Origin of the sequence: Pseudomonas sp. R43(2017) (assembly GCF_002112345.1) — a bacterium.
GTDB classification, from domain to species: domain Bacteria; phylum Pseudomonadota; class Gammaproteobacteria; order Pseudomonadales; family Pseudomonadaceae; genus Aquipseudomonas; species Aquipseudomonas kribbensis.
Genome location: NZ_NEHJ01000004.1, coordinates 56,926 through 169,707, shown reverse-complemented (window position 1 = coordinate 169,707; position 112,782 = coordinate 56,926). Strand labels below are relative to the sequence as shown.

General features: G+C 60.6%; 106 protein-coding genes, 1 other RNA gene, 1 pseudogene and 1 riboswitch (2 of these 109 cut by a window edge). Of the genes and pseudogenes, 45 read left to right on the top strand and 63 right to left on the bottom strand.

Features of this window, described 5'->3' with window-relative positions:
- From CAG02_RS12800 to CAG02_RS12790, 3 genes are all read left to right on the top strand, one after another.
- A protein-coding gene (locus CAG02_RS12800) for a hypothetical protein (protein ID WP_085709385.1) crosses the window boundary here: on the top strand, positions 1 to 171 show its 3' end. 192 nt of this gene lie to the left of the window's left edge; 171 of the gene's 363 nt are visible here — the last part of the coding sequence; its start codon lies beyond the left edge, outside the window; it ends in the stop codon at positions 169 to 171.
- A 117-nt stretch (positions 172 to 288) separates the two neighbouring features.
- Positions 289 to 1,032 carry a hypothetical protein gene (locus CAG02_RS12795; RefSeq protein WP_085709384.1) on the top strand — a complete coding sequence of 248 codons (744 nt, stop codon included), beginning with the start codon at positions 289 to 291 and terminating at the stop codon, positions 1,030 to 1,032.
- A gap of 72 nt (positions 1,033 to 1,104) precedes the next feature.
- Positions 1,105 to 3,024, top strand: coding sequence for an alkaline phosphatase D family protein (locus CAG02_RS12790; protein ID WP_085709383.1), 1,920 nt, complete (start codon positions 1,105 to 1,107; stop codon positions 3,022 to 3,024).
- A 309-nt stretch (positions 3,025 to 3,333) separates the two neighbouring features.
- Here the strand turns inward: CAG02_RS12790 and CAG02_RS12785 are convergent, their stop codons facing one another.
- Positions 3,334 to 4,506, bottom strand: coding sequence for an aspartate aminotransferase family protein (locus CAG02_RS12785; RefSeq protein WP_085709382.1), 1,173 nt, complete (start codon positions 4,504 to 4,506; stop codon positions 3,334 to 3,336).
- A 102-nt stretch (positions 4,507 to 4,608) separates the two neighbouring features.
- On the opposite strand from CAG02_RS12785, the gene CAG02_RS12780 reads away from it, so the two are divergent.
- From CAG02_RS12780 to CAG02_RS12770, 3 genes are all read left to right on the top strand, one after another.
- A complete protein-coding gene (locus CAG02_RS12780) occupies positions 4,609 to 5,514 on the top strand; it encodes a LysR family transcriptional regulator (protein ID WP_085709381.1) in 906 nt (301 codons plus the stop codon).
- A 57-nt stretch (positions 5,515 to 5,571) separates the two neighbouring features.
- Complete coding sequence (locus CAG02_RS12775) at positions 5,572 to 5,976, top strand: GNAT family N-acetyltransferase (protein ID WP_085709380.1); 405 nt, start codon at positions 5,572 to 5,574, stop codon at positions 5,974 to 5,976.
- A 63-nt stretch (positions 5,977 to 6,039) separates the two neighbouring features.
- Positions 6,040 to 6,555, top strand: coding sequence for a DUF6622 family protein (locus tag CAG02_RS12770; protein ID WP_085709379.1), 516 nt, complete (start codon positions 6,040 to 6,042; stop codon positions 6,553 to 6,555).
- An 18-nt stretch (positions 6,556 to 6,573) separates the two neighbouring features.
- Here CAG02_RS12770 and msrA read toward each other — a convergent pair whose 3' ends face one another.
- The 3 genes from msrA to msrB are packed head-to-tail and all read right to left on the bottom strand — an operon-like array spanning position 6,574 to position 9,664.
- Complete coding sequence (gene msrA / locus CAG02_RS12765; protein WP_085709378.1) at positions 6,574 to 7,278, bottom strand: peptide-methionine (S)-S-oxide reductase MsrA; 705 nt, start codon at positions 7,276 to 7,278, stop codon at positions 6,574 to 6,576.
- Between the two features lie 15 nt (positions 7,279 to 7,293).
- Complete coding sequence (locus tag CAG02_RS12760) at positions 7,294 to 9,102, bottom strand: cytochrome c biogenesis protein DipZ (RefSeq protein WP_085709377.1); 1,809 nt, start codon at positions 9,100 to 9,102, stop codon at positions 7,294 to 7,296.
- A 43-nt stretch (positions 9,103 to 9,145) separates the two neighbouring features.
- Positions 9,146 to 9,664 carry a peptide-methionine (R)-S-oxide reductase MsrB gene (msrB, locus tag CAG02_RS12755; protein WP_085709376.1) on the bottom strand — a complete coding sequence of 173 codons (519 nt, stop codon included), beginning with the start codon at positions 9,662 to 9,664 and terminating at the stop codon, positions 9,146 to 9,148.
- 151 nt (positions 9,665 to 9,815) lie between these two features.
- Here msrB and CAG02_RS12750 point away from each other — a divergent pair, with 151 nt between their 5' ends.
- The 3 genes from CAG02_RS12750 (at position 9,816) to CAG02_RS12740 (ending at position 12,870) form a co-directional block, all read left to right on the top strand.
- Positions 9,816 to 10,532 carry a response regulator transcription factor gene (locus tag CAG02_RS12750; RefSeq protein WP_085709375.1) on the top strand — a complete coding sequence of 239 codons (717 nt, stop codon included), beginning with the start codon at positions 9,816 to 9,818 and terminating at the stop codon, positions 10,530 to 10,532.
- Positions 10,529 to 12,049 carry a HAMP domain-containing sensor histidine kinase gene (locus tag CAG02_RS12745; RefSeq protein WP_085709374.1) on the top strand — a complete coding sequence of 507 codons (1,521 nt, stop codon included), beginning with the start codon at positions 10,529 to 10,531 and terminating at the stop codon, positions 12,047 to 12,049. The genes CAG02_RS12750 and CAG02_RS12745 overlap by 4 nt, the downstream gene beginning before the upstream one ends.
- Before the next feature lie 116 nt (positions 12,050 to 12,165).
- The gene (locus CAG02_RS12740; protein ID WP_085709373.1) at positions 12,166 to 12,870 is read left to right on the top strand and encodes a hypothetical protein; all 705 of its coding nucleotides are present in this window, start codon (positions 12,166 to 12,168) and stop codon (positions 12,868 to 12,870) included.
- A 69-nt stretch (positions 12,871 to 12,939) separates the two neighbouring features.
- Here CAG02_RS12740 and CAG02_RS12735 read toward each other — a convergent pair whose 3' ends face one another.
- The 9 genes from CAG02_RS12735 to hmpA all read right to left on the bottom strand — a co-directional run bounded on the left by CAG02_RS12735 (position 12,940) and on the right by hmpA (position 21,799).
- Positions 12,940 to 13,431 carry a RidA family protein gene (locus CAG02_RS12735; RefSeq protein ID WP_085709372.1) on the bottom strand — a complete coding sequence of 164 codons (492 nt, stop codon included), beginning with the start codon at positions 13,429 to 13,431 and terminating at the stop codon, positions 12,940 to 12,942.
- A gap of 194 nt (positions 13,432 to 13,625) precedes the next feature.
- Positions 13,626 to 14,513 carry a heme o synthase gene (gene cyoE, locus CAG02_RS12730; protein ID WP_039765651.1) on the bottom strand — a complete coding sequence of 296 codons (888 nt, stop codon included), beginning with the start codon at positions 14,511 to 14,513 and terminating at the stop codon, positions 13,626 to 13,628.
- Between the two features lie 10 nt (positions 14,514 to 14,523).
- Complete coding sequence (cyoD, locus tag CAG02_RS12725; RefSeq protein ID WP_085709371.1) at positions 14,524 to 14,859, bottom strand: cytochrome o ubiquinol oxidase subunit IV; 336 nt, start codon at positions 14,857 to 14,859, stop codon at positions 14,524 to 14,526.
- A complete protein-coding gene (locus CAG02_RS12720; RefSeq protein ID WP_007956720.1) occupies positions 14,859 to 15,485 on the bottom strand; it encodes a cytochrome o ubiquinol oxidase subunit III in 627 nt (208 codons plus the stop codon). The genes cyoD and CAG02_RS12720 overlap by 1 nt, the downstream gene beginning before the upstream one ends.
- Before the next feature lie 3 nt (positions 15,486 to 15,488).
- Positions 15,489 to 17,519, bottom strand: coding sequence for a cytochrome o ubiquinol oxidase subunit I (gene cyoB, locus CAG02_RS12715; protein WP_085701769.1), 2,031 nt, complete (start codon positions 17,517 to 17,519; stop codon positions 15,489 to 15,491).
- A gap of 3 nt (positions 17,520 to 17,522) precedes the next feature.
- On the bottom strand, positions 17,523 to 18,464 hold the full coding sequence (gene cyoA, locus CAG02_RS12710) for a ubiquinol oxidase subunit II (RefSeq protein ID WP_065261342.1): 942 nt from the start codon (positions 18,462 to 18,464) through the stop codon (positions 17,523 to 17,525).
- A gap of 823 nt (positions 18,465 to 19,287) precedes the next feature.
- A complete protein-coding gene (locus CAG02_RS12700; protein WP_085709370.1) occupies positions 19,288 to 19,797 on the bottom strand; it encodes a disulfide bond formation protein B in 510 nt (169 codons plus the stop codon).
- Positions 19,798 to 19,822: 25 nt separating this feature from the next.
- Entirely contained in the window at positions 19,823 to 20,383 is a 561-nt protein-coding gene (locus CAG02_RS12695; RefSeq protein WP_085709369.1) for an ester cyclase, read from the bottom strand.
- A 234-nt stretch (positions 20,384 to 20,617) separates the two neighbouring features.
- Positions 20,618 to 21,799, bottom strand: a complete 1,182-nt coding sequence (gene hmpA / locus CAG02_RS12690) for an NO-inducible flavohemoprotein (protein ID WP_085709368.1) — start codon at positions 21,797 to 21,799, stop codon at positions 20,618 to 20,620.
- 163 nt (positions 21,800 to 21,962) lie between these two features.
- On the opposite strand from hmpA, the gene norR reads away from it, so the two are divergent.
- From norR to CAG02_RS12665, 5 genes are all read left to right on the top strand, one after another.
- Entirely contained in the window at positions 21,963 to 23,519 is a 1,557-nt protein-coding gene (gene norR / locus CAG02_RS12685) for a nitric oxide reductase transcriptional regulator NorR (RefSeq protein ID WP_085709367.1), read from the top strand.
- 322 nt (positions 23,520 to 23,841) lie between these two features.
- The gene (locus CAG02_RS12680) at positions 23,842 to 24,744 is read left to right on the top strand and encodes a chemotaxis protein CheV (protein WP_085709366.1); all 903 of its coding nucleotides are present in this window, start codon (positions 23,842 to 23,844) and stop codon (positions 24,742 to 24,744) included.
- A 27-nt stretch (positions 24,745 to 24,771) separates the two neighbouring features.
- On the top strand, positions 24,772 to 25,230 hold the full coding sequence (locus CAG02_RS12675) for a GNAT family N-acetyltransferase (protein ID WP_085709735.1): 459 nt from the start codon (positions 24,772 to 24,774) through the stop codon (positions 25,228 to 25,230).
- 61 nt (positions 25,231 to 25,291) lie between these two features.
- Entirely contained in the window at positions 25,292 to 25,609 is a 318-nt protein-coding gene (locus tag CAG02_RS12670; RefSeq protein WP_085709365.1) for a hypothetical protein, read from the top strand.
- Positions 25,610 to 25,696: 87 nt separating this feature from the next.
- Positions 25,697 to 26,446, top strand: a complete 750-nt coding sequence (locus tag CAG02_RS12665; RefSeq protein WP_085709364.1) for a YkgJ family cysteine cluster protein — start codon at positions 25,697 to 25,699, stop codon at positions 26,444 to 26,446.
- On the opposite strand, the gene CAG02_RS12660 is transcribed toward CAG02_RS12665, so the two are convergent.
- The gene (locus CAG02_RS12660) at positions 26,443 to 28,032 is read right to left on the bottom strand and encodes a PAS domain-containing methyl-accepting chemotaxis protein (RefSeq protein WP_085709363.1); all 1,590 of its coding nucleotides are present in this window, start codon (positions 28,030 to 28,032) and stop codon (positions 26,443 to 26,445) included. The genes CAG02_RS12665 and CAG02_RS12660 overlap by 4 nt on opposite strands.
- 150 nt (positions 28,033 to 28,182) lie before the next feature.
- Positions 28,183 to 28,410 (bottom strand): hypothetical protein, encoded by a 228-nt coding sequence (locus CAG02_RS12655; protein WP_085709362.1) that lies wholly within the window; start codon positions 28,408 to 28,410, stop codon positions 28,183 to 28,185.
- Positions 28,411 to 28,853: 443 nt separating this feature from the next.
- Between CAG02_RS12655 and CAG02_RS12650 the strand changes: the two genes are divergently transcribed.
- From CAG02_RS12650 to CAG02_RS12620, 7 genes are all read left to right on the top strand, one after another.
- Positions 28,854 to 30,014 carry an efflux RND transporter periplasmic adaptor subunit gene (locus CAG02_RS12650; protein ID WP_085709361.1) on the top strand — a complete coding sequence of 387 codons (1,161 nt, stop codon included), beginning with the start codon at positions 28,854 to 28,856 and terminating at the stop codon, positions 30,012 to 30,014.
- Complete coding sequence (locus CAG02_RS12645; protein ID WP_085709360.1) at positions 30,011 to 33,112, top strand: multidrug efflux RND transporter permease subunit; 3,102 nt, start codon at positions 30,011 to 30,013, stop codon at positions 33,110 to 33,112. Before CAG02_RS12650 ends, CAG02_RS12645 begins: the two co-directional genes overlap by 4 nt.
- Before the next feature lie 8 nt (positions 33,113 to 33,120).
- Positions 33,121 to 33,798, top strand: a complete 678-nt coding sequence (locus CAG02_RS12640) for a heavy metal response regulator transcription factor (RefSeq protein ID WP_003228008.1) — start codon at positions 33,121 to 33,123, stop codon at positions 33,796 to 33,798.
- Positions 33,788 to 35,152, top strand: coding sequence for a heavy metal sensor histidine kinase (locus tag CAG02_RS12635; RefSeq protein ID WP_085709359.1), 1,365 nt, complete (start codon positions 33,788 to 33,790; stop codon positions 35,150 to 35,152). The genes CAG02_RS12640 and CAG02_RS12635 overlap by 11 nt, the downstream gene beginning before the upstream one ends.
- Positions 35,153 to 35,273: 121 nt before the next feature.
- Positions 35,274 to 35,495, top strand: a complete 222-nt coding sequence (locus CAG02_RS12630; protein ID WP_085709734.1) for a hypothetical protein — start codon at positions 35,274 to 35,276, stop codon at positions 35,493 to 35,495.
- A gap of 196 nt (positions 35,496 to 35,691) precedes the next feature.
- Positions 35,692 to 37,014, top strand: a complete 1,323-nt coding sequence (locus CAG02_RS12625) for an OprD family porin (RefSeq protein WP_085709358.1) — start codon at positions 35,692 to 35,694, stop codon at positions 37,012 to 37,014.
- A 112-nt stretch (positions 37,015 to 37,126) separates the two neighbouring features.
- A complete protein-coding gene (locus CAG02_RS12620) occupies positions 37,127 to 38,635 on the top strand; it encodes a sensor domain-containing diguanylate cyclase (RefSeq protein WP_085709357.1) in 1,509 nt (502 codons plus the stop codon).
- A gap of 61 nt (positions 38,636 to 38,696) precedes the next feature.
- On the opposite strand, the gene lpxC is transcribed toward CAG02_RS12620, so the two are convergent.
- From lpxC to rsmI, 18 genes are all read right to left on the bottom strand, one after another.
- Positions 38,697 to 39,608, bottom strand: coding sequence for a UDP-3-O-acyl-N-acetylglucosamine deacetylase (lpxC, locus tag CAG02_RS12615; protein ID WP_065261513.1), 912 nt, complete (start codon positions 39,606 to 39,608; stop codon positions 38,697 to 38,699).
- Between the two features lie 112 nt (positions 39,609 to 39,720).
- On the bottom strand, positions 39,721 to 40,917 hold the full coding sequence (gene ftsZ / locus CAG02_RS12610; protein ID WP_085709356.1) for a cell division protein FtsZ: 1,197 nt from the start codon (positions 40,915 to 40,917) through the stop codon (positions 39,721 to 39,723).
- Positions 40,918 to 40,984: 67 nt separating this feature from the next.
- Positions 40,985 to 42,244 carry a cell division protein FtsA gene (gene ftsA, locus CAG02_RS12605; protein WP_065261511.1) on the bottom strand — a complete coding sequence of 420 codons (1,260 nt, stop codon included), beginning with the start codon at positions 42,242 to 42,244 and terminating at the stop codon, positions 40,985 to 40,987.
- A 15-nt stretch (positions 42,245 to 42,259) separates the two neighbouring features.
- On the bottom strand, positions 42,260 to 43,126 hold the full coding sequence (locus tag CAG02_RS12600; protein WP_085709355.1) for a cell division protein FtsQ/DivIB: 867 nt from the start codon (positions 43,124 to 43,126) through the stop codon (positions 42,260 to 42,262).
- Between the two features lie 4 nt (positions 43,127 to 43,130).
- Entirely contained in the window at positions 43,131 to 44,105 is a 975-nt protein-coding gene (locus CAG02_RS12595; RefSeq protein ID WP_085709354.1) for a D-alanine--D-alanine ligase, read from the bottom strand.
- Positions 44,102 to 45,562, bottom strand: a complete 1,461-nt coding sequence (murC, locus tag CAG02_RS12590; protein ID WP_085709353.1) for a UDP-N-acetylmuramate--L-alanine ligase — start codon at positions 45,560 to 45,562, stop codon at positions 44,102 to 44,104. The genes CAG02_RS12595 and murC overlap by 4 nt, the downstream gene beginning before the upstream one ends.
- Positions 45,555 to 46,625 carry an undecaprenyldiphospho-muramoylpentapeptide beta-N-acetylglucosaminyltransferase gene (gene murG, locus CAG02_RS12585; protein WP_085709352.1) on the bottom strand — a complete coding sequence of 357 codons (1,071 nt, stop codon included), beginning with the start codon at positions 46,623 to 46,625 and terminating at the stop codon, positions 45,555 to 45,557. The genes murC and murG overlap by 8 nt, the downstream gene beginning before the upstream one ends.
- The gene (gene ftsW / locus CAG02_RS12580; protein ID WP_085709351.1) at positions 46,615 to 47,832 is read right to left on the bottom strand and encodes a putative lipid II flippase FtsW; all 1,218 of its coding nucleotides are present in this window, start codon (positions 47,830 to 47,832) and stop codon (positions 46,615 to 46,617) included. Before ftsW ends, murG begins: the two co-directional genes overlap by 11 nt.
- Positions 47,829 to 49,175 (bottom strand): UDP-N-acetylmuramoyl-L-alanine--D-glutamate ligase, encoded by a 1,347-nt coding sequence (murD, locus tag CAG02_RS12575; RefSeq protein ID WP_085709350.1) that lies wholly within the window; start codon positions 49,173 to 49,175, stop codon positions 47,829 to 47,831. Before murD ends, ftsW begins: the two co-directional genes overlap by 4 nt.
- A 5-nt stretch (positions 49,176 to 49,180) precedes the next feature.
- Positions 49,181 to 50,263 (bottom strand): phospho-N-acetylmuramoyl-pentapeptide-transferase, encoded by a 1,083-nt coding sequence (gene mraY / locus CAG02_RS12570; protein WP_015096766.1) that lies wholly within the window; start codon positions 50,261 to 50,263, stop codon positions 49,181 to 49,183.
- Positions 50,263 to 51,630: a UDP-N-acetylmuramoyl-tripeptide--D-alanyl-D-alanine ligase gene (gene murF / locus CAG02_RS12565; RefSeq protein ID WP_085709349.1), complete on the bottom strand. Its 1,368-nt coding sequence runs from the start codon at positions 51,628 to 51,630 to the stop codon at positions 50,263 to 50,265. The genes mraY and murF overlap by 1 nt, the downstream gene beginning before the upstream one ends.
- A complete protein-coding gene (locus CAG02_RS12560) occupies positions 51,623 to 53,086 on the bottom strand; it encodes a UDP-N-acetylmuramoyl-L-alanyl-D-glutamate--2,6-diaminopimelate ligase (RefSeq protein WP_085709348.1) in 1,464 nt (487 codons plus the stop codon). Before CAG02_RS12560 ends, murF begins: the two co-directional genes overlap by 8 nt.
- Positions 53,086 to 54,825: a penicillin-binding protein 2 gene (locus CAG02_RS12555; protein WP_170931600.1), complete on the bottom strand. Its 1,740-nt coding sequence runs from the start codon at positions 54,823 to 54,825 to the stop codon at positions 53,086 to 53,088. The genes CAG02_RS12560 and CAG02_RS12555 overlap by 1 nt, the downstream gene beginning before the upstream one ends.
- Entirely contained in the window at positions 54,825 to 55,118 is a 294-nt protein-coding gene (gene ftsL, locus CAG02_RS12550; RefSeq protein ID WP_007956777.1) for a cell division protein FtsL, read from the bottom strand. Before ftsL ends, CAG02_RS12555 begins: the two co-directional genes overlap by 1 nt.
- Positions 55,115 to 56,062, bottom strand: a complete 948-nt coding sequence (rsmH, locus tag CAG02_RS12545; RefSeq protein WP_085709346.1) for a 16S rRNA (cytosine(1402)-N(4))-methyltransferase RsmH — start codon at positions 56,060 to 56,062, stop codon at positions 55,115 to 55,117. The genes ftsL and rsmH overlap by 4 nt, the downstream gene beginning before the upstream one ends.
- Positions 56,059 to 56,514 carry a division/cell wall cluster transcriptional repressor MraZ gene (gene mraZ / locus CAG02_RS12540; protein WP_003205355.1) on the bottom strand — a complete coding sequence of 152 codons (456 nt, stop codon included), beginning with the start codon at positions 56,512 to 56,514 and terminating at the stop codon, positions 56,059 to 56,061. The genes rsmH and mraZ overlap by 4 nt, the downstream gene beginning before the upstream one ends.
- Before the next feature lie 403 nt (positions 56,515 to 56,917).
- Positions 56,918 to 57,271: RNase P RNA component class A (rnpB, locus tag CAG02_RS12535), an RNA gene on the bottom strand.
- A 73-nt stretch (positions 57,272 to 57,344) separates the two neighbouring features.
- A complete protein-coding gene (gene rsmI, locus CAG02_RS12530) occupies positions 57,345 to 58,250 on the bottom strand; it encodes a 16S rRNA (cytidine(1402)-2'-O)-methyltransferase (RefSeq protein ID WP_085709345.1) in 906 nt (301 codons plus the stop codon).
- A 177-nt stretch (positions 58,251 to 58,427) separates the two neighbouring features.
- On the opposite strand from rsmI, the gene CAG02_RS12525 reads away from it, so the two are divergent.
- The 4 genes from CAG02_RS12525 to CAG02_RS12510 all read left to right on the top strand — a co-directional run bounded on the left by CAG02_RS12525 (position 58,428) and on the right by CAG02_RS12510 (position 61,872).
- Positions 58,428 to 60,239: a penicillin-binding protein activator gene (locus tag CAG02_RS12525; RefSeq protein ID WP_085709344.1), complete on the top strand. Its 1,812-nt coding sequence runs from the start codon at positions 58,428 to 58,430 to the stop codon at positions 60,237 to 60,239.
- Complete coding sequence (locus CAG02_RS12520) at positions 60,239 to 60,601, top strand: YraN family protein (RefSeq protein ID WP_007956783.1); 363 nt, start codon at positions 60,239 to 60,241, stop codon at positions 60,599 to 60,601. The genes CAG02_RS12525 and CAG02_RS12520 overlap by 1 nt, the downstream gene beginning before the upstream one ends.
- 102 nt (positions 60,602 to 60,703) lie before the next feature.
- Complete coding sequence (locus tag CAG02_RS12515) at positions 60,704 to 61,297, top strand: phosphoheptose isomerase (RefSeq protein WP_007928463.1); 594 nt, start codon at positions 60,704 to 60,706, stop codon at positions 61,295 to 61,297.
- Positions 61,294 to 61,872 carry a BON domain-containing protein gene (locus CAG02_RS12510; protein ID WP_085709343.1) on the top strand — a complete coding sequence of 193 codons (579 nt, stop codon included), beginning with the start codon at positions 61,294 to 61,296 and terminating at the stop codon, positions 61,870 to 61,872. The genes CAG02_RS12515 and CAG02_RS12510 overlap by 4 nt, the downstream gene beginning before the upstream one ends.
- Before the next feature lie 98 nt (positions 61,873 to 61,970).
- Here CAG02_RS12510 and CAG02_RS12505 read toward each other — a convergent pair whose 3' ends face one another.
- From CAG02_RS12505 to rplM, 7 genes are all read right to left on the bottom strand, one after another.
- Positions 61,971 to 62,384, bottom strand: coding sequence for a ClpXP protease specificity-enhancing factor (locus CAG02_RS12505; protein WP_007956787.1), 414 nt, complete (start codon positions 62,382 to 62,384; stop codon positions 61,971 to 61,973).
- 16 nt (positions 62,385 to 62,400) lie between these two features.
- Positions 62,401 to 63,018 (bottom strand): glutathione S-transferase N-terminal domain-containing protein, encoded by a 618-nt coding sequence (locus CAG02_RS12500; protein ID WP_085709342.1) that lies wholly within the window; start codon positions 63,016 to 63,018, stop codon positions 62,401 to 62,403.
- A 148-nt stretch (positions 63,019 to 63,166) separates the two neighbouring features.
- Entirely contained in the window at positions 63,167 to 63,949 is a 783-nt protein-coding gene (locus tag CAG02_RS12495; RefSeq protein WP_064383969.1) for a cytochrome c1, read from the bottom strand.
- Positions 63,949 to 65,160 (bottom strand): cytochrome bc complex cytochrome b subunit, encoded by a 1,212-nt coding sequence (locus CAG02_RS12490; RefSeq protein WP_085709341.1) that lies wholly within the window; start codon positions 65,158 to 65,160, stop codon positions 63,949 to 63,951. Before CAG02_RS12490 ends, CAG02_RS12495 begins: the two co-directional genes overlap by 1 nt.
- Positions 65,160 to 65,753 (bottom strand): ubiquinol-cytochrome c reductase iron-sulfur subunit, encoded by a 594-nt coding sequence (gene petA, locus CAG02_RS12485; protein WP_003228055.1) that lies wholly within the window; start codon positions 65,751 to 65,753, stop codon positions 65,160 to 65,162. Before petA ends, CAG02_RS12490 begins: the two co-directional genes overlap by 1 nt.
- Positions 65,754 to 66,022: 269 nt before the next feature.
- The gene (gene rpsI / locus CAG02_RS12480) at positions 66,023 to 66,415 is read right to left on the bottom strand and encodes a 30S ribosomal protein S9 (protein ID WP_007961615.1); all 393 of its coding nucleotides are present in this window, start codon (positions 66,413 to 66,415) and stop codon (positions 66,023 to 66,025) included.
- A 14-nt stretch (positions 66,416 to 66,429) separates the two neighbouring features.
- Positions 66,430 to 66,858, bottom strand: a complete 429-nt coding sequence (gene rplM, locus CAG02_RS12475) for a 50S ribosomal protein L13 (RefSeq protein WP_007928449.1) — start codon at positions 66,856 to 66,858, stop codon at positions 66,430 to 66,432.
- 244 nt (positions 66,859 to 67,102) lie between these two features.
- Between rplM and CAG02_RS12470 the strand changes: the two genes are divergently transcribed.
- Positions 67,103 to 68,143 (top strand): NADP(H)-dependent aldo-keto reductase, encoded by a 1,041-nt coding sequence (locus CAG02_RS12470; RefSeq protein WP_085709340.1) that lies wholly within the window; start codon positions 67,103 to 67,105, stop codon positions 68,141 to 68,143.
- Between the two features lie 105 nt (positions 68,144 to 68,248).
- On the opposite strand, the gene CAG02_RS12465 is transcribed toward CAG02_RS12470, so the two are convergent.
- Positions 68,249 to 69,385 carry an acyl-CoA dehydrogenase family protein gene (locus CAG02_RS12465; RefSeq protein ID WP_085709339.1) on the bottom strand — a complete coding sequence of 379 codons (1,137 nt, stop codon included), beginning with the start codon at positions 69,383 to 69,385 and terminating at the stop codon, positions 68,249 to 68,251.
- Positions 69,386 to 69,630: 245 nt separating this feature from the next.
- On the opposite strand from CAG02_RS12465, the gene CAG02_RS12460 reads away from it, so the two are divergent.
- The gene (locus CAG02_RS12460; RefSeq protein ID WP_170931599.1) at positions 69,631 to 70,527 is read left to right on the top strand and encodes a GlxA family transcriptional regulator; all 897 of its coding nucleotides are present in this window, start codon (positions 69,631 to 69,633) and stop codon (positions 70,525 to 70,527) included.
- Between the two features lie 62 nt (positions 70,528 to 70,589).
- On the opposite strand, the gene zapE is transcribed toward CAG02_RS12460, so the two are convergent.
- From zapE to CAG02_RS12445, 3 genes are all read right to left on the bottom strand, one after another.
- On the bottom strand, positions 70,590 to 71,684 hold the full coding sequence (gene zapE / locus CAG02_RS12455; protein WP_085606932.1) for a cell division protein ZapE: 1,095 nt from the start codon (positions 71,682 to 71,684) through the stop codon (positions 70,590 to 70,592).
- 90 nt (positions 71,685 to 71,774) lie between these two features.
- Positions 71,775 to 73,130, bottom strand: a complete 1,356-nt coding sequence (locus CAG02_RS12450; protein ID WP_085709337.1) for a tryptophan--tRNA ligase — start codon at positions 73,128 to 73,130, stop codon at positions 71,775 to 71,777.
- A 24-nt stretch (positions 73,131 to 73,154) separates the two neighbouring features.
- Positions 73,155 to 73,784 carry an alpha/beta hydrolase gene (locus CAG02_RS12445; RefSeq protein ID WP_085709733.1) on the bottom strand — a complete coding sequence of 210 codons (630 nt, stop codon included), beginning with the start codon at positions 73,782 to 73,784 and terminating at the stop codon, positions 73,155 to 73,157.
- 144 nt (positions 73,785 to 73,928) lie between these two features.
- On the opposite strand from CAG02_RS12445, the gene CAG02_RS12440 reads away from it, so the two are divergent.
- Positions 73,929 to 74,363, top strand: a complete 435-nt coding sequence (locus tag CAG02_RS12440; RefSeq protein WP_085709336.1) for a YhcB family protein — start codon at positions 73,929 to 73,931, stop codon at positions 74,361 to 74,363.
- Positions 74,364 to 74,430: 67 nt separating this feature from the next.
- On the opposite strand, the gene CAG02_RS12435 is transcribed toward CAG02_RS12440, so the two are convergent.
- A complete protein-coding gene (locus tag CAG02_RS12435; RefSeq protein WP_085709335.1) occupies positions 74,431 to 75,168 on the bottom strand; it encodes an OmpA family protein in 738 nt (245 codons plus the stop codon).
- A gap of 116 nt (positions 75,169 to 75,284) precedes the next feature.
- Entirely contained in the window at positions 75,285 to 75,929 is a 645-nt protein-coding gene (locus CAG02_RS12430) for an MBL fold metallo-hydrolase (RefSeq protein WP_085709334.1), read from the bottom strand.
- 197 nt (positions 75,930 to 76,126) lie between these two features.
- On the opposite strand from CAG02_RS12430, the gene CAG02_RS12425 reads away from it, so the two are divergent.
- The gene (locus tag CAG02_RS12425) at positions 76,127 to 80,299 is read left to right on the top strand and encodes a matrixin family metalloprotease (protein WP_085741056.1); all 4,173 of its coding nucleotides are present in this window, start codon (positions 76,127 to 76,129) and stop codon (positions 80,297 to 80,299) included.
- A gap of 103 nt (positions 80,300 to 80,402) precedes the next feature.
- Here CAG02_RS12425 and CAG02_RS12420 read toward each other — a convergent pair whose 3' ends face one another.
- The 5 genes from CAG02_RS12420 to CAG02_RS12400 form a co-directional block, all read right to left on the bottom strand.
- Entirely contained in the window at positions 80,403 to 83,138 is a 2,736-nt protein-coding gene (locus tag CAG02_RS12420; protein WP_085709332.1) for a LuxR C-terminal-related transcriptional regulator, read from the bottom strand.
- A gap of 170 nt (positions 83,139 to 83,308) precedes the next feature.
- A complete protein-coding gene (locus CAG02_RS12415; RefSeq protein WP_085709331.1) occupies positions 83,309 to 84,673 on the bottom strand; it encodes a DUF1329 domain-containing protein in 1,365 nt (454 codons plus the stop codon).
- 28 nt (positions 84,674 to 84,701) lie between these two features.
- Positions 84,702 to 86,591 carry a DUF1302 domain-containing protein gene (locus tag CAG02_RS12410; protein WP_085709330.1) on the bottom strand — a complete coding sequence of 630 codons (1,890 nt, stop codon included), beginning with the start codon at positions 86,589 to 86,591 and terminating at the stop codon, positions 84,702 to 84,704.
- 319 nt (positions 86,592 to 86,910) lie between these two features.
- Positions 86,911 to 88,593, bottom strand: coding sequence for a fatty acid--CoA ligase (locus CAG02_RS12405; RefSeq protein WP_085709329.1), 1,683 nt, complete (start codon positions 88,591 to 88,593; stop codon positions 86,911 to 86,913).
- Positions 88,594 to 88,740: 147 nt separating this feature from the next.
- Positions 88,741 to 89,925, bottom strand: a complete 1,185-nt coding sequence (locus CAG02_RS12400; protein WP_085709328.1) for an MFS transporter — start codon at positions 89,923 to 89,925, stop codon at positions 88,741 to 88,743.
- Between the two features lie 96 nt (positions 89,926 to 90,021).
- Between CAG02_RS12400 and CAG02_RS12395 the strand changes: the two genes are divergently transcribed.
- Positions 90,022 to 90,795, top strand: a complete 774-nt coding sequence (locus CAG02_RS12395; protein WP_085709327.1) for a helix-turn-helix domain-containing protein — start codon at positions 90,022 to 90,024, stop codon at positions 90,793 to 90,795.
- Here the strand turns inward: CAG02_RS12395 and CAG02_RS12390 are convergent.
- A complete protein-coding gene (locus CAG02_RS12390; protein WP_085709326.1) occupies positions 90,779 to 91,408 on the bottom strand; it encodes a LysE family translocator in 630 nt (209 codons plus the stop codon). The genes CAG02_RS12395 and CAG02_RS12390 overlap by 17 nt on opposite strands.
- A 179-nt stretch (positions 91,409 to 91,587) precedes the next feature.
- Between CAG02_RS12390 and CAG02_RS12385 the strand changes: the two genes are divergently transcribed.
- The 3 genes from CAG02_RS12385 to CAG02_RS12375 all read left to right on the top strand — a co-directional run bounded on the left by CAG02_RS12385 (position 91,588) and on the right by CAG02_RS12375 (position 94,421).
- On the top strand, positions 91,588 to 92,553 hold the full coding sequence (locus CAG02_RS12385; protein ID WP_085709325.1) for a 2-hydroxyacid dehydrogenase: 966 nt from the start codon (positions 91,588 to 91,590) through the stop codon (positions 92,551 to 92,553).
- A 33-nt stretch (positions 92,554 to 92,586) separates the two neighbouring features.
- Positions 92,587 to 93,585: a class I SAM-dependent methyltransferase gene (locus CAG02_RS12380; RefSeq protein ID WP_085709324.1), complete on the top strand. Its 999-nt coding sequence runs from the start codon at positions 92,587 to 92,589 to the stop codon at positions 93,583 to 93,585.
- Positions 93,586 to 93,625: 40 nt separating this feature from the next.
- Positions 93,626 to 93,748: riboswitch (yybP-ykoY riboswitch) on the top strand.
- A gap of 88 nt (positions 93,749 to 93,836) precedes the next feature.
- On the top strand, positions 93,837 to 94,421 hold the full coding sequence (locus CAG02_RS12375) for a TMEM165/GDT1 family protein (protein WP_085709323.1): 585 nt from the start codon (positions 93,837 to 93,839) through the stop codon (positions 94,419 to 94,421).
- A gap of 44 nt (positions 94,422 to 94,465) precedes the next feature.
- On the opposite strand, the gene CAG02_RS12370 is transcribed toward CAG02_RS12375, so the two are convergent.
- Positions 94,466 to 95,284 (bottom strand): M48 family metallopeptidase, encoded by an 819-nt coding sequence (locus CAG02_RS12370; protein ID WP_085709322.1) that lies wholly within the window; start codon positions 95,282 to 95,284, stop codon positions 94,466 to 94,468.
- A gap of 263 nt (positions 95,285 to 95,547) precedes the next feature.
- Between CAG02_RS12370 and CAG02_RS30195 the strand changes: the two are divergent.
- Positions 95,548 to 96,834, top strand: a pseudogene (locus CAG02_RS30195) (HAMP domain-containing protein); the annotation flags it as partial.
- A gap of 12 nt (positions 96,835 to 96,846) precedes the next feature.
- Complete coding sequence (locus tag CAG02_RS30190; protein ID WP_371856506.1) at positions 96,847 to 97,689, top strand: methyl-accepting chemotaxis protein; 843 nt, start codon at positions 96,847 to 96,849, stop codon at positions 97,687 to 97,689.
- A gap of 4 nt (positions 97,690 to 97,693) precedes the next feature.
- Here the strand turns inward: CAG02_RS30190 and CAG02_RS12360 are convergent, their stop codons facing one another.
- The 3 genes from CAG02_RS12360 to CAG02_RS12350 are packed head-to-tail and all read right to left on the bottom strand — an operon-like array spanning position 97,694 to position 98,806.
- Positions 97,694 to 98,317, bottom strand: coding sequence for an SOS response-associated peptidase (locus tag CAG02_RS12360; protein ID WP_085709320.1), 624 nt, complete (start codon positions 98,315 to 98,317; stop codon positions 97,694 to 97,696).
- A 36-nt stretch (positions 98,318 to 98,353) separates the two neighbouring features.
- The gene (locus tag CAG02_RS12355; protein ID WP_085709319.1) at positions 98,354 to 98,614 is read right to left on the bottom strand and encodes a putative signal transducing protein; all 261 of its coding nucleotides are present in this window, start codon (positions 98,612 to 98,614) and stop codon (positions 98,354 to 98,356) included.
- A gap of 9 nt (positions 98,615 to 98,623) precedes the next feature.
- Positions 98,624 to 98,806: a CPXCG motif-containing cysteine-rich protein gene (locus CAG02_RS12350; protein ID WP_085709318.1), complete on the bottom strand. Its 183-nt coding sequence runs from the start codon at positions 98,804 to 98,806 to the stop codon at positions 98,624 to 98,626.
- 139 nt (positions 98,807 to 98,945) lie between these two features.
- Between CAG02_RS12350 and CAG02_RS12345 the strand changes: the two genes are divergently transcribed.
- Positions 98,946 to 100,112, top strand: a complete 1,167-nt coding sequence (locus tag CAG02_RS12345) for a 1-acyl-sn-glycerol-3-phosphate acyltransferase (protein ID WP_085709317.1) — start codon at positions 98,946 to 98,948, stop codon at positions 100,110 to 100,112.
- Between the two features lie 49 nt (positions 100,113 to 100,161).
- Here CAG02_RS12345 and CAG02_RS12340 read toward each other — a convergent pair whose 3' ends face one another.
- On the bottom strand, positions 100,162 to 100,434 hold the full coding sequence (locus tag CAG02_RS12340; RefSeq protein WP_085709316.1) for a hypothetical protein: 273 nt from the start codon (positions 100,432 to 100,434) through the stop codon (positions 100,162 to 100,164).
- 193 nt (positions 100,435 to 100,627) lie between these two features.
- Between CAG02_RS12340 and CAG02_RS12335 the strand changes: the two genes are divergently transcribed.
- Positions 100,628 to 100,834 (top strand): hypothetical protein, encoded by a 207-nt coding sequence (locus tag CAG02_RS12335; protein ID WP_039766399.1) that lies wholly within the window; start codon positions 100,628 to 100,630, stop codon positions 100,832 to 100,834.
- A 56-nt stretch (positions 100,835 to 100,890) separates the two neighbouring features.
- Here the strand turns inward: CAG02_RS12335 and CAG02_RS12330 are convergent, their stop codons facing one another.
- Complete coding sequence (locus CAG02_RS12330; RefSeq protein WP_085709315.1) at positions 100,891 to 101,475, bottom strand: YajG family lipoprotein; 585 nt, start codon at positions 101,473 to 101,475, stop codon at positions 100,891 to 100,893.
- Positions 101,476 to 101,666: 191 nt separating this feature from the next.
- Between CAG02_RS12330 and CAG02_RS12325 the strand changes: the two genes are divergently transcribed.
- Both CAG02_RS12325 and mqo read left to right on the top strand, forming a co-directional pair.
- Positions 101,667 to 101,900 carry a hypothetical protein gene (locus CAG02_RS12325; protein WP_039766297.1) on the top strand — a complete coding sequence of 78 codons (234 nt, stop codon included), beginning with the start codon at positions 101,667 to 101,669 and terminating at the stop codon, positions 101,898 to 101,900.
- Positions 101,901 to 102,600: 700 nt separating this feature from the next.
- On the top strand, positions 102,601 to 104,109 hold the full coding sequence (mqo, locus tag CAG02_RS12320) for a malate dehydrogenase (quinone) (protein ID WP_085709314.1): 1,509 nt from the start codon (positions 102,601 to 102,603) through the stop codon (positions 104,107 to 104,109).
- A 74-nt stretch (positions 104,110 to 104,183) separates the two neighbouring features.
- On the opposite strand, the gene CAG02_RS12315 is transcribed toward mqo, so the two are convergent.
- The 3 genes from CAG02_RS12315 to CAG02_RS12305 all read right to left on the bottom strand — a co-directional run bounded on the left by CAG02_RS12315 (position 104,184) and on the right by CAG02_RS12305 (position 105,659).
- Positions 104,184 to 104,471, bottom strand: a complete 288-nt coding sequence (locus tag CAG02_RS12315; RefSeq protein ID WP_007951679.1) for a PA4642 family protein — start codon at positions 104,469 to 104,471, stop codon at positions 104,184 to 104,186.
- A 63-nt stretch (positions 104,472 to 104,534) separates the two neighbouring features.
- Positions 104,535 to 105,014 carry a hypothetical protein gene (locus tag CAG02_RS12310; RefSeq protein ID WP_085709313.1) on the bottom strand — a complete coding sequence of 160 codons (480 nt, stop codon included), beginning with the start codon at positions 105,012 to 105,014 and terminating at the stop codon, positions 104,535 to 104,537.
- Between the two features lie 87 nt (positions 105,015 to 105,101).
- Positions 105,102 to 105,659, bottom strand: coding sequence for a hypoxanthine-guanine phosphoribosyltransferase (locus tag CAG02_RS12305; protein WP_085709312.1), 558 nt, complete (start codon positions 105,657 to 105,659; stop codon positions 105,102 to 105,104).
- Positions 105,660 to 105,824: 165 nt separating this feature from the next.
- On the opposite strand from CAG02_RS12305, the gene upp reads away from it, so the two are divergent.
- Both upp and CAG02_RS12295 read left to right on the top strand, forming a co-directional pair.
- Positions 105,825 to 106,463 (top strand): uracil phosphoribosyltransferase, encoded by a 639-nt coding sequence (gene upp / locus CAG02_RS12300; RefSeq protein ID WP_011335903.1) that lies wholly within the window; start codon positions 105,825 to 105,827, stop codon positions 106,461 to 106,463.
- A gap of 2 nt (positions 106,464 to 106,465) precedes the next feature.
- Complete coding sequence (locus CAG02_RS12295; RefSeq protein ID WP_085709311.1) at positions 106,466 to 107,740, top strand: uracil-xanthine permease family protein; 1,275 nt, start codon at positions 106,466 to 106,468, stop codon at positions 107,738 to 107,740.
- Positions 107,741 to 107,837: 97 nt separating this feature from the next.
- On the opposite strand, the gene hemH is transcribed toward CAG02_RS12295, so the two are convergent.
- On the bottom strand, positions 107,838 to 108,860 hold the full coding sequence (gene hemH / locus CAG02_RS12290; protein WP_085709310.1) for a ferrochelatase: 1,023 nt from the start codon (positions 108,858 to 108,860) through the stop codon (positions 107,838 to 107,840).
- 13 nt (positions 108,861 to 108,873) lie between these two features.
- Entirely contained in the window at positions 108,874 to 109,776 is a 903-nt protein-coding gene (locus CAG02_RS12285) for a TIGR01777 family oxidoreductase (RefSeq protein WP_085709309.1), read from the bottom strand.
- Positions 109,777 to 109,973: 197 nt separating this feature from the next.
- Between CAG02_RS12285 and CAG02_RS12280 the strand changes: the two genes are divergently transcribed.
- From CAG02_RS12280 to CAG02_RS12265, 4 genes are all read left to right on the top strand, one after another.
- Positions 109,974 to 110,960 carry an NAD(P)/FAD-dependent oxidoreductase gene (locus CAG02_RS12280; protein WP_085709308.1) on the top strand — a complete coding sequence of 329 codons (987 nt, stop codon included), beginning with the start codon at positions 109,974 to 109,976 and terminating at the stop codon, positions 110,958 to 110,960.
- The gene (locus CAG02_RS12275; protein ID WP_085709307.1) at positions 110,957 to 111,172 is read left to right on the top strand and encodes a TIGR02450 family Trp-rich protein; all 216 of its coding nucleotides are present in this window, start codon (positions 110,957 to 110,959) and stop codon (positions 111,170 to 111,172) included. The genes CAG02_RS12280 and CAG02_RS12275 overlap by 4 nt, the downstream gene beginning before the upstream one ends.
- 111 nt (positions 111,173 to 111,283) lie before the next feature.
- Positions 111,284 to 112,237, top strand: a complete 954-nt coding sequence (locus CAG02_RS12270) for a DUF523 and DUF1722 domain-containing protein (RefSeq protein WP_085709306.1) — start codon at positions 111,284 to 111,286, stop codon at positions 112,235 to 112,237.
- A protein-coding gene (locus CAG02_RS12265; protein ID WP_085709305.1) for a MerR family transcriptional regulator crosses the window boundary here: on the top strand, positions 112,237 to 112,782 show its 5' portion. The gene runs 396 nt beyond the window's last position; the window shows 546 of its 942 coding nt (coding positions 1–546); the start codon lies at positions 112,237 to 112,239; its stop codon lies beyond the right edge, outside the window. The genes CAG02_RS12270 and CAG02_RS12265 overlap by 1 nt, the downstream gene beginning before the upstream one ends.

Sequence of the window (112,782 nt, the reverse complement as noted above, 5' to 3'; positions counted from 1 at the left end):
CGCGACCTGCTGGAGGTGATGACAACCGCCGGGGCGCTCGCGGGGGTCTGGATGTGGATGCTCCGCCGCCCGCAACCCGAACAACCGCTGGCCCGTCACCTGCTCGCTGGCCTGTGCGGACTGACTGCCGGCGTCACGACGCTAATGTTTTTCGTACTCAACTTTCGCTGAACAACGCTTACGTCACTGGTATCACGCTTCTATTTTGATATCTTGCCGTCCATCTTCAGCGCTCATCGTCGGGGCGACGCTGATTTCCGGTTTTTGCAGGTTTAAGGAAAGGATCGAATGGAGTTTCTGCGTTTTCTGGCATTTGTCGCGGCCTGGGGTTTCATGTGGCGCTGGGTGGTGAAAAACCGCGGCAGCTGGCATCTGTTTTACGGCAATCTGGTCGGTGCGGCGGGCGGCTTTATTGTGGCGATGGTGGTGCTGTCGATCACGCTTTCACTGTTCCCGTCAGCCCATCACTACGAAGCCGAGCAGACTGAAAACGTTGTGACACGGGAAGCAGAGCCAACCTCGTTGCTGCCGGAAGCCGAGTCGGCTGCAAGCCCCGCTGCGCTGAAAGCTGCGCCAGTGTTTGCCGCTATCGAGCCAGACGACAAACCTTCGCCGCCGGACTCAGCGTTGTTGCCGAACTACGCCAGTCGGGCGCCGAAGACCCTGTCGGTGCAAACCGTGATTGACCAGAGTGACGACCAGGGGCGCAAAGCCCTGGCAGCCCTGAGCAAAAAACTGCGCAACGACGCGCAGGGTGACAAGTCGATGCTCGCCTATGTCATGTGCAGCCCGTTCGTAACCAGTACCTTGCGCTTTCCCGCTTCCGCGCGGTTCGCCGATAGCAAAAGCATCGCACCGCAACGCTTCAAGGATCAGGTCTACACCTTCAGCAATACCGTCACCGCGCGAAACATGAACGGCGACGACGTCACTTACCGTTTCGACTGCTCCGTGCAGGAACAGCCAAGAGTCGACGCGACACCTGCCGAATGGCGTCTGTTGGCGCTGAAGCTGCAAAAGTCGGACTCTTAAGCCTCGCTTAAGGGTTGAAAGCACGGGCTGAGCTATCATCGCCAGCCTGTGCGACCTGAGTTTTGCCCTCCGATGCCTCGAATGTCTGCTGACCTGCCTCCGCTGCCTCCTGTATTGGCCGGCCCGCTTTTGCGACGGCTGGATTCGGCACGCGTAGTGCTTTGGCTGGTCGGCAGTCGCGAGCTGGCGCTGACCTTGCGCCTGCAAGGCATAGGAGACATTCCACTGGATGCCGGGAAATGCACAGTCATTCCTGTAGGCACTCATGCATTCATTCACCTGATAGACGTCACGCTCGACAGCCCCCTGCCCTGCGACATTCAGATCGACTACGACTTGCTGATCGATGGCCAGCATCGCATCGCCGACTGGGCGCCGCATCTGCTGTATGGCAGCGCCATGTGCCCGAACCTTGTCGTGCGCTCTCGGATCGATCAACTGCTCCACGGTTCCTGCCGCAAACCGCATCACCCTGCGGCGGACGGATTGCTCTGTGTCGATCAACTGCTCGCGGCGGAAAGCGAACCACAACAACGCCCGGCCCTGCTGATGATGAGCGGCGATCAGATTTACGCCGATGACGTTGCCGGTCCGATGCTGCGGGCGATTCATGCCTTGATCGACCGGCTCGGCCTGTTCGGTGAGCAACTCGAAGGTGCCGTGGTCAGCGACAGCTCAAAGCTTTATGAACACCCGGCCAGTTACTACCACCGTGCAGATTTGTTACCGGCGCTCGAGAGCAACGAGACATTGCGTGAGCGGTTTTTCGGTGGCGCGCGCAAGCCGATTTTCACCAGCAGCAGCGCCGACAACCATTTGGTGACGTTCGCCGAAGTCATGGCCATGTACCTGTTGGTGTGGTCGCCAACACCATGGACGCTGATCGATCCACAAGTTCCGAACCTGACGCCCGAACGCCGCCAGCGCTATGCACTGGAACAGACCCGGATCGATGGCTTCAAGGCAGGTCTGGGCAATGTCGCCCGGGCATTGGCGCACTTGCCGAGCCTGATGATTTTCGATGATCACGACATCACCGATGACTGGAACCTGTCCGCACAGTGGGAAGAAACTGCCTATGGCCATCCGTTCTCCAGACGCATCATCGGCAATGCGCTGATCGCCTATCTGTTGTGCCAGGGCTGGGGCAACAACCCGGATGCATTCGAAGAACTGCTGGAGAAAACCCGGCGCCTGAGTGCCAGCGGTAATGATCGTTATCTCGACTCCCCGGTACAGGACGAACTGATCGATGACCTGCTGCGCTTTCAGTGCTGGCATTTCGTGCTGCCGACCAGCCCGGCTCTGGTGGTGCTCGACACCCGCACCCGACGCTGGCGCAGCGAGATGGCGCTCAAGCAACCTTCCGGTCTGCTGGACTGGGAGGCCCTGTGCGAACTGCAACAGGAACTGCTCGATCATCCGTCGGCGATCATCGTCTCGCCGGCACCGATCTTTGGCGTGAAGCTGATCGAAACCGTGCAGAAAGTCTTCAGCTGGTGCGGCTATCCACTGCTGGTGGACGCGGAAAACTGGATGGCCCATCGCGGCGCGGCCCAGGTGATCCTGAATATTTTCCGACACACCCGTACACCCGGCAGCTACGTGGTGTTGTCAGGGGACGTGCATTATTCCTTCGTCTACGAAGTACTTATCCGACACCGCAAGGCCGGCCCGCGCATCTGGCAGATCACCAGCAGCGGCATCAAGAACGAATTCCCGCCCACCCTGCTCGAATGGTTCGACCGCCTGAATCGCTGGCTCTATTCACCCCGCTCGCCACTGAACTGGCTGACCAAACGCCGACGCATGCGCATCGTGCCGTACGTTCCCGAGCATGCTGAAGCAGGTGAACGGCTATGGAATTCGGCGGGGATCGGCCAGGTGTTTTTCAATGAGCAAGGGCAGCCTCTGGACATCATTCAGCACAACTCGAACGGCGCGCCGAAGACCCGGATGCTGGCGCCGGATCTGACGGATTATCCTGATTAAGGTCTTCCTAATTTCCTACATGAAACTGCACGGCTCTTTGGAAAAGGATCACTGGATTTACAGAAACGTCTTTTGAAATTTCGTTTGATACTGGCTGCTAATTAAATTGGAGCCAGTCGATGCAAGCCAAAATCAACGATGAGCCTGAAAAAACAGCCAAAAGGCCGAAATCCGCATTTCAGGTAATGGATGAAACAGAGTACCTACTGAGTTCCCCAGCCAACGCCCAGCGGCTCTTCAATTCAATTGCCCAGATGAGAAAAATGGTTGCCGCAAAAGCGGCAACCACTTCGGACCAAATCACGACAGTTACTTCACCTCAAGCATCCGCCCCACTCCCCTCACAATCATCCCCACCTCCCGCTCATCAATCGTCAACGGCGGCAGCAGCCGTATCGTCTTGCCGCGAGTGACGTTGATCAGCAGCCCGTGATCCCGCGCGGCAATCAGGGTCAGGTCGCGGATCGGCTGTTTCAGTTCGATACCGATCATCAACCCCAGCCCACGAATCGCCAGCACATTCGGGTTGTCCGCCAGTTCCGACCGCAGGCGGCTGAGCAAACGCTCGCCCTGTACCCGGGCATTTTCCAGCAGGCCCTGTTCTTCGATGATGTCCAGCACGGTGCAACCCACGCGGCAGGCCAGCGGATTGCCGCCGAAGGTGCTGCCATGGCTGCCCGGCGTAAACAGTTCCGCCGCCCGGCCCCGTGCCAGACAGGCACCGATCGGCACGCCGTTACCCAGGCCTTTGGCGAGGGTCATGACGTCGGGGACGATGCCTTCATGCTGAAACGCAAACCACCGGCCGGTGCGACCGATGCCGGTCTGGATCTCGTCGAGCATCAGCAACCACCCGTGGCGATTGCACTGTTCGCGCAGCGCTTTCAGGTAACCCGGCGGCGCGATTTGTACGCCGCTTTCGCCCTGAATCGGCTCCACCAGAATCGCCACGATCCGCTCGCCATGTTGCTGCTGCACCTGCTCCAGAGCTTCAAGATCACCAAATGGCACTTTGACGAAATCCCCCGGCAATTCGTTGAATCCCAGGCGCACCGCCGGGCCATCGCTGGCCGACAACGTGCCCAGGGTGCGGCCATGAAAGGCGTTGGCCATGACCACCACCAGCGGCTGCTCGATCCCCTTGCGCCAGCCATGCAGCCGCGCCAGTTTCAGCGCGGTTTCGTTGGCCTCGGCGCCGGAGTTGTTGAAGAACGCCCGCTCCATCCCCGACAACTGCGTCAGTTTGAGCGCCAGTTGCTGCTGCCAGTCGATGCTGTAGAGGTTGGAGGTGTGCAACAGCAATCCCGCCTGCTCGCTGATCGCCGAAACAATTCGCGGATGCGAGTGACCGACATTGGTCACCGCCACCCCCGCGACAGCATCGAGGTACTCGCGACCGGCCTGATCCCACAAACGAGTGCCCAGACCTTTGGTGAAACTCAGGGCAAGCGGTTGGTACGTGTTCATCAGGGCGGCAGTCATGACTTCAAACTCCAGTGAAGGTCGGTGTGTTTGCAGTATGGTTAGCCACCAGAGCTGGATAAACTCGGCAAAACTTCAATCATTTATAAGCAGGACTTGATAATGGATCTGTTCCAGTCGATGAGCGTCTACGTCAAGGTCGTGGAAACCGGCAGCATGACGGCCGCCGCCCTGCAGTGCGAAATGTCAACGACCATGGTCGGCAATCACTTGCGGGCACTGGAACAGCGCCTCGGCGTACAACTGCTGCAACGCACCACACGGCGTCAGCGGCTGACCGAATTCGGCACGGTCTATTACCAGCGCTGTCTGGAAGTGCTGGGGCTGGTGCAAGACTCCGAACGCCTCGCCGAGCAAACCCTGGATGAGCCGCGCGGCTTGCTGCGAATCACCGCGCCACTGACCTTCGGTGTTGAACGCCTGGCCCCGGCGCTCAGTGAATTTTCCCTGCAATACCCGCAGGTCAGGATGGATGTCGTGCTGACCAACAGTCGCCCGGACCTGCTGGAAAGTGGCCTCGATGTGGCGTTTCGACTGGGCCATTTCGAGCAATCGAACCTGATCGCCCGCCCCTTGATCGACTACACCCTGACCGTGTGCGCTTCTCCCGATTACGTGGCCCGGCGCGGCATGCCGCTCACACCTGAAGACCTGCAAAAACACGATTGCCTGTCGTTCGCCTACCCCGCCGGCGATGACTGGCAATCGGTGGAAAAGCGCTGGCGTCTGAGCGGCCCTGACGGTGAAATCATGGTCGATGTCAGCGGGCCGATGCTGATGAACACCTCGGCCGGCTTGCACCAGGCGGCGCGTACCGGCATGGGCATCGTGATGCTGCCCGATGCACTGGTGGAACAGGATTTGCGCGATGGCAGACTGGTGGCGGTGATGCCTGACTACCAGCCACCGAGCCGTCCTTTGCATCTGCTTTATGCACAGGATCGTTATCGGCTGCCGAAGCTGCGGCGCTTCGTCGAGTTTGCGATGAAGACATGGGGGAAAAGCTGACTACGCTTGGCATCAGTTCAATTGCAATCATCTGGTCATCAAGGATTCGATCACCCAATGGAAAACGATCTGACGGTACGCAATCTTCAACCTGCCGAAACAGAATCAGTGCGGTTGTTTCTCGGGCAACACGGTTGGGGACATCGAGTCGGTTCCGCTGAATATTTTGCGCAGTTGATTCAAAACTCACAGCGGACGGCTGTTGCCCGGTTGGAGGAGCAGATTATCGGCTTCGCCCGAGGCATCACCGACGGTTTGTCCAATGGCTACCTGTCGATGGTGGTCGTCGATGTACAACACCAACGCAAAGGCGTGGGCCGGAAACTGGTCGAGCATGTGATGGGCGACAACCCTGACATCACCTGGGTACTGCGGGCCGGGCGCGAGGGAGCGGAGGCATTTTTTGCCAACCTGGGATTTGAAACCTCGGTAATTGCAATGGAGCGCCCGCGATTGAAATAACGGGCACTTGCTACGGTCCCGACTATTATCCACCTTCCCCTTTTTCAGCATGGATGCTGCGCGATGCTCACGATTCTGCAAAACACCCCGATTCGGGCCTACGTGTTTTTTCTGCTGGTGGTTTATTTCGGCATCAAGGCGTTTTCTCCCCGCCGTGAAAGCCGTCTCTCGATGCTCATCACACCGCCGGCGTTTCTGGCGTGGTCGTTGTACTCCGTGAACTTGACGATCGACCCGGTCCTGTTCCTTGGCAGTTGGTTTGGCGCGCTGTTGCTGGGCAGCCTCTCGGCCTGGCTGGTTTTTTCCCGCAAGGGCGTGGCACTCGACGATACCGCGACGGGGCTGATCATGCCGGGCACCGTGAAAATCCTGATCATGTTCCTGATGTTCTTTTTCGCGAACTATTACTTCGGCTATCAGGATGCGGTAAATCCGGAGCTGTCCGCTTCCCCCGACATGCTGCTGCTCAAGTCCACGGTATCGGGGTTCATGTGCGGCCTGATCAGTACCCGCTCGCTGAAGCTCTACTGGGCACTGCGAACCCTCGCCGCCCGACAGTCGCCAGTGACCGCACAATAACCATTGCCCAACCGGTGATCACGACCCGCTTTTCACCAGCACCGGTTTCTCCTGATAACGCTCGGCGAACAGCTGCTTCAACTGCGCTACCTTCGGCAGGTCGTTGATCACGATGTACGGATAGGTCGGGTGTTCGGTGAGGAAGTCCTGGTGATAATCCTCCGCCGGATAGAAGCCGTTGTAGCTTTCCAGTCTGGTCACGATGGGTTTGCTGTAGGCATGCGCCGCATCAAGCTGGGCGATATAGGCCTGCGCAACGCGTTGCTGATCGGCATTGACCGGGAACAGCGCCGAGCGATATTGGGTGCCGCTGTCCGGCCCCTGACGGTTGAGTTCTGTCGGGTTGTGGGCCACCGAGAAGTAGATCTGCAACAGGCTGCCGTAGCTGACCTGGGTCGGATCGAAGGTGACTTGCACCGACTCGGCATGCCCCGTATCGCCCTCGCTGACCCGTTCATATTCCGCTGTGTTGGCCGCGCCGCCGGCGTATCCGGAGACGGCTTTCTGCACACCTTTGACATGCTGGAAAACACCCTGCACACCCCAGAAACAACCGCCAGCGAACACTGCCGTCTCGCTGTGTGCCTGGGTGTTCTCATCAAGAGCTGGCGGTGGAATGACCACGCCTTCCTCGCCACCGAAGGAAAACGCCGAGCACTGTCCGATCACTCCGGCCGCCGCAACGCCCAACAACAGACGACGCCAGATAATTCGAGTTTTCATGTCACGCACTCCTGATCAGCCGAAGGTAAAGGCGTAGGCCGACACACCCGGATCGAGAAACTCGATGCTGAAGGTTCGGTCCTTCACCCCATCGGTTTGCCGCACCAATTGATACAAACGCTGTTCGGTGACCCGACCACTGCCGTCGGGCGCCACGTCGACACCGTGGGCATCGCCCGGTGCCTGACCGTCGATGGTCACTTTGAAGCGCACCGGTTTGCCGTCCGTTCCCGGCCCCAGCACCAGATGCAGGTCACGGGCATGGAAGCGGTAAACGATACGGCTGGTCGGCGCGCTGGCGGTGGCGCGCTCGGCACCGACTGCCCATTGGCCACCCAGACTCCAGTCATTCAGAGCCAGGTTGGTCGGCGTCGTGTAAGCCGCCACCTTGTCAGGCACAAGGCTGGTTTCCGGTACGAAATGTTCCGCACGCTGGTAGCCGACATAGGTTTCCGGCGACAGCACCTGATTCATGTCCGGCGCCAGCTGCACGCCTTGGGCATCGGCATTGATCAAACCGTCGGCGACGGTTTTCGCACCGGCCTCACGCAACAGTTGCTGGATGACCCGTTCCGATTCGGCGTAGTCCCCTTCGCCAAAGTGGTGGTAACGAATGCGCCCCTGGGCGTCGGCAAAGTAATGCGCCGGCCAGTATTCATTGCTGAAAGCACGCCAGATCTTGTAGTCGTTATCGATGGCCACCGGATAGTTGATACCCAGTTCCTTTATGGCTTTGGTGACATTGCCTACATCACGTTCGAAGGCAAATTCCGGGGCATGTACGCCGATCACCACCAGGCCCTGATCCTTGTACTTCTCGGCCCAGGCTTTGACGTAAGGCAAGGTGCGCAGGCAGTTGATGCAGGAGTAGGTCCAGAAATCCACCAGCACCACTTTGCCCTTCAATGCCTGTGCATCAAGCGGCGCAGAGTTGAGCCATTGCACCGCGCCATCGAGCGGCGGCAGCTGACCTTCGATCGGCAACAAGTCCGGTGCCTTGGCGGCCATTTTCATCGCGCCGCCAGCAGCCATCATGCTGCCGTTCGCCGCGTCATCCGCTGCCGGAATCTGCGCCATCATCGTGCCGTTGCCCTGAGGGGATTTCCCCGAGAGTTTGCCGACCAGTGCCTGTTCCAGACCTCCGGTAGAGGCCGTCGACACCCGCGCCAGAATCCCGGTATCGAGGCCCAGCGCGATGGCGGCCACACCGGCCAGCATCGCAGCGCCGAGCCCGCGGCGGATCCACTCGCCGGTGCCGATCGAGCGCTTCATCAGCGCAAAAACCTTACCGCCCAGCAGCAGCGCCGCAGCCAGCGACGTAGCCGCGCCCGCCGCATAAGCGAGCAACAACAGCGTGGTGGCGATGCTTGCCCCTTGCAGCGCGGCACCGGTCAGAATCAAGCCGAGGATTGGCCCGGCGCACGGTGCCCAGAGCAGCCCGGTGGCGACACCGATCAGAAACGACGCGCCGGGACGCGGACGATTGTCCTGGCCGGCGGCCTCCGACAGGCGGCTGCCGGCGGACACCAGCGGCCGGGTCAGGCGCTCGGCCAGACGCGGCAGCAGCAAGGTCAGCCCGAACAGTGCAACGAACAGCAACGCGAGCCAGCGACCGTACTGATTGACTTGCACCACCCAACCGCCGCCCACCGCCGCCAGTGTCGCGACGAGGGCGAAGGTCAGTGCCATCCCGGCCAACAGCGGCAAGCCACTCTTGATAAACGGCTGCCCGGTGCGAGCGAAGACAAAAGGCAGAACCGGCAGGATGCACGGGCTGACGATCGTCAGCACACCGCCGAGATAAGCGAGAACCAAGAGCCACATAGTGTCGTCCTGTTGTAATTGAAGATCGCCGGCAGGCCATGACTCAGGCCGCCACGGGTTTGAAGGTCATGGCCAGGCCGTTCATGCAGTAACGCAGACCGGTGGGTTTGGGCCCGTCGTCGAACACGTGGCCGAGGTGACCGCCGCAACGTCGACAATGAACTTCCTCCCGGGTCATGCCGAAGGACCGGTCCTGGCGGGTGGCCACGGCGTGTTCCAGCGGCGCCCAGAAACTCGGCCAGCCGGTGCGGCTGTCGAACTTGGTGTCCGACGAAAACAGCGCCAGATCGCAGCCGGCACAGGCGAACGTGCCGGCCCGATGCTCGTTGTTCAGGGGACTGCTGTAGGCCCGTTCGGTGCCTTCCTTGCGCAGCACGTCGAATTGCTCGTCTGTCAGCAGCGCATGCCATTCACTATCGCTGTGGGTCACTTCGAACGCCTCGTCGGCGAGTGCCTCACCGACCAGCGCAGAGCCCGTGGATAACTTTGGCAATACACCCGCCAGTAACGCAGCAAGCCCCAGCCCGCCGCCCGTTACCAGAATCTGTCGCCGTGAAAACATGGCCGTCTCCCAAAATTCCAGATGCCTGTCGTGGAACACAGCCTAGGCTTGGGTTGATCGCCAAATCCTCACGGGAAGTTAAACAATTCGTGATAACTCGCCCGGAGGAAAACCCGCACAATGCGCACATCGCGCCGAAGGATTGAGCTTCATGGAACAGACCAAACGCGTCCTGGTGGTCGAGGACGACCTGCACATTGCCGACCTCATTTGCCTGCATCTGCGGGACGAACAATTCGAGGTGGTCCACAGCGCCGACGGCGACGAAGGCATGCGCCTGCTGCAGCAAGGTCACTGGGATGCACTGATCCTCGACCTCATGTTGCCGGGCGTCGACGGTCTGGAAATCTGTCGCCGCGCCCGGGCCATGGCCCGCTATACACCGATCATCATCACCAGCGCCCGCTCCAGCGAACTGCACCGCATCCTTGGCCTGGAACTGGGCGCCGACGATTACCTCGCCAAACCGTTTTCGATGCTGGAGCTGGTGGCCCGGGTTAAAGCGCTGCTGCGCCGGGTAGACGCCATGGCGCGCAACCTGAAGATGGACGCCGGCAGCCTGAGCCTCGACGGCCTGACCATCGACCCGATCACCCGTGACGTCGCTCTCAACGGCCAGCACCTGGACCTCACCCCACGGGAGTTCGACCTGCTGTACTTCTTCGCCCGCCAACCCGGCAAGGTGTTCTCGCGCATGGATCTGCTCAACGCTGTCTGGGGCTACAGCCACGAAGGCTATGAACACACGGTCAACACCCACATCAATCGCCTGCGGGCGAAGATCGAGGCGGATCCGGCACAACCGGTGCGCATCCTTACGGTGTGGGGCCGTGGCTACAAATTCGGCACGAGTACAGAACAACCATGAAACTGACCCTGACGCAGCGCCTGTCCCTGGTATTCGCCGTGTTGCTGCTGGCGTGCTGCGGCACGTCGGCGTGGTTGCAGGTGCGCTCCAGCCAGATGCATGAGCTGGAGGTGGTGCAGGGGCTGTCCCGGGATCTGGCGCAACACATCGCCCATGACACGGTACTGATGGACAGCAACGGCCTGATGCCCGGCGCGGTACGCGAACTGTTCAGCCAGTTGATGCTGGTCAACCCGAGTGTCGAGGTGTACCTGCTCGACACCGAAGGCCGGATCGTCGGCAACGCCGCACCGGAAGGACGCCTGCGTCGGCAGACTGTCGACCTGCAACCGATCCGACGACTGCTCAATGATCAACCGTTGCCGATCCTCGGTGATGACCCGCGCAGTGTCGACGGGCGCAAGGTGTTCAGCGCTGCGCCACTGCAGGTCAACGGCAAGCCGGCCGGTTACCTTTACGTGGTCCTGCTCAGCGAAGCGCACGACCGTTTCGCCGAGCGCGGCGCCACCAGTGCGGCGTTGAATACGGCGCTGCTGTCCATCGGTCTGGTGGCGTTCCTGTGTCTGATTGCCGGTCTGACGGCATTCAACCTGATCACCCGGCCATTGCGTCGGCTGACCGAAACCGTGAGTCGCTTCGATATCGACGGCGCACCGCAATCGCTGCCAATCGCGCCGACGCCTGTGGACAAGTCTGCCGACCCGGACGAAATCGCCGTGCTCGACGCGGCATTCCGGCAAATGCAAAACCGCCTCGGTGAACAGTGGCGCTCATTGACCCGTCAGGATCAGGAGCGCCGGGAACTGGTGGCGAACATTTCCCATGATTTGCGCACGCCATTGGCATCGCTGCATGGTTACCTGGAAACGCTGTCACTCAAGGACGCCACCCTGTCTCCGGAAGAACGCCGCCGCTATCTGGGGATCGCCCTGGATCAGAGCCGCAAGGTCGGTGGGCTCGCGCAGTCGCTGCTGGAGCTGGTGCGCCTTGAACATGGTTTTGTGCAGCCGGTACTGGAGCAATTTTCCCTGACCGATCTGGTCCAGGACATCTTCCAGAAATTCGAACTGGGCGCCGAAGCCCGGAACGTCGAGCTCAAGGCCAGCTTCAGCGCCAACCTGCCGACCGTCTGCGCTGACCTCGGGCTGATCGAACGGGTGCTGACCAACCTGTTCGATAACGCCTTGCGCCATACGCCGCCGGGGGGCGAAATCGAACTCGGTCTGAAACCCCGGGGTGCACTGGTTGAAATCACCGTCAGCGACACCGGCCCCGGCATCGCCGCCGAGTTGCGTGAAGGTTTGTTCCTGCGTCCGTTCAATATCGGCGGTGCGCGACGCGACGGCGGACTGGGCCTGCGAATCGTGCACCGGATCCTGCAACTGCACGGGCGCGAGATCCAGTTGCTCGATGTCGCAGGACGGGGCGCGACCTTTCGCTTCTCGCTGCCGGTGGATCAACAGAATGCCGAACAGTGGATCGTCCGTTCGATGAACCTGAATACGCCGGGCAAATAATCTCCATCGGGCCGTTGCTCCGTGACAATGCCGCCCCGCTCCCCTAAATTAGTCGGCCTGAAAAAGCCCCCCATGCTTTCTCGTCTTATCCCAAGTTAAAAAGTAGTGAAATTTCAATGTCCGATTTCAACACCGCTGAATCCGTAGTCACCCTGTCGTCCAAAGCGGAATACGAAAACTCCATCAATCTTTCACAACACATTCCACAAGCGAAGATCATCAGCGAGATGGTCCTCGACGCGTTTCAATCGACCCGCGAGAGCGAGCAGATCCGTGAGCTGCGCGCCGCGATCCGTCAGGCCCACGATCGCTTCGATGACGATCAGGCCTACGAGCTGATGGGCCAGCTCAAGCGCCTGAAGGACGCCGAGGCGGCCGACATCGCAGCCCTCGAAGACCTGAGCAGCAAGTTCCCGATCAGCCGCATTCTGTCCAGCTTCAAGGACGATCCGGCATTCCAGGAAATCGTCTACGGCCTGGCCCTCAAGGTGCTGAACCAGACCCATCAGGCGATCAGCAACCCGAGCGGCGGCAAGAGCAAAGCCGCACGCGCCAAGAAAGACGTCGAAGTGTTCAGCATCAGCAAGGACGGCATCAGCGTGACCCTGCCAATGCGCACGCCGCGTTCGCGCCTGAGCGTGGATCGTGAGGCGCTGGAATTCCTCGGTTTCACCTTCGTCGGTGAAGGCGAAGAAGCAGAAATCGAAGGCGAGACCTTCGTCGACAACGCCGGCACCGAACACGCGATCAACCGCAAGAACATCATCACCGCCCTGCAACAGCAGACCGCGTTCGATGGTTACAGCATCGCCGCCCAGTAAGCGCAGCGCTGACGAAAAAGCCCCGCTCTGAATCTCAGGCGGGGCTTTTTGTTATGCGGCTTTCAGCGATTACGCCGACGGATGTACCGCTGCGATCATGTCGACTTCGATGGCCGCGTTTTTCGGCAACTGATAGACGCCGACGGTGGTGCGCGTATGGCGACCGGCATCCCCCAGCACATAACTGAAAACGTCGGATGCGCCGTTGGCCACTTCGCTCAGGTCGACGAAGTCCGGGGTCGACTTCACATAGACCGTGACCCGCAACAGCGCCCTGACCTTGTCCAGCGAACCGACCGCATCGACGATGAACGCCAGGCAACGCATGGCGCTGATGCTCGCGGCGGCTTGCGCATCCTTGAGCGTCAGCTCCAGCCCGACCCGGCCGGGATACTGAATCTTGCCCTCGGTGCGCGGCACCATCCCACTGATGTACAGCTCATCGTGATGACGCACCAGCGGCGCGTAATTACCGCCCACCGTGTTCTCGCCATTGATGTCGTAATTCAGCTCTTTTGCCAGGGCAATGAAGCGTTCGTCGCAGGTCATCCTCTCAGTCATTTCGCCCAGCCTCTTGATCGATGCGTGAAGTTGGATCCGAATCTAGGGCTTTTGCCTGGTGACCGCAACCTGTCGATTTCTGGTTAATCATTTACGGCTTAACCCAAACCGCTGTGACGGATTCACTTGCCGCGGACAACAAAAAACCCCGCTCATCTCTCGATGAGCGGGGTTTCTCGTACAACGTTCGAACCTTACGGCGCGTACGTCAGCAGCAGCTCGGTCGGCACCTTGAAGTCCAGGGACATCATGACGCTCAACGCGGTGATGGTGAAGATCGAGAACACGAACAGCTTGCGTGCCCAGACCGTGTCATCCACCGCCTTGTAGCCGGTCCAGGCCATGTACAACCAGTACATGCCCATGGCCGCGGCGACAGCGAGGTAGCTCATGCCGGCATAGCCGCTGAAGGTCAGCATCAGGGTCGCCACGAGGAACGCCAGGATGTAGAACAGGATGTGCTTCTTGGCCACCTGGATCCCGCGCTTCACTGGCAGCACCGGAATCGATGCGGCCAGGTAATCGTTGAAGCGGAAGATCGCGATGGCGTAGGAATGCGGCATCTGCCACAGGCTGAACATCACCAGCAGGGTCAGCGCGGCCATGTCAAAGCTGTTGGTCACGGCCACGTAACCGATCACCGGTGGCATGGCGCCCGACAGACTGCCCACCAGCGTGCCGTGAACCGACTTGCGCTTGAGGTACAGGCTGTAGAAGCCGACGTAGATGATGAAGCCGATCACGGCGAACAGGGCAGCCAACGGGTTGGCCACCTTGTACAGCAACGCAACGCCGGCGACACCCAGGACGGTCGCATAGACCAGGGCCAGTTTCAGGGAGATAAGGCCCTGGACCAGCACCCGGTTCTTGGTGCGTTCCATCTTCAGGTCGATGTCGCGGTCGATGCAGTTGTTGAACACGCAACCGGAGGCCACGACCAGGGAAGTGCCGATCATGGCGGCCAGGAACACCGCCAGATCTACATGCCCTTTCGAGGCCAGGAAGAACCCGCCTGCCACAGAAAGCACGTTACCGAAAATGATCCCCGGTTTGGTGATTTGGATAAAGTGCTTGAGCGACATCGGGTCTACCTCACTTCGCCATCATGTAGGTGTGGATGCTGAACATGATCCACAGCGACAGACCGACCAGCAGCACGATCACGATGGCCGTAAAGACGAACGCAATCACGTTGTTACGCTGAGCCACGGAGCGGTCCAGGTGCAGGAAGTAATACAGGTGAACGATCACCTGGATTACTGCGAACAGCAGGACGATTGCCAGCGTGGTGGACTTCGGCAGGGTCGGGAACATCACCAGGCCGAACGGGATGACGGTCAGGATCACCGACAGGATGAAGCCGATGGCGTACGACTTTACGCTGCCGTGGCCAGCATCATGGCTGTCATGGGAGTGTGCATTAGCCATTACAGGGTCCCCATCAGGTAAACAACGGTGAATACGCAGATCCACACCACGTCCAGGAAGTGCCAGAACAGGCTCAGGCAGCTCAGACGGGTCTTGTTGGTCGCCGTCAGGCCGTGCTTGTTGACCTGGTACATCATGATGCCCATCCAGATCAGACCCGCGGATACGTGCAGACCGTGGGTACCGACCAGGGTGAAGAACGCCGACAGGAAGCCCGAACGGCTAGGACCGAAGCCCTCGGAGATCAGCAGGTGGAACTCGTTGATCTCCATGGCGATGAAGCCTGCGCCGAGCAGGAAGGTCATGAACAACCAGCCCAGAACCTGCTGCTTTTTACCTTTGTACAACGCCAGCATGGCGAAGCCGTAGGTGATCGAACTGAACAACAGCAGAGCGGTTTCGCCCAGCACGTATGGCAGTTCGAAGATGTCGTGGCCCGACGGGCCACCGGCAACGTTGTTTACCAGTACCGCGTATACCGCGAAGATCGACGCAAACAGAATGCAGTCGGTCATCAGGTAGAGCCAGAAACCGTATACGGTCATCTCGCCCGAGTCGTGGTGATGGTCATCGTGCCCATGGTCGTGGCCATGGGCGTGTCCAGCATTGGTCACTAAGTTCGACATTGTTTAAGCCTGTTCCAACTTGGTTTCAACACGGGTCGCGGAAGCAGGGATCTTCCCGGCCGCTACCAGACGCTTGTGCTGCTCGGCTTCGATGCGCTCGATCGTTTCAACCGGAACCATATAGCCCTGGTCGTCACGTGCAGCGTGGATCACGAAGTAGATGACAGTGCCGGCCAGGCTGGCGATCGCCAACCACCAGATGTGCCAGATCATCGCGAAACCGAATACGGTCAGCAGTGCGCCCATCACCACGCCAGTGGCAGTGTTGTTCGGCATGTGGATCGGCTCGTACTTGGCCGGAGTCTGGTACGCAGTACCGTTTTCCTTGGCTTCGGTGAACGGGTCGATGCAGTCAGCCTTAGGCAGCACAGCGAAGTTGTAGAACGGAGGTGGCGACGAGGTCGACCATTCCAGGGTATGGGCATTCCACGGGTCACCGTGTTCGCACATGTTTTCCGGCTTGTTGCGGTCACGTACCGAAACGTACAGCTGGATCAGCTGGCAAGCGATACCCACGGCGATCAGGATCGCACCGAACATGGCAACGTACAGGTACGGTACCCACTCAGGGTTGGTGGTGGCGTTCAGACGACGGGTCATGCCCATGAAGCCCAGTGCATAGAGCGGCATGAACGCGACGAAGAAGCCCGAGATCCAGAACCAGAACGCTGCTTTACCCCAGCCTTCGTGCAGCTTGAAACCGAACGCTTTCGGGAAGTAGAAGCCGAAACCTGCGATGTAGCCGAATACCGCGCCGCCGATGATCACGTTGTGGAAGTGCGCAATCACGAACAGGCTGTTGTGCAGAACGAAGTCAGCACCCGGGATGGCCAGCAGTACGCCGGTCATGCCGCCGATGGCGAAGGTCACCATGAAGCCCAGAGTCCACAGAACCTGGCTGGTGAAGCGCAGACGGCCCTGGTAGATGGTGAACAGCCAGTTGAACAGTTTCACACCCGTCGGGATGGAAATCAGCATCGTCGCCAGACCGAAGAAGGCGTTGACGCTGGCACCCGAACCCATGGTGAAGAAGTGGTGCAGCCAAACCATGAAGCCCAGTACCGAGATCGCGCCCGAAGCGTAGATCATCGAGTGGTGGCCGAACAGTTTCTTGCCGGTGAAGGCCGAGATCACTTCCGAGAAGATGCCGAAGGCCGGCAGGATCAGGATGTAAACCTCAGGGTGGCCCCATGCCCAGAACAGGTTGACGTACATCATTGGATTGCCACCAAGTTCATTGGTGAAAATGTGGAAATCCATGTAACGGTCAAGAGTCAGCAGTGCCAGGGTAGCGGTCAGGATCGGGAACGAAGCCACGATCAGAACGTTTGCCCAGGTGCAGGTCCAGGTGAAGATCGGCATGTCCATCAGTTTCATGCCTGGGGTACGCATTTTCAGCACGGTCGCGAGGAAGTTGACCCCGGTTAACGTTGTACCCAGACCCGATAGCTGTAGCGCCCAGATGTAGTAGTCCATCCCCACGCCAGGGCTGTATTGCAGACCCGACAGCGGTGGATAGGCAACCCAGCCGGTCTTGGCGAATTCGCCGACGCCCAGGGACAGGTTGATCAGCACGACGCCGGACACCAGCAGCCAGAAGCTCAGGGAGTTCAGGAACGGGAACGCAACGTCACGGGCACCGATCTGCAGCGGCACTGCAAGGTTCATCAGGCCGGTGAAGAATGGCATCGCCATGAAGATGATCATGATCACACCGTGAGCGGTGAAGATCTGGTCATAGTGTTCAGGTGGCAGGTAGCCAGGCGAACCCTCGGTGGCCATGGCCAGCTGGGTACGCATCATGATGGCGTCGGCAAAGCCACGCAGCAGCATGACCATGGCGACGATGATGTACATCACGCCGATTTTCTTGTGGTCGACCGACGTCAGCCACTCGGTCCACAAGTAAGTCCACTTCTTGAAGTAGGTGATTGCAGCGAACAACGCCAGACCACCGAGCGCGATCATCGAGATGGTGACCATCACGATCGGCTCGTGGAAAGGGATCGCTTCCCAACTTAATTTACCAAACATCGTTTACTCCTCTGCCCCGGCAGCTGAATGCGAATTCGAGTCCATATCCGTTGCCGCCACTTCTTTCTCTTTCTTCTCGTGCTTCAGCGGCTTGCCCGGTTTCATGCCTTCGTACTTGTCGACGATGGTCTGGAACAGGTTCGGCGTGACCGAGGAGTAGAGCTCGACTGGATTGTTCTGGCTTGGCTTGGCAAGGGCTGCGTATTCAGCTTGTTCAAGCTGTTTAGGTGCCTTTTTGACTTCACTTACCCAGGCGTCGAAATCTTCCTGAGAAGTTGCGATCGCTTTGAATTTCATACCGGTGAAACCAGCGCCGCTGTAGTTGGCGGAGATACCGTCCATTTCAGCGTTGCGGTCAGCGATCAGGTGCAGCTTGGTGGTCATGCCCGCCATCGCGTAGATCTGGCCGCCCAGGCCCGGGATGAAGAACGAGTTCATCACCGCGTCCGAAGTGATCCGGAAGTTAACTGGCGTGTGCGCCGGGAACACGATCTTGTTGACCGTGGCGATGCCTTGTTCCGGGTAGATGAACAGCCACTTCCAGTCCAGCGCGACCACTTCGATGGTCACAGGCTTGACGTCGGATTCGATCGGACGATACGGATCCAGCGAGTGGGTCGACTTGTAGGTGATGTAACCCAGGGCAATGATGATCAGGACCGGAATGGTCCAGACTGCCACTTCGATCTTGGTCGAGTGCGACCATTTCGGGGTGTAGACGGCGTTCTTGTTGGAGGCGCGGTACTTCCAGGCGAACAGGAAGGTCATGACGATGACCGGCACAACAACCAACAGCATCAGCAGCGTAGCGGTGATGATCAGGTTGCGCTGTTCCAGGCCGACCTGGCCCGTTGGATTGAGCAAGGTCATGTTGCAGCCTCCCAGCAACAACGTGCCGAGCAGCGGCACTAGGCCTAGTAATCTGGGGTACCTGTTTTTACTCATCTCACGACCTCTAAAGCAGCTTGCGCAATGCAGTTGGGTTTTGATCGCCAACACTTCACCCTGCCAAGGGTTGGCATTTTCTTTGGATTGAATAAGGGCCGCCCGTCGCGCGTCAGACGCTCGACAAATCCTGGGACAGCGGTCAGTTCTTATTCGAATTCGTGGTCAAAGGCCTTGTTACAGACCAATTCCATTTGGTGCGGAAAGTTGGAAGGCACCGACACCTGGGTGTCTCGCAAGCCTTTCGGCCCCTCGACACCCGACTTCCTGCTCAGTTCCTTATAAAGGTTGAACAGTGCCGGGAATTCAGTGCGGGCGATTGTAGATAGGTAGCGCCCTATACACCATGTCTTATCCCGAAATAATTTTTATCGCTCAGAGCAACAATCCATCACCGTTTTTGCAAAAGTTCCGCATGTTATCGAAATCGATTCTCAACAAAAACACCAAAAAATGTAGGTGTACCTGGCTCGGATCAGACAGTTCCGAAGACTTTTTCCGACACCGTGAAGCGCTTAAACCCCGATAACCCAAGGGCTTTGGCCAATTGCCACAGGTTGTTAAAACTGCCTGTTCCGGCACCAGCGTCCCAAAGCCGAAAAACCCTGAAACAGACCAATCCTTTTTTGTAACAACACTCCAATCCGGACCTGCGAAAGGCACTGCGACATGACGTGTGTGACAACATGTCGCACACCTGTCGCACCGTCCCTTGCCGTTCGTCACGACGTTTTCACAAAGACCCTGAAATGCAAAACGCCTCGATTTGCGTCACTTCAAATCGAGGCGTTTGTGTTATCGGCGCTGGGGCCGAAAAGTTGATTCAGCGCAATGCTTTTCGGTTGCGCGAGGTCAGCAGCGGCACCAGGATCACCACCAGCACGAAGGCCACCAGTGCCCATTGCGCCAGCGACAGACCGAGGATCGGCGGGTACGGCGTCGAGCAGAAACCGTCGACCTGGAAGCCCAGCGGGAAGATCTTCGCCAGCGGCAGGTCATCGACGATCGGTTGCAGCACATCGATGCCGCAACTCACCGCCGGGTAGAACTGGGTGTACACGTGATGCCCGGCGACGCCGGCTCCGGCAATCGCGCAAATCACCACCAGCACCTCGAACACGGTGATGCTGCGGCGGGTACGCATGGCCGCGCCGATGAACGCAAACAGCGCGATCAGCAGCAAGGCATAACGCTGCAGGATGCACAGCGGGCATGGCGCCTCGCCCAGCACGATCTGCATGTACAGCGCGCCACCGATCAGCGCCAGGCAGATGACGCCCAGCAACACCAGATAGCGCCGTTCACGTCCCAATCGAATCGTTTCCTCGCTCATCGCGTTTCCCTTTCATGTCCATGGTTCAGCTGGCCGGCGGCTGCGCTTGCAGTTGCGCCATCAGGCTGATGTTGTCTTCGATATGCCAATTGGCCGCGATGCGACCGTTGTCGATCTGATAGATATCGGTTGCCCGGAAGTCTACACGCTGGCTCTGCCCTTTGAGAGCCTTGAACGTACCGGTGAAATGCCCGCGAAAGTGCAGATGCACCACCACGCGATCACCGGCGACGATCATTTGTTCGATCTCGCAGCTCAGGTCCGGCACCGCCGTGCGAAAGAACTTCGACGCCAGCAGCGGCCCGGTCGGCCCTTGTACCCGGCCTTCCGGCGGGGTCTTGTCGACAAACTGCGGCGACAGGGCCGCCGTGGCCAACGCCTCTTCGCCCGTGTTCCAGAAACTGCCGTAACGCCGCGCCGCCAGTTCCATTGCATCACGCTGGGCCTTGGGCAGGCTCTGATCGACGATCAGCGTCTGCGGCTGGATCAACGCGGATTCGGCAAAGGCAAACGGACTGGACAGCAAGGCAACCGACAGGCCCAACGCGGCCAGGCTGAAACGACGGGAAGAGGCGATGTGCGACATGGGGGCGATCCTGATCATGTAAACGAACGAGCGCCTATCATCAGCATCGGGGAATAAACGATAAACCGGTTAAGAAACGATTAACCTTTAAACAGAATTTAAGAATCAGGACCGCGCCGCCGCCCTTTCGCGAGCAAGCTCGCTCCCACATTGGATCTGTGTCGCACACAAATCCTGTGGGAGCGAGCTTGGTCCGGGCGGCGCTCCGACGAATGAGGGCAACTCGGTTCCGAATTATTCCAGAGCAGCAGCCGGCCCGAAGAACTCATACCGGCTCTGCTTCTCCGGCACACCCAGCGCCTTCAGATGACGCTTGATCGCCCCCATGAAGCCTTTCGGCCCGAGGAAGTAGGCGTCCACATCACGCTGTTCCGGCAGCCACTCACGCAGTTGCTCCTGGCTCAACAGCCCGACCTTGTCCGCCGCCGGGCTCACGCCGTCATCTTCGGCGTAGCAATAGAAGCGCTTGAGCTGCGGATGGCGCTCGGCCAGACCATCGATCCAGTCACGGAACGCATGCACGCTGCCATTGCGCGCGCAGTGAATGAAATGCACCGGGCGCTCGGTTTCCAACGCTGCTTCCAGCATCGCCAGAGTTGGCGTGATGCCCACACCGCCACTGATCAGCACCAGCGGTTTGTCGCTGGCAGTCAGGGTGAACTCGCCCGATGGCGGGAACAGTTGGATGCTCGCACCGACATGCAGTTGATCATGCAGGTGATTGGACGCACGGCCGCCCGGTTCGCGCTTGACGCTGATGCGGTACTGGCCTTTGTTGGCCAGGGCCGACAGCGAGTAATTGCGGCGGATTTCTTCGCCGTCGAGGATCAGCTTCATGCCGATGTACTGGCCTGGCTCGGCTGCGAGAATCGGGCCCTTGTCCGCCGGTTCGAAGTAGAACGAAATGATTTCCGCACTCTCCTCGACCTTGGCCACCACGATGAACTCCCGCGCCCCGCGCCAGCCGCCGACGGCCTGTTCCTTCTGGTCATAGATCGCGGTTTCGGCGCCGATCAGGATTTCGGCCAATTGACCGTAGGCCGCGCCCCAGGCGCTCATCACTTCCGGCGTGGCAATTTCATCGCCCAGCACTTCGGAAATGGCGCGCAGCAGGCAGGTGCCGACGATCGGGTAGTGCTCCGGCAGAATCTGCAACGCCACGTGCTTGTTGATGATCTTAGCCACCAGATCGCCCAACTGGTCGAGTTGATCGATGTGACGGGCGTACATCAACACACCGTTGGCCAGCGCGCGAGGCTGGTCACCGCTGGCCTGGTGAGCCTGGTTGAACAGCGGGCGGACTTCCGGGTACTCGGAGAGCATCATGCGGTAGAAGTGGGTGATCAGCGCTTCACCGCCGCTTTCCAGCAGAGGCACAGTGGATTTGACGATGGCACGATCCTGGACGCTAAGCATAAGGGTGACTCCTGAGCTTTCTCTAAAAGTGCCTTATGTATTCCAGTAATCGTGCCAAGTATTTTTTATATATAAATCAATAGCTTGAAAATTATGTAGTCAGATCGACACAAGCACCTCTATAGTCGCTTCGACTACAACGCGTCTCTTTGACTACAAGACCATGTCCGCCAAATCACTGCTTACCGCCCTGCTCCCGCTGGTTTCCGACCTGTCCCGCGAATTGCCCGAAGGCGAACGCTACCGACGACTGCTCGAAGCCATGCGCGCCCTGCTGCCTTGCGATGCCGCAGCCCTGCTGCGCCTCGATGGCGAGTGGCTGGTGCCGCTGGCGGTGGACGGGTTGAGTACCGACACCCTCGGGCGACGCTTCAAGGTCAGCGAACACCCGCGTTTCGAAGTGCTGCTGGCAGGCGCCGGGCCGACCCGTTTCGCTGCCGACAGTGATTTGCCCGACCCTTATGACGGGCTGGTCGACGGCCTCGGCGATCATCTGGAAGTCCACGACTGCCTCGGCTGCCCGCTGTTCGTCGATGAAAAGCTCTGGGGCCTGATTACCCTCGACGCCCTCGATCCCGAGCGTTTCGAACCCATCGAACTCGACGCCCTGCAAGCCTTCGCCAGCCTCGCCTCGGCCACCGTCAACGCCGCCGAGCGCATCGAACGTCTGGCGATTCGCGCCGAAGACGAACACCAGCGTGCCGAGGTTTATCGCCAGGCCAGCGGCCAGCAGAACCGCGAAATGATCGGCCAGAGCAAGGCTCATAAACGGCTGGTGGAAGAAATCAATCTGGTGGGCGGCAGCGACCTGACCGTGCTGATCACCGGGGAAACCGGGGTCGGCAAGGAACTGGTGGCCCAGGCGATCCATGCCGCCTCCCAGCGCGCCGACAAACCGATCATCAGCCTCAACTGCGCAGCCCTGCCGGATACGCTGGTGGAAAGCGAACTGTTCGGCCACGTGCGCGGTGCTTTCACCGGCGCCACCAGCGACCGGCGCGGCAAGTTCGAACTGGCCAATGGCGGCACACTGTTTCTCGATGAGGTCGGTGAGTTGTCGCTGACCGTCCAGGCCAAGTTGTTGCGGGTTTTGCAGAGCGGCCAGTTGCAGCGCCTGGGGTCGGACAAGGAGCATCAGGTCGACGTACGCCTGATCGCCGCGACCAACCGCGATCTGGCCGAAGAAGTACGCAGCGGCCGCTACCGCGCCGACTTCTACCATCGCCTGAGTGTGTACCCGTTGCGGGTGCCGGCGCTGCGTGAACGGGGTCGCGATGTGTTGCTGCTCAGCGGTTTTTTCCTTGAACAGAACCGCTCACGCATGGGCCTCAACAGCCTGCGCCTGAACAGCGATGCCCAGGAAGCGCTGCTGACCTACACCTGGCCAGGCAACGTGCGGGAACTGGAGCACCTGATCGGACGCAGCGCGCTGAAGGCGCTGGGCAACTGCAAGGTGCGGCCGAAGATTCTCAGCCTGAGCGCGATGGATCTCGACCTGCCGCGCGAGGTTGTGGATAACTCGCCGGAGCCGGCCAGTGCCGTTGCTTCACTGCCTTTGATTTCCGGGGACCTGCGCACCGCTACCGAGCACTATCAGCGGCAGTTGATCAGTGCCGCACTCGAGCGCAATCAGGACAACTGGGCCAGCGCTGCGCGTGAACTGGGGCTGGATCGTGCGAATCTGGGGCGGCTGGCGAAGCGGTTGGGGATGAAGGGCTGATATGTGCTTCAGGTTCAAAAGCCCCCTCACCCCAGCCCTCTCCCAGAGGGAGAGGGAGCCGATTGGGGGATGATTCAGAGCTACACCGACCAAAGTGCATTGTTGAATCCATAATCGACTCGGTGGCTCAGGTCGATGTCAGACGCCAGACACCTCGGTCGGCCCCCTCTCCCTCTGGGAGAGGGCTGGGGTGAGGGGCTCTGGATCTCGACGCCACCCGACAACTAACCTAAAGCCCAACCTTTTGACGCCGATAACCCGGCATCAATAGTTTCTGGCGATTTCCACCCTCGCCCACCACCTTTTTCCACAGAAGGTTTTTATGTCTTCCAACAAAGCCCGCGCAGATTCACTTTCGCTTCTGCTGTTTACCTTGCGCAGCGGCAAGCTGATGGCGATCAACCTGCTGAAGGTCAGTGAAATCATCCCCTGCCCGCCGCTGACCAAGCTGCCGGAGTCGCACCCGCACGTCAAAGGCATCGCCACCCTGCGCGGTGCTTCGCTGTCGGTGATCGACCTGAGCCGCGCCATCGGCGAGCGTCCGCTGGAAGACCCGAACGGCGGCTGCCTGATCGTTACCGACGTCAGCCGTTCGAAACAGGGTCTGCATGTGCAGGCGGTGAGCAAAATCGTGCATTGCCTGACCACCGACATCAAACCGCCGCCGTTCGGCTCCGGCGGCTCCCGCGCCTACATCACCGGCGTGACCTCGGTGGACGGCACGCTGGTGCAAGTGCTGGACATCGAAAAAGTCATTCATGGCATCGCCCCGGCGCAGATCGACATGGCCCCGACCGAGCTGAGCATGGAAGACGCCGAAGTGCTGGGCAACGCGCGGATCCTGGTGGTCGACGACAGCCAGGTCGCATTGCAGCAATCGGTGCACACCCTGCGCAACCTCGGCCTGCAATGCCACACCGCCCGCAGCGCCAAGGAAGCCATCGACTGCCTGCTGGACCTGCAAGGCACGGCGCAGCAGATCAACCTGATCGTCTCCGACATCGAAATGTCCGAGATGGACGGCTACGCCTTCACCCGCACCCTGCGCGAGACCCCGGACTTCGCCCACCTTTACGTGCTGCTGCACACCTCGCTGGACAGCGCGATGAACAGCGAAAAGGCCCGCCTCGCCGGCGCAAACGGCGTGCTGACCAAGTTCTCCTCGCCGGAGCTGACCCACTGCCTGATCGAAGCGGCCAAACACGTCGCCGCCCAAGGTTATTGAGTCTTGAGCGAGACCTTCTGCTTTCTGATGCGGCGCGACCTGAGCCAGGACGTGCCGGCCATCGAGTGGCCGAACGGCATCGAACTCACCACCTACAGCGTTGAACGGGCAGCCGCCGTGCATGAACTGATGCAAATCGGTTACCGCGAAGGCGGCGGTCGGGTGCCGGCGCTGGACGTCTGGCAGCAACAATATGAAACAGACGCCGAATACGATCCGGCGCTGTGTTTCATCGCCAGCGATGCCGACGGCGTCATCGGTGTGGCCCAATGCTGGACCAGTTCCTACATCAAGAATCTGGTGGTGCACCCTCGTGCCCAAGGACGTGGATTGGGTCGGGCGTTGCTGCTTCATGCGTTCAAGGCGTTTCAGGATCGGCGCGAAGGGTTTGTCGACCTGAAGGTGCTGGAAGACAATCTGCGGGCGCGACAGCTGTACGAAAAGTCTGGAATGTATGTGGTCCGCCGGGAATTGGTGCCGGACTGACAAACTAAAATCCTGCGGCATACTCAAACCTTGGCGATCAACCTCCAAGGATGCCCGAACCATGAAACGCCTCGCGATCTCCGTACTGTGTCTCATCGCCCCGCTCGCCCACGCCTCCAGCCCCGACGCCTGGGCGGCCTACGACAAAACCGTGCTCGCCAGTTGCACCAAGGCCAGCGGCCTGAAAGACGCCAAACCGGTTGGCACTGCGGCGCAATTCGATGACCGCGTCGGCTACACCGCGCTATTGCTGCAAGGCCAGTACCCGCAAAAACACATGAAGGGCCAGCAAGGCACCGAGCTGTGCCTGTACAACAAAAAGTCGAAAACCGCTTTCGTCACCGAATGGGACTCGATCCGCCCGAACGCCAAACCCTGAGCGAATGGCGCACAACTTGCTTCACTCCAGGCCTGTACGGCAGCTTTATGTCGCCGATTCACACCCTGATTGAAGATTGCCCGCTCAATGAATACGACCTTTTCCTGCGTAGGTTGCGGCAAATGCTGCACCGATCACCACGTGCCCCTGACCCTGGCCGAAACCCGGATGTGGGCGGCCGATGGCGGTCAGGTGATCGTGCTGGTGGAGGCGTTTCTCGCCAACGGCCTGGGTTTGCCGGCGCAGCAGCGTGAGCACGCCCAGCGTCGTTCGGCGGTGGTACGCAGCGGAAACTCCGACGCCCATGTGGCGATCACTTTCGCCGCCTACAACGTCGGTCCCTGCCGGAATCTTGACGAAGACAAGCTGTGTCGCATCTATGAACGCCGGCCGCTGGTGTGTCGCATCTATCCCGCCGAAATCAATCCGCATATTGCGCTGAACCCTGCCGCCAAGGACTGCCCACCGGAATCATGGGAACAGGGGCCGGAACTGATCGTCGGTGGCGAAGTGGTGGATCAGGAACTCATCACACTGATCCAGCGCTCGCGTCAGGCGGATCGCGACGACATCCGGGTCAAGGATGCGATCTGCGGCTTGCTCGGCATCCGCACCACGGCACTCAAGGGCGACGGATTTACCGCGTATCTGCCGGACATGGGCGTATTTGCCTCGGTGATCGATCAGGTCACCGCGCAGCCATTGAGCGAAGTCTCCAGCGAGTGGCTGTTTCATCTGTCCGGTGACGATGTGGCCGGGCAGGTGCGGGCGGCGGGCGCACAAGTGGTGTCCGAACCGCCGCAGACCTACGCGTTCATCTCATTGCGCGCGGCCTAGGATCCCTGCCGCCGCCCCCAGAACTCCCGCGCCAGCGAACGCAAATCCCCCGCCAGCCCCGCCACATCCTGTGAGTTGAGCTGGCTCTGGCGCCCTTCATCCACCGTCAGTTCACACGCCGTGCGAATACTGACGATGTTACGGTTGATGTCCTCGCTCACCGCGCTCTGCTCCTCGACCGCTGCGGCAATCTGCAGGCTCATCTCGGTGATCTGCTCGACTCGCCCACTGATTCCGTCCAGTGCCCGGGCCGCGCGTTGCGCCTGTTCGACGCTGTTATCCACATGCTCGCTGCTCTGCTGCATCACCAGCACCGCATCCCGCGCGCCATTTTGCAGGGTGCTGATCATCCGCTGAATCTCGTTGGTCGACTGCTGAGTGCGCTGGGCCAGCCCCCGCACCTCATCAGCCACCACCGCAAACCCGCGCCCGGCATCCCCGGCCCGGGCCGCTTCGATTGCCGCGTTAAGCGCGAGCAGATTGGTCTGCTCGGCGATGCTGCGAATCACCTCCAGCACCCCGGAAATTTCGCTGCTGTGACCTTCGAGCTGATGAATCACCTCGGTCGCCCGCCCCAACTCCTCAGCCAGCCGCAACACCGCGCTGCGACTTTCGCCAACCAGCAGATGACCTTCACGGGTTTCCGTGCCCGCCATATCGGCCGCCACCGACGCCTGCTGCGCATGGCTGGCTACCTCGGCGACACTGGCCGCCATCTGATGAATCGCCGCCGCCACCTGATCGGTTTCCGCCTGCTGCGCCAACGTGCTGGTATGACTGCTGTGCAGATGATCGACCAGTTGCGCCGCATGCCCGGCCAGCCGTTGCGAGGCATCGCCGATCCGCCCGACCACCGCGCCAACCTGGGCCTCGAGCATCTGCAAGGCGAACTCGATCTGCCCGAACTGATCCCGCCGCCCGGTATAAATGCCCTGACTCAACGGGTTGTCGGCAATCTGTTTCGCGCGTTCGGTCAGTCGCTCCAGCGGTCGCAACAACCAACCCACGCCCAAAGCACACGCGCCACTGCCGGCCACCAGCGCAGCGGCTTCAATGCCCATGGACTCCGGCCGCAGCCAGGCTTCAATCCCCAGCACCGCTGCCAGCACCGAACTGGTCAACGCCACAATCCGCGCCCGCAAGCCCAACACCGGCAACCGCTGCCAACGCGACACCCGCTCGCCACGCAACTGCGCGTAGGCCCGTTCCGCCGCCGCGATCTGCCGGGCATCCGGCCGCGTGCGTACCGACTGAAACTCCACCGCCGCACCGTTCTGCGTGACCGGCGTGACATAAGCACTGACCCAGTAGTGATCACCGTTCTTGCAACGATTTTTCACCAGCCCCATCCACGAGCGCCCGCGCTTGAGCGTCTGCCACATATGGGCAAACGCCTGCGCCGGCATGTCCGGATGACGCAACAGGTTATGCGGCGTGCCCAGCAGCTCGTCACGGCTGTAACCGCTGATCTTGATGAAGTCGTCGTTGGCGTAGGTGATCGCGCTGGTCAGATCGGTGGTCGAGAGAATGTTCGCATCCGGCGCAACATCGACATTGCGCCCGGTCACCGGGAGATTGATCTTCATGGAAAGCGCGCTCGTTTTATTGGAAAGAGTCGGCAGGGCTGCTGACTCTAAGCGCACTAATCGGTTAAACGTTGATCTGGCTCAGGAACTGAGCAATTAGCCATCACTGTGACCGAAAATCACAGACGATGGCTGCAGGAGGGACGTGAATCAGCGCTTGCCCATCGAACGACGAGTGCCCGACGGCGCCACACCCGGGGTCCTGGCGTGACGATCACCGTCCTTGCCCTTGAACTGCGGCTGCTTGGCGGCTTTGGCGGCGGCCAGTTCACCTGGCTTGAACGGAAACTTGAACGCAGGAATGATCGGCTTGGATTCACCAGCCTCGGCCAGTTCTGCCGGGACATCGCTCACAGCGTTGTCGATTGGGGAAGTCATGAAAGCTCCGGAAAGCAAAAAGTCCGGCCCGGTGGATGAGCCGCGAAGGCGCGCAGTATACCTGCGTGCGCGGAGTTTAAAGAGCCCCCGAAAGGGCATGACCGGTGCCTTTTCGGGACTCTTCGACTAGCGGATCCATCGGGGACTCTTGATTCCAGGGCATGGTCAGTACCTCCTGACCATGATTGATACCTGTAAACCATGTCCCGGGTCCGTACAAGGCGTTTGCCAAAAGAGACTCGCCGTAAGGGCGAAACCGCCAGCCGCAACACCCGAAGAAACGGATATTCACAAAAAACACCCAAAGCCTGGTCGGCCCAAAAGCCGCCAAGTCAAAAGCCGAAACTGACAGCGCCGTCAGCTAGCCGTCACCCTCCTGACCCCCAAACAAGTTTATAAAGAACCAACCTGCCCAAACCCCGTCCCCCTGGCGCCCCACAAGCATGCAAATCCAGAAGAAAAAGGCCCTGCTCGCCACCCTGCTGATCGCCCTCGCAGCCGCCGGCCTGTGGTATGCGATAAAACCCGCACCGGCCAAACTCGCCGCCCCGACCGCGATCCCGGTCAGGGTCGTCGCCGTCAGCGAAAAAGACGTCCCCCGCTACACCAGCGGCATCGGCTCGGTCCTCTCGCTGCACAGCGTGGTGGTACGCCCGCAAATCGACGGAATCCTCACCAAGCTGCTGGTCAAAGAAGGTCAATTGGTCAAACAGGGCGACCTGCTCGCCACCATCGATGACCGCTCGATCCGCGCCAGCCTCGACCAGGCCCGTGCACAACTGGGCGAAAGCCAGGCGCAACTGCAAGTGGCGCTGGTCAACCTCAAGCGCTACAAACTGCTCAGCGTCGACGACGGCGTCTCCAAGCAGACCTACGATCAGCAACAGGCACTGGTCAACCAGCTCAAGGCCACCGCACAGGGTAATCAGGCCTCGATTGATGCGGCGCAGGTACAACTTTCCTACACCCAGATTCGCTCCCCGGTCACCGGTCGTGTCGGCATTCGCACGGTCGACGAAGGCAACTTCCTGCGCATGACCGACACCCAGGGTCTGTTCACCGTGACCCAGATCGACCCGATCGCCGTCGAGTTTTCCCTGCCCCAGCAAATGCTGCCGACCCTGCAGGGCCTGATCAGCGATCCGCAGCGCGCCCAGGTCAAGGCCTATATCGGCGCCGACACCGACGGCGAAACCGGCAACCTGCTGGGCGAAGGTCACCTGACCCTGATCGACAACCAGATCAACGCCAACACCGGCACCATCCGCGCCAAGGCCGAGTTCGACAACCCGAACCAGAAGCTCTGGCCCGGCCTGCTGGTGACGGTAAAGATTCAGACAGCGCTGGATAAAGATGCGCTGGTGGTTCCGCCCACTGTCGTACAGCGTGGGCTGGATCAACACTTCGTTTACCGGGTCAACGGCGACAAGGTTGATGCGGTGCAAGTGCAAATGGTTTATCAGGGCAGCGGCCAGGACATCATCAAGGGTGTGAACCCCGGCGACGTATTGGTCAGTGATGGCCAGTCGCGGCTCAAACCCGGTTCCACCGTGCAGGTCATGAGCGAGCCGCCGCAGGTGGTGCAAGCGGAGCCGAAGCCATGAAGCAGCACAAAGGTGTTTCGACCTGGTGCATCGATCACCCGGTGGCGACCATTCTGCTGACCATCGCGCTGGTGCTGGTCGGGGTGATTGCCTTCCCGCGCCTGCCGATTGCGCCGCTGCCGGAAGCGGAATTTCCGACCATTCAAGTCTCCGCCCAACTGCCCGGCGCCAGCCCGGACACCATGGCCTCGTCCGTGGCCACGCCGCTGGAGGTGCAATTCAGTGCCATCCCCGGCATGACCCAGATGACCTCCAGCAGTGCGCTGGGCTCCAGCCTGCTGACCCTGCAATTCACTCTCGACAAGAGCATCGACACCGCCGCCCAGGAAGTGCAGGCCGCGATCAACACCGCCGCCGGCAAACTTCCGAAAGACATGCCGACCCTGCCGACCTGGAAGAAGGTCAACCCGGCCGACAGCCCGGTGCTGATCCTCAGCGTCAGTTCCACGCAGATGCCCGGCACCGAACTCAGTGACCTGGTGGAAACCCTGCTGGCCCGTCAGATCAGTCAGATCGACGGTGTAGGCCAGATCAACATCACCGGTCAGCAACGTCCGGCGATTCGCGTACAGGCCTCGGCGGACAAACTGGCGGCCATCGGCCTGACGCTTGCGGACATTCGTCTGGCGATCCAGCAGACCAGCCTCAACCTCGCCAAAGGTGCGTTGTACGGCGAATCGAGCATTTCCACGCTGTCGACCAACGACCAGTTGTTCCACCCCGAGGAATACAGCCAGCTCATCGTTTCCTACAAGGACGGTGCACCGGTTCATCTCAGGGATGTCGCCAAAGTCGTCAACGGCTCGGAAGATGCCTACGTGCAAGCCTGGGCCGGCGATCAACCGGGGGTGAACCTGGTGATCTCCCGCCAGCCGGGGGCCAACATCGTCGAAACCGTGGACCGCATCCACGCCGCCCTGCCCGGCCTCGAAGCCATGTTGCCGGCCTCGGTGCAGGTCAAGGAACTGATCGACCGCACCCAGACCATTCGCGCCTCGTTACATGAAGTGGAAATCACCCTGCTGATCGCGATCCTGCTGGTGGTGGCGGTGATGGCGCTGTTCCTGCGTCAGTTGTCGGCGACGATGATTGTGTCGGCGGTGCTCGGCGTGTCGCTGACCGCCAGTTTCGCCCTGATGTACCTGCTTGGTTTCAGCCTGAACAACCTGACACTGGTGGCCATCGTCGTGGCGGTAGGTTTCGTGGTCGACGATGCAATCGTGGTGGTGGAGAACATTCACCGCCATCTGGAGGCCGGCGACAGCATGCGCGAAGCGGCGGTCAAGGGCGCCGGCGAGATCGGTTTCACCGTGGTCTCCATCAGTTTCTCGCTGGTGGCGGCGTTCATTCCGTTGCTGTTCATGGGCGGTGTAGTCGGGCGCTTGTTCAAGGAGTTCGCCCTGACGGCCACCTCGACCATCCTGATTTCCGTGGTGGTGTCGCTGACCCTCGCGCCGACGCTGGCCGCGCTGTTCATGCGCAAACCGGTGCATCACGTCCATGACAAACCGGGGTTCAGCGAACGCCTGCTCGGCTGGTACGAAAAAGGCCTGCGTCGCGCCCTCGCCCATCAGAAACTGATGATCGGCGTATTCGGGATCTCGGTCGCGCTGGCCATCGGCGGTTACATCTTTATCCCCAAAGGTTTCTTCCCGGTGCAGGACACCGGCTTCGTCCTCGGTACGACGGAAGCCGCAGCGGACATCTCCTACAGCGACATGGTGAAAAAGCACCTGGCGATGGCGGAAATCGTCGCCGCTGACCCGGCCGTGCAGGCGTTTTCTCATTCGGTGGGCGTGTCCGGCAGCAACCAGACCATCGCCAACGGCCGCTTCTGGATCGCCCTGAAAAAACGCGGTGATCGCGATGTTTCGGCCAGCCAGTTCATCGACCGCATCCGTCCGCAGCTGATGAAAGTCCCCGGCATCGTCCTCTACCTGCGCGCCGGCCAGGACATCAACCTCAGCTCCGGCCCGAGCCGTGCGCAGTATCAATACGTGCTCAAGAGCAACGACGGGCCGACCCTCGCCACATGGACCCAGAAGCTCACGGAAAAACTGCGCAGCATTCCGGCGTTCCGCGACATTTCCAACGACCTGCAACTGGGCGGCAGCATCACCCACATCAGCATCGACCGCAGCGCCGCCGCGCGTTTCGGCCTGACGGCGAGTGATGTCGACGAGGCGCTGTATGACGCCTTCGGTCAGCGGCAGATCAACGAGTTCCAGACCCAGGTCAACCAGTACAACGTGATCCTCGAGCTGGACACCGCGCAGCGCGGCAAGGCCGAAAGCCTCAACTATTTCTACCTGCGCTCACCGTTGAGCGGGGAAATGGTTCCGCTATCGGCGCTGGCCCGGTTCGACGCACCGACCATCGGCCCACTGTCCATCGCCCACGACGGCATGTTTCCGGCCGCCAACCTGTCGTTCAACCTGGCGCCCGGCGTGGCATTGGGCGACGCGGTGATCCTGCTCAATCAGGCCAAGGCCGAGATCGGCATGCCGACCGCGATCAGCGGCAACTTCCAGGGTGCGGCCCAGGCATTCCAGAGCTCTCTGGCCAGCCAGCCGTGGCTGATTCTCGCGGCGCTGGTGGCGGTGTACATCATTCTGGGTGTGCTCTACGAGAGCTTTGTCCATCCGCTGACAATCATCTCGACCCTGCCGGCGGCAGGTCTGGGTGCGGTGATCATGCTGTGGATCTGCGGCCAGGACTTTTCGATCATGGCGCTGATCGGGCTGGTGTTGTTGATCGGTATCGTCAAGAAGAACGGCATCCTGATGATCGACTTCGCCCTCGAAGCCCAGCGTCATCGCGGACTGGCACCCCAGGATGCGATTTTCGAAGCATGCCTGACGCGGTTCCGGCCAATCATCATGACCACCCTCGCCGCCCTGCTCGGCGCCCTACCACTGATGCTCGGCTACGGCACCGGCGCCGAACTGCGCCAGCCGCTGGGGATCGCGGTCGTGGGCGGCCTGCTGGTGAGCCAGATGCTGACGCTGTTCACCACGCCGGTCATATACTTGTGGCTTGAGCGGCTGTTCCACAAGCCCAAACCGGCGCCCGTTGCGGCGCTGGCAACGACAGACTGAGGCGGGTCATGCGCGTCCTGATTATCGAAGACGAAGAGAAAACCGCGGACTATCTGCACCGCGGCCTGACGGAACAGGGTTACACCGTGGATCTGGCCCGCGACGGCGTCGAGGGCCTGCACCTGGCGCTGGAAAGCGACTACGCGGTGATCGTCCTCGACGTCATGCTGCCGGGCCTCGATGGCTTCGGCGTGCTGCGCGCCTTGCGTGCGCGCAAGCAGACGCCGGTGATCATGCTCACCGCCCGCGAGCGGGTTGAAGACCGGATCCGGGGCTTGCGCGATGGCGCTGACGATTACCTCGGCAAGCCGTTTTCCTTCCTCGAACTGGTGGCGCGCCTGCAAGCGCTGACCCGCCGCAGTGGCGGCCATGAACCGGTGCAAGTGAGCATCGCCGACCTGTGGATCGATCTGATCAGTCGCAAGGCCACCCGCGCCGGCACCCGGCTGGATCTGACGGCGAAAGAGTTTTCGCTGCTCAGCGTGCTGGCCCGGCGTCAGGGCGAAATCCTCTCGAAAACCGCAATTGCCGAGATGGTCTGGGACATCAATTTCGACAGCGACGCCAATGTGGTCGAAGTCGCGATCAAGCGCCTGCGGGCCAAGCTCGACGGGCCGTTCGACGAAAAACTGCTGCACACCATCCGTGGCATGGGTTATGTGCTGGAGAGCCGTGGTGTCCAGTAACTCCATCGCTTTGCGCCTGAGCGGCATGTTCACGCTGGTAGCGTTGCTGGTGTTCCTGTTGATCGGTGGCGCGCTTTATCAACAAGTGGACAAGGGCTTGGGGCTGCTACCGGAAGCCGAGCTGGATGCGCGCTACAGCGTGCTCGAATCCACCGTCGGCCGTTACGGCACGCCCGAGCATTGGGTCAAGATCAACAGCAAACTCAAGCTGCTCGGCGAAGAAGACAAGCGCATCAGTTTCTGGATCAGCAGCGGCGATCCGCAGTACGAGTACGGCGATTTCACCCCGCAGATTCGCGACTTCGCCAATGGTCCGCTGGGCATGCGCGACCTGCAATTGCCCGGTCAGCCCTACCCGTTGAAAGTGCTGGTCAGCCAGTTCCCGGCCAAGGATCAACGCCCGCCGCTGCGCTTCATGATCGGCATCGATACCGAGACCTTTCACCAGACTCAACACAATCTGCTGATCGCCTTGATCGGTCTGGCGATTGTCGGCGTGTTGATGGCTTCTGCATTGGGTTACTGGGTGGCGCGGATCGGCCTCAAGCCGCTGATCAAACTGTCCCATGAAGCCCAGCGTCTGGCGCCACCGCTGCGGGCCGGGCGCTTGCGTCTGTCGCCGCTGCCGCCGGAACTGGAACAGTTTGTCGACTCTTTCAACTCGACGCTGGAGCGGGTCGAACAGGCGTATTCACGGCTGGAATCGTTCAACGCCGACGTGGCTCATGAGCTGCGCTCGCCGCTGACCAACCTGATTGGCCAGACCCAGGTCGCCCTCACTCGCGGGCGCTCCGCCGAGCATTATTTCGAAGTGCTGCAATCCAACCTCGAAGAGCTGGAACGCCTGCGCTCGATCATCAATGACATGCTGTTTCTGGCCAGCGCCGATCAGGGCAGCAAGGCCACCAAACTGACCTCCACGTCGCTGGCCGACGAAGTCGCGACCACCCTCGAATACCTCGATTTCATCCTCGAAGATGCACAGGTCCAGGTCCATGTGAGTGGCGATGCACAGGTGCAGATCGAGATCGCCCATCTGCGCCGGGCACTGATCAATCTGCTGAGCAACGCGGTGCAACACACAGCGCCAGGACAGGAGATCGAAGTGCAGATCACCGTCGAGGAGCATCAGGTCAGCATCGGCGTGGCCAACCCCGGTGCGCCGATTGCCAGCGAGCATCTGCCACGGCTGTTCGAGCGCTTCTACCGGGTCGATGCGTCGCGCAGCAACAGTGGCAATAACCACGGGTTAGGGCTGGCGATCGTCAAGGCGATTGCGCTGATGCATGGCGGCGATGTGTTCGTGCGCAGTGACCGGGGGATGAACACTTTTGGTATTCATCTTCCGGTCTGAAGACAGGGATCGTTGCCATTCCCGCAACAGTCATTTATGAAAATCACGCTGTTTCCCGGTGCCCGGCAACCTTATCTTTGCCCGCACCAAACAGCACTTGCCAAGCAAGAAGGTTTTCAAGATGTCCAACAGTATGGGTATTGCCAGCGCTTTCGTTTTGTCCTCATTGATCCTGTCGCCGATGGCGATGGCTGAAGAATCGCAGTCGTTCGTAGCGCAGAATGCCGCTCGCGCTCACGCATTCGAACAGCATCAGGCAGAAGTGATGGCCAAGGCTCAAGACGCCACGCAAGCCCCTCAGGCCGCAACTTCCCAGGCTCAGGCAGCCGAGAAAGACAGCTGAGTCACGCACCACGCAACGTTTCCCTCGACGCGGTTGTTTGGCTCTTCCCGTTCAACCGTCGTCCTTCCAGGCCACTGATTTTCAGTGGCCTTTTTTCGTTGTGGTGTGAAAGCGGTCCGGTTCGTCTCTTACAATTAGAAACATCCCGCACCTCAAGACATTGAAGTGTCAGTTGACCCAAGGAGCTTTACCGCAAGTGCGTTACCCAGTCCGCTTTACCCCGCTGTTCATTGCAATCGCCGCAACGATTGCCCCCACCGCCCACGCCGCCGAAGCCGAAGCCGAAAAGGAAGGTTTCGTCGAAGGCTCGAGCCTCAACCTCAACGCCCGCAACTACTACATGAATCGCAACCGCTTGCAGAAAGCGGACGACAACATCGAGTGGGGCCAGGGTTTCCTCGGCAAATTCCAGTCGGGCTACACCGAAGGCACGGTCGGTTTCGGCATCGATGCCCACGCCATGCTCGGGCTGAAACTCGACGGCGGTGGCGGCACGGACAACTCCAGCATCCTGCCGGTCAGCGATGGCAACGGCAAAGCGCCGGGTTCGTTCTCCACCGCAGGCGGTACGCTGAAAATGCGTGCGTTCGATACCGAGCTGAAGGCCGGTGACCTGTTCCTCACCAACCCGGTGATCGCCGGCGGTGAAAGCCGCATGCTGCCGCAGACCTTCCGTGGCGTCAGCGTGACCAACCACAGCTTCGACGGCTGGATGATCGAAGGCGGCCAGGCCAGCTTCACCAAGCCGTACAACCAGAGCGGCCACAAACGCATTGGTACCTCGTACGGCACCCTCGCCGACGGCGACAAGAGCCAGCACCTGAACTGGGCCGGTGTGTCCTGGAGCGGCGTCGAAGGCCTGACCAGCAACCTGTATGCCGCCGAGCTGAAGGACATCTGGAACCAGTACTACTACGACCTCGACTACACCTGGGCGCTGAACGATCTGGTGACCCTCAACCCGGGCCTGCACTTCTATCACACCCAGGACACCGGCGAGGCGCTGCTGGGCAACATCGACAACAACACCTACAGCCTGCATTTCACCGTCGGCATCGGCAGCCACAGCGTCACCGCCGCGTACCAGCGGGTCAACGGCAACACGCCGTTCGACTACATCAGCCAGGGCGACAGCATCTACCTCGACAACTCCCAGCAATACTCGGACTTCAACGGCCCGAACGAGCGCTCGTGGAAACTCAAGTACGCCTATGACTTCGCAGGCGTCGGCCTGCCGGGCCTGACTTCGGCGGTGTCCTACTCGCGAGGTACGCTGGACCTGACCAAGGTCGACCCGGACAGCAAGGGCTACGCCTCGTGGTACAGCGCCGAAGGCCGCAACGCCAAGCACTGGGAACGCGACATCGACCTCAAGTACGTGGTGCAGAGCGGCCAGGCCAAAGACCTGGCGGTACGTCTGCAGTGGGCGACCAACCGTGGCGGCAACGGTTACGGCGCGCTGGACACGGATACCGATGAATACCGCGTGATCATCGACTACCCGATCAACGTCTTCTAAGATCGGCGCTACAGTTGAAAGGCCAGCCTTATGCGCTGGCCTTTTTCTTGCGTGTGCGGCAGCGACGTTTGTACAACTACGCTTATAAGACTCTTCAACCGATAACCCAACCATGATCGCGAGCCGTACCCCACCTGCTGCGGGCAAGACCGGACGTCCCGAGCTGCTGCTGATTCTCGGCAGTCTGCTGAGCGTGTTCGCGATTGTGTGCATCGTCACTTTTCTGCTGATTCGCGAGCACGCCAATGCTCAGGAGTCGGCGACTCGCAGCGCCACCACCATCGCCCAACTGATCGACGCCGACGTACTGCGTACCGTCGAACTGTACGACCTGACCCTGCAAGGTCTGATTGCCGCCGCCCAGCGTGACGACCTGAAAAACGTGTCGCCGCAGATCCGCCACCTGGCGCTGTTCGATCGCTCCACCACGGCGCGCTTCAAGGGCGACATTCTGCTGCTCGACAAGCATGGCGAGGTCATCGCCGATTCCTCGCGGGTCGAACCGCTGCCGGGCAATTTCGCCGACCGCGACTACTTCCTCGCCCACGCCTTCAACCGCGACGCCGGCATGTTCATCAGCCGCCCGTTCAAACCCCGTTGCGACTGCGACGACGCCAACCAGTGGCGCATCAGTTTCAGCCGGCGCATTTCCTCGGACACCGGCGAATTCCTGGGCGTAGCGGTGGCGTCAATGAAGCTCGATTACTTCGACCAGCTGTTCAACAGCCTCGACATCGGTGTCGACAGCACCCTGAACATCATCAACAACGACGGCATCCTGCTGGCCCAGAAGCCTTATCTGCAAAGTGATTCGATCGGCAAGAGTTTCGCCGCCCGTCCCAATGTGGTGCGGATTCTGCGCGACCGCAGCGGCAATGGCAGTTTCAACAGCATTTCGAGCATGGATCACCAGCAACGGCTGTACACCTACTCCCAGGTCGGCAACCTGCCGTTGACGGTGATCGTCGCGCTATCAAGCGAGGAAGTGTTCGGCGCGTGGAAACGCACGGCGATTCTGATCAGCGGCGCCACCGGCGTACTCTGCCTCGGTCTGCTGTGGCTGACCTGGCTGCTGGCCCGGGAACTGCGCCTGCGCCAACGCGCCGAACGAGAACTGGCGCAACTGGCCGCCACCGATGCCCTGACCGGTGTCGCCAACCGGCGCATGCTTGATCAGTCGTTGCGGCACGAGTGGTTTCGCGCCCAACGCTCGGGCAAATCCCTTTCGTTGCTCATGATCGACGCCGATCACTTCAAGGCCTTCAACGACCGGCACGGCCATCAGGCCGGGGATCAGGCGCTGCGTGAACTGGCCAGGGTCATTACCGCCAATGTGCGACGCCCGGCGGATCTGGTGGCGCGTTATGGCGGTGAAGAATTCTCGGTGATCCTGGCCGAAACCGACAGCGTCGGCGCGCAACAGATAGCCGAGCATGTGCGGGCCGCCGTCGAGCAATTGCCGCGTATGGAGGGCGATGAAATGCCGATGACGGTAAGCATCGGTATCAGCACCTGGACGGTGGCGAGTGAAATCAGTCTGGAACAACTGTTGTTCGCGGCGGACCGGGCGCTGTATCAGGCCAAGGAAGGTGGCCGGAACCGGGTGGTACTGGCTTCCTGAACACAGACATAAAAAAAGGCCACCCAAAGGTGGCCTTCAAAAAACTAGAGAGGTTTTTTACTTACACTGCCGCAACCGGGCGCATGTAAGAGATCGGTGCAGTGCTGGCGTCTTCGAACGTCACGACTTCCCAGGCATCTTTCTGCTCAATCAGTTTGCGCAGAAGCTGGTTGTTCAGTGCGTGGCCGGACTTGAAGCCCTTGAACTCACCAATCAGGCTGTTGCCCAGCAGGTACAGGTCGCCAATTGCATCGAGGATCTTGTGCTTCACGAATTCGTCTTCATAGCGAAGGCCGTCTTCGTTCAGTACGCCATCGGCATCGACCACGATCGCGTTTTCAACGCTGCCGCCGAGTGCGAGGTTGTGCTTGCGCAGGTACTCGATGTCACTCATGAAACCGAAAGTACGGGCGCGGCTGACTTCTTTTACGAACGAAGTGCTGGAAAAATCCACGCTTGCACTTTGGGTGCGGTCCCGGAAAACCGGGTGATCGAAATCGATCTCGAAGCTCACCTTGAATCCGTCGAAAGGGACGAAAGTGGCGCGCTTGTCGCCGTCTTCCACTGTCACTTCACGCAGGATGCGGATGAATTTCTTGGCGGCGTCCTGTTCTTCCAGGCCTGCCGATTGAATCAGGAATACGAAAGGTCCTGCGCTACCGTCCATGATCGGGACTTCGGACGCGGAGAGCTCGACGTAGGCGTTATCGATGCCCAGGCCAGCCATGGCCGAGAGCAAGTGCTCTACCGTGTCCACTTTGACGTCGCCGTTAATCAGCGTCGTCGACATAGTGGTTTCACCGACGTTTTCCGCGCGGGCAGGAATCTGCACCACAGGGTCGAGGTCAGCGCGACAAAACACAATGCCAGTGTCGACAGGCGCAGGCTTGAGGGTCAGGTAGACCTTCTCCCCGGAGTGCAGGCCTACACCTGTGGCACGGATAATATTTTTCAGTGTGCGTTGTTTAATCATGGCTTGGGCCGCTTCAGCGCAAATTGCGAACTGGTATCAACAAAGGCTGGCGATAATAGCAGACCGAGCCTTTGCTGAACACCAATCACCTTCATAGCCCTGATACATTCCATCAATCAGCCTGACGACGCAGGAAAGCCGGGATGTCCAGGTAGTCCAGGTCATCTTGCGGATTCATCTTCGCAGCAGTCGCAGCACCGGCCTGAGCCTGGTTGCGCATGACGGTCGGACGGTCCAGATCACGGTAGTTCACAGCAGGTTGTTCCTGACGCGCAGGAGCCTGTTGCTGCACCGGAGCGGAAGCCATGGTGGTGTGAACGGTGTTGTCGATGACCTTCACAGGCTTCTCGATTTTCGCGCCCAGACCGGTGGCAACCACGGTCACGTGCAGCTCGTCGCGCATGTCCGGATCGATAACGGTACCGACCTTGACCATTGCGTGCTCGGAAGCGAAGGCTTCGATGATCGAACCCACGTCGGAGTACTCACCCAGGGACAGGTCAGGACCGGCAGTGATGTTCACCAGGATGCCGCGTGCACCTTGCAGGTTCACGTCTTCCAGCAGCGGGTTGCGGATGGCCGCTTCGGTAGCTTCACGTGCACGGTTCGGACCGCTGGCGCAGCCAGTGCCCATCATCGCCATGCCCATTTCGCTCATTACGGTGCGTACGTCGGCGAAGTCGACGTTGATCATGCCCGGACGCTTGATGATGTCGGAGATACCGCGAACGGCACCGGCCAGTACATCGTCAGCCTTGGCGAAAGCCGACAGGAGGCTTGCGTCTTTACCGAGGATGGTCAGCAGCTTCTCGTTGGGAATGGTGATCAGCGAGTCGACGCTTTCGGAGAGCATGCGGATGCCTTCGTCGGCGATCTGCATACGCTTGCGGCCTTCGAACGGGAACGGACGGGTCACGACCGCAACGGTCAGGATGCCCATTTCCTTGGCCACTTCGGCGATGATCGGCGCTGCACCGGTACCGGTACCGCCGCCCATGCCGGTGGTGATGAACACCATGTTGGTGCCGGCCAGCACTTCAGCGATGCGCTCGCGATCTTCCAGCGCAGCCTGACGGCCGACTTCCGGGTTGGCGCCGGCGCCCAGGCCTTTGGTCACGCCGGTGCCCAGTTGCAGGATGGTGCGCGCGCCGATGTTTTTCAGCGCCTGAGCATCGGTGTTGGCGCAGATGAACTCGACGCCTTCGATGTTGCTCTTGACCATGTGGTTGACAGCGTTGCCGCCGCCACCGCCAACACCGATAACTTTGATTACCGGGCTTGCGGGGATGTTGTCTACGAGTTCGAACATTTTCCCTCTCCTTACATTCTCTAGTTTTTTCGCCTACTGCATTTTGTTGCGGTGTTGCGGTAAAGCTTTAGAAGTTGCCTTGAACCCACTTCTTCAAACGGTCCAGCAACGGCGCCTGAGGCTCATCGTTGCTGTAGCTGTCGCGGCTGCCGATGCCCGAGAACGAGATCCCGTCGGACTGCTTCTGCAGGCCGTACATCAACAAGCCCACGCCAGTGGAATAGATCGGGTTGCGCACCACGTCATCCAGGCCCTTCACGCCGTGCGGTACACCGAGGCGTACCGGCATGTGGAAGATTTCCTCGGCCAGTTCGGTGGCGCCTTCCATCTTCGATGTACCGCCGGTCAGCACGATGCCGGCCGGGATCAGGTCTTCGTAGCCGCTGCGACGCAGTTCTGCCTGGATCAGGGTGAACAGCTCGTCGTAACGTGGCTCGACCACTTCGGCCAGGGCCTGACGGGACAGTTCGCGCGGCGGACGGTCGCCGACGCTCGGCACCTTGATGGTCTCGCCGGCACCGGCCAGTTTGGCCAGGGCGCAGGCGTAGCGGATCTTGATCTCTTCGGCGTACTGGGTCGGGGTGCGCAACGCCATGGCGATGTCGTTGGTCACCTGATCGCCGGCAATCGGGATCACGGCCGTGTGACGGATCGCGCCTTCGGTGAAGATCGCGATGTCGGTAGTGCCGCCGCCGATGTCGACCAGGCACACGCCCAGTTCTTTTTCGTCGTCGGTCAGGACCGAATAGGCCGACGCCAGTTGCTCGAGAATGATGTCGTCGATTTCCAGACCGCAGCGACGCACGCATTTTTCAATGTTCTGTGCGGCGTTGACGGCGCAGGTGACCACGTGGACCTTGGCTTCCAGACGCACGCCGGACATGCCCAGCGGCTCGCGCACGCCTTCCTGGTTATCGATCACGTAGTCCTGCGGCAAGGTGTGCAGCACGCGCTGGTCAGCCGGGATCGCCACGGCCTGGGCGGCATCGAGTACGCGCTCCAGGTCAGCCGAGCTGACTTCGCGGTCGCGGATCGCCACGATGCCGTGGGAGTTCAGGCTGCGGATGTGATTGCCCGCCACGCCGACGAACGCCGAGTGAATGCGGCAGCCCGCCATCAACTGGGCTTCTTCGATCGCGCGCTGGATCGATTGCACGGTGGACTCGATGTTCACCACCACGCCTTTCTTCAGGCCGCGGGACGGATGGGTACCGATCCCGACGATATCGAGCGTGCCGTCGTCCGCAACCTCGCCGACCAGCGCCACCACCTTGGAGGTGCCGATATCGAGACCGACGATCATTTTGCCGCTTTGCACGTTTGCCATGGGTCCTGCCTCTTCTTAATTCTTTGCGACAGCGGGTTGGGCTGTCGTCGGCGCTACTGGTTCCCGCCAGCCAACAGCGAGGCCGTTGGCGTAGCGCAGATCGATACGCGCAATGTTCGTAATCTGGTCTTTAAGCGTCTTGTCGTAGATGGCAATGAAGCGGCGCATCTTTTCCACCAGGTTGCCGCGTCCCAGCAGCAACTCGATGCCGGGGCCGGAACTGCCGGCACCGGTGGTCAGGAACCAGCTGCCACGTTCACGCAGTTCCAGGCGCGCGATCGAGAAGCCCAGCGGCCGGAGCATCTGGCTCAGTACCTGGTATTGCTGCATCACTTGCTGCTGGGCCCGCTGCGGACCGAACAGCTGTGGCAGGTGTTCGTAGTTCGCCAGTTCCTTGGGCGTGAACGCCTGGCCCTGGTTGTTGAGCAGCGACTCGTCGCCCCAACGGGCCACGGGCAGTTGCTCTTCGAGGCGGATCACCACCTGGTCCGGCCACACGCGACGGACTTCGGCGTGGGCGATCCACGGCATCTGCTCCAGTTCCGAGCGCATGCTGGCCAGGTCGATGGTGAAGAAGCTCGACGCCACGTACGGGGCGATTCGCTGCTGCACCGCCTGCTGACTGATGTAGCTCAGGTCGCCTTGCACGGCGATCTTGGTGATCGGCCGGTCGGCGTATGGCAACAGACGCTGCGCACCTTCGTAGGTACCAAACCCGAGCGCCACCAGCAGCACCGGCCAGAACAGGCTTTTCAGAAAGCCGAAATTGGCTTTCGGCAGGCGCGCGGACATCGGCTCTTTGGCCACCATTCGGCTGGCACCCCGCGGCACCGGCTTGCGGCCGGGAGCGGGTGGCTGATGTCTGAGCTGTGCGCCTTGCATGGTCTTAACCTCGCGCCTGTTTATGGCTATCGGCATCGACACTGGCGGCCAGGATGGCCAGGACCAGTTGCTGGAAATCCAGACCGGCCGCTTTCGCCGCCATCGGTACCAGGCTGTGGTCGGTCATGCCGGGAGCCGTGTTGACTTCCAGGAACCAGAATTTGCCGTCGGCGTCCTGCATGACGTCCGCCCGGCCCCAACCGGCGATACCCAGCGCCTCGCAGGCTCGCGCCGTGAGGTCCATGAGTTCTTTTTCCTTGGCGGCATCGAGCCCGCACGGAATCCGATACTGGGTATCGTTGGCGATGTACTTGGCGTCGTAGTCGTAGAACGTGTGTGGCGTACCCAGGGCGATAGGAGGCAACACCTGGTCACGCAGGGTGGCGATGGTGAACTCCGGACCGTGGATCCATTGCTCGACCAACACTTGCGAATCGTAGGTACTGGCCGCTTTCCATGCGTCGATCAACTCGGACGCAGAACTCACTTTGGCCATCCCGATACTTGAACCTTCATGCGCCGGTTTGACGATCAAAGGGAAGCCCAGTTCCGTCGCTGCGGAAATACAATCGGCCTCGCTGCGCAGCACGGCGTGACGCGGCGTCGGAATCCCCAGCGTGTGCCAGACCTGCTTGGTGCGCAGTTTGTCCATCGCCAGCGCCGACGCGAGGATGCCGCTGCCGGTGTACGGAATGCCGGCCACTTCGAGCAGGCCCTGCATGCTGCCGTCTTCACCGCCACGACCGTGGAGGATGATGAACGCGCGGTCGATCTTTTCACTCAGCAGACGCTGCAGAATATCGGCGCCGACATCAATCCCGAACGCGTCCACACCGGCGCTTTGCAGCGCAGAGAGCACGGCGTTGCCGGACTTCAGCGAGACTTCACGTTCGGCACTCAGGCCACCGAACAGCACGGCGACACGGCCGAAGTCTTTCGGGGCAATGGTGGAGAACAGGTTGGCGTAGGCAGCAGTCATTTCAACTTCCCCTCGACCGGTGCGGCCACGGCACCGGCGAACAACTCGCTTTTCAACAGTTTCGGTGCGAGACCGCCGATATCACCGGCGCCCTGGCACAGCAGAATGTCCCCGGCACGCAGCAGCGGTTTGACCAGCGGCGCCAGGTCGACACCGCGCTCGATGTAGATCGGGTCCAGCTGACCGCGCTGACGGATGCTGTTGCACAGCTTGCGGCTGTCGGCACCCGGGATCGGCTCTTCGCCGGCCGGATAGACTTCCATCAGCAGCAGCACGTTGGCGTCGGCCAGTACATTGACGAAGTCGTCGTACAGGTCACGGGTGCGGCTGTAGCGGTGCGGCTGGTAGACCATCACCAGACGGCGCTCAGGCCAGCCACCGCGCACGGCCTTGATCACGGCCGCGACTTCGGTCGGGTGGTGACCGTAGTCGTCGACCAGCATCACGTTGCCGCCGTCTACCGGCAGTTCACCGTAGACCTGGAAGCGTCGGCCGACGCCCTGGAACCCGGACAGCCCCTGGACGATGGCTTCATCGCTGACGCCTTCGTCGGTAGCGATGCAGATGGTCGCCAGGGAATTGAGCACGTTGTGGTTGCCCGGCATGTTCACGGACACATCCAGCGGCTCGCGATCAGGGCGCAGCACGGTGAAGAAGGTCTGCATGCCCTGCTGGCGCACATTGATGGCGCGCACGTCGGCGTCTTCGCTGAAGCCGTAGGTCACGGTCGGGCGCTTCACCAGCGGCAGGATCTCACGCACCACCGGATCGTCCAGGCACATTACCGCCAGACCGTAGAACGGCAGGTTGTGCAGGAACTCGACGAAGGTTTTCTTCAGTTTGTTGAAGTCGCCGTCGTAGGTCGCCATGTGGTCGGCGTCGATGTTGGTCACCACAGCCACCAGCGGTTGCAGGTGCAGGAAGCTGGCGTCGCTCTCGTCGGCCTCGGCGATCAGGTAGCGGCTGGTGCCGAGCTGGGCATTGGTGCCCGCGGCATTCAGACGGCCACCGATGACGAACGTCGGGTCCAGGCCACCGGCGGCGAACACCGAAGCGATCAGGCTGGTGGTGGTGGTCTTGCCGTGAGTACCGGCGACGGCGATGCCGTGGCGGTAGCGCATCAGCTCGGCAAGCATCTCGGCACGCGGCACCACCGGAATACGGCGTTCCAGCGCAGTCGCGACTTCCGGGTTGGAAGTGTTCACGGCGCTCGAAACCACCAGCACGTCGGCGGCAGCGGCGTTCTCGGCACGGTGGCCGATGAAGATCTGCGCACCGAAGGATTCCAGGCGCTCGGTGACCGGCGAAGCCTTGAGGTCGGAGCCGGACACGGCGTAACCCAGGTTCAGCAGCACTTCAGCGATACCGCACATGCCCACGCCGCCGATTCCGACGAAGTGGATGCGACGGATGCGGCGCATTTCCGGTTGTGGCATGGCTTTCTGATTCTCAACCATGGGCCACCTCCAGACAGGTATCGACCACGCTGCGGGTGGCTTCGGGTTTTGCCAGACGGCGGGCCGCTCGGGCCATTTCTTCGAGTCGTTGCGGTTGCATCAAGACCTCTGTCAGGCGCGCGGCAAGGTCCGCGGCACCAGTCGTTCTTTGCGGCATCAGGAAGGCAGCGCCTTCGCGGGCCAGATAATCGGCGTTGCGGGTCTGGTGATCGTCGATCGCATGGGGCAAGGGCACCAGCATCGACGGCAGACCGGCGGCGGCCAGCTCGCTGACGGTCAATGCGCCGGCACGGCACACCACGATGTCAGCCCAGCCATAGGCCTGAGCCATGTCCTTGATGAAGGGCTGCACCTGCGCGTCCACGCCGGCGGCGCGGTAGCGCTCTGCAGTCACTTCATCGTGATTTTTGCCGGCCTGATGAAACACTTCCGGGCGCAAGTCGGCTGCGACTTGCGACAGGGCTTCAGGCAGCAACTTGTTCAACGGTTCTGCGCCCAGGCTTCCACCCAGGATCAGCAAACGCGCCTTGCGTCCGGCCAGTGCCGCACGCGGTGTTTCGAGGAACAGCTCGCTGCGCACCGGGTTGCCGGTGGTACGGCGGCTGTCCGACAGGGTAAAGGTGTCGGGGAACGCTTCACACACCCGGGCGGCGAACGGCACCAGCAACCGATTGGCGGTGCCGGCCACGGCGTTCTGCTCGTGAACGATCACTGGCACACCGGCCAGTTTGGCGGCGATACCACCAGGACCGGTCACATAACCACCAAAACCGACCACGCACACCGGACGCAGGCGGCGAATGATCGCCCGCGCCTGCCACACCGATTTCAGCAGCATGAACGGTGCCTTGAGCAGCGACAGCTTGCCCTTGCCGCGCAGGCCGGTGGCGTTGATGCGATGCAATTCAAGGCCGGCGGCCGGCACCAGGTCGTTCTCGATCCCCCGTGGCGTGCCGAGCCAGTGCACGGTGTAGCCCCGCGCCTGGAATTCACGGGCACAGGACAGTGCCGGGAACACGTGGCCGCCGGTACCGCCGGCCATGATCAATACGTTAGCGCCCATGGTTCGGCTCCTCGGCGAAGTCGCTCTCATGGAATTCCATCTCTTCACTGCCCAGGTGGGTCCGGCTCTCCCACTCGATCCTCAGCAACAGGCCAAGGCAGGCGCAGCAGATCACCAGGGAACTGCCGCCATAACTGAGGAACGGCAAGGTCAGGCCCTTGGTCGGCAGCAGGCCGACGTTCACGCCGATGTTGATCAGGAACTGACCGATCCACAGGAACGACAGGCCGTAGGCAACATAAGCGGCAAAAAACTGTTTGGCTTTTTCGGCCCACAGACCGATGTACATGCCGCGGATACACACGAACACGAACAGCGCTACGGTGCACAGCGAGCCGACAGCGCCCAGCTCTTCGGCCAGTACCGAGAACACGAAGTCGGTGTGGGCTTCCGGCAGGTAGAATTGCTTCTGCACGCTGTTGCCCAGACCAACGCCCAGCCACTCGCCGCGACCGAAGGCGATCAAGGCCTGGGACAATTGATAGCCCGCGCCGAACTGGTCGGCCCACGGGTCGGCAAAGTTGGTCAGACGTGCCATACGGTACGGCTGCATCTGGATCAGCAACACCACCGCCGCCACCGCCAGCACCACCATCAGCGAGAACCGGAACAGTCCGACCCCGCCCAGAAACAGCATCGCCGCCGCAGCGCCCATCATTACGACGGTGGCACCGAAGTCCGGCTCCATCAGCAACAGACCGGCCATCGGTAGCAGCACGATGAACGGCTTGAAGAAGCCCATCCAGCTCTCGCGCACTTCCTTCTGGCGACGCACCAGGTAACCGGCGAGGTAAATCACCACGAACACCTTGGCGATCTCGGACGGTTGCACGTTGAAGAAGCTGAAGCCGATCCAGCGCATCGAACCGTTAACCTCACGGCCGATCCCCGGGACGATCACCATCACCAGCAGACCGAACGCGCCGATCAGCATCATCCAGCCCAGGCGTTGCCAAGTGGCGATCGGAATCATCATGGTGACGATGCACGCGCCCAGGCCCAGCACCACGTAGATCAGGTGACGGGTCATGTAGTAGAGAGCGCTGCCCGACTGTACTGCACCGACTTCTGTCGATGCCGAGGCGATCATGATCAGGCCCAGGCCGAGCAGCGCCAGGCAACCGGCGAGCATCGGGAAGTCGAGGTCGATCCCGCGCCCGGTGATGATCGGCGACGGATACGGCTTGATGATGTTTCGCAGGCTCATGCCAGATCCTCCACGGCGCGGACGAACTGGTGACCACGGTCTTCGTAATTCTTGAACATGTCGAAACTGGCGCAGGCCGGCGACAGCAGCACCACGTCACCCGGCTGGGCGGCGGCGCGGCATTTTTCGACGGCGTCGATCAGTGTGGTGGCGCAGATCAGCGGCACCGCATCGCCGATGGCCTCGCCGATCTTGTCGGAATCGCGGCCCATCAGGATCACGGCACGGCAATGGGCCGCCGCCGGGTCACGCAGGTCCTTGAACTCGGCACCCTTGCCGTCGCCGCCGGCGATCAGCACGACCTTGCCGCTGATGTCCGCGCCCAGGCCTTCGATGGCGGCCAGTGCGGCACCAACGTTGGTGGCCTTGGAGTCGTTGTAGTAACCGACGCCGTCCAGGTCACGCACCCACTGGCAGCGATGTTCGAGGCCGGCGAAGTTGCGCAGGGCCGCGAGCATGGCGTCGAACGGCAGACCGACTGCATGACCGAGTGCCAGCGCCGCCAGGGCGTTGGACTGGTTGTGGGCGCCGCGAATCTTCAGTTCACGCACCGGCATCAGGTTCTGGAATTCGAAGGCCAGGTATTTCTCGCCATTCTCTTCGCGCAGGCCGAACGCCTTGAAATCGGGCTTGGTCAGGCCGAAGGTCCAGCATGGCTGGCCCTCGCCCATCAGCGGCCGGGTCAACGCATCCTGACGGTTGACCACGAACTGCTTCGCGCCACGGAAGATCCGGTGCTTGGCCAGGTGATAGGCCGGCAGACCGCTGTAGCGATCCATATGGTCTTCGCTGATGTTGAGCACGGTCGCCACTTCGGCGTTGAGCTGGTCGGTGGTTTCCAGCTGGAAGCTCGACAGCTCCATCACGTACAGCTCGACGTCATCGCTGAGCAGATCCAGCGCCGGCGTACCGAGGTTGCCGCCGACCGCCACGCGCTTGCCGGCCGCAGCCGCCATCTCGCCGACCAGGGTGGTGACGGTGCTTTTCGCGTTGGAACCGCTGATGGCCACGATCGGCGCCTTCGCGTTACGCGCGAACAGCTCGATGTCGCCGGACAGCTTCACGCCACGGGCCGCGGCGGCTTGCAGGGCCGGGGTCGCCAGCGCCAGGCCGGGGCTCACGTAGAGCTCGTCGGCACGGCACAGAAACTCGACGTCCAGCTCGCCACAACGCACTTCCACGTGCGGATAGTCACGCTGGAGCGTGGCCAGTTCCGGTGGATTTTCCCGCGTATCGGCCACCGCAAACGCCACGCCCCGGTTCGCCAGGAAGCGAACCAGGGACATGCCGCTCTTGCCGAGGCCGACAACGATGCGGAAGTGGTCAGAAGCGATCAGAGACACTCGTTCTACCTCAGCTTCAGGGTGGCAAGGCCGATCAGCACGAGAATCACGGTGATGATCCAGAAACGGACGATCACGCGCGGCTCGGGCCAGCCCTTGAGTTCAAAGTGGTGGTGTATCGGAGCCATGCGGAACACACGGCGACCGGTCAGCTTAAAGGAAGCCACCTGAATGACGACTGACAGGGTTTCCATCACGAACACGCCGCCCATGATGAACAGGACGATTTCCTGACGGACGATCACCGCGATGGTGCCCAGGGCAGCGCCCAGCGCCAGTGCGCCGACGTCACCCATGAAAACTTGTGCCGGATAGGTGTTGAACCACAGAAAGCCCAGGCCGGCACCGATCAGTGCGCCGCAGAACACGATCAGCTCGCCCGCGCCCGGTACGTACGGGATCAACAGGTATTCGGCGAATTTCACGTTACCCGACAGATAGCAGAAGATGCCCAGGCCACCACCGACCATCACCGTCGGCATGATCGCCAGACCGTCGAGGCCGTCGGTCAGGTTGACCGCGTTGCTCGAGCCGACGATCACGAAGTAGGTGAGCACGATGAAACCGGCGCCCAGCGGAATGCTGTAGTCCTTGAGCATCGGCAGGATCAGGGTGGTTTCCACCGGCGTGGCCGCAGTCATATAAAGGAAGATTGCCGCGCCGAGGCCGAACACCGACTGCCAGAAATATTTCCAGCGGCTTGGCAGACCACGGGAGTTCTTCTCAATGACCTTGCGGTAGTCGTCGACCCAGCCGATGGCGCCGAACAGCAGGGTCACCAGCAGCACGACCCAGACGTAACGGTTGCTCAGGTCAGCCCACAACAGGGTGCTGACACCGATGGAAGACAGAATCAGTGCGCCGCCCATGGTTGGCGTACCGGATTTGGACAGGTGCGATTGCGGACCATCGTTACGAACCGATTGGCCGATCTGACGGTTCTGCAGGGTGCGGATCATCCACGGGCCGTAGCACAGCGACAGGACCAGCGCGGTCAGCACACCGAGGATCCCGCGCAGGGTCAGGTACTGGAAGACCGCGAAGCCTTTGTAGAACTGTTGCAGATACTCCGCTAGCAGCAGCAGCATTAATGTTTCTCCAGACTGGACCCGCACAGGGCCGCAACGATGTTTTCCATCGCTGCGCTGCGCGAACCCTTGATCAAAATGGTGGTGTTTTTGTCCTGCTCGGCGCCGAGGGCCTGGATCAGTTCGGCCTGCGTGCCGAAGTGATGCGCCTCTTGGCCGAATGCGTTCACGGCGTGGACCATGTTCGGCCCGACAGCGTAAAGCGCGGAAACCTTGCCCCGGGCGTATTCACCCACGTCGCGGTGCCCCTGCTCCGCCCAGTCGCCCAACTCGCCGATATCCCCGAGCACCAGGACGGTGCGGCCGGAAAAGCCGGCGAGTATATCAACGGCCGCGCACATGGAGGTGGGGTTCGCGTTGTAAGTGTCATCGATCACGCGCATGCCGTTTTTCGCCAGTTGCGCGACGGTGCGACCTTTGACCGGTTGTACCGCGCCAAGCCCGGTGGCGATGCCGAACAGCGACACGCCCAGGGCGTGAGCGGCAGCGGCGGCGGCCAGGGCATTGGCGACGTTATGGGTGCCGAGCAGGTTCAACTGAACCCGTTCCACACCTTCAGGACTGTGCAGGTTGAACGCCGGGCAGCCACGGGCATCGGTGGCCAGGTCGCTGGCGTGGAAATCCGCTTGCGTGTTGCTCAGGGCGAAGGTCAGCACCTTGCGACCGGCAGCGCGGGTTTTCCAGATACCGAACGCCTTGTCATCGAGATTCAGCACGGCGACGCCATCGGCGGCCAGCCCTTCGATGATTTCGCCCTTGGCTTCGACGATTTTCTCCGGCCCGCCGAACTCGCCAACGTGAGCGGTGCCGGCGTTGTTGAGGATTGCCACGTGCGGCTTGGTCAGCCCTACGGTGTAGGCGATCTCACCCAGACGCGAGGCGCCCAGCTCAATCACCGCCGCGCTGTGTTCCGGGGCAAGTTCGAGCAGGGTCAGCGGTACGCCGAGGTCGTTGTTCAGGTTGCCACGGGTCGCGTGCACCGAGCCGCGCGTGCGCAGGATGCTCGCGAGCATTTCCTTGACCGTGGTCTTGCCGCTGGAGCCGGTCACGGCCGCGACCGGTTTGGTGAACGCAGCACGGTTCAGTGCGCCCAGTTGACCGAGGGCCTGGCGGGTGTCCTTGACCAGCAGTTGCGGCAGCGTGCTGTCGGCGACTTCGCGCTCGACCAATGCAGCAACGGCACCTTTGGCGGCGACTTCATTCAGATAGTCATGACCGTCGAAACGCGGACCGGTCAGGGCGATAAACAGTTGGCCGGCCTTGATGGCACGGCTGTCGATGCTCACGCCGTCGAAGCTGGCGTCCGCGCTGATCAAACGCGCGTCGAGTGCGTTGGTCAGTTCGCTGAGTTTCAGGGCCTTAAGCATGGGCCACCTCCCACGCGGTCAGGGCATGATCGGCCTCGACCAGATCAGAGAATGCGTGGCGCTCGCCGTTGATTTCCTGATAGTCCTCGTGACCTTTGCCGGCCAGGACGACTACGTCATCCGCCGAGGCACTGGCGATCAGTTGTGCGATGGCCTGGCCGCGACCGGCCACGAATGTCACGTTATCCACAGCCGTGAAGCCGGCGCGGATGTCATCGAAAATCACCGCTGGATCTTCGGTACGCGGATTGTCATCGGTAACCAGGACGCGGTCGGCCAGACGCTCGACCACTTCGGCCATCAGCGGGCGCTTGCCGCGATCGCGATCACCGCCACAACCGAACAGGCACAGCAACTGGCCTTTGACGTGCGGGCGCAACGCAGTCAGAACTTTTTCCAGCGCATCCGGCGTGTGGGCGTAATCGACCACCACCAGCGGCTGGGTGCCGCCGCCGAGACGCTGCATGCGTCCGGCCGGGCCTTCGAGTTTCGGCAGCACCTTGAGAATTTCGTCGAGGGCGTAGTCCAGACCGAGCAAGGCACCGACGGCAGCCAGCACGTTGCTCAGGTTGAAACGACCCAGCAATGTGCTGCGCAGATGATGTTCGCCCTGGGGGGTGACCAGCGTGGCGCGCACACCATGATCATCGAACTGCGCTTCGCGGACATACAGATAGGCGCTGCTGTCGAGCAGGCTATAGGTGATCAGACGCGACTCACGTTTTTCGGCGGCCAGTTGCCGGCCGAAATCGTCATCCAGATTGACCACACGGCACTTCAAGTCATTCCAGGCAAACAGCTTGGCCTTCGCTTCGGCGTAGGCCTCCATGGTGCCGTGGTAATCAAGGTGATCGCGGGACAGGTTGGTCATCACCGCCACGTCGAACGCCAGTGCAGTGACCCGGCCCTGATCCAGGCCGTGAGACGAAACTTCCATGGCCACGGCTTTGGCGCCGGCCTTTTTCAGGTCGCCCAGGGTCGCTTGCATGGCGATCGGATTCGGCGTGGTGTGCAGGCCACTTTGCAGCGAACCGTAGAAACCGGAACCCAGGGTGCCGACGATGCCGCAATGCTGGCCGAGCAGATCCAGCGCCTGTGCGACCAATTGGGTCACGCTGGTCTTGCCGTTGGTACCGGTCACGCCCACAAGATTCAGGTGATGACTCGGCTCACCGTAAAAACGACCGGCGATATCCGACAGCTGCGCCGCCAGGCCTTTGACCGGAATCAATGGCACGTCAGTGATCGGCAGCACGGTGGCGCCTTCCACTTCGTAAGCAACCGCGGCGGCGCCACGAGCCAGTGCGTCGGCAATGTGCGCACGACCATCGAACTTGCCGCCCGGCACCGCGAGGAACAAGTCGCCCGCGCGCACATTGCGGCTGTCGAGCGCCAGTTCACGGATCAACAGATCGTGGCCGGCGTGGGGGAAAATCTTGTTCAGACTAAGAGACATCAGCCGCGCCCTCCATTGGCTTTCAGCGGAACAGCCGGGGTGGCATTGGCCTGCTGGGTGTTCGGCAGGTTGTCCGGGGTAACGTTCATCAGACGCAGGGTGCCGGACATCACACGGCTGAACACCGGCGCCGAAACCAGACCACCGAAGTAACCGGCCTTGGTCGGTTCATCGATCACCACGACGATGGCATAACGCGGGTCGCTCATCGGGCCGAAACCGGCGAACAGCGAGCGATAGGAGTTTTCGGCATAACCCTTGGTGCCCACCGAGGTCTTGCGCGCCGTACCCGACTTGCCGGCCACGTGATAGGCGGGAACCTGCGCACGGAATACGCCACGCGGGGCTTCGATCACCTGTTGCAACATACCCTGCATGGTTTTCGCCACGGCTTCCGGCAGCACCTGGGTGGTCTGCGGCGCCTTGTCGGTTTTGATCAGGGTCAGCGGTGCGAGTCGACCGTTGTTGGCCAGTGCCGAGAACGCGTGCACCAGCTGAATCGCGGTCACCGAAACACCGTAGCCGTAAGACAGCGTTGCGGTTTCAGCCTTGCGCCACTCGCGGTAGTTCGGCAAGTTGCCGACACGTTCACCCGGGAAGCCAAGACCGGTGTCCTGGCCGAGGCCGACTTTCTGTGCGAGGCGGAAAATCGTTTCGCCGCCGATATCGAACGCGACCTTACTCATGCCGACGTTACTGGAATTGATCAGAATCCCGGTCAGGTCGAGCACCGGGCCTTCGGTCTTCGATACGTCCTTGATCGTGTATTTGCCGATCTGCAGCGAACCCGGATACACCTCGACGGTGTCGCTCGGTTTCCAGCGGCCGGTTTCGATCGCGGCGCTCATCGAAATCGCTTTCATGGTCGAACCCGGTTCGAACACGTCAATCATCGCGCGGTTACGCATCATCGCCGGTTGCAGGTTGCGACGGTTGTTCGGGTTGTAGGTCGGCTGGTTGACCATGGCGAGGATCTCGCCGGTCTTCACGTCCATGATCACCAGACTGCCGGCCTTGGCGCCGTTCTCGATGATCGCGTTACGCAGCTCACGGTTGGCCAGGTATTGCAGACGCAGGTCAATGGACAACGCCAAGGGCTTGCCGGCCTTGGCGTTCTTGGTGACCTGGACATCCTTGATCAGCCGACCGCGCCGATCCTTGATGACCTGCCGCTTGCCGGGTACGCCGGCCAGCCACTCGTCGTAGGCCAGTTCGACACCTTCACGACCGTGGTCATCGATGTCGGTGAACCCGACCATGTGCGCGGTGACTTCACCGGCCGGATAGAACCGGCGGAATTCTTCGATGCCGTAGACGCCCGGCACTTTCAGGTCGAGCACGGCCTGGCCCTGCTCGGGGGTCAGCCCGCGCACCAGATAAATGAATTCTTTGTTCGCTTGAGCTTCGAGGCGCTCGGCGAGGGCTTTCGGATCCTGGCCCAAGGCAGCGGCAAGCGCAGGCCACTTTTCCTTGGCCAGCTGCATTTCCTTGGCGTTGGCCCACAGCGTAGTCACCGGCGTACTCACGGCCAGAGGCTCGCCATTGCGGTCAGTGATCAGACCACGGTGTGCCGGGATCGGAATGTGACGAACGCTGCGCGCATCACCCTGACCCTTGAGGAAGTCACGGTCGATCACCTGCAGGTCGATGATCCGCCAGCAGATCGCGGCCACCATCACGCCGAGCAGACCGACGACCAGACGGAAGCGCCACGGGAAGAGTGCCCCTTCGAGTTTCATCATGGCGCCACCATCTTCACGTCAGCTGCGCCCGGGATGTGCATCTTCAGTTGTTCGGTGGCCAGTACTTCGATCCGGCTGTGGGCGGTCCAGGTGCTTTGTTCCAGGATCAGGCGCCCCCACTCGGCCTGCGCCTTGTCGCGCACGCTGAGTTCGTTATAAAGGGTATTGAGCAATTGCCGGTTCCAGTGGGCGCTATAGGACACGCCGATGGCCGACACGAGCACGCCGATGAACAGCAGCAGCATGAAAAAGCTGCCGCCAGGCAGTGGCTTGGCGAAAAGCTTGCTCACCGCAACTTCTCCGCGACGCGCATGACGGCGCTACGGGAACGTGGGTTGGCTTTGAGTTCGGCGTCGGAGGCCGTCTGCGCTTTGCCATGGACTTTGATTTTCGGTTCGAACGCGACGTGGCGAACCGGCAGGTTGCGCGGCAGGTTGTCGGCTTCGCCTTTCACCAGCTTGCGCATGAACAGTTTGACGATGCGGTCTTCCAGCGAGTGGAAGCTGATCACGACCAGGCGGCCGCCCACTTCCAGGCATTCGAGCGCGGCTTCAAGGCCCGCTTCCAGATCGCCCAGTTCGTTATTGACGTGAATGCGCAGGCCCTGGAATGCACGAGTGGCCGGGTTCTTGCCCTTTTCCCACGCCGGGTTGGCGACTTTCAGCACTTCAGCCAGATCGGCGGTGCGCTCGAACGGCGTGATGTCGCGGCGCTCGGCCACGGCACGGGCCATGCGACCGGAGAAACGCTCTTCGCCATATTCCTTGAACACCCGGGCGATTTCTTCCACCGGCGCGGTGTTGACGAATTCGGCTGCGCTGATGCCGCGGGACGGGTCCATACGCATGTCCAGCGGGCCATCATTGAGGAAACTGAAGCCACGCTCGGCATCATCGAGCTGCGGCGAAGACACGCCGAGGTCGAGCAGAATGCCGCTGACCTTGCCGGCCAGACCACGTTCGGCAACCACCGAACCGAGCTCGGCAAAGCTGCGCTGCACAACGACAAAGCGGCCGTCTTCGGCCGCTAGCGTTTGCCCGGTGGCAATCGCTTGTGGATCTTTGTCGAATCCGATGAGCCGGCCATCAGGCCCGAGCTTGCTGAGGATCAACCGACTGTGCCCGCCGCGCCCGAACGTGCCGTCCAGATAGCAGCCATCAGGACGTACGGCGAGAGCCTCGACGGCTTCGTCAAGCAGTACGGTGATGTGGTTAAAGCCGCTATCAATAGTCACAGGATCAGATCACGCAGTTCATCAGGCATGGCGCCCGGTTGTTGTATGGCAGCCAGGTCAGCGGCAGAAACCGCGTTCCAGGCATCTTCGTCCCACAGTTGGAACTTGTTCAGTTGACCGACCAGCATCGCGCGCTTGTCCAGCTTTGCGTATTCGCGCAGGCGCGGCGGCACCAGAAAACGACCACTGCCGTCGAGTTCGAGGTCGACGGCGTTACCAATCAATAAACGTTGCAGACGACGGTTCTCTTCGCGGAGCGAAGGAAGCGCGCGCAACTTGGTTTCAATAATTTCCCACTCATCGAGCGGGTAGACACACAGGCACGGATCAACGGCATCAATGGTCACGATCAACTGGCCGGAACTACGCGAAACGAGCTCGTCACGGTACCGGCTCGGCATGGCGAGACGGCCCTTTGCGTCGAGACTGATAGCGTTAGCTCCGCGAAACACGTCTGCGTTTCTCCAATTTTTATCGTTTTGAGCTCAAAAAACCCACTTCATGCCACTTTCCGCCACTTGCGCACACTATAGGAATGCGCCCACCACACCGTCAAGGCGCGGATCAAAGGAAAACCCTTACAGAACGGAGATTTAGGAGCATAAAAGGAGGGGCAACGAGAATCTGGCGGATGCTTTTATCCAATAACTTGAGACAGCACTGACAGCTGCGCTCGAAAGTTAAAGTAATTTGTTAAGAGTAAGATTTTTTCGGTATTACAAAAGCGCTTCTGCTGTTGATTGAAGCAAGGTGGGAAATGGCTATTACTGCGATTGCCGCTGCCGGATTTCCAGAGCAGGCCTGCTGATAATAAACAGCCCTGTCGCCTTTAATTCAAGCAGGGAAAAGAAAAAGGTGGAGAGTCGATCTGTAAGCCGGGTTCTGTCTTGAACAGTCATTCGTCTACGATGGCCATCACTGGACATCTTTAGCAACCTACCCGGTCCCAGCGCGGGCCACGCCTTGGGACCCTATTTGGTCTTGCTCCAAGTGGGGTTTACCTAGCCACGAACTGTTGCCAGACGTGCGGTGCGCTCTTACCGCACCTTTTCACCCTTACCGGCGCCGAAGCGCTTAGGCGGTTATTTTCTGTGGCACTTTCCGTAGGCTCACGCCTCCCAGGCATTACCTGGCACTTCGCCCTATGGAGCCCGGACTTTCCTCCCCCCCCTAATTTTCATAGAGGGCAGCGACTGTCCGATCGACTCTCCGCCGCGCAGGTTAACGGCAGAGCGCCCGAAGAACAAGCGCTAATAGCCCGCAAACCGGTCTGCGCGACGGGTTACGCGTCTTTTTGCTGATCCAGCGCCACCTGATACAGCACGTTTTTGCGCTCACCGGTGATTTGCGCTGCCAAAGCTGCAGCACGCTTGAGCGGCATCTCTTCGAGCAGCAGATTGAGGATGCGCATCGCCTCGCTGCTGACGGCATCTTCGGATTCCGGTGCAGTCCAGCCAGCCACTACAACAACGCATTCGCCACGCTGCTGATTGCTGTCCGCCTCGACGAACGCACGCAACTCGGCCAGAGGCAGACCCTTGAGCGTTTCAAAGGTCTTGGTGATTTCACGGGCGAGCAATGCCGGGCGTTCTGCACCAAACACGGATTCCATATCCTGCAGGCATTCGAGAATACGATGCGGCGCCTCGTAGAAAATCAGTGTGCGCGGCTCTTCCTTGATGGCTTCCAGGCGTGCCTTTCGGCCAACAGCCTTGGCCGGCAGAAAACCTTCAAAGATGAAACGGTCGGATGGCAAGCCAGCCGCCGACAACGCCGCGATCAACGCACAGGCACCCGGCACCGGCACCACATTGATCCCGGCGGCACGTGCCTGGCGCACCAGGTGATAACCCGGATCGGAAATCAGCGGCGTACCGGCATCGGAAATCAGCGCAACGTTGTCGCCAGCCAGCAGACGAGTAATGAAACGACTGCCCTCATCACGCTCGTTGTGTTCATGGCAGGCCGCCAGCGGCGTGGCGATGCCAAAGTGCTGCATCAGACGCTGGGAGTGGCGCGTGTCTTCGGCGGCGATCAGCGCGACTTCGCGCAGGATCTTCAACGCCCGGGCGCTGATATCGTCCAGGTTGCCGATGGGCGTCGCCACCACATAAAGCGAGCCCGCAGCGGAATTCAAAGCACCTGGAGCAGTCAAAGCGCACACCTCATGATCGGTAAAAGCCGCCATTGTAGCGCGTCACGCGCCCGGCGATGCGCTCGCGGCAGACACGGTTTGTCGCACCATTGTGCGGTCGCGCAACATTTACATCAGCTAAATTGACGGTTTCACACCAGTAACATCGCGCCCCGGCCAGCGCTTGGGTACAATTCGACGCTAATTTGATCGAGTATCAGGAACACTTACATGATCGCTTGCCTGCGGCTGTTCACTGCCCTCTGCCTCGCTGCCCTGTTGGCGGCCTGCGCCAGCTCCCCTTCCTCCAGCCTTGGCGAACTTCCACGGACTCCGGATGCCAGTATCGAGCAACTGCTCGAACAGGCTGCCCAGGCCAAATCGCCGGACAAAGCTGCGTTGCTGCGCCTGAGCGCGGCCGACATGGCTTACCGCCAAGGCAACGCCGGACAGTCCGCGCAGATCCTGCAACAAGTGCCGATGGAGCAGCTCCAGCCAGGCCAGCAGGCATTTGCCAGCACCTTGTCTGCTGAACTGGCCATGACCCGCAACCAGCCGAAAGCCGCGCTGGCAGCCTTGAACCATCCAAGCCTGCAGCGCCTGAGCGAAATGTCGATTCCACTGCAGGTTCGCTCCGGCACCGTTCACGCCCGCGCCCTTGAAGCCGATGGCCAGACACTGGCTGCCGCTCGCGAGCGCATCTTCATCGCACCGATGCTGGAAGGCGAAGCCGCCAGCAAGAACCACGAAGCGATCTGGACCCTGATTGCGTCGCTGCCGACCGATCAACTGCAACCCAACGGGACCGACGACCTCGCAGGCTGGATGAGCCTGGCCCTGGCCGTGAAAACCGCCGGCACCCTGGAGCAGCAACAGGCTGCCATCGACGACTGGCGCTCGCGGCACCCGAAACACCCGGCCGCGATCAACCTGCCGCTACCTCTGACCAAACTCAAGGAACTGGCCAGCCAACCCCTGAGCAAGATTGCCCTGCTGCTGCCACAGGACGGCCAGTTGGCTTCCGTCGGAAAGGCCCTGCGTGACGGCTTCATGGCCGCGCACTACCAGGCCCAGCAAGCCGGCCAGAAGCCACCGGCCATCGTGTTCTACGACAGCTCGCACCTGACCAGCATGGATGAGTTCTACCGCAAGGCCCAGGCCGACGGCGTGCAACTGGTTGTCGGACCGCTGGAAAAACCACTGGTCAAACAGCTGAGCACCCGCCCGCAACTGCCGATCACCACGCTGGCGCTGAACTACAGCGAAGGCGACCAGGGCCCGGCGCAACTGTTCCAGTTCGGCCTCGCCGCTGAAGACGAAGCCCGCGAAGTGTCCCGCCGCGCCCGTGCCGACGGCCTGCACCGCGCTGCGATCATGGTGCCGAAAGGCGAATGGGGTGACCGCGTCCTGCGCGCATTCAGCCAGGACTGGCAAGCCAACGGCGGCAGCATTGTTGCCACCGAGCGTGTCGATCAACCTGTGCAACTGGCCCAGCAGATCGCCGACATGTTCCAGTTGCGCCAGAGCGAAGCTCGCGCCAAGAGCCTGCAGAATGCTGCCGGCACCAACGTCGCCGCCCAGCCTTCGCGTCGCCAGGACATCGAGTTCATTTTCCTCGCCGCGACTCCGCAACAGGCCCAGCAAATCAAGCCGACCCTGAACTTCCAGTACGCCGGCGACGTTCCGGTCTACGCGACCTCCCACGTATTCAGCGCCAGCGGCGACGTGAACCAGTACAACGACATGAACGGCGTGCGCTTCTGCGAAACCCCGTGGCTGCTGGATGCCAACGATCCACTGCGCAAACAGGTCACCGCACAATGGCCACAAGCCGCCGGCAGCCTCGGCCGCCTGTACGCGATGGGTGTTGACGCCTACCGCCTGGCACCACGTCTGAGCCAGCTCAAGACCCTGCCGGACAGCCGCATCGACGGTCTGTCGGGCAGCCTGGGCATGACCCAGAGCCAACGCGTCGTACGTCAGTTGCCATGGGCCCAGTTTGTCAGCGGCCAGATCCAGCGCCTGCCGGACACCCCGCGCTGATGCCCGACAGGTCACACCTGCAAAGCGGCAAGGATGCCGAGCGCCAGGCGCTCGAGCATCTGCAACACCAGGGTCTGCGCCTGCTGGCGCAGAACTGGTTATGTAAACGCGGCGAGCTTGATCTGGTCATGCTTGATGGCGATACAGTAGTATTCGTCGAAGTACGTTACCGAAAGAACACTCAATGGGGTGGAGCGCTCGACAGTATCGACGGGCGCAAACGGCAGAAACTGATTTTCGCCGCACAGTATTTTCTTCAGCGCGAGTCGCGTTGGGCCAATTCCCCCTGCCGCTTCGACGTGGTGGCCATCGACAGCCACCAGGGTCAGCTGAACTGGTTGCAGAATGCGTTCGACAGTTGAGCGCCTGCGCCGACCTGGACATTTTTACTCAACACTTTTGCTCTTTGCTTTGCGGGCTGCACATTCACGTGCCGGACAGCCGCGCTAATTAAGGTCACACAGATGGACATGCAATCCCGAATTCGCCAGCTTTTTCAGGCCAGTATCGACACCAAGCAACAGGCGATGGACGTACTTGCACCGCACATCGAGCAAGCCAGCCAGGTAATGGTCAACGCCCTGCTCAACGAAGGGAAAATGCTCTCGTGCGGCAACGGCGGCTCGGCCGGCGATGCCCAGCACTTTTCCTCGGAACTGCTCAACCGTTTCGAGCGTGAGCGTCCGAGCCTGCCGGCCATCGCCCTGACCACCGACAGCTCGACCATCACCTCGATCGCCAACGACTACAGCTACAACGAAGTGTTCTCCAAGCAGATCCGTGCACTCGGTCAGCCAGGCGATGTGTTGCTGGCGATTTCGACCAGCGGTAACTCGGCAAACATTATTCAAGCGATCCAGGCCGCACATGATCGCGAAATGATTGTCGTAGCTTTGACCGGACGCGATGGCGGCGGCATGGCGTCGCTGCTGCTGCCCGAGGACGTCGAGATTCGCGTACCGGCCAATGTCACCGCACGTATTCAGGAAGTCCACTTGCTGGCGATCCATTGCCTTTGTGATCTGATCGACAGCCAACTGTTCGGGAGTGAAGAATGACCCCTAATCGCCTTGGCCTTCTGGCCTTGACCCTGTGCCTCGGCATTACTGGCTGCACCTCCGTGGTGAATGCCAGCCGCGAAGCACCGATTGAAGACGATCGCGGCACCCGCACCTTCGGCAGCAAGATCGACGATTCATTGATCGAAACCAAAGTCGGCGTCAACGTGGCCAAGGCCGATCCTGGCCTGGACAATGACTCGCACATCGTCGTCACCAGCTTCAACGGCATCGTGCTGCTGGCCGGCCAGACCCCGCGCGAAGACCTCAAGGCCAAGGCCGAACAGGCTGCCGCCAATGTGCAACGCGTGAAGAAGGTGCACAACGAGCTGCAAGTGATCGCCCCTTCGAGCTTCCTCGCCCGCCAGAACGACTCCTGGCTGACGACCAAGATCAAGACCCAGATGCTGACCGACGCCAGCATTCCCGGCTCGCGCATCAAAGTCGTGACCGAGAACGGCATCGTCTATCTGCTCGGCCTGCTGACCAAGCAGGAAGCAGCCCAGGCCACCAATCTGGTCCAGGGCGTGTCCGGCGTGCAGAAGATCGTGAAACTGTTCGAGTACATCGACTGAGAACGATCTGCCATCGGTGGCGCTTACGAAAGCGCTATCGCGAGCAGGCCCGCTCCCACGGGCACAAAAAAGGCGATCCGGTTGGATCGCCTTTTTTATTACTTCACCACTTTCAGGCTTGGCCGGCCGCTTGGGCGCGGTGGCTCGCTGTCTGGTGGCGGAACATCGTCATCCTGCTCGATCTCGTCTTCGTCATCCATCGGCGACTCCAGATCGAACACCATGCCCTGACCGTTTTCCCGGGCGTAGATACCCAGGATCGCAGCAATCGGCACGTACAGGCTGTGCGGAACACCACCGAAGCGACCTTCGAAGGTCACGACGTCGTTGTCCATGTGCAGATGCCGCACGGCACTCGGTGAAATATTCAGGACAATCTGCCCGTCACTGGCAAAGCCCTGCGGTACCTGCACTGCCGGGTACTCGGAATTGACCAGCATGTGCGGGGTGCAATCGTTATCCACAATCCACTCGTAGAGCGCGCGGACCAGATAAGGTCGACTGGAGTTCATAGCGGCTCCTTAAGCCTTAGCGCATGTCGCGTTCGACACCAGACAGACTCGCCTGGAAAGCCTCACGCGCAAATTGACGCTCCATATAATCAAGCAGCGGCTTGGCCGGCCGCGGCAGTTCTATACCCAGAATCGGCAAACGCCAGAGTATTGGCAATAGGCAGCAATCCACCAGACTTTGTTCCTCACTGAGGAAAAACGGCTTGTCGGCGAACAGCGGCGACACGCCCGTCAGGCTTTCACGCAATTCCTTGCGCGCCACGACACGCGCAGCTTCCTTGGTGCGTGAATCCAGAATCAGATCCACCAGACCACACCAGTCACGCTGGATGCGGTGCATCAACAGACGACTGTTGGCACGCGCCACCGGGTACACAGGCATCAATGGCGGATGCGGGTAACGCTCATCCAGATATTCCATCACCACGGTCGACTCCCACAACGCCAGGTCACGATCGACCAGCGTCGGGAGACTGCCGTAAGGGTTCACTTCAATCAGTTTAGGCGGCTGACGACCAGCCTCCACAAAAATGATCTCGGCGCTGACACCCTTCTCTGCAAGCACGATGCGCACTCGGTGGGAATAGTGGTCGGCGGGGTCGGAGTAACAGGCCAACCGATTGGTCACGCCCATGGCGATCCTCCTCGCTTGTTGAAATAGTCGGAGCCGGAAAAACGCGCGCGCCCAGAGGGCGCCTCCCGCAGTACCTGGCTGACCAGGCCTTGCGTTTTCAGAGGCGCCCTTGGGCGCGCGCGATTAACAGCAATTGCTTGAAGCGTTATCAGTGCACGTCTTTCCAGTATTCACGCTTGAGCAGGTAGGCGAACACAAAGAAGAACGCCAGGTACAGCAAGACGTAAGTACCGATGCGCTGATGTTGCAGCTTAACCGGGTTAGCCGAGTAAGCCAGGAAGGTTACCAGATTCTTGACCTTCTCATCGAACTGCTCTTCGTTCAGGGTGCCGGTTTTCGGCACGATGGTCAGTTGATCGCAGGCTTCATGAGTCAGAGGCGTACCGGTCAGCGGATCGTACTGCTTCTTGCCATCCTCGACGATCTGCACCTGCTTGCAACCCACGACCTGACGACCTTGCAGGCCGACCAGCACGTTAGGCATGCCGACGTTCGGGAAGACCTTGTTGTTCACGCCCCATGGACGCGCCGGATCTTCATAGAACGAACGCAGATAACCATACAGCCAGTCGGTGCCACGAACACGCGCCACCAGGGTCAGGTCCGGCGGCGCCGCACCGAACCAGGTCTTGGCGTCGGCCGGTTGCATGCCGATGTTCATGTGATCGCCGATCTTGGCACCGGTGAACACCAGCTTCTCCAGCATCATTTCGTGCGGAACACCGAGGTCATCGGCAACACGCTCGTAACGCTGGAACTTGGCGCTGTGGCAACCCATGCAATAGTTGGCGAAGGTACGCGCACCATCCTGCAGGGCAGCCTTGTCGGAAACGTCGATGTCGACTTTTTCCAGTTCCGGACCACCGTGTTCCGCAGCAAAGGACAGCACAGGCAGAGCAGCAAAAATCAGAGCAAAAAATAACTTTTTCATCAGCCAGTCACCCTTTCCGGAACCGGTTTGGTCTTCTCGAGCCTGGTGTAGAACGGCATCAGAATGAAGTAGGCGAAGTACAGGAAGGTGCAGACCTGCGACACCAGCGTGCGCTCCGGCGTCGGGGCCAGAACCCCCAGAATGCCGAGAATCACGAAGGAAATGCAGAACACCACCAGCCAGATTTTGCTCATCCAGCCTTTGTAGCGCATCGATTTGACCGGGCTACGATCCAGCCATGGCAGCACGAACAGCAAGGCAATCGAGGCCCCCATGGCGATAACGCCCATGAGCTTGTCCGGGATCGCACGCAAGATTGCGTAGAACGGTGTGAAGTACCAGACCGGTGCAATGTGCTCTGGCGTCTTGAACGGGTTGGCCTGCTCGAAGTTTGGTTTTTCGAGGAAGTAGCCGCCCATTTCCGGGAAGAAGAACACAATGAAGCAGAAGATAAACAGGAAGACCACCACACCGACGATGTCTTTCACGGTGTAGTACGGGTGGAAAGCGATGCCATCCAGCGGAACACCGTTTTCGTCCTTGTGCTTCTTGATGTCCACGCCGTCCGGGTTGTTCGAACCCACTTCGTGCAACGCCAGAATGTGCAGCACCACCAGACCGAGAATCACGATCGGCAAGGCCACCACGTGCAGGGCGAAGAAGCGGTTCAGGGTGATTCCGGAAATCAGGTAGTCACCACGAATCCACTGGGTCAGGTCGTTGCCGATGACCGGAATCGCGCCGAACAGCGAGATGATCACCTGGGCACCCCAGTAGGACATCTGGCCCCATGGCAGCAGGTAACCCATGAAGGCTTCGGCCATCAGCGCCAGGTAGATCAGCATGCCGAACACCCACACCAGCTCCCGCGGCTTCTGGTACGAACCGTAAAGCAGGCCACGGAACATGTGCAGATAGACCACGATGAAGAATGCCGAAGCTCCGGTTGAGTGGAGCAAACGCAGGATCGAGCCGTACTCGACGTCGCGCATGATGTATTCGACGGAGGCAAACGCCTCTTCAGCCGACGGGGTGTAGCTCATTGTCAGCCAGACACCGGTGACGATCTGGTTGACCAGAACGAGCAGTGCCAGCGAGCCGAAGAAGTAGAAGAAGTTGAAGTTTTTTGGTGCGTAATACTTGCTGAGATGGTCTTCCCACATTTTGGTGGCGGGGAAGCGCGCATCAACCCAATCCATGAACTTGCTCATCACGCTTTCTCCGTATCGACGCCAATGACAATCAGGTCATCGGTCTCATAGGAATGCGGGGGTACTGGCAGGTTCAAAGGCGCAGGTTGCGACTTGTAGACGCGGCCAGCCAGATCGTAGTGGGAACCGTGGCAAGGGCAGAAATAGCCGCCTACCCAGTCTTTGCCCAGATCCGCGGGTGCCACTTCGGGACGGAAGGTCGGTGAGCAACCCAGGTGAGTGCAGATCCCGATCAGCAGCAGGATTTCCGGCTTGATCGAACGCACTTCAGGGTCGACATAGGTGGGTTGCGTGGAGTTTTTGGAGGTCGGATCGGAGAGCTGGCCCTCGATCTTCTTGAGATTCCCCAGGATTTCCGCAGTACGGCGAACAATGAATACCGGCTGGCCGCGCCATTCAGCAATCATCTGCTGTCCGGGCTCGATCTTGCTGACATTCACTTTCACCGGTGCGCCGGCAGCCTTCGCCTTGGCACTGGGAAACCATGACCCCACGAACGGGACCGCAGCCCCCACCGCTCCTGCAGCACCCACCACGGATGTGGCCGCTACCAAGAAGCGACGCCGGCCTGCATTCACGCCGTCATTGCTCATTCAGTCCTCTCCCATCAGCTTTGTGGCCTGTTAAATCAGGCATCTACTAAATATGAAACAATGTACTTATAAAAATTTTGCCGAATGGTAATGAAAACCCCCAATTCTGACAAGGTAATTACCCGGAGGGCTGGCCCTCAAGCCTTGTAGTATAGGGGGTCTACGAATGTGGCAAGTTGTCACAGCGCAATTATTCGAGAAATCGCACGCATAAAAAAACGCCCGGTTCCGTGAGGAATCGGGCGTTCTTTTTGAACGTGGAAGCGGAATTAACGCTTCGAGTACTGCGGACGCTTACGCGCTTTACGCAGACCAACTTTCTTACGTTCAACTTCACGGGCGTCGCGGGTAACGAAGCCAGCTTTGCGCAGAGCGCTACGCAGGGTTTCGTCGTAGTCCATCAGAGCGCGAGTGATACCGTGGCGGATTGCGCCAGCCTGACCACTTACACCACCGCCGATCACGGTGACGTAGATGTCGAATTTCTCGACAGTCTCGGTCAGTTCCAGCGGCTGACGAACTACCATGCGGGCAGTTTCGCGGCCGAAGAACGAATCCAGCGAACGGTTGTTGATGGAGATGTTACCAGTACCCGGACGCAGGAAAACGCGTGCGGTTGCGGTCTTGCGACGGCCAGTGCCGTAATTTTGAGTCGCCGACATAATGAACTATTCCGTTAAATCTTCAGTTCTTGGGGCTGCTGAGCAGTATGAGGGTGTGCAGCGCCCGCATAGACTTTCAGCTTACGGTACATGTCGCGACCCAGCGGGTTCTTAGGCAGCATGCCTTTAACCGCGGTCTCGATCACGCGCTCAGGGGCCTTGGCGATCAGTTTTTCAAAGTTGATCGACTTGATACCGCCCGGGAAACCGGAGTGGGAGTAGTACATTTTGTCAGTGGTTTTAGCACCGGTTACACGAACTTGCTCAGCGTTGATCACGACGATGTAGTCGCCGGTGTCAACGTGAGGAGTGTACTCAGGCTTGTGCTTGCCACGCAGACGGCTCGCGATTTCGGTGGCCAGACGACCCAGGGTCTGACCAGCAGCGTCGACGACAAACCAGTCGCGCTTTACTGTTTCCGGTTTAGCAGTAAAAGTTTTCATTCTTTATAGCCTCAGGGGCCGCCTGTAAATAAGACGGCGGATCTTACTGAATAGTGCGTACTTTGACAAGTCAAAGGCAGCCGGATACAGACGCTTTCGGGGGCTCGGGTCGGCGCGTCCGTTCAACGGCAAGATTCTTCGGCGGCGGGGCATCACTTCCACTGCAGAAAGAGGTCGGCAATTATGCAGATTGCGAAAAAAATTTCAACCTGCTTTTATGCTTGTTTTGCCCAAGGAGCACCCGATGGACTATCGCCAGCTAGGCCGTACCGACCTGAACGTGAGTGCAATCTGCCTCGGCACCATGACCTGGGGCGAGCAAAACACTGAGGCTGAAGCCTTCGCCCAGATCGAGCGGGCCAAGGGCGCCGGGATCAATTTCATCGACACCGCCGAGATGTACCCGGTGCCGCCAAAAGCCGAAACCTATGCCACCACCGAGCGCTACATCGGCAATTATTTCAAGAGTCGCGGCGACCGCGCCGACTGGATCCTCGCCAGCAAGATCGCCGGCCCCGGCAACACCATCGATTACATCCGCGACAAAAACCTGCGCCACAACCGCCAGCACATCACCGAGGCGGTGGACGCCAGCCTCAAGCGCCTGCAGACCGACTACATCGACCTGTATCAACTGCATTGGCCGGAGCGCAGCACCAACTTTTTCGGACAGCTGGGCTACAAACACAAGATCGAAGCCAACCTCACCCCGCTCGAAGACACCCTCGAAGCGCTCGATGAGCAAGTGAAGGCCGGCAAAATCCGCCACATCGGCCTGTCCAACGAAACCCCGTGGGGCACCATGCGTTTTCTGGCCCTGGCCGAAGCCCGTGGCTGGCCGCGCGCGGTATCGATCCAGAACCCGTACAACCTGCTCAACCGCAGCTTCGAAGTCGGCCTGGCGGAAATCGCCATTCGCGAACAGTGCGGCCTGCTCGCCTATTCACCGCTGGCATTCGGTTTCCTGTCGGGCAAGTACGAAGGTGGCGCCCGCCCGCCAAAAGGCCGCCTGAGCCTCTACAGCCGTTTCAGCCGCTACTTCAATGCGCAATCGGAAGCGGCGTGCAGCCGTTACGTGGCACTCGCCCGGGAACATGGCCTGGATCCGGCGCAAATGGCGCTGGCCTTCGTCAATCAGCAACCGTTCGTCACCAGCAACATCATCGGGGCGACGACACTGGAGCAACTGGACAGCAACATTGCCAGTTTCTATCTGAATCTTTCAGACGAAGTGCTTGAAGGGATTGAAGCGATTCACAAGGATCATCCGAACCCGGCACCTTGATTGGCAGAAAAAACGCTTTCGCGAGCAAGCTCGCTCCCACAGGCACGGTGATCACCTGTGGGAGCGAGCTTGCTCGCGAAGGGGCCAGTCAATTCACTGCAAAACTCAAAGCGACCGCGCAATAATCTCTTTCATGATTTCATTGGTACCGGCATAGATCCGCTGCACCCGCGCATCCGCCCAGGCCCGGGCCACCGGGTACTCCCACATGAAACCGTAGCCGCCATGCAGTTGCACGCACTCGTCGAGCACCTTGCATTGCAGGTCGGTGCCCCAGTACTTGGCCATTGCCGCCGTCGGCACATCCAGTTTGCCCTGAAGGTGCAGCTCCAGACAGCGATCAACGAACACGCGGCCGATCTGAATCTCGGTGGCCATTTCCGCCAGTTTGAAGCGGGTGTTCTGGAAGTCGGCAATCGCCTTGCCGAACGCCTTGCGGTCACGGGTGTAATCCAGCGTCCATTGCAGTGCCGCCTCGGCTGAGGCCAGCCCGCCAATCGCCACCGTCAGACGCTCCTGCGGCAGTTCCTGCATCAGATAGGCAAACCCGGCGCCGGCCTGACCCAACAGGTTTTCCTTCGGCACTCGCACGTCCTGGAAGAACAATTCCGACGTGTCCTGGGCCTTCATTCCGACCTTCTCCAGGCGCTTGCCCTTGTCGAAGCCCGGCGTGTTCGCCTCTACCAGAAACAGACTGGTGCCCTTCGCACCGGCCTTCGGATCGGTCTTGGCCACGACGATCACCAGATCAGCCAGAAAACCGTTGGTGATGAAAGTTTTCGAGCCGTTGATCACGTATTCGTCGCCATCCAGCACCGCTGTGGTCTTGACCCCTTGCAGGTCGGAACCGGCGCCGGGCTCGGTCATGGCGATGGCGCTGACCATCTCGCCGGACACCAGTTTCGGCAGGTATTTCTGCTTCAGCGCCTCGCTGCCGTAATGCAGGATGTACGGCGCAACGATGTCCGAATGCAGGGAAAAACCAATGCCGGTCAGACCCAGCCGCCCCACTTCCTCGATCACCACGGCGCTGTACAGGAAGTCCGCCCCCAACCCGCCGTATTCTTCAGGCAGATGCGAGCAGAGCATCCCCGCCTCCCCTGCCTTGTTCCACAGTTTACGGTCGATGTAGCCTTGTTTTTCCCATTGCCCGTGGAACGGCACCGCCTCTTTCTCAAGGAATGTCCGCACGCTGTCGCGGAACAATTCGTGCTCGGAGCTGAACAGGGTTCTGGGAATCATGCGTCACCTTTCGTTCTTGTTGGAGGGATCAGACCTTCAGAGACTAAGCCGCACACCCGTTACAGGACACTGGACACATCCGACAAAAAATAAGACGATCCAGCCGTCTGGTGACCACTTTCCCTTATAAAAACAAAAGTTGAATTATGTCCAAGCAAGTCTCCACGCCCTTGCGGCGCGTCAGTATCCTGGCGATCGACCGGGTTTTCGCTTCAACCCTCATGCAAGCCAAGGATTTCTTCCATCTGGCCAGCCTGCGTTACGGCAAACAACTGGGCCACGGCCTGACTCCGGCGTTCGAAACCCGCCTGGTCAGCCCCGACGGCAAACCGGTTAACAGCTTCAGTGACGTGGTCATGCCGGTGGACGGCGGTCTGGAAAATGCCGACGTCATCATCCTCCCGGCCTTCTGGGATGACTTCGACACGCTGTGCCAACGTTATCCACAGGTGCTGCCGTGGCTGCGTGAACAGCACGCCCGTGGCGCCGTGCTCTGCGGCGAGGCCACCGGGGTGTTCTGGCTGGCCGAGGCCGGCCTGCTCAACGGCAAGGAAGCGACCACTTACTGGCGCTTCTTCAACGCCTTCGCCGAACGCTTCCCCAAGGTCTATCTCAATCAGGACAAGCACCTGACCGACGCCGACAACCTGTACTGCGCCGGCGGCACCACCTCGGCCTGCGACCTCTATATCTATCTGATCGAACGCTTCTGCGGCGCCAATGTGGCGCAAGCCGTAGCCCGCGACATTCTTTATGAAGTGCAGCGCAGCTACTCACCGGGCCGCATCGGTTTCGGCGGCCAGAAACTGCACCAGGACGTGATCATCCTGCAGATCCAGCACTGGCTCGAAGAGCATTTCGCCGACAAGTTCCGCTTCGAAGACGTGGCCCGCGAGCACGGCATGAGCATTCGCAACTTCATGCGCCGCTTCCAGACTGCCACCGGTGACAAGCCGCTGCATTACCTGCAACGACTGCGCATCGAGACCGCCAAGGGCCTGCTCTCCGGCAGTCGCAAGAGCATCAAGACCATCAGCTACGAAGTTGGCTACGACGATGCGAGCTTCTTCGCACGCCTGTTCCGCCAGCACACCGAACTGTCGCCGAACCAGTATCGACAGCAGTTCCAGCAAGCTGCCTGACGATTCGACCAGACACAAAAAAGGGCCTGCATCTGCAGGCCCTTTTTGTTTGCCGAATCCGCTTAAGGCTTGTGTGCCCGGGACAGGAATTCGTGGGATTGCATCTCCAGCAGACGGCTGAGGGTCCGCTGGAATTCGAACGTCAGGCGCCCGCCGGTGTACAGGTCTTTCAACTCGACTTCGGCAGAAATGATCAGCTTGACGTTACGGTCGTAGAACTCGTCGACCATGTTGATGAAGCGACGGGCGATGTCGTCGGTGGTGACGCTCATCTGCTCCACGCCACTGAGCAGCACGGCGTGGAAAATCTTGCCCAGTTCGATGTAGTCGTTCTGGCTACGCGGGCCGTCGCACAGTTCGCGGAAATCGAACCAGGCCACGTCATCGCAAGTACGCAGGGCGCGGATTTCGCGGTTCTCGATGATCAGCACATCATTTTCCACGGCCGCCGTGCATTCAGGCGTCAGCGCGCGGAAGCTCTTGCGCAGGCTTTCGTGAGCGGCTTCATCGAGCGGGAAGTGGAACAGCTCTGCCTGCTCGAGGTGACGCAGACGATAGTCGACGCCGCTGTCGACGTTGACGATCTCGGTGTTCTGCTTGATCAGCGCGATGGCCGGCAGGAAGCGCGCGCGTTGCAGGCCGTCCTTGTACAGACCGTCCGGCACGATGTTCGAGGTGGCGACCAGGGTTACGCCGTTCTTGAACAGCTCTTCCATCAGCGTGCCGAGGATCATGGCATCGGTGATGTCGGAAACGAAGAATTCATCGAAGCAGATGACCCGCGATTCAGTCGCAAAACGCTTGGCGATGATGGTCAGCGGGTTTTTCTCGCCGCCGAGGGTTTTCATCTCTTCGTGCACGCGCTTCATGAAGCGGTGGAAGTGGGTGCGGGTCTTTTCCTTGAATGGCAGCGCTTCGAAGAAGGTGTCCACCAGGTAGGTCTTGCCGCGACCCACGCCGCCCCAGAAGTACAGGCCCTTGACCGGCGTCTGATCCTTTTTGCCAAACAGCTTGCCCAGCAAACCCGGCTTGTTCTGCTCGGCCGCGATCAGATCGTCGTACAGGCGTTGCAGATGACGCACGGCAGTTTCCTGCGCCGCGTCATGGAAGAAGTCCGGGCGTTTCAGATCAGCTTGATATCGTTCTAGGGGCGTCATAATTCGTTAGCAAGGCAACAAAAACGGGCCGTCACTGTAGCGATGGCCCGTGGGAATGGCAATCGGCCCTTGGTCGGGCCGGCCCGTTGATTATTCCTGAACCGGTGTCAGAGCGATCCGCAACGCCTCAATGGCCGCGTCCCGCGCAGCAGCGTCGGCGAACGCCGGGCTGTCACCGACACACTCGCCTTCCAGCCAGACGCTGAAGCTCAGGTCTTCGCTGCGCACATCCAGCGCCGCACCCGTTTGCAGTTGCTTGGTCACCTGGCCGGCGGTTTTACCATCGGCGAAGTTGCGCGACTGCAGCAGTTGCTCGCCATCGGCCGCCAGCAGGCGGAAACGGAAGCTGCCGTCGTCTTCGCGGAAGCTGACGAAGCGCGCGGCTTTCGCGGCTTTCTTCTTGGTGGTCGCAGCCACCTGAACCTGATTGACGAAGGAGCGCAGGCCGACCGCTTCACGCAGTTCGTTGAGGAACGGCGTCGCCACCGCACGGGCCTTCTTGGCGCCGTGCTGCAGGATGTCTTCCAGATCCGCCGGACGCTCGATCAACTGGTGGTAACGCTCACGGGACTCGCCCAGTTCGTTGTCGAGCAACTGGAACAGACGGTTCTTCGCTTCGCCCCAACCCAGACCGCCCAGCAGCTCGCTGCGGAACTCGTCGGCCTGCGCCGGCGTGGCGAACGCCTGGAACAGGGTGAACAGGTGCGAGTTGTCCGGATCTTTCGCTTCGCCCGGCGCGCGGGAGTCGGTAACGATCCGCGAGATCGCGTCCTTCATGTCCTTGGCGCTGGTGAACAGCGGGATGGTGTTGTCGTAGCTCTTGGACATCTTGCGCCCGTCCAGGCCCGGCAACGTGGCGACGCTTTCCTCGATCAGCGCTTCGGGCATGGTGAAGAACTCCTTGCCCTGGCCGAACAGGTGGTTGAAGCGCTGGCCGATGTCGCGGGCCATTTCCACGTGCTGGATCTGGTCGCGACCGACCGGCACCTTGTGCGCGTTGAACATCAGGATGTCCGCCGCCATCAGCACCGGGTAGCTGTACAGGCCCATGGTGATGCCGGCATCCGGGTCTTCGCCGGTCTCGACGTTCTTGTCCACCGAGGCCTTGTAGGCGTGGGCGCGGTTGAGCAGACCCTTGGCGGCGACACAGGTCAGCAGCCAGGTCAGCTCGGGGATTTCCGGAATGTCGGACTGGCGATAGAAGGTCACACGATCCACATCCAGGCCACCGGCCAGCCAGGTCGCGGCGATTTCCAGACGCGAGCGCTGGATGCGCAACGGGTCATCGCACTTGATCAGGGCGTGATAATCGGCCAGGAAGTAGAACGAATCGGCGTTCGTGTCACGGCTGGCGACGATCGCCGGGCGAATGGCACCGGCGTAGTTGCCCAGGTGCGGGGTGCCGGTGGTGGTGATGCCGGTGAGGATGCGGGTACGGTTCGTCATGGGTAATCGCTTGTCAGACTGCAATCAATTCGAGAGACGCGGCAGGATCAGATCCTTGAGATCGGTCAGCTTGCCATGAAAAAAGTGTCCGCATTCTGCCACTTTCAGCAGCTCATGGGGGCGCCGGAGTTTGTCCGACCATTCGTAGACCAGCTGCGGATCGATCACCTCGTCGGTTTCCGGCTGGATCACGGTCAGCTCGCCCTGCTGCGGCAACTGATCCTGATCACCCAGGCGCATGACCGCAGGCGCCACCATGAACAGGTGCTTGAGCGCCACGCCTTGTGCTTCAAGACGACCGCCGAGACTTGCTGCAACAAATCCGCCGAAGGAGAAACCGAACAGGGTCAGCGGCAGATCCGGGTGTTTTTCCCGCAGCCATGCGGCGGCGGCCTGGGCGTCATCGACTTCACCGCTGCCCATGTCGTGGGCGCCTTCGCTGGCACCGACGCCGCGGTAGTTGAAACGCAGGGTGATCAGGCCCGCGTCGCGCGCGGTGCGCTGCAGGGTCGAGACGACCTTGTTGAGCATGGTGCCGCCCTGCACCGGGTTGGGATGGCAGATCAGCGCGATGCCGCGTGGCTGCTCGTTATCCAGGTACAGGGATTCAAGTTGACCCACCGGGCCATCAATCACTACAGGGGTTTCACGCATCAGCAAGGAAGGAACTCCGTGACCTCGAATCGGGTCGACTCGTCTAGCAAATTGTCTGTGCCAATCTATTGCGAGTGAATCGCGGTATACAGCGCAGGTTCGAGCCGTTAACGTAAAGCAAAGCCGTTTATAGAGGAAGGACTCGTGGAACACTCGCTCTTAGTTTGGTTGTTACCGACTCTTGCCCTGGTTGTGGGTGTCGCCATTGGTTTCCTGATCGCACGCGTTGCGCCGAACGCCGCGCCCAGCCGCACACAGCGTCAACTGGACGACATTCAGGAACGTTTCGACAGTTATCAGAATGAAGTGGTGACCCACTTCAACAGCACCGCCAATCTGGTCAAGAAACTGACCCAGAGTTACCAGGAAGTACAGGACCATCTCGCCGAGGGCGCCAACCGTCTGGCCCTGGACGAACAGACCCGTCAGCGTCTGCTGGCCTCCCTGCACTCCGAAGCGGTTCAAGCTCCACGGGAGCGCCTGACGCCACCGCACAGCCAGGAGCCACCGCGCGACTACGCGCCGAAGACTCCGAACTCGCCGGGCATGCTCGATGAGCATTACGGTCTGAAGAAGTAATCAGCCTTCGCACCAACAAAAAGCCCCCGGACAATCACTTGTCCGGGGGCTTTTTTGTACCTGACGGTTACGGATACTGCTGAACCGTACCCGGCTGCTGTTGCTGCTGACCACCGTACTGCTGGCCCGGGATCGCCTTCAGGTTGACTTCAACGCGGCGGTTCTGCGCACGGCCATTGACGTCACCGTTGCTGGCAACAGGATTATCCGGGCCGGCACCACGGGCCGACAGGTTGGCACCGCTGACGCCTTGCGAAGTCAGGTAGGTCGCCACGCTCTGCGCACGACGCTGGGACAGGTCCATGTTGTGCTGGCGGCTGCCGGTGCTGTCGGTGTAACCGACGATTTCGATCTGGTTCTGGTTGAACTCCCTGAGCGAGCCCGCCAGGTTGTTCAGCGGTTGATAGAAGCTTGGCGCGATGTTCGCCGAATCGGTGGCAAAGGTGATGTTGCCCGGCATGATCAGCTTGATCTGATCGCCCTGACGCTGCACTTCAACACCGGTGTTGGCCATGCTGGCGCGCAGTTTTTTCTCTTGCTGGTCGGCGTAGTAGCCGTAACCGGCAGCGGAAGCACCGACGACGGCAGCGCCGATCAAGGCGCCCTTGCCGCGGTTGTTGTGGTCGATGGCGGCGCCGGCCAGCGCACCGGCCAGTGCACCGAGACCGCCGTACTTGGCGGTTTTGCTCATGCCCTGGGAGCCACCGTCGGCCTGACCCTGATTGTCATAGGGGTTGGGCGAGGCGCAGCCGGACAGTACGGCTACGGCAGTAGCGACAATAATCAAACGACGCGTGGTGAACATGGAGAGCTCCTACTTTTTTGCATTCTGTGGTGCAACGGCCGTTTGGCAATGGACCTTTGCGGGCGTTGGATCATGACAATGCACAAAAATTCCGCCGGGCACTCGTGACAAAATGTTTAGGCGCGCACGAACGGATTTTCCCGCATTTCATCGCCCAGACGCGTGTCCGGGCCATGTCCGGCCACAACGGTCGCGTCCTCGTCCAATGTGTACAGCCGCTGCTTGATCGATCGCACGATGGTCGCCTGATCGCCGCCCCACAAATCCGTGCGCCCTACTCCGCGCCGGAACAATGTGTCACCGGCAATCAACAGCTTAGCCTCGGAAAACCAAAAGCTCATGGAACCGGGTGTATGCCCCGGCGTATGCAACGCCACGCCGCAGCCGCAGGCGAGTTCTTCATCATCGCTCAGCCAGCGATCCGGCGATGGCACCGGGGTGTAGGGCACACCGAACATCTGGCATTGCATCTCCAGGTTGTCCCACAGGAATTGATCTTCTTTATGCAGGTGCAGGGTTGCGCCGGTTTTCTCTTTCATCTGACCGGAGGCGAGAAAGTGATCGAGATGCGCATGGGTGTGGATGATGCTCACCACTTTCAGACCCAGCGCATCGAGGCGCGCCATGATCAGATCGGGATTGCCGCCCGGGTCGACAACAATGGCTTTCTTCGTTACCGGGTCGCCGATGATCGTGCAATTGCACTGCAGCGGGCCGACGGGGAAGGTTTCGCGGATGAGAGCCGGCGCAGCAAAAGTCATGAGAAGTCCCGGAAAGCAGTGAATGCAGAACTCAGGATTCTACTTCACTTGCCGATACAGAACGCCAGTTCAGAAATTTGACGCCATCAATCCGAAAATAATGGCGTAGTGATATCAAACTTGAAAAATCTATCGCAAAATAACATTTTTTGCGGCCGAGCTCAGGGAAAGACCGCGAGACCACTCAGGAATATGACATGCCCACTCCTACCAGCTACTCCTACACCACTTTTACAACGCTGACTGGTAATAACTCGATCGATGGCCTCCTTTCGGGTGACTACTGGACGGGCTCCACCCCTTTTCACAAGAGTGGAACGCCTACACTTCTGACCTTCAGCTTCATTACCACAGACAACTCCTATTTCGCTCGAAACTACAGTCCGAGCAACGAGTACCTGAATGCCTTTACGTTGACTTCAGGTCAGGAGAACGCGGTAAAAAGCGCTCTGAGCATGTGGAGTTCGGTTTCCAATCTTCAATTCACGCAAGTGGCAGAAAACTTTTCCAACGTAGGCGACCTGCGGTTCGGCGGCTACCTGGGAATGGACTCCAAGTACGCTGCCTGGGCTTATTTCCCTGATCGCACGCCTGTTGCCGGAGACGTATGGATCGGCCCATCGACGAATGATCCAGCGCCGGTAAAAGGCTCATATGACTATTTGACGTTTTTGCACGAAATTGGCCATGCCCTGGGACTCAAACATCCTTTTGAAGCCAGCAGTGACAACAAGACAATCCTCAATCCCGCACTGGACGATGTCCGTTACACGGTGATGAGCTACAACGATAATTACTCCTACCAGCCTACCAGCCCGATGCTGCTGGACATCCTCGCCATTCAAAAGCTGTACGGTGCGAATACCCAATGGCAGTCGGGCAACAACTTTTACAACTGGGCACCCAACCAGTCCGTATTCGAGACTATTTACGATACGGGTGGCATCGATGCCATCGATGGCAGCAACCAGCTCTCGGCCGTTCGTATCAACCTGAACGAAGGACAGTTCAGCCAGATCGGCAAGGCATTCCTTGATCTGAATACCATGACGTCCTTCAACGAAGGATTGGCCATTGCCTATGGCACCAAGATCGAAAACGCCTACGGCTCGGCTTTTGACGACACTCTCATCGGTAACGCGCTGGACAACATGCTTGACGGCATGGGTGGTGCGGACACCATGATTGGCGGCGCCGGCAACGACAGCTATTACGTCGACAACATCGGCGACGTGGTCATCGAGACAAACACCTCGACCTCGGAAATCGACGCCGTCAACAGCACGATCGACTACACCCTGGGCGCCAACGTCGAGTGGCTGAACCTGCTCGGCACCGCCAATCTCAATGGCACCGGCAACGCCCTGGACAACCGCATCACCGGCAACTCGGGTAACAACATCCTCGACGGCGGTGCCGGCGCCGACATCATGATCGGCGGCACTGGCAACGACACCTACATCGTCGACAACATCGGCGATGTCGTGATCGAGACCAGCACCCTGGCCAGCGAGATCGACATCGTCCGTTCTTCGGTCACCTTCACCCTGGGTGCCAACCTGGAAAACCTCATCCTTACCGGCACTGCCAACATCAACGGTATCGGCAACGCACAGAACAACGTGCTGACCGGTAACGATGGCGACAACCAGCTCAACGGTGGCGCCGGCCTGGACACCATGATCGGAGGCAAGGGCAACGATGCCTATGCCATCGACCAGTCGGGCGAACTGGCCCTGGTGCAGGAGAATGCCAACGAAGGCAATGACTCGCTCTATGTGGTCTACAACGCCACCGCGCAAGACAATGTCGTCGACCTGAACCTGAGCAACCTGCAGAACGTCGAGAATATCCTGCTGCTGGGCAGCGGCATGTTCACCGCACTGGGCAACGGTCTGAACAACACCCTGACCGGCAATGGCGACGCCAACGTCCTCAATGGCGGTGCGGGCGCCGACATCATGATCGGCGGTGGTGGCAACGACAGCTACTACGTCGACAACATCGGCGACCAGGTCATCGAAACCGGTACCTCGACCTCGGAAATCGACGCGGTCAACAGCACGATCGACTACACCCTGGGCGCCAACGTCGAATACCTGAATCTGCTTGGCAGCGCCAACCTCAACGGCACCGGCAACGCTCTGGACAACCGCATCACCGGCAACTCGGGCGACAACATCCTCGACGGAGGCGCCGGCGCCGACTATATGGCCGGCGGCACTGGCAACGACACCTACATCGTCGACAACATCGGCGACGTCGTGGTCGAGACCAGCACCCTGGCCAGCGAGATCGACACCGTCCGTTCTTCGGTCACCTTCACCCTGGGTGCCAACCTGGAAAACCTCATCCTCACCGGCACTGCCAACATCAACGGTATCGGCAACGCACAGAACAACGTGCTGACCGGCAACGATGGCGACAACCAGCTCAACGGTGGCGCCGGCCTGGACACCATGATCGGTGGCAAGGGCAACGATGCTTACGCCATCGACCAGTCGGGCGAACTGGCCCTGGTGCAGGAGAATGCCAACGAAGGCAACGACACGCTCTATGTGGTCTACAACGCCACTGCGCAGGACAATGTCGTCGACCTGAACCTGAGCAACCTGCAGAACGTCGAGAACGTCCTGCTGCTGGGCAACGGCAACTTCAATGCAATCGGCAACAGCTTGAACAACACCCTCACCGGTAACGCCGATGCCAACATCCTGGACGGTGGTGCCGGTGCCGACTACATGGCCGGCGGCACTGGCAACGACACCTACATCGTCGACAACATCGGCGACGTCGTGGTCGAGACCAGCACCCTGGCCAGCGAGATCGACACCGTCCGTTCTTCGGTCACCTACACCCTGGGTGCCAACCTGGAAAACCTCGTCCTCACCGGCACTGCCAACATCAATGCCATCGGCAACGCACAGAACAACGTGCTGACCGGCAACGATGGCGACAACCAGCTCAACGGTGGCGCCGGCCTGGACACCATGATCGGTGGCAAGGGCAACGACGACTACGCCGTCGACCAGTCGGGCGAACTGGCCCTGGTGCAGGAGAATGCCAACGAAGGCAACGACACGCTCTATGTGGTCTACAACGCCACTGCACAAGACAATGTCGTCGACCTGAACCTGAGCAACCTGCAGAACGTCGAGAACATCCTGCTGCTGGGCAGCGGCATGTTCACCGCACTGGGCAACGGTCTGAACAACACCCTGACCGGCAACGCCGACGCCAACGTCCTCAATGGCGGTGCGGGCGCCGACATCATGATCGGCGGTGGTGGCAACGACAGCTACTACGTCGACAACATCGGCGACCAGGTCATTGAAACCGGTACCTCGACCTCGGAAATCGACGCCGTCAACAGCACGATCGACTACACCCTGGGCGCCAACGTCGAGTGGCTGAACCTGCTCGGCACCGCCAATCTCAACGGCACCGGCAACGCCCTGGACAACCGCATCACCGGCAACTCGGGCGACAACATCCTCGATGGCGGCGCCGGCGCCGACTATATGGCTGGTGGCACTGGCAACGACACCTACATCGTCGACAACATCGGCGACGTCGTGGTCGAGACCAGCACCCTGGCCAGCGAGATCGACACCGTCCGTTCTTCGGTCACCTACACCCTGGGTGCCAACCTGGAAAACCTCGTCCTCACCGGCACTGCCAACATCAATGCCATCGGCAACGCACAGAACAACGTGCTGACCGGCAACGATGGCGACAACCAGCTCAACGGTGGCGCCGGCCTGGACACCATGATCGGTGGCAAGGGCAACGACGACTACGCCGTCGACCAGTCGGGCGAACTGGCCCTGGTGCAGGAGAATGCCAACGAAGGCAACGACACGCTCTATGTGGTCTACAACGCCACTGCGCAGGACAATGTCGTCGACCTGAACCTGAGCAACCTGCAGAACGTCGAGAACGTCCTGCTGCTGGGCAACGGCAACTTCAATGCGATCGGCAACAGCTTGAACAACACCCTCACCGGTAACGCCTCCAATAACATACTCAATGGTGGCGCAGGCGCAGACACACTGATCGGCGGTGGCGGTGCCGACACCTTTGTCTTCGGTGCCGTCAACGAGATGGGGTTGGGAAACAATCGCGACGTCATTACTGACTTCAGCAGCCAGCAGGGAGATAAAATCGACCTGACACACTTCGACGCCAACCTGCTGACCGCTGGCATCAACGGTTTCACCTTCATCGGTGCGAACGATTTCACCGGTGCAGGCCAACTGCGGTTCGTGGACCACATACTGTCGGGCAACGTCAGCGGCAATGCCGGTGCGGACTTCGAGATTCAACTGGTGGGTGTGAACAGCTTCAGCGCCAACGATCTGGTGGCCTGACGTCGCCGAAATACCCGGCCTGCGATGCAGGCCGGTTCAACTGAAAACAAAACGCCCCGACTGGTTCGGGGCGTTTTGTTTTCATGGCCGACGGTCACTGCCGCTAACCCAGCATGCCCAGCTCCTTCGCCCGCGCCACCGCCTGAGTCCGCCGCTCAACTCCCAGCTTGCTGTTGATATGGCTGGCATGAGTCTTCACGGTGTGCAGCGAAATGAACAACTGCTCGCTGATCTCCTGATTGGAGCACCCCTGGGCAATCAGGCGCAGGACCGACAGCTCCCGGCTGCTCAGTTGTTCAGTGATCGAAAAATCCTGCACCGTGCGCGACGCTGGAACCGGGAAGTGCGCCAGAAGTTGATGACCGACCAGGCTCGGTATCGTCACCGACAATTGCCCGTGCAGCCAGTCGGCGTGATCCCTGACAAGGGCATCGAACGGCTGCAACACCCCGCCACTGGCAGCTTCCATTGCCTGGGCGAACGCTTTGCGGGCTTCGGCTTCGCGATTGCTCCCCAGCAACAAAGCCACCTTCTGGGTCAATGCCATCACGCAAAGCAACTGCCGCCCGGTCTGCTGACCGTTTTCCAGTAACACGTTCAATCGCCCTTCGGCCAGCATCGGTTGTCCCTGAATGAAATCCAGCAGCGCTTGCTGCAATTCGACATGCAACGGCAATTGCGGATGGAACTCCGGCGGAGCTGCGGCCCGCTCACCGGTGTAAGTCTGCCCCAGGCGCGCCAGCCACGCATCGGCCAGGTCGATCCGTCCTTGCGCCAGCCACAGTTCACATTTGACCAGCGTAATCATCGCCAGGTAATAAATCGGCGGCACATCCCAGATGTGCATCAGGCGCTCGGCTTCAGACAGTTCGGCAAAGGCCCTGGCGTAATCGCCACTGCTGCCGTCAAGCCGGGCAATCACGCAGTGGCCGATCAGCACGCTGATATCGCGACAGGCCCGTGCTTCGCTCAAACCCGCCTGTAATCGCTGGCGCGCCGCATCAGGTTGCAAGCGCATGGCCAGTAAAAATCCCTCGTACAGCGTCAACCGCGCACGCACGGCGTACAAACGCTGCGCCGACAATCCACGCAGACGCTCCAGGCCCTGATGCACTTCATCGAGCGAACGCACAATTTCCCCACGTGCCTGCAACACCCGGGCACGGTCGTAATGTGCCAGCGCTTCGAACAATGGATTGCCGACCCGCTGCGCCAGCTCCAGAGACTCGCGATTCAAGCCTCGTGCGCGCCACAGATCGCCGTCGGCAATCGCCAGGTTGGACAAGGTCGACAAACACATCAGGCGCTGGCCGTAGCGCTTGGCCGGCAGGCTCTCCAACGCTTCGCTGCAATACTCGATGGTCTGCTCGCGATGCCCCCGTCCTCGGGCGATGATGCCCTTGAGCGCCAGCCACTGGGCGAGCATGGATTTCTGTGCGGTGGCCGATGGCGCCGGCAGAAACCGGCTCAGGTGACTGGCAAGCTCCTCGGCCGCATCGAGCTGACAGGCAAGCCCCAGCGCCCAGCTGTACAACACGATCAGGCGCGGCGTGCTGATCAGCAGGCTATCGGGCAAGTCCATTTTCCAGCGCAACAACATGCCGACGTTCTGTTCGGCGAGCAACTGTTCCTCGGACAGGTTCTGCACCAGATTCGCCGCCACATCCAGATGACCTGCCCGCAGCGCCTGTTCCACGGCTTCATCCAGCAAGCCTTGAGCATTGAACCAGCGACAGGCGCGCAGGTGCAGCGTAGCAACAGGAACCACCGCCCGAGCGATTGGCCGACTGCGCAACAGATCGGAAAACAGATGGTGATAGCGATACCAGTGCCCGTGTTCATCCAGCGGCACCAGAAACACCTGATGCGCCAACAGAAAGCGCAGAATCTCGGCACTGTCGTGGGATTCGCGCACCGCATCGCACAGCTCGCTGCAAAAACGTTCCTGCGGCGCGGTGTCGTAGAGAAACGCCTGCACCTCGGCCGGCAGGCAGTCGATGACTTCTTCCAGCAGGTAATCACGGATAAGCCCTTCCCCGCTGTTCAAGGCTTGCGGCAATGCGGCATCGCTCCCGGCCTCGGACACCGCCAGCAACCAGAAGCGCAGCCCGGCCACCCAGCCTTCACTGCGCTGGATCAGGTTTTCCAGGGCCTCGCCGCGTAGCGAACTGCTGTGCCGATCGAGCAACGCCAGCGCTTCGTCGTGGGTCAGGCGCAGATCCTGTTCATGCAGTTCCAGCAACTGTCGCGAAAGGCGCAGACGGGCGAGATGCCAGTCGGGCCGTTGGCGGCTGGTGACCATGACCAACAGGCCATCGGGCAAATGATTGAGGAAAAATTGCAGGCAGCGGTCGAGTACCGGCCCTTGGGCGAGGTGGTAGTCGTCCAGTACCAGTAACAGCGGCGAGGTCGGTTGCAGGTGCAGTGCCAGCTCATCGAGCAGGCCGTCGAGCCATTCCTCGAAGGCGAACGGCTGATGACGCTGGCGCATTTTCAACAGGCCGAGTGCGCGGCTGCCCAGTTGGGGGAAATAGTCCTGCAGGCCTTCGAGCAGACGCTCGAGAAAGCGCCCCGGGTCGCTGTCCCGGGCGCTCAGTCCCAGCCACAGACTTTGCCAGTGTCCCGGCAGACTTTGACAGAACTCCACGGCCAGCGAACTTTTGCCGAACCCGGCTGGGGCACAGACCAGCAACAGACGTCCACCGAGCCCGGCTTGCAGTCGCTCGCAAAGTCGTGGCCGCAATACGTATCCGTCAGGCAGCGGGGGACGAAAGAAACGTCCGTCCAGTGCCGCGACGGCAACGCTTGCAGGACCCGGAAGTGGGGACAGATCAGTCATGGCCGGCTCTTGTTCGAATGGCTGTTGGCGGCGTAGCAGATGTCCGCAGACTAGCCTTAAACGGCGTACATATGAAGTTGTTGCTACAAATGGCTACAAAATCACCACGCAAAAAAAACGCCCCGAACCAGTCGGGGCGTTTTTTCGAGGATGCGGCCTCGGGTTACAGCTTAGCGGATACCGTCCTGGCCCAGGTTGCCCGGCTGGAATTCGCTCTTGGTGGCAGAGAAGCCGAAGTCATAAGCCTGTTTCTCTTCGTTCTTCATGCCCAGTGCCAGGTAACGACCCGATTGCAGGTCGTACAGGGTTTCCAGCGCGTACCACGGCACTTGCTTGTCGTAGTAGTCCTCGGCATGGGCCTCGGCGACGCGCCACAGCTGACCGCGACCGTCGTAGTGGTCGATGACCGCTGCCTGCCAGGTATCTTCATCGATGAAGAAGTCACGTTTGGCGTAGATGTGACGCTGACCCGGCTTCAGGGTAGCCACCACGTGCCAGACGCGGCGCAGCTCGTAACGGGTCAGGTCCTGATTGATGTGGCCGGCCTTGATGATGTCGGTGTACTTCAGCGTCGGCGAATCGATCTTGTAGCTGTTGTTGGCAATGTACATCTCTTTCTTGCCTTCCAGCTTCCAGTCATAACGATCCGGTGCGCCGTTGTACATGTCGAGGTTGTCGGAAGTACGCAGGCCGTCCGCCGCAGTACCCGGACCGTCATAGGACACTTGCGGTGCCTGACGTACACGGCGCTGACCGGTCGCATAGACCCAGGCCTTGCGCGGCTCCTTCACCTGGTCGAGGGTCTCGTGCACCAGCAGCACGGTACCTGCCAGACGAGCCGGTGCGGTCACTTTCTGCTTGAAATAGAACAGCACGTTGCCCGGGTTGGCCGGATCGTAATCCTTCATCTTGTCGCGGAACACGAACTGGTCCTGGAAATACACCAGGCTGAACGAGCCGTTGGTCTGCGGCGTCGCTTGGGTCACCAGACGGGTCACGCTGCCACCGCGATAGCGGGTGATGTGGTTCCAGATGACTTCCAGACCGTCTTTCGGGATCGGGAACGGGATGGCGGTCTGGAAGTTTTCCAGGCCGTTGCCACCGGCCACCAGCGTGGTGGTCGTGGCATTTTTCTTGATGGCCGCAAAGACGTCATCCGGCACGGTGGCACCGCGATGGGACGGGTAGACCGGCATCTTGAAGGTATCCGGGTAACGCTTGAACATCGCGTACTGGCCCGGCGCAAGCTTGTCCTTGTACTGGTCGACGTTCTGCGCGGTGATGGTGAACAACGGTTTCTCACTGCCGTACGGATCGGACAGGAAGCCTTTGCTGTCGACGGTGCCGGCATTCTTCGCCAGCGGCTTCCAGGCCGGGATCGAACCGTCGGCGTTGCCTGCCATCTCGGCGCCCATCGGGGTCAGGCTCTTGCCCAGTTTGTCGGCCTCGGCGGCAGGGACCGCCGCCATCACGCTGGTCGCCAGCAGCGAAAGCCCCAGAACACCGGCGTGGAACAGATTCTTTGTTATTTTCATAGGTTTGTTCGTCCTGAAAAAACTGCGCTTAGAAGTTCACGCCAACACTGAGGGCAACGAAGTCGCGATCATCCACCGTGCTGTATTCGCCACCAAAGAAGTTGGTGTAGGCCAGGCTTGCGGTGTAGGTGTTCTGGTATTCGGCATCCAGCCCGAGGCTGATGGCCTTGCGACCTTCCTCGAAGTTGCCGCCAGGGCCCGGGGAGTAACCCTTGACGTCGTGTGACCAGGCCACGTTCGGCTTCAGGTTCACACCGGCGAGCACGTCGCTGTAATCCCAGATGGCACGAGCGCGATAACCCCAGGAAGTGGCGGTGGTGAAACCGTTGTTGTCGCAGTTGCTGGAGCGGTTGCTGGTCGATGCGCCAGGGCCGGCACCGTTGATGGTCGAGGTGTTGAGGATCTGCGAGCAGGTATCCAGGCCGCCAGTGGACGGCAGCTCACCCGGACCGAAGACCGGATCGCGGCCGTAGCGGGCCTCGGACTTGCTTTCCAGCCCACCGACGTGGGTCACGCCGACTTCACCCACCAGGGTCAGGCGGTTGGCGCCCATGACCTGATCGAAGAAGTGCGTCAGGGTGGTTTGCAGCTGGGTGATTTCTTTACGGTTGTAACCGTGCAGGTCCTGGCCCGGAACGCCATTGAGGATCGAGGCGTTGGTCAGCGCGCCGCCTAACGGACGCACACCGGCGAACAGGATGTCGGTGGAGTTCAGTTGCACCGGCGCGTTAGGCCGGTAGCTGATCTCACCGCTCCACGCCGTGCCGGTAGGCAGGGTGGTGGAGAAGCTCAGACCGTAGAGGCGAATGTCCTCCGGATACTCGATGAAATACTCGGAGTTACCCGCCACCACCAGAGGGCCCAGAGCCTGGAACGGGCCAGGCAGAGCCTTGACGCCGTTATAGATCGACTGCGGTGCACCGGTCGCGCTGAAGATCGGCGCACGACTGTGGTAGTTCATGAAGTAGGCACCGAACTCGGTGGCCAGCGGATCGAACATGTACTTGGCGGACACGCCCCACTGCCCGCTGTCCCGCGCATTGCGGTTCGGGGAGCGACGTACCAGCACGCCTTCTTCGTTGACGTCGACATTGGCGGCCGCCAGCGGGCCGAGGGCAACGCCTGGAATGGTCGAGCGCTTGTTCAGCACGCGCAGATTGTCGTCGCAACCGGTGGTGACGATATCAGGCTGGGAGAAGAACGTGCCGCAGTTGTCGGTCACGGTCTTCTGCCAGTCGATCTGGTAGAAACCTTCGGCCGACAGGTTTTCGGTGATGCTCTGGGACAGATAGAACATGTTGACCGGGATCAGGCCTTCCTTGATCTCGGCGCCCGGACGGCGGAAGGCGGAAACGTCGATCGGGTTGATCGAGTTGATGCCGCCACCGATGAAGGTACTTTCACCCCAGTTCACCACCTGCTTGCCCAGACGCACCGAACCCGGCTCATCGGCAATGGCGTAGTTGTGATAGATGAACGCATCGAGGATCTGGCCGCCTGAAGAACGGGCTGCCACGTCGCGGTTGTGGTTGCTGACGTCCTTGTATTCCAGGTCCTGGTTCTGCAGCGCGAAGTCGTACCAGTACTTGCCCCGGACGAAGACGCCGGTGTCGCCGTATTTCAGTTCGAGGTCATGGATGCCCTTGAAGATCTTCGAGAACGCTTGCCCGCTCTTGAAGTTCAAGTGACCGTCGTCGGAGGTCTGGGACAGGCCCCGGCCGCCGTTGTTGACACCAATAAGATCCTTGTTCGGCTGCTGGGTCGACACGCTCATGCCCAGGGAGAGCGAGGAGTCGAACTGGCCTTCGATTTCACCGACGTTGAAGCTGACGCCGAATGCGGGCCCGGCGAGCGTGGAGGCAAGACTGACCGCCAGAGGCAGTTTCGCCCGGCGCCAGAACTGGTTTACTGAGGTCATCGACGCTACTCCATGTGCATTATTGTTATGGCAGTGAGTACTTTTAAAAACGCCTGAAGGACCGGGCGCCAGAGGCCTCCCGAAATCGCTTCAATGTTGCATTGCCCCGTTCTTAAAAATCCTTGAGCGGACTATAGCCAGCAGGTGGTACTGCTTGATCCCTCTAAAGTGTGATTTGCAGCTGCCGGCCACTCTGGAACAGTCCTTTCGCCAGTCCGACACATGTCGGCCCGGCAAGGATGGCTGATTTTTCCGATTTCACAAGCCAAGCGCTTGCTTGGTGGGGCTGGCGCGCCGTTTTCGGCGCGCCAGGGAACACTCAAAGTGTCGAGAGGAAGGTGCTGTTGTTGGCCTGCCATTCGGTGATGTCGAGGCGGATGCGCTTCTTGTCGAGCTTGCCGACACTGGTCTTGGGAATTTCAGTAACAAGCGCGATCTGACTCGGGATTGCCCACTTGCTCAGGTGCCCCAGTTCCACGAACGGCTTGAGGTGTTCCTTGAGCTCGCGGGCCCCGATGGCGTGCCCTTCGCGGATCACCAGCAAGGCAAACGGGCGCTCGCCCCACTGCGGATCGGCGATGCCCACCACTGCTACTTCACGTACCGCGACGTGACGACTGATCAGGTCCTCGAGGTCCAGCGAGGAAATCCATTCGCCACCGGTCTTGATCACGTCCTTGATGCGGTCGCGGATATCGATCACGCCCATGCTGTCGAGTGTTGCCACGTCGCCGGTGTGCAGCCAGCCACCGGCCCACAGCTCGGCGCCCTTCTGCGGTTCGTTGAAATAGCCCTCGGTCAGCCACGGTGCACGCAGCACCAGTTCGCCCTGGGTTTCGCCATCGGCGGGCAGGAAGTTACCGTCGCCATCGACGATCGCCGCTTCGACCAGCGGCCCCGGCACCCCGGCCTTGATCCGGTAGGTGGTGCGTTCGTCTTCGGTGCCTGCCATCAACTCATCGTTGAGATGCGCACAGGAGACAAGCGGCCCGGTTTCCGACATGCCGTAGGCCGCCGTCAGTTGAATGCCTTTGCTCTTGGCCGTTTCATACAGCGTGCGATTGAGCGCACTGCCGCCGATGACGATTTTCCAGCCGCCGAAATCGGTGCCCTGCGCGCCCTTGGCGTTGAGCACCATCTGCAGGATCGTCGGCACGCAGTGAGAGAACGTGACCTTCTCCTTGCGCCACAGCTCGACGAGGAATTCCGGGTCGTAACGCCCCGGGTAAACCTGCTTGAGCCCCAGCATCGTTGCTACATACGGCAGCCCCCAGGCATGCACGTGGAACATCGGGGTGATCGGCATGTACACGTCGTTGGTGCCCAGCAGCCGCACGCTGTCGATGGCGCCCATGATGGTCGACACGCCCATGGTGTGCAGCACCAGTTGCCGGTGGGTGAAATACACACCTTTCGGATTGCCGGTGGTACCCGTGGTGTAGAAGGTGGTGGCGACCGAGTTTTCGTCGAAGTCCTGGAAGTCGTACTGCGGGCTCGCGGCCGCCAGCAATTGTTCGTACTCGCCGACCAGATTCGGCAGCTCCGCGGTTTTTTCCGGCAGATCGGTCAACAGCAGGGTTTTCTCCACCGTGGTCAGGTGCGGCGCGATGGCCTGGTACAGCCCGACGAACTCGCTGTTGACCAGCACGAAGCGGTCCTCGGCGTGGTTCATGGTGTAGAGGATCTGTTCCGGCGACAGGCGCACGTTAATGGTGTGAATCACTGCGCCGATCATCGGAATGGCAAACATGCATTCGAGGTAGCGATGGCTGTCCCAGTCCATCACCGCCACGGTATCGCCGGCCTTTACGCCGGCTGCCGTCAGTACGTTGGCCAGTCTCGCGACCCGTTCGATCAGGGTCGGATAGCTGTAGCGCAACTGGTCACGGTAGATGATCTCGCGGGTTTTCTCGTAACGGGCGCCCGACATCAGCAGCCGTTTAATCAGCAATGGATACTGGTAGGCCCCTTCGGCGGGCGGAATAACGCGAGTCTGCAACATAAGAATCCCTTTTCTGACTGCACGGTGTTGGCGTTGGAGTTTTGTACTCTAGAACCCTTATACGCCAGCCAAATCAGCCAAAGGAATGATTTGCAGAGCCGTACAAATGCTAGCTTTGCGCCAGCATTTGTCGGATTTCGTCACCGGTCAGGCCGTTTGCCCTACAGCCGCTTCGGAAGGCGTACGTGGGAAAACCACTGCCGCCAGGAACGTCAATGCGCCAAATCCGGCCAGAATCAGGTAAAGCCCCACAAAACCATGGCGCGGTTCGACATAGGAAATCAGCGGAATCGCCGTCGCACTGGCACCGAACGATAAACAGTAACGCAGGGCAAATACCCGGGACTGCCATTGCGGCGCAACGAAGTTGGCGACCATCGAATCGTTCACCGTCACCTGGCCGAACACCACGAACATGAACGCCGCACCGAGCGCGATCACCGCCCAGCCATCGACGTAAGCCATGGCGTAAAGCAGCGGTGCCTGAAACAGCGTCAGCACCACAAATGGCCATTTCAGACTGACCCGGTGCAGCAATTGCCCGATGCTCAACTGCGCCACCGCACCGAACGCGTACGCCAGGCTCACCACCACACCAAGGGTCTGCGGCGAGGCGAACAGGTCATGCAGGCGCTCCTGGAACAGCTTTGGATAAGTCATGGTGGTGGCGTTGAACACCACGCCGCCGGTGGCCGTGGCCAAGGCCAGCACGCCGAATACCATGACCATCGAAATGCGCTGACCACTGGCGCCCTTGAGCGCGTTGTGCGGGCGCTTGGGGATCGGCTCCTCACGCACCTGCAAGGCAAAACCGATCCCCAGCACGATGGCCACGGCACCCGGTATCAGGAATGCCGAACGCCAGCCGAACTGCGCCACCAGCAAACCGGTGATCAGTGCCGAAAACGCCACGCCGAGATTGCCCCACATGCCGTTGATGCCGATCTCACGTCCGCGATTCTGCGCATAGGCCACCAGCATCGCCGTGCCGACCGGGTGATAGATCGCGGCAAAAATGCCGATCAGGGTCAGGCCGATGACCAGCATCGTCGGGCTGTTACTGAGGCCGGTAACAATCGCCGAAGCACCGATACCGAAGAAAAACACCAGCATCATCCGCCGCCGGCTCCAGTGATCACCGAGCCAGCCGGCCGGTAGCGAACAGGCGCCGAACGCGATGAAACCGCCCAGGGACAGGCCGATCAGCGCGGCATAGTCGAGGGCGAAGGCCTGGGTCATGCCGAGCACGGCGGCGGGAAAAATCAGCATGAACATGTGATCGATCACATGGGCTGCGTTGATGTAGCGGATGACATTTCTGGATTGATTCATCGCGGCACGCTTTCTTGTGGTGAACAGATGAGGGTGAGCGCTTATGCTAAGTTGGCGAAAAAGCGCATTCCTGCCATACAAGTCAGTGAACCGGACATGTTGATCAGCCATTTCGAACACGGCCCGGTGAGTGCCTATCCCCGGGATTATCTCGACGGCGCGCACCAGCCATTGCACCTGCATCGCGAGGCGCAGTTGCTGTATGCAGTGAGTGGTGTCATGCGGGTGGTCACGGCGCAAGGTGCGTGGGTGATTCCGCCGACCCGCGCGGTGTGGATTCCACCGGAAGTCGGCCATGAAATCTTCATGTCCGGCGATGTGCAGATGCGTTCATTGTTCATCGCACCCGAACTGTCACCGGCCAGCCTGCAACACTGCTGCGTGCTGGCGGTGACACCATTGCTGCGCGAACTGATCCTGCGTGCGGTGCAGGGCCCGCCCCACGCCGACAATCCGCTGATCCAGCAATTGATGCTCGAGGAACTGGCCGGCCTCGAAAACCTGCCGCTGCACATCCCGATGCCGAGCGACCGACGCCTGCAAAACATTTGCCTGGCGCTGCTGCGCGAGCCCGATCACCCAAACACCCTGGAAGACTGGGCGCAACAGGTCGGCGCCAGCTCACGCACATTGGCGCGGCTGTTCCAGCAACAACTGCAGATGAATTTCAATGCCTGGCGCCAGCAACTGCGCCTGATGGAGGCCCTGCCCCGCCTGCTCGCCGGGGACAGCGTGCAGAGCGTGGCGCGGGATCTGGGTTACGGCAGCGCGCGGGCGTTCAGCGCGATGTTTCGCCGTTTGCTCGGGGACAATCCCCGGGAGTACCTCAACGCCCTGAATCAGCTCAGTTCGATCAATGCATCTCGGTGAACGCGAGCTTCACGCCGATTGCGATCAGCACAGCGCCCATGGTGCGGTCGAACCAGTGGCCCATGCGGGCGAAACCGGCGCGCACGCGCTGCTGGCTGAACAGCATCGCCACCAGGCAGAACCAGGTGGCCGTCGCAGCCGCCAGGTAAACCCCGTAACCGGCCTGCACTGCCAGTGGCGTGTGCGGGTTGATCACCACGGTGAACAGCGACAGGAAGAACAGCGTGGCCTTCGGGTTCAGACCGTTGGTCACGAAGCCTGAAGTGAACGCGCCACGGGCGGTGCGTTCGCCGGCCTCTTTGTGCAGGTCGTCGGTCACGGTCTTGGCCGGTTGCGCGCGCAAGGCCTTGTAGCCGATGTACAGCAGGTAAGCGGCGGCGGCCCATTTCAGGGCGTTGAACAACACGATCGATTGGGAAACGATCAGGCCGATGCCCAGCAGCGAATAACCGACGTGCAGGAAAATCGCCGTGCCCACGCCCAGCGCCGTCCAGGTGCCGGCGCGACGTCCGTGGGTCACGCTCTCGCGCACCACCACGGCAAAGTCCGGGCCGGGACTGGCGACGGCCAGCAGGTGGATCAGTGCAACGGTCAAGAACTCGGTCCAGTACATGGGGGCTCCTCTGAGGTCATTACATTCCTGTGGGAGCGAGCTTGCTCGCGAGGCGTCGTGTCAGACAACAACGATGTGACTGACACTCCCCCTTCGCGAGCAAGCTCGCTCCCACAGGTGTTTCATCTGTTAGGCTCGGCAGATTACGCCTTCCCTTCAAAGCACAACAGGTACAGTTGATGACGAACGCCCACCGCGCCGTATTCCTCGATCACCCTTCCCTGGACCTCGGTGACCTTGACCTCGAGCCTTTGCGCGCCTGCTTCAGCGACCTGCAACTGTTCGCCCAGACACTGCCTGCGCAGGTTGCCGAACGCCTGCAAGGCGCGACCGTCGCCATCAGCAACAAAATCCTGATCGATGCCGCCGCCATGGCCGCCAATCCACAGCTGAAACTGATCCTGATCACCGCCACCGGCACCAACAACGTCGATCTGGCCGCCGCCCGCGCCCACGGCATCACCGTGTGCAACTGTCAGGGTTACGGCACGCCGTCGGTGGCGCAACACACGATCATGCTGTTGCTAAACCTCGCCACGCGTCTGGCCGATTATCAAAAAGCCGTCTGCGAAGGCCGCTGGCAGCAGGCGAAACAGTTCTGCCTGCTGGATTACCCGATCGTCGAACTGGAAGGCAAAACCCTCGGGCTGCTCGGGCATGGTGAGCTGGGCGGCGCGGTTGCGCGTCTGGCCCAGGCCTTTGGCATGCGCGTGTTGCTGGGGCAGATTCCGGGGCGTCCGGCCCGTCCGGACCGCTTGCCACTGGAGGATCTGCTGCCGCAGATCGACGCTCTCACCCTGCACTGCCCGCTCAACGAACACACCCGCCACTTCATCGGTGCCCGCGAGCTGGCGTCGATGAAACCGGGGGCTTTCGTGGTCAACACCGCCCGTGGCGGGCTGATCGACGAACAGGCTCTGGCCGATGCCTTGCGCAAGGGTCATCTGGGTGGTGCGGCCACCGATGTGTTGAGTGTCGAACCGCCAACCCAGGGCAATCCGCTGCTGGCCGCCGACATCCCGCGCCTGATCGTCACCCCGCACAACGCCTGGGGCAGTCGCGAAGCGCGGCAACGAATCGTCGGCCAACTGGTGGAAAACACCCAGGCGTTCTACAGCGGTAAGGCGCTGCGGGTCGTCAGTTGATAAACTGCGGCACTTTTTTTCACAGGAGCAGTTATGGATCCGCGCAGTGAAGTACTGCTTCGTCAGGTCGAGTTATTCCAAGGTTCGCTGTTGCTTGCCGGTCTGCCCGCCGACGACCTGCTCGGGCGCCTGCCCAACGCATTCGGCTGGTGCTGGCATGCTGGTGACCAAGCGGCGCTCGATGCACGCTTCGAAGGTCGCAGCCATTTCGGCGTGAATGTGCCGGAGCGCGAGTTCGACAGCGCGGTGGTGTTCCTGCCCAAGTCTAAGGATTTGACCGACTACATCCTCAATGCCGTGGCCTCGCGCCTGGCCGGGCGTGAGGTGTTTCTGGTCGGGGAAAAGCGCAGCGGCATCGAAGGTGCCTCCAAGCAACTGAACCCGTTCGGCAAGCCACGCAAGCTCGACAGCGCGCGCCACTGCCAGTTGTGGCAAGTGACTGTGGCCAATGCCCCTGAAGCCAAATCCCTGGAAAGCCTGGCCCAGACTTACGAGTTGCCGCTGGCCGAGGGTCCGCTGAAAGTCATCAGCCTGCCAGGCGTGTTCAGCCATGGCCGACTGGATCGCGGCAGCGCCCTGCTGCTGGAGCATCTGGACAAACTGCCGAGCGGTCATCTGCTGGACTTCGGTTGCGGTGCCGGCGTACTTGGCGCGGCGGTCAAACGTCGCTACCCGCACAATCAGGTCACTCTGCTCGACGTCGACGCCTTCGCTGCCGCCAGCAGTCGCCTGACATTGGCGGCCAACGGTCTGGAAGCTGAAGTGTTGACCGGTGACGGCATCGACGCCGCGCCGATGGGTTTGAACGCGATTCTGAGCAATCCGCCGTTCCATGTCGGCGTTCACACCGATTATTTCGCCACCGAGAACTTGCTGCGAAAAGCCGCCAAACATCTGAAAAACGGCGGCGAACTTCGCTTGGTGGCGAACAGCTTCCTGAAGTATCAACCACTGATCGAAGAGCATCTGGGCGTGTGTGCGATCAAGGCCGAAGGCAATGGTTTCCGGATTTACCGGGCCAAGCGCGGCTGAAAATTAGCACTTGCCGAATGGATTGCGCCTAGGCAGAATCCGCTCCGTCCTAGGGGAGTAGTCTCCCACGAGCGCCATGCTCGTCCGGCATACGTCAACATACTTGATCCTCAGATCATGGCGTATGCGACCCAAGCGTCCGCAGCAGACGGATCGCAGGGTTTGACAAGACCTATGACACGCACACCTTACCCGGGGCGGGAAGGCTGTACGTGTCATAGCCGTGTCGACCCGCCCCTTAGGAAATCCTGATGCTGGACTCGTTACTCGTTCCCACCGCAATCGTTGCCTTGGCCGAAATCGGCGACAAGACGCAACTGCTCGCGCTGATTCTCGCCGCTCGCTTTCGCAAACCCTGGCCGATCATTGCCGGTATCGTCGCTGCGACCTTGGCCAACCACGCGGCAGCCGGTGCGGTAGGCGCCTGGTTCGGCAGTTTCTTCTCCGATGCTGTCCTGCACTGGATTCTCGCCGCGAGCTTCACCGCCACCGCCCTGTGGACGCTGGTGCCGGACAAGATGGACGACGATGAAGCCAGCACCGCCCGCAAGTTCGGGCCGTTCCTGACTACGCTGATCGCATTCTTCCTCGCGGAAATCGGCGACAAGACCCAGATCGCTACCGTGATGCTCGCAGCGCAATACCCGGAACTGTGGCTGGTGATCATCGGCACCACGGCGGGCATGCTGATTGCCAACGTGCCGGTGGTTCTGGCGGGTAATTTTGCGGCGGAGAAACTGCCACTGACCCTTATCCGTCGCCTGGCCGCTTCGGCGTTCATGATTCTGGCGATCGTCGCGGTGTACAAAGCGATGCAGAGCAGCGGCTGGGTCTGATCCGGCAGATCGCTCCCGCACTCGGTGCGGGAGCGATCATTGCTTCAGGACTTTGGCGCTTTTTCGTAGAGCGGCATGACCTTCGGAATTGCCGCCTGCAGCGAGGCAATCCGGCTGGAGGATGCCGGGTGAGTGCTCATGAACTCTGGCGGTGCACCTTCGGACGCCTTGCTCATCTTGTTCCACAGGGTGATCGCGGCGTTCGGGTTATAACCGGCGCGGGCAGCCAGCTCCAGGCCGATCAGGTCGGCTTCGTTCTCGTTGGCGCGGCTGTTGGGCAGCGTCATCCCGTAGTTGGCCACGGTATCGGCCAGCGCCAGGCTGTCCTGACCCAGACCGAGCAACGCGCCGGCGCCCTGCTTGGCCATTTCGATGCCATAGGCCTTGGACATCGCTTCACGACCGTGCTCGCGCAGGGCGTGGGCGATTTCATGGCCCATCACCGCAGCGATTTCATCGTCGGTCAGTTTCAGGCTGTCGATCAGCCCGGTGTAGAAAATGATCTTGCCGCCAGGGCCGCAGTTGGCGTTGAGCTCGTCACTCTTGATCAGGTTCACTTCCCACTGCCATTGCGCGGCATCCGGACGGAAGTTCGGCGCCTGGGCGATCAAGCGGTTGGCAATCGCCTGAACCCGTTTGGCTTCGTTGCTGGTCTTGTCCAGCACACCTTTGCTCGAAGCCTCGCCAACGGTCTTCTGATAGGACTGGGCATACATCTGGTCGACCTCTTGCGAGGACAGCATGCTGAACATGTACTGCTTGCGCTCCACACCCACGGCACCGCCGCTGGTGGTATTGACCGACTGACAACCGGCCAGCAACAGCGCTGCGCTCAGTGCACCTACAACCAATGTCTTGTTCATTCAAAAGCTCCCTGAAAACATGCCGCGTATCCTAGGCGGGTAATTGTATCGACGCCAGATACAACGGACGTGATGCACGTACTTTCAGAAGGTGCTCGCCGACCCTGTAGGAAAAAATTCATATCCGCCGACAAGCCCTGCGCATCTGCGTCGCGCACTGCTCCATTTGCGACATTCGCCTTCAATTGCGCGCACTTCGCCTCATGGCGCAATAGTGGCTGCCGATACAGCAGCGCAGACGTCCTCTTGCGTGCGGAGCTTCCATGAAATTCAAGTCGATCCAGTTTTCCGTGGCCGCCCTGGCCGGCGCCATCGTTCTCAGCGTGGTGGCTGCGCTGGTGCTGTATGCGCTGTTTTCCGGCGCCCGCACCCAAGAGATGGTTCAACAGCGGACCCAGGAGCAGTTCGAACAAGTCATCGAACAGCGCCTGACCTCGCTGGCTCAGACCCAGGTCAGCCAGATCCAGCGCGAGCTCGAAGCCCCGCTGCTGATTGCCGGCGGACTGGTACGGGTCAACGCCCTGCTCGGCACTCCCGGCGCCGATGGCCAGCCACGACTGACCGTCAGCCGCGAGCAACTGATCAGCCTGATCAAGGAAAACGTCGAGAAGAACCCGAAGATTCTCGGCACCTACATCGGCTGGGAAAAGAACGCACTGGACCACAATGACGCGGCCTACGTCGGCACCAGCGTGGTCGGCATCGACGCCGCCAACGGACGCTTCCTGCCGTGGTGGTTCCGCAACGACGACGGCACTCTGGGCCTGGACAAACTGGTGGACGTCGACGACCAGAAAGTCCTGTCCACCGGCGTACGCGCCAGCGAGTACTACCTGTGCTCGAAGGAAACCAAAAAATCCTGCGTGATCGATCCGGCACCGTACAAGGTCGGCGACAAGATCGTCATGCTTGCCTCGTTCATTGAACCGATCATGCTCAACGGCGCCTTCCAGGGCATCGTCGGCGCCGACCTGTCGGTGAACTTCATCCAGGAAATGCTCCTGGGCGCGAACCAGAAACTGTACAGCGGTGCCGGGCAAATGGCCCTGATCGGCGGCAACGGCCGGATCGTCGCCTACACCAAGGACCCGAGCAAATTCGGCGAGAAGGTCAGCGACATTCTCGACGCCCAGCAGATTGCCAACATGGCCAATCTCAAGCGCGGCGAAGTGACCTATACCGTCAACAAGGAATCGGGCCGGATCGAGTTGTACCTGCCGTTCGGCATCGGCCAGACCGACGCACGCTGGACTCTGATGCTGCAACTGCCGCTCAACGCGGTGATGGCCGATCTGCAAAAGCTGCAAGGCGATCTCGACGCCCAGCGCAAATCCGACACTTTCGGCATGGCCATGGTCGGCCTGCTCATTGCCGGCCTCGGCCTGCTGGTGATCTGGCTGGTGGGCCACGGCATCGCCCGACCGCTGAAGCAAATGGTCACCATGCTCGATGACATCGCCCAGGGCGAAGGCGACCTGACCCGTCGCTTGAGCAGTGACCGCAAAGACGAACTCGGTTCAATCGCCAAAGGCTTCAACACCTTCCTCGCCAAGCTGCAGGCGATGATCACGCAGGTGGTGTCGTCGGTGCAGAGTGTCAGCGACTCCTCGGAGCACACGGCGGACATCGCGATCCGTACCAATATCGGCATTCAGAAGCAGATGGCCGAGATCGATCAGGTCGCCACCGCGGTGCAGGAAATGACCGCCACGGCCCAGGACGTGGCGCGCAACGCGACCCAAGCCGCACAAGCCGCCAGCCATGCCGATCAAGCCGCCAGCCAGGGCATGCAGATCGTGCGCGACACCTCCAACTCGATCGGTGTGCTGGCCGTGGAAATCGGCAAGGCCGTGGACGTGGTGCAGACCCTGGCCAAGGACAGCGAAAACATCACCGCCATCCTGATTGCCATTCGCGGGATCGCCGAGCAGACCAACCTGCTGGCCCTCAACGCCGCTATCGAAGCGGCCCGTGCCGGCGAGCAGGGTCGCGGGTTTGCCGTGGTGGCCGACGAGGTGCGCAATCTGGCGCAGAAGACCCAGAAGGCCACCGAAGAAATCCAGAGCATGATCCAGCAACTGCAACAGGGCACCCGCGATGTGGTGCGGGTCATGGAAGACAGCCAGAACCGCACCGACGAAAGCGTGCAGCACGCAGCCAAGGCGGCCGAAGCGCTGGAGACCATTACCCAGGCAGTGTCGGTGATCAACGACATGAACACCCAGATCGCCAGCGCCGCCGAGGAACAGAGCGCAGTGGCCGACGACATCAACCGCAACGTGATCAACATCGGTCAGGTGGCGAACGAAGTGGCCGGTGGGGCGGATGAGTCGAGTTCGGCGAGTGCCGATTTGACCAAGTTGGCGGAGCAGCAGCGGCGGTTGATCAATCAGTTCAAGGTTTGATCGATCAGGCCGGAGTCAGGCACTCCGGCCCATTGAGTTTCGGATCATTGACCAGGTTCGCCAGCACCCGCTCGCGCAAGGCGGCGGGTTCGCTGGCGAGCAGGCCTTGCAGGACATGCAGCGGCGTCTCGGGGTCGAGCCACGCCGCCTGCCCCGCCTCGTCGAGAATCAACGGGCGGCGCTGACTGGCCGCCGGCTGGGTAATCACTGCGGTACTGAGCCAGACCTGCTCCTGCACCGGATACGCCTCCCAGATCGCCGCAAAAAACAGCGAAGAACCTTCTCCCGGCGTCAGCCAGTACGGCTGCTTGCGCACATTGCCACGCCATTCGTAGAAACCGTTGGCCGGCAGCAGGCAGCGACGCAGGCGCAGGGCCTCGCGGAACATCGGTTGTTCGGCCACGGTTTCGGCCCGGGCGTGGGCCGGGGTGCGTGACAGGTCGGTCAGCCACGGCGGCGTCAGGCCCCAGCGGGCGCGGGCCAGGGTGCGCTGGCCGTCGGGCTCGGCACGCAGCATCAACACCGAATCGTTGGGGGAAATGTTCCACTGCGCCTGCTGATCGGCGGGAAAACCTGGCAGCGCCGCGAAGTCGCGGTTCCAGCGAAACAGGGCATAACGTCCACACATGGGGCAGCACGACTCAAGAATAAAACGAACGCCAGCCTAACAGACCAGCGTACCGGGGAAGCTCTCCGGTTCATCGCCGGGCAGCGGCAGCGCGGCATTGTACGCGCTGATCAGTTCGCGGGCGTATTCGGCCTGATCGTTCTCGACCGACAGTCCCAGCAGGCCGAAGATCGGCAGCTCGCCGGTGCCGCCGAGCAGATCGCGCCCCACCAGATGCGCCTCGATGCCTTCGCTGGCGAGCATGCCCTTGAGCATTTCGCCTTCCATCAGGTTTTCCGGCTCGTAGATTCGCTGCATGGGCGCACCTCACTCGTTTTCGCTGAACACTTCCAGAAACCAGTCCTGGCCATCGACCTGCAACACAAAGGTGATCGGCCGGCAACACACCTGACAGTCTTCGATATAGGTCTGATCACCTGCCGACAGATCCACTGTCGTCTCGACTTCCTCCCCACAGTACGGACATTCATACAGTGCGCTTTCCAGCATCGCGGTCTCCCGGGTGACTTGTGCGTATAATCGCCGGTCTATTTGCAGGGCTAATTTTGTCTGGCTACTTTTTCAGACCGTGCCCCGTTGGTTTTCGATCAAAACCTTTACTTACCCTAGCCGTTTCCAACAAGAGAGCATGATGGGCGAATTCGATGCCATCCGACCTTACGACGACAGCGAAGTACCTGCGGTACTGGCAAGACTGCTCGGCGACAAGGCGTTTCTAGATATCCTCACCCACTTCCGCTTCCCGCGTTTCGCCGGTGCCTTCGGCTGGATGCTCAAACCACTTATAGCCCATCGGCTGCGTCGTGAGTTTGCCGACGTGACGTCGGTGGCGACTTTGCAGGACAAGGTCGAGTTCTACGTCGACCACACCATCGAGCGCGCCACCGATGGCGTGACCTACACCGGTGTCGAGCAATTCAAGTCCGGCAGCGCCTATCTGTTCATCGCCAACCACCGCGACATCGTGATGGACCCGGCCTTCGTCAATTACGCCGTGTACCACGCCGGCCTGCCGACGCCGCGCATCGCGATTGGCGACAACCTGCTGCAAAAGCCTTTCGTCAGCGACCTGATGCGTCTGAACAAGAGCTTCATCGTGCACCGCTCGATCACCGGGCGCCGCGAGAAAATGGCCGCGTATCAACTGCTGTCGGCCTACATCAACCACTCGATCCGCAACGACTGCGCCTCGATCTGGATCGCCCAGGCCGAAGGACGGGCCAAGGACGGCGACGACCGTACCGAGTCGGCGATCCTCAAGATGTTCCACATGAGCCGCAAGGACGAGCCGTTCGGCGAGGTCATCCAGTCGCTGAACCTGACCCCGGTATCGATCAGCTACGAATACGACCCGTGCGACCAGGCCAAGGCCCGCGAACTGTACATCCGCGCCACCACCGGCACCTATAGCAAGGCGCCGGGCGAGGATGACGTGAGCATCGCCAAGGGCATCACCGGCTACAAGGGCCGGGTGCACGTGAACTTCGCTGCGCCGATCACCGAACTGTTTGAAGACACCAAGCAACTGGCGGTCGAGATGGACAAGCAGATTCTCGGCGGCTACCGGTTGTTCCCGGTGCATTACCTGGCGTACGCGCAGTGGGCGGATGCCGATCCGCAGTTGAACGTGCCGAAGGCTGCCGACCTGTTCGGTGCCGAAGAACTGGCCAAGGCCCAGGAAGAATGGCAAAGCCGTCTGGACGCCTGCCCTGAGGAGCATCGTCCGTATCTGGTGCTGCAATATGCGACGCCGGTGCGCAATCAGTACCGGGTCAAGGCTGGCTTGCCACTGTAAGCGGTTTCGAGCGGATACAAAAACGGCGCCTTCGGGCGCCGTTTTTCGTTCAGTAGCGTGTACTGATCCAGGAAATCAGCAACGCCAGTCCCAGACAGGCGAAACCGAAACGATAGAAAAACCGGTTCATGCGCAGGGTCGCCCAGTCCAGCACCGGCTCTTGGTCAGGCTGGCTCTGGCGCTGGGCCGCGATACTGGCCATCGCCCGCTGTTCACGGCGACGGGTCGCGTGCAGCAGCCAACTGCCCGGGAAGGCCAACAGCAGGGCCAGCAGGTTGATCAGTTTGGCGGGATGGGTGGTAAACAGCGTCATCAAGTGCATCACAGACCTCAATCTAAACCGGAATGGCGAACGCCAGACCGACGACCGCGGCGCGGATTCTACCGAAACCCTCCCCCACTGCCCTACCCTTTGCGACAAATTACCCATCAATCGACCGATGGCTGTCCTGTGTCACGGCATCGTCATTTGTTTCGGCCACCCTGCGCGCCTCGAAACGTAAACGGAATGCGACATGCTTCACGCTGAAAACCAGGATCGCCTGTACCTCATCTCCCCGTCCGACGAACAGCAGACCCTCGTCGGCAGCCTGGCCTTCAATGTTCAGGACCGTCACTGGCTGGTGTATTGCGCCCTTGGCGGGCACCAGCATGCGGACTTGCCCGAGACCGATCTGCTGACCGGCGTCAGCGTCCTCGACTTCTATTCACAAGCTGCCTGAATGAAAAAAGCCCGGAGCCATCACTGGCCCCGGGCTTTTTCACATCAACCGAAAACTTATTCGGCGAGGATCTGGCCGATGCTCGGATCCTTGAACAGACGGGTCAGCGCATCGCTCAGTACATCGCTGACCAGTTTGGTGTTGGTTTCCTGGTTCGGCGCCATGCCGAAACGCTGGTCCAGCGACGCGCCGTAACGGCCGCTGTAGCGACGGTTGCCGCTCTGCACGTCGGAGCGGAAGGTCGCGCCGATGGTGGCCTCGGTCACGTACATGCCTTCTTTCGGCGACTGGTATTTCAGTTCAGTCAGGGTCACGGTCAGTTGTGGAGCATTCATCGCACCGTTGGACGGGGTGAAGCCCAGCAGACGCACGGCCGCTTCGGCCTGGGCCTGCAACTTCGGCACGATCTGCTCGCGCTGGACGGTGATGGCGCTGGTTTCCGGGTACAGGCCACCGCGGGTGCCCAGGGTTGGCGACGGACGACCGTCGACCACGCGAACCACGACAGGCTGGCCATGGCCGACCGGTGCCAGCTGAGTGGTCAGCTTCGGTTCCGGGCTCAGTTGTTGCGGGCTGTGGGCGCAGCCAACCAGGGTCAAACTGGTCACAGTGATCAAACCGAACAACAGGCGTTGCAACATGCTCTTCTCTCCAGAATCAGGCACAGACAGGCCCGCAGTATAGCGGTGGGCCACTGCGGGTCACCAGCACTGAAATCTCAGACAAACCCCGCTGCACGCGGTTCCTGTCACAGATTGTTCACCCCCCATACATGTTCGCTTCACGGTCTTTTGACAATCTTCGTCACAGATCTCCAGAAGGAACACACACCATGCGCTATCTGATCTCGTTGTTCGCTCCACGCCCGCTGCACCGCAGCTTCGCCCTGCTCGACCGCAATGGCCATTGCCAGGCTTTCAAGCAATGCAGCCTGCAGCCAATGGGTGACGGCTGGGTCGAAATCGAGGAAATCCGCCTCAACTGGTTGCACCAGCCTTTGCCTGCCAGTGCCCGGGTCGAACAGCAGCGTCCTCGCGCACGTGCCCAGGCGATGTTGAGCATCTGACCGGATGCCTAATAAAAGTCATTAAACTCGACCAACTCCCCGCATTTCTTCGATACAATCTCCCCCCGATTATAAGGACGTCTCCTGATCGGGCCCCGCAACAGCGTCAATGCGCTTGCATTGGCATCCAAATCGCCCACAGAGAGCCGCCCACACAGATCGAGTGAAGCTGGCGTGCTTGCTGTTTCCCTGGCAAATCCCCGCTTTTCGCGAATCTGCAGAGCTGTCATGACGCTCGGTCACTGAGTTGTTTGCCCCTCCGGGCACGGTGCCAGCCGGGACAGCCCTTTTTGAGGTTCACGTCTTCAAAAGAGCGTGAAAAAAACGGGTTTTCACAACTTCACAAGAGTGTGGCGAGCAAATGAATAGTTTTGCGTCTGAACATGCACCATTAGCGTCTGAAACAGCCCAACGACACAGGAACGGGTACGCCTCGAATACCGGAGCCTGAAGCCTGTCCGCTACGGATTTGGTTGCACAAACGGATGTCTCGACCATAAGTCGAATTGCCAGCCACGTGCTGAAATGAGTTCATGTGACTCTTGAAGCCAGGCCGCACGCATCCGTCGAAGTTGCGAAAAATTGCGAAGATTCGGACATGGCAAACCTGGCCATGGGTACCTGGGGCGTAACTGACCTGCCCCGGACACCTGGCAGCCATGCCGACAATTTGGTGCTGCAGATTTTGGAGACGCGTTAAATGGCGCATAACGAAGCAGTCGACGTAGTTCTGGTTGGGGCCGGCATCATGAGTGCCACCCTTGCAGTACTGCTCAAGGAACTCGACCCGGCGATCAAGCTGGAAGTCGTCGAACTGATGGATTCCGGTGCCGCGGAAAGTTCCAACCCGTGGAACAACGCCGGTACCGGCCACGCCGGCCTCTGCGAGCTGAACTACACGCCGCAGAATGCCGACGGCACCGTCGACATCAAGAAAGCCGTACACATCAACACCCAGTTCGAGGTGTCGAAGCAGTTCTGGTCGTACCTGACCAAGAAAGGCACCTTCGGCTCGTGCAAGTCCTTCATCAGCCCGGTGCCGCACCTGAGCTACGTCGAAGGTGAAAAAGGCGTGTCGTTCCTCAAGGAACGCTTCAACACGCTGCACAAGCATCACGCCTTCGCCGACATGGAATACACCGAAGACAAGGCGAAGATGGCCGAGTGGATGCCATTGATGATGCCGGGGCGTCCAAAGGACCAGGTGCTCGCCGCCACCCGCGTGATGAACGGTACCGACGTCAATTTCGGCGCGCTGACCAATCAGTTGCTCAAGCACCTGACCAGCGCCCCGGATGCCCAGGTCAAATACTGCAAGCGCGTGACCGGCCTCAAACGTAACGCCAACGGCTGGACCGTGAGCATCAAGGACGTCAACAGCGGCAGCAGCCGTGAAGTCGACGCCAGATTCGTGTTCCTCGGCGCCGGTGGCGCGGCCCTGCCGCTGCTGCAAGCCTCGGGTATCGAAGAAAGCAAAGGCTTCGGCGGCTTCCCGATCAGCGGCCAGTGGCTGCGTTGCGACAACCCGGAAGTGGTCAAGCATCACCAGGCCAAGGTTTACAGCCAGGCTGCGGTGGGTTCGCCACCGATGTCCGTGCCGCACCTGGACACCCGCGTGGTCGACGGCAAGAAGTCCCTGCTGTTCGGGCCATACGCCGGCTTCACCACCAAGTTCCTCAAGCACGGCTCCTTCATGGACCTGCCGCTGTCGGTTCGCGCCGGCAACATCGGCCCGATGCTGGCCGTGGCCAAGAACAACATGGACCTGACCAAGTACCTGGTCAGCGAAGTGATGCAGTCGATGGAACAGCGTCTGGAATCCCTGCGCCGTTTCTACCCGGAGGCGAAAGCCGAAGACTGGCGCCTGGAAGTGGCCGGCCAACGGGTGCAGATCATCAAGAAAGACCCGAAAAAGGGCGGCATCCTGCAGTTCGGTACCGAACTCGTCGCTGCGAAGGACGGCTCCCTCGCCGCCCTGCTCGGCGCTTCGCCAGGTGCTTCGGTGACCGTTTCGATCATGCTGGAACTGATCGAGAAGTGCTTCCCGGCCAAGGCCAAGGGTGAGTGGGCGGCCAAACTGGCGGAAATCTTCCCGGCCCGTGAAAAGGTCCTGGAAACCGACGCTGCGCTGTATCGCAAGATCAACGCGCACAACAACGTCGCGCTGGAACTGGTTGAAGCCAGCAACGAGACCGAAAGCTACGCCTGATTCGGCTCCATGAAAAACGCCCCGCACTCAGTGAGTGCGGGGCGTTTTTTTATGCCTGTGGAAAACTTCGGCTATCAGCCACGCGCTTTCTCGATCAGCTCGATGTATTCCGGGGCGTTGCGTTGATCGCGGATCTGGTCGACGAAGGTCTTGCCATGTTCGTCCTTGCCGTCCACGTCATAACCGGCTGCAACGAAGAACGTCAGGAAACGCTCGAAATCGTCGATGCGCAGGCCACGGTAAGCCTTGACCAGTTTGTGCAGCGACGGCGAAGTGGCGTCGACCGGCTCAAAATCGAGGAACAGCTTGATCTGCTCATCGCCGATCTCGTCACCAATCACTTGCTTCTTATCTTTACGCATTGCCGACTCCAGCTCGCAGACATTTCACGGGGCGGGCAGTTTACCCCCGCCCGGGCACAGGGCTCAACGCGCACGCGTGCTGCCGGTGTGCAGATCGGCCCAGATGTGGCCGTTGGCGTAGCTGAGGAATTGCACGTACACGGTGTCATTGCGCAGCAAATCGATGATCACCCGGTACTGGGCCAGCGGATAGAACAGGGTCAGGGTCTTGCGCTGGTCGTCGTACACCGGTTTTTTCAGGCTTTTGCTTTCGCCATCGAAGCTGACCAGCACCTGATTGATCGTCGCACCCTTGTTCAGGGACTTGCCCTTGAGGCGGATCATCAATGGCGAAGTGACCGGAATCGGCTGCTGATTGGACTGACGCTGGGCGCCGACCACCACCGAATAGTCAGTGACCTGCAACAGTTGCTGCTGCTCGGGTTCGGCATCGCGCAGGGTGAGGTCGTCGGGCGGCAGGAATTGGCTGTGCATCGGCGCGGCGGCCAGGGGCAGGCTGAGGGTCAGCAACAGGGCGGCGCAGCTGCGGATCAAGAGGCTCATGACAGGCTCCGGAGGGCGGGGCCGAGCACTTTAGCAGCCTTTAAAAGCAAAAGATCGCAGCCGGGGCTGCGATCTTTAAGGGGACTCTTACATGCCTTTGACGGCGAAGATCCCGTTGGCGTTGCGCCAGTAGCCTTTGTAGTCCATGCCGTAACCGAAGATGTAACGGTCAACGCACGGCAGGCCGACGAAATCGGCTTTCAGGTCAGGACGGGCCTTGCGGTCGTGGTCCTTGTCGATCAGCACGGCGGTGTGCACGGCACGCGCACCGGCGTGTTTGCAGAAGTCGATGATCGCGCCCAGGGTGTGACCTTCGTCGAGGATGTCGTCGATGATCAGCACGTCACGGTCGATGAACGAGACTTCCGGCTTGGCTTTCCAGAACAGGTCGCCGCCGCTGGTTTCATTGCGATAGCGGGTGGCGTGCAGGTAGGACGCTTCCAGCGGGAACTGCAGATGGGTCAGCAGCTTGCCGGAGAAAATCAGCCCGCCGTTCATCACGCAGAACACCACCGGGTTGCTCTCGGCCAGTTGTTCGTTGATTTGTGCACCGACGCGGGCAATGGCAGCCTCGACTTCAGCTTCGGTGTACAGGCAGTCAGCCTCTCGCATGATTTGACGGATATGCTCGAGATCAGCGGACATGGCGCTCTCCAAGGGGGGTCTGTTTCGGAAAAGCGGGCAAAGGTACGCATCCCGCACGGCCGAATCAAGCATTTGTGGACTAACGTACTGTATGTCCTATAGGACATCACCCTCGGATAGATTAATCTAGGCCGGTTTTTTTGCCCGCCGCCGGAGCCTTTCCCCATGTCCATCCAAGAGATCCGCCATCCGCTGATCCGTCACAAACTTGGCCTTATGCGCCGTGCAGACATCAGCACCAAGAATTTCCGCGAGCTCGCTCAGGAAGTCGGTGCGCTGTTGACCTATGAAGCTACCAAAGACCTGCCGCTGGAAACCTACGATATCGAAGGTTGGTGCGGCACGGTGTCGGTGGAGAAAATCGCCGGCAAGAAGATTACCGTCGTGCCGATCCTGCGTGCCGGCATCGGCATGCTCGAAGGCGTGCTGAGCCTGATCCCGGGCGCGAAAGTCAGCGCCGTCGGCGTTGCCCGTAACGAAGAAACCCTGCAGGCCCACACCTATCTGGAAAAACTGGTTCCGGAAATCGACGAACGCCTGGCCATGATCATCGACCCGATGCTCGCCACCGGCAGCTCCATGGTCGCGACCATCGATCTGCTGAAGAAGGCCGGCTGCAAGGACATCCGCGCGATGGTGCTGGTTGCCGCGCCGGAAGGCATTGCCGCTGTCGAGCAGGCTCACCCGGACGTGATCATCTACACCGCGTCCATCGATCAGAAACTCAACGAGCACGGTTACATCATTCCTGGGCTTGGCGATGCCGGTGACAAGATCTTCGGCACCAAGCAGAAGGACGCTTGAACATGCAGGATGAGTTCAACGATCCGCTCTGGCGCACGGTGCTGTCCGGCGCGCAGATGCTGTTCGTGGCTTTCGGCGCCTTGGTGCTGATGCCGCTGATCACGGGCCTTGACCCGAACGTGGCACTGTTCACCGCAGGTCTGGGCACGATTCTGTTCCAGATCGTCACCGGGCGTCAGGTGCCGGTGTTCCTCGCGTCGAGCTTTGCCTTCATCACCCCGATCATTCTCGCCAAGGGCCAGTTCGGCCTCGCCGCGACCATGGGCGGCGTGATGGCGGCCGGTTTCGTCTACACCTTCCTCGGCCTGGCCGTGAAGATCAAAGGCACCGGGTTCATCGACCGTCTGCTGCCACCGGTGGTGATCGGCCCGGTGATCATCTCCATTGGCCTGGCCATGGCGCCGATTGCCGCCAACATGGCGATGGGCAAGGCCGGTGACGGCTCGGAGCTGATCCACTATCAGACCGCGATGATGATCTCGATGCCGGCGCTGCTGACCACGTTGATCGTGGCGGTGTTCGGCAAAGGCATCTTCCGTCTGGTGCCGATCATCTCCGGCGTGCTGGTGGGTTTCGCCATGTCGTTCTATTTCGGTGTCGTCGACACCGCGAAGATCGCCGCAGCCCCTTGGTTTGCACTGCCTCATTTCACCGCGCCGGAGTTCAACTGGCAGGCGATCCTGTTCATCGTCCCGGTGGCGCTGGCTCCGGCCATCGAACACATCGGCGGCGTGATTGCGGTCGGCAGCGTGACCGGTCGCGACTACCTGAAGAAGCCGGGCCTGCATCGCACCCTGCTCGGTGACGGTATCGCCACCACGGCGGCCGGCCTGTTCGGCGGCCCGCCCAACACCACCTACGCCGAAGTGACTGGCGCGGTGATGCTGACCAAGAACTACAACCCGAAAATCATGACCTGGGCGGCGATCTTCGCCATCGCCCTGGCGTTCATCGGCAAGTTCGGCGCCCTGCTGCAAAGCATTCCGGTGCCGGTGATGGGCGGGATTCTGTGTCTGTTGTTCGGTTCGATCGCAGCGGTGGGGATGAACACTCTGATCCGCCACAAGATCGATCTGGGCGAAGCACGCAATCTGGTGATCGTTTCGGTGACCCTGGTGTTCGGGATCGGCGGTGTGCTGGTCGGCACCGGCACAGGTCCCGACGACTTCGGCCTCAAAGGCATCGCGCTGTGCGCGGTGGTGGCGATTGCGCTGAACCTGATCCTGCCGGGCAACGACAGCTGGAAACACAAGAAGGCGGATGAGCCGCTGATCTAAGCTGTAGCTTCATCGCCTGAAAGACCGCTATCGCCAGCAGGCTGGCTCCCACATTGGAATGCATTTTCCTGTGGGAGCCAGCCTGCTGGCGATGCTTTTAGAGGGCCAACGGCGCCCGCTCACACAACGTCGCCAACGCTTTCGCCCATTGCGGGTCATCGTTCAGGCACGGCACCAGCACCAACTCCTCCCCTCCCGCCTCACGGAACTGTTCCTTGCCGCGATCGCCGATCTCTTCCAGGGTCTCGATGCAATCGGCTACAAATGCCGGGCACATCACCAGAATCTTCTTCACGCCGCTTTTGGCCAACTCGTCCAGCCGCGCTTCGGTGTACGGCTCGATCCATTTCGCCTTGCCCAGTCGCGACTGGAACGACACCGACCATTTGCCATCCGGGATGCCCATGCGCTTGGCGAACTCGGCTGCCGTGCGCAGGCACTGGCCGCGATAACAGGTCGCAACCACTTCCGGCGGTGCACCGGCGCAGCAATCGCCGTGACCATCGAAGCGATGGCCCGGATTGAGTTTGGTCAGATGCCGCTCCGGCAAACCGTGGAAGCTCAGCAACAGGTGATCGTAATCCTGCTGCAAGTGCGGCCGGGCGCTCGCCACCAGGGCGTCGAGGTATTCCGGCTGATCGTAGAACGGCTGCAACACCGACAGTTGTACGTCGAGTTTCTTCTCGCGCACTACCCGCTTGGCCTCTTCGATCACAGTGGTGGTGGTGCTGTCGGCGAACTGTGGATAAAGCGGTGCGAGGGTGATGCGCTTGTGCCCTGCTGCCGTCAGTTTGAGCAGCGCCGACTCGATCGACGGCTGCCCGTAACGCATGGCCAGTTCCACCGGGCCGTGGGTCCACTGTGACGTCATCTGCTGCTGCAGGCGACGGCTGAGCACCACCAGTGGCGAACCTTCATCCCACCAGATCGAGGCGTAGGCATGGGCCGACTGCTCGGGACGCTTGATCAGGATCAGCGACACCAGCAGGCGCCGCACCGGCCACGGCAGGTCGATCACGTACGGGTCCATCAGAAATTGATTGAGGTAGCTGCGCACGTCGGCCACCGAAGTGGAGGCCGGCGAACCCAGGTTGACCAGAAGCAAGGCGTGATCGGTCATGCAACGTCCTATTTCAGAGGCGGCTGGACAGATCGTCCAGGGCCGCGCGTAAATCCGTGAACCGGAAATTGAATCCGGCTTCCAGCAAGCGTGCCGGCGTGGCCCGTTGACCACCCAGCAACAGCAATGACATCTCGCCGAGCCCGACCTTCAGGGCCAGAGCCGGCATCGGCATGAACGCCGGACGGTGCAACACGCTGCCCAGCGTCCTGGCGAATTCGCGATTGCGCACAGGTTTCGGCGCGCACGCATTATAAGGACCACTCGCCTGATCGCGGTGCAGAAGAAAATCAATCAGGGCGATTTGATCGTCGATATGAATCCAAGGCATCCACTGCCGACCATTGCCCAAAGGCCCGCCCAGCCCGAGTTTGAACGGCAGCAACAGGCGCGACAAAAAACCGCCCTCGGCCGACAGCACCAGCCCGGTCCGCACCAGCACCACGCGAATGTCCATCGCTTCGGCGCGTTGCGCGGTTTCCTCCCAGGCAATGCACAACTGGCTGGCGAAATCGTCGACCACCGGTGGCGACTCTTCGGTCAACTCGCGTTCGCCGCCGTCTCCGTACCAGCCAACGGCCGAGCCTGAAATCAGCAGTGACGGTTTCTGCCCGCGATTTTCCAGCCACGCCAGCAACGTTTCGGTGAGCGTGATCCGGCTGCTCCAGAGCAACGCCTTGCGCCGATGGGTCCATGGCCGGTCGGCAATCGGCGCGCCGGCAAGGTTGACGATCACGTCGACCGGTTCATCGCCAAGGTCTTCCAGACGTGCAATGCCACGCACTTGAGCGCCGCAGATTTTCGCGACCTTTTCCGCACGACGACTCCACACGGTCAACCGGTGGCCCTGACCCGACCAGTGCCGGCAGAGCTGACGTCCGATCAATCCAGTACCGCCGGTCAGCAATATGTGCATGACATCTTCCTCGCGTGGCGTTTTACTTCGATCACTAGTCTATTTTTATAAGCAGGGATCTTTTCTATCGGACAGGCTCTATTGTTTAACAATAGGCCAAGCTGTCAGAACGAAAACGCTGGAAGTTATACCAGAAAACAAAATTGTACAGGTTTCATCCACGGCGTAGTCTGTACAGAAAGGTAAACGAGGCCCCTATGACTGTACCTATCGCAATCATTGGCACCGGCATCGCCGGACTCTCCGCCGCCCAGGCCCTGACCGAGGCCGGGCACACCGTCCAGTTGTTCGATAAAAGCCGCGGCAGCGGCGGGCGCATGTCGAGCAAGCGCAGTGACGCCGGCTCGCTGGACATGGGCGCGCAATATTTCACGGCCCGTGACCGGCGCTTCGTCACCGAAGTCCAGCGCTGGCAAAGCCAGGGCTGGGTCGCCGAGTGGGCGCCGCAGCTCTACACCTATCACGGCGGACAACTGAACCTGTCGCCGGACGAGCAGACCCGCTGGGTCGGCTCGCCGCGCATGAGCGCCATCACCCGTGGCTTGCTCGACGGCCTGGAAGTGCATTTCGCCTGCCGGATCACCGAGGTTTATCGCGGTGAAGAGCACTGGCATCTGCAAGACGCCGAAGGCTTCACCCACGGGCCGTTCAGCCATGTGGTGATCGCCACCCCGGCGCCTCAGGCCACCGCATTGCTGGCCGCTGCGCCGAAACTGGCCGGGGCCGCTGCCGGGGTGAAGATGGACCCGACCTGGGCCGTCGCCCTCGCCTTCGACACGCCGCTGGATACACCGATCGAAGGCTGCTTCGTACAGGACAGTCCTCTCGACTGGCTGGCCCGCAACCGCAGTAAACCCGGGCGCGACAACACCCTCGACACCTGGGTCCTGCACGCCACCAGCGCCTGGAGCCGGCAGCACATTGACCTGTCCAAGGAAGCCGTGATCGAGCAGTTGCACGGCGCCTTTGCCGAGTTGCTGCACAGCGCCATGCCCGCACCGACCTTCAGCCTCGCCCACCGCTGGCTCTACGCCCGCCCGGCCACCAGCCATGAGTGGGGCACGCTGGCGGATGCAGACCTGGGTCTGTATGCGTGCGGCGACTGGTGCCTGTCGGGCCGGGTCGAAGGCGCGTGGCTCAGTGGCCAGGAAGCTGCACGCCGCTTGCACGAACACCTGCAGTGAACCGCATCAATCCGCAAAAACTGCTGCTGTCGAAATGGACAGCAGCCCTGCCGCAAAACCGTGAAAAGCATTTTCTGGTGACCGAACTGTTCCGCGACGAGGACGGCACGGTGCTGGAGATCGAAATGCAGGCAGTGCTGACCAGGCGTACCGCGCAACTGGACTGGCATGCATTGCAGGACGATGCGCAGTGGAAAATGGGTTGGCGCTAGTTTCCGTCAAAATCTTGTACAAACAATTTGACTTGTACACCTTTGAATCTATGCTGAAGGAATGTTGTACAGAATAAATATTCTGTACAAATTCAGATTCGAGGTGCCGTCATGTCCGAACCGTCCCCACCCAAGATCGCCATCAGCGCCTGCCTGATGGGAGCCGAAGTGCGCTACAACGGCGGACACAAGGCATCACGGCTGTGCACCCACACTCTCACTGAATATTTCGAATTTGTCCCGGTGTGTCCGGAAGTCGCGATTGGCCTGGGCATTCCCCGCGAGCCGATCCGGCTGGTGGGCGACCCGGATCACCCACAGGCTCTCGGGACAGTTCACCGCGAGACCGACGTCACCGAGGCGCTGTCCGCCTATGGCGAGAAAATGGCCGCCGAACTCGACGGCATCTGCGGCTATATCTTCATGCAGCAATCGCCATCCTGTGGACTGGAACGGGTCAAGGTCTATCACGCCAACGGCGCACCGATCGGCAGCGGGCGCGGGATCTATGCCCAGGCCTTCTGCGCCCGGCACCCCGACCTGCCGGTCGAAGAAGCCGGGCGCCTGAACGATCCGGTCCTGCGGGAAAATTTCATCACCCGGGTATTCGCCTACAGCGATTGGCAGCAAGTGCTCCGGCAAGGCCTGAGCCGTCGCGCCCTGACCGACTTCCACTCGCGCTACAAATACCTGCTGATGGCCCACAACCCGGTGCAATACAAGGCGCTGGGCAATCTGCTGGGCAACATGGGCCAGACCGATCCCGTCGAACTCGGCCCGCGCTACTTCAGCCAGTTGATGGCGGCGCTCACTACCTGCGCCACACGTCGTACACACAGCAACGTGTTGCAGCACATCAGCGGTTACCTGAAACGGGCCATCAGTGCTGAAGACAAACAGGAAATGCAGCACGTCATCGGCCAGTACCGCCACGGCATCGTGCCGCTGGTGGTGCCGCTGACACTGCTCAAGCATCACTTTCGCCAACACCCCGATCCATACATCGCGCAACAGGTTTACCTGCAACCGCACCCGGAAAACCTCAGCCTGCGAAACGCCATTTGATGAACGACACACCCGACACCAGCGCCCGCGAAGACCTCGGCGCCGACTTCAAGAAAGCCCTTGACGAAGGCTGGCTGCCGATTCGCGAGGTGGCGCGCCAGACCGGCGTCAATGCGATCACCCTGCGTGCCTGGGAGCGCCGTTACGGATTGATCGTGCCGCAACGCACGCCCAAGGGGCATCGCCTGTATTCGGCCGAACATGTACAGCGCATCCAGCACATCCTCACCTGGCTCAACCGTGGCGTGGCGGTCAGTCAGGTCAAACCGCTGCTCGACACACCACAAACCGTCAACGAGCCGCTGGAAAACGAATGGCAGCCCTTGCACCAGGCCGCGCTGCTGGCGGTCACGCAATTGAACGAGCGCAGCCTCGACGACAGCGTCAACCAGGCAATGGCGCTCTACCCGCCGCGAACCCTGTGTGAGCAATTACTGATGCCGTTGCTGGCGGACCTCGAGCAGCGCTGGCAAGGCCAGTTCGGTGCGCAGATGGAACGGGTGTTCTTTCACGCCTGGCTGCGTAGCAAATTCGGCGCACGCATC

Excerpts from the sequence above, each read along its gene's own strand:
- CAG02_RS12340 (WP_085709316.1), bottom strand. The coding sequence starts at position 100,434 with ATGCACTTGATGACGCTGTTTACCACCCATCCCGCCAAACTGATCAAC.
- murF (WP_085709349.1), bottom strand. The coding sequence starts at position 51,630 with ATGCTTAAGGCCCTGAAACTCAGCGAACTGACCAACGCACTCGACGCG.
- CAG02_RS12740 (WP_085709373.1), top strand. The coding sequence starts at position 12,166 with ATGTCCGATTTCAACACCGCTGAATCCGTAGTCACCCTGTCGTCCAAA.
- hemH (WP_085709310.1), bottom strand. The coding sequence starts at position 108,860 with ATGACCGATCACGCCTTGCTTCTGGTCAACCTGGGTTCGCCGGCCTCC.
- CAG02_RS12310 (WP_085709313.1), bottom strand. The coding sequence starts at position 105,014 with ATGAGCCTCTTGATCCGCAGCTGCGCCGCCCTGTTGCTGACCCTCAGC.
- CAG02_RS12315 (WP_007951679.1), bottom strand. The coding sequence starts at position 104,471 with ATGCGTAAAGATAAGAAGCAAGTGATTGGTGACGAGATCGGCGATGAG.
- petA (WP_003228055.1), bottom strand. The coding sequence starts at position 65,753 with ATGAGCAATGACGGCGTGAATGCAGGCCGGCGTCGCTTCTTGGTAGCG.
- ftsZ (WP_085709356.1), bottom strand. The coding sequence starts at position 40,917 with ATGTTCGAACTCGTAGACAACATCCCCGCAAGCCCGGTAATCAAAGTT.
- CAG02_RS12620 (WP_085709357.1), top strand. The coding sequence starts at position 37,127 with ATGATCGCGAGCCGTACCCCACCTGCTGCGGGCAAGACCGGACGTCCC.
- CAG02_RS12650 (WP_085709361.1), top strand. The coding sequence starts at position 28,854 with ATGCAAATCCAGAAGAAAAAGGCCCTGCTCGCCACCCTGCTGATCGCC.
- cyoA (WP_065261342.1), bottom strand. The coding sequence starts at position 18,464 with ATGAGTAAAAACAGGTACCCCAGATTACTAGGCCTAGTGCCGCTGCTC.
- CAG02_RS12525 (WP_085709344.1), top strand. The coding sequence starts at position 58,428 with ATGATCGCTTGCCTGCGGCTGTTCACTGCCCTCTGCCTCGCTGCCCTG.
- CAG02_RS12665 (WP_085709364.1), top strand. The coding sequence starts at position 25,697 with ATGAATACGACCTTTTCCTGCGTAGGTTGCGGCAAATGCTGCACCGAT.
- CAG02_RS12345 (WP_085709317.1), top strand. The coding sequence starts at position 98,946 with ATGATGGGCGAATTCGATGCCATCCGACCTTACGACGACAGCGAAGTA.
- CAG02_RS12380 (WP_085709324.1), top strand. The coding sequence starts at position 92,587 with ATGGATCCGCGCAGTGAAGTACTGCTTCGTCAGGTCGAGTTATTCCAA.
- CAG02_RS12795 (WP_085709384.1), top strand. The coding sequence starts at position 289 with ATGGAGTTTCTGCGTTTTCTGGCATTTGTCGCGGCCTGGGGTTTCATG.
- ftsW (WP_085709351.1), bottom strand. The coding sequence starts at position 47,832 with ATGAGCCTGCGAAACATCATCAAGCCGTATCCGTCGCCGATCATCACC.
- CAG02_RS12355 (WP_085709319.1), bottom strand. The coding sequence starts at position 98,614 with ATGCAGCGAATCTACGAGCCGGAAAACCTGATGGAAGGCGAAATGCTC.
- msrB (WP_085709376.1), bottom strand. The coding sequence starts at position 9,664 with ATGTTTTCACGGCGACAGATTCTGGTAACGGGCGGCGGGCTGGGGCTT.
- CAG02_RS12370 (WP_085709322.1), bottom strand. The coding sequence starts at position 95,284 with ATGAACAAGACATTGGTTGTAGGTGCACTGAGCGCAGCGCTGTTGCTG.
- CAG02_RS12745 (WP_085709374.1), top strand. The coding sequence starts at position 10,529 with ATGAAACTGACCCTGACGCAGCGCCTGTCCCTGGTATTCGCCGTGTTG.
- CAG02_RS12305 (WP_085709312.1), bottom strand. The coding sequence starts at position 105,659 with ATGTCCGCTGATCTCGAGCATATCCGTCAAATCATGCGAGAGGCTGAC.
- CAG02_RS12790 (WP_085709383.1), top strand. The coding sequence starts at position 1,105 with ATGCCTCGAATGTCTGCTGACCTGCCTCCGCTGCCTCCTGTATTGGCC.
- CAG02_RS12695 (WP_085709369.1), bottom strand. The coding sequence starts at position 20,383 with ATGTCGCACATCGCCTCTTCCCGTCGTTTCAGCCTGGCCGCGTTGGGC.
- CAG02_RS12520 (WP_007956783.1), top strand. The coding sequence starts at position 60,239 with ATGCCCGACAGGTCACACCTGCAAAGCGGCAAGGATGCCGAGCGCCAG.
- CAG02_RS12335 (WP_039766399.1), top strand. The coding sequence starts at position 100,628 with ATGCTTCACGCTGAAAACCAGGATCGCCTGTACCTCATCTCCCCGTCC.
- cyoD (WP_085709371.1), bottom strand. The coding sequence starts at position 14,859 with ATGGCTAATGCACACTCCCATGACAGCCATGATGCTGGCCACGGCAGC.
- CAG02_RS12720 (WP_007956720.1), bottom strand. The coding sequence starts at position 15,485 with ATGTCGAACTTAGTGACCAATGCTGGACACGCCCATGGCCACGACCAT.
- zapE (WP_085606932.1), bottom strand. The coding sequence starts at position 71,684 with ATGACGCCCCTAGAACGATATCAAGCTGATCTGAAACGCCCGGACTTC.
- rpsI (WP_007961615.1), bottom strand. The coding sequence starts at position 66,415 with ATGTCGGCGACTCAAAATTACGGCACTGGCCGTCGCAAGACCGCAACC.
- mqo (WP_085709314.1), top strand. The coding sequence starts at position 102,601 with ATGGCGCATAACGAAGCAGTCGACGTAGTTCTGGTTGGGGCCGGCATC.
- mraY (WP_015096766.1), bottom strand. The coding sequence starts at position 50,263 with ATGCTGCTGCTGCTAGCGGAGTATCTGCAACAGTTCTACAAAGGCTTC.
- CAG02_RS12400 (WP_085709328.1), bottom strand. The coding sequence starts at position 89,925 with ATGAATCAATCCAGAAATGTCATCCGCTACATCAACGCAGCCCATGTG.
- CAG02_RS12595 (WP_085709354.1), bottom strand. The coding sequence starts at position 44,105 with ATGACTGCTGCCTACGCCAACCTGTTCTCCACCATTGCCCCGAAAGAC.
- CAG02_RS12735 (WP_085709372.1), bottom strand. The coding sequence starts at position 13,431 with ATGACTGAGAGGATGACCTGCGACGAACGCTTCATTGCCCTGGCAAAA.
- CAG02_RS12410 (WP_085709330.1), bottom strand. The coding sequence starts at position 86,591 with ATGACCTCAGTAAACCAGTTCTGGCGCCGGGCGAAACTGCCTCTGGCG.
- CAG02_RS12780 (WP_085709381.1), top strand. The coding sequence starts at position 4,609 with ATGGATCTGTTCCAGTCGATGAGCGTCTACGTCAAGGTCGTGGAAACC.
- CAG02_RS12360 (WP_085709320.1), bottom strand. The coding sequence starts at position 98,317 with ATGTGTGGACGTTATGCCCTGTTTCGCTGGAACCGCGACTTCGCGGCG.
- CAG02_RS12600 (WP_085709355.1), bottom strand. The coding sequence starts at position 43,126 with ATGCAAGGCGCACAGCTCAGACATCAGCCACCCGCTCCCGGCCGCAAG.
- CAG02_RS12405 (WP_085709329.1), bottom strand. The coding sequence starts at position 88,593 with ATGTTGCAGACTCGCGTTATTCCGCCCGCCGAAGGGGCCTACCAGTAT.
- rplM (WP_007928449.1), bottom strand. The coding sequence starts at position 66,858 with ATGAAAACTTTTACTGCTAAACCGGAAACAGTAAAGCGCGACTGGTTT.
- CAG02_RS30190 (WP_371856506.1), top strand. The coding sequence starts at position 96,847 with ATGATCACGCAGGTGGTGTCGTCGGTGCAGAGTGTCAGCGACTCCTCG.
- CAG02_RS12750 (WP_085709375.1), top strand. The coding sequence starts at position 9,816 with ATGGAACAGACCAAACGCGTCCTGGTGGTCGAGGACGACCTGCACATT.
- msrA (WP_085709378.1), bottom strand. The coding sequence starts at position 7,278 with ATGAAAACTCGAATTATCTGGCGTCGTCTGTTGTTGGGCGTTGCGGCG.
- murC (WP_085709353.1), bottom strand. The coding sequence starts at position 45,562 with ATGGTTGAGAATCAGAAAGCCATGCCACAACCGGAAATGCGCCGCATC.
- CAG02_RS12645 (WP_085709360.1), top strand. The coding sequence starts at position 30,011 with ATGAAGCAGCACAAAGGTGTTTCGACCTGGTGCATCGATCACCCGGTG.
- CAG02_RS12640 (WP_003228008.1), top strand. The coding sequence starts at position 33,121 with ATGCGCGTCCTGATTATCGAAGACGAAGAGAAAACCGCGGACTATCTG.
- ftsA (WP_065261511.1), bottom strand. The coding sequence starts at position 42,244 with ATGGCAAACGTGCAAAGCGGCAAAATGATCGTCGGTCTCGATATCGGC.
- CAG02_RS12490 (WP_085709341.1), bottom strand. The coding sequence starts at position 65,160 with ATGAGCAAGTTCATGGATTGGGTTGATGCGCGCTTCCCCGCCACCAAA.
- cyoE (WP_039765651.1), bottom strand. The coding sequence starts at position 14,513 with ATGTCGCTCAAGCACTTTATCCAAATCACCAAACCGGGGATCATTTTC.
- CAG02_RS12430 (WP_085709334.1), bottom strand. The coding sequence starts at position 75,929 with ATGACTTTTGCTGCGCCGGCTCTCATCCGCGAAACCTTCCCCGTCGGC.
- CAG02_RS12700 (WP_085709370.1), bottom strand. The coding sequence starts at position 19,797 with ATGAGCGAGGAAACGATTCGATTGGGACGTGAACGGCGCTATCTGGTG.
- CAG02_RS12375 (WP_085709323.1), top strand. The coding sequence starts at position 93,837 with ATGCTGGACTCGTTACTCGTTCCCACCGCAATCGTTGCCTTGGCCGAA.
- CAG02_RS12450 (WP_085709337.1), bottom strand. The coding sequence starts at position 73,130 with ATGACGAACCGTACCCGCATCCTCACCGGCATCACCACCACCGGCACC.
- hmpA (WP_085709368.1), bottom strand. The coding sequence starts at position 21,799 with ATGCTTAGCGTCCAGGATCGTGCCATCGTCAAATCCACTGTGCCTCTG.
- CAG02_RS12470 (WP_085709340.1), top strand. The coding sequence starts at position 67,103 with ATGGACTATCGCCAGCTAGGCCGTACCGACCTGAACGTGAGTGCAATC.
- CAG02_RS12330 (WP_085709315.1), bottom strand. The coding sequence starts at position 101,475 with ATGTTGCAACGCCTGTTGTTCGGTTTGATCACTGTGACCAGTTTGACC.
- CAG02_RS12670 (WP_085709365.1), top strand. The coding sequence starts at position 25,292 with ATGAAACGCCTCGCGATCTCCGTACTGTGTCTCATCGCCCCGCTCGCC.
- CAG02_RS12515 (WP_007928463.1), top strand. The coding sequence starts at position 60,704 with ATGGACATGCAATCCCGAATTCGCCAGCTTTTTCAGGCCAGTATCGAC.
- CAG02_RS12385 (WP_085709325.1), top strand. The coding sequence starts at position 91,588 with ATGACGAACGCCCACCGCGCCGTATTCCTCGATCACCCTTCCCTGGAC.
- CAG02_RS12675 (WP_085709735.1), top strand. The coding sequence starts at position 24,772 with ATGCGGCGCGACCTGAGCCAGGACGTGCCGGCCATCGAGTGGCCGAAC.
- CAG02_RS12500 (WP_085709342.1), bottom strand. The coding sequence starts at position 63,018 with ATGGGCGTGACCAATCGGTTGGCCTGTTACTCCGACCCCGCCGACCAC.
- norR (WP_085709367.1), top strand. The coding sequence starts at position 21,963 with ATGTCCGCCAAATCACTGCTTACCGCCCTGCTCCCGCTGGTTTCCGAC.
- CAG02_RS12295 (WP_085709311.1), top strand. The coding sequence starts at position 106,466 with ATGCAGGATGAGTTCAACGATCCGCTCTGGCGCACGGTGCTGTCCGGC.
- upp (WP_011335903.1), top strand. The coding sequence starts at position 105,825 with ATGTCCATCCAAGAGATCCGCCATCCGCTGATCCGTCACAAACTTGGC.
- CAG02_RS12395 (WP_085709327.1), top strand. The coding sequence starts at position 90,022 with ATGTTGATCAGCCATTTCGAACACGGCCCGGTGAGTGCCTATCCCCGG.
- CAG02_RS12390 (WP_085709326.1), bottom strand. The coding sequence starts at position 91,408 with ATGTACTGGACCGAGTTCTTGACCGTTGCACTGATCCACCTGCTGGCC.
- CAG02_RS12775 (WP_085709380.1), top strand. The coding sequence starts at position 5,572 with ATGGAAAACGATCTGACGGTACGCAATCTTCAACCTGCCGAAACAGAA.
- CAG02_RS12325 (WP_039766297.1), top strand. The coding sequence starts at position 101,667 with ATGCGCTATCTGATCTCGTTGTTCGCTCCACGCCCGCTGCACCGCAGC.
- CAG02_RS12425 (WP_085741056.1), top strand. The coding sequence starts at position 76,127 with ATGCCCACTCCTACCAGCTACTCCTACACCACTTTTACAACGCTGACT.
- CAG02_RS12770 (WP_085709379.1), top strand. The coding sequence starts at position 6,040 with ATGCTCACGATTCTGCAAAACACCCCGATTCGGGCCTACGTGTTTTTT.
- CAG02_RS12285 (WP_085709309.1), bottom strand. The coding sequence starts at position 109,776 with ATGCACATATTGCTGACCGGCGGTACTGGATTGATCGGACGTCAGCTC.
- CAG02_RS12760 (WP_085709377.1), bottom strand. The coding sequence starts at position 9,102 with ATGTGGCTCTTGGTTCTCGCTTATCTCGGCGGTGTGCTGACGATCGTC.
- CAG02_RS12560 (WP_085709348.1), bottom strand. The coding sequence starts at position 53,086 with ATGTCTCTTAGTCTGAACAAGATTTTCCCCCACGCCGGCCACGATCTG.
- CAG02_RS12415 (WP_085709331.1), bottom strand. The coding sequence starts at position 84,673 with ATGAAAATAACAAAGAATCTGTTCCACGCCGGTGTTCTGGGGCTTTCG.
- CAG02_RS12420 (WP_085709332.1), bottom strand. The coding sequence starts at position 83,138 with ATGACTGATCTGTCCCCACTTCCGGGTCCTGCAAGCGTTGCCGTCGCG.
- rsmI (WP_085709345.1), bottom strand. The coding sequence starts at position 58,250 with ATGGCGGCTTTTACCGATCATGAGGTGTGCGCTTTGACTGCTCCAGGT.
- CAG02_RS12660 (WP_085709363.1), bottom strand. The coding sequence starts at position 28,032 with ATGAAGATCAATCTCCCGGTGACCGGGCGCAATGTCGATGTTGCGCCG.
- lpxC (WP_065261513.1), bottom strand. The coding sequence starts at position 39,608 with ATGATTAAACAACGCACACTGAAAAATATTATCCGTGCCACAGGTGTA.
- CAG02_RS12445 (WP_085709733.1), bottom strand. The coding sequence starts at position 73,784 with ATGCGTGAAACCCCTGTAGTGATTGATGGCCCGGTGGGTCAACTTGAA.
- CAG02_RS12630 (WP_085709734.1), top strand. The coding sequence starts at position 35,274 with ATGTCCAACAGTATGGGTATTGCCAGCGCTTTCGTTTTGTCCTCATTG.
- CAG02_RS12555 (WP_170931600.1), bottom strand. The coding sequence starts at position 54,825 with ATGAAACTCGAAGGGGCACTCTTCCCGTGGCGCTTCCGTCTGGTCGTC.
- murG (WP_085709352.1), bottom strand. The coding sequence starts at position 46,625 with ATGGGCGCTAACGTATTGATCATGGCCGGCGGTACCGGCGGCCACGTG.
- CAG02_RS12495 (WP_064383969.1), bottom strand. The coding sequence starts at position 63,949 with ATGAAAAAGTTATTTTTTGCTCTGATTTTTGCTGCTCTGCCTGTGCTG.
- cyoB (WP_085701769.1), bottom strand. The coding sequence starts at position 17,519 with ATGTTTGGTAAATTAAGTTGGGAAGCGATCCCTTTCCACGAGCCGATC.
- CAG02_RS12270 (WP_085709306.1), top strand. The coding sequence starts at position 111,284 with ATGTCCGAACCGTCCCCACCCAAGATCGCCATCAGCGCCTGCCTGATG.
- CAG02_RS12680 (WP_085709366.1), top strand. The coding sequence starts at position 23,842 with ATGTCTTCCAACAAAGCCCGCGCAGATTCACTTTCGCTTCTGCTGTTT.
- CAG02_RS12435 (WP_085709335.1), bottom strand. The coding sequence starts at position 75,168 with ATGTTCACCACGCGTCGTTTGATTATTGTCGCTACTGCCGTAGCCGTA.
- CAG02_RS12280 (WP_085709308.1), top strand. The coding sequence starts at position 109,974 with ATGACTGTACCTATCGCAATCATTGGCACCGGCATCGCCGGACTCTCC.
- CAG02_RS12510 (WP_085709343.1), top strand. The coding sequence starts at position 61,294 with ATGACCCCTAATCGCCTTGGCCTTCTGGCCTTGACCCTGTGCCTCGGC.
- CAG02_RS12350 (WP_085709318.1), bottom strand. The coding sequence starts at position 98,806 with ATGCTGGAAAGCGCACTGTATGAATGTCCGTACTGTGGGGAGGAAGTC.
- CAG02_RS12465 (WP_085709339.1), bottom strand. The coding sequence starts at position 69,385 with ATGATTCCCAGAACCCTGTTCAGCTCCGAGCACGAATTGTTCCGCGAC.
- CAG02_RS12655 (WP_085709362.1), bottom strand. The coding sequence starts at position 28,410 with ATGACTTCCCCAATCGACAACGCTGTGAGCGATGTCCCGGCAGAACTG.
- CAG02_RS12505 (WP_007956787.1), bottom strand. The coding sequence starts at position 62,384 with ATGAACTCCAGTCGACCTTATCTGGTCCGCGCGCTCTACGAGTGGATT.
- CAG02_RS12785 (WP_085709382.1), bottom strand. The coding sequence starts at position 4,506 with ATGACTGCCGCCCTGATGAACACGTACCAACCGCTTGCCCTGAGTTTC.